Annotated in this window: 92 protein-coding genes (2 of these 92 only partly in view); 46 read left to right on the top strand and 46 right to left on the bottom strand. The window is 45.9% G+C overall.

Translation table 11 applies throughout. From position 1 onward, the window contains the following. A protein-coding gene (locus tag ACYVGO_RS07450; protein ID WP_460968671.1) for a S8 family serine peptidase crosses the window boundary here: on the top strand, positions 1-4042 show its 3' portion. Its footprint begins 23 nt before the window's first position; only the last 4042 of its 4065 coding nucleotides appear in the window; its start codon lies off the left edge, out of view; the stop codon is at positions 4040-4042. Positions 4043-4132: 90 nt separating this feature from the next. After that, entirely contained in the window at positions 4133-6919 is a 2787-nt protein-coding gene (locus ACYVGO_RS07445) for a S8 family peptidase (protein WP_460968669.1), read from the top strand. Positions 6920-6982: 63 nt separating this feature from the next. Here ACYVGO_RS07445 and ACYVGO_RS07440 read toward each other — a convergent pair whose 3' ends face one another. Together ACYVGO_RS07440 and ACYVGO_RS07435 are read right to left on the bottom strand one after the other, a co-directional pair. Then, positions 6983-8587 (bottom strand): S8 family peptidase, encoded by a 1605-nt coding sequence (locus tag ACYVGO_RS07440; RefSeq protein ID WP_460968667.1) that lies wholly within the window; start codon positions 8585-8587, stop codon positions 6983-6985. 122 nt (positions 8588-8709) lie between these two features. Further along, positions 8710-9840: a DUF3500 domain-containing protein gene (locus ACYVGO_RS07435; RefSeq protein WP_142775871.1), complete on the bottom strand. Its 1131-nt coding sequence runs from the start codon at positions 9838-9840 to the stop codon at positions 8710-8712. Between the two features lie 180 nt (positions 9841-10020). On the opposite strand from ACYVGO_RS07435, the gene ACYVGO_RS07430 reads away from it, so the two are divergent. Further along, entirely contained in the window at positions 10021-11130 is a 1110-nt protein-coding gene (locus ACYVGO_RS07430; protein ID WP_460968664.1) for an LBF_2804 family protein, read from the top strand. Positions 11131-11157: 27 nt separating this feature from the next. On the opposite strand, the gene gldE is transcribed toward ACYVGO_RS07430, so the two are convergent. The 3 genes from gldE to mutY form a co-directional block, all read right to left on the bottom strand. After that, the gene (gene gldE / locus ACYVGO_RS07425) at positions 11158-12498 is read right to left on the bottom strand and encodes a gliding motility-associated protein GldE (RefSeq protein WP_460968663.1); all 1341 of its coding nucleotides are present in this window, start codon (positions 12496-12498) and stop codon (positions 11158-11160) included. A 41-nt stretch (positions 12499-12539) separates the two neighbouring features. Continuing rightward, on the bottom strand, positions 12540-13073 hold the full coding sequence (locus tag ACYVGO_RS07420; RefSeq protein WP_460968661.1) for a single-stranded DNA-binding protein: 534 nt from the start codon (positions 13071-13073) through the stop codon (positions 12540-12542). A 73-nt stretch (positions 13074-13146) separates the two neighbouring features. Continuing rightward, positions 13147-14235 carry an A/G-specific adenine glycosylase gene (gene mutY, locus ACYVGO_RS07415; RefSeq protein WP_460968659.1) on the bottom strand — a complete coding sequence of 363 codons (1089 nt, stop codon included), beginning with the start codon at positions 14233-14235 and terminating at the stop codon, positions 13147-13149. A 139-nt stretch (positions 14236-14374) separates the two neighbouring features. Here mutY and ACYVGO_RS07410 point away from each other — a divergent pair, with 139 nt between their 5' ends. From ACYVGO_RS07410 to ACYVGO_RS07400, 3 genes are all read left to right on the top strand, one after another. After that, complete coding sequence (locus ACYVGO_RS07410) at positions 14375-14677, top strand: HU family DNA-binding protein (protein WP_080237187.1); 303 nt, start codon at positions 14375-14377, stop codon at positions 14675-14677. A 72-nt stretch (positions 14678-14749) separates the two neighbouring features. Continuing rightward, on the top strand, positions 14750-15613 hold the full coding sequence (locus ACYVGO_RS07405; RefSeq protein WP_460968657.1) for a tetratricopeptide repeat protein: 864 nt from the start codon (positions 14750-14752) through the stop codon (positions 15611-15613). A 363-nt stretch (positions 15614-15976) separates the two neighbouring features. After that, positions 15977-17539 carry an Rne/Rng family ribonuclease gene (locus tag ACYVGO_RS07400; protein ID WP_210422419.1) on the top strand — a complete coding sequence of 521 codons (1563 nt, stop codon included), beginning with the start codon at positions 15977-15979 and terminating at the stop codon, positions 17537-17539. Positions 17540-17639: 100 nt separating this feature from the next. Here ACYVGO_RS07400 and ACYVGO_RS07395 read toward each other — a convergent pair whose 3' ends face one another. Together ACYVGO_RS07395 and ACYVGO_RS07390 are read right to left on the bottom strand one after the other, a co-directional pair. Beyond that, positions 17640-18755: a lysophospholipid acyltransferase family protein gene (locus tag ACYVGO_RS07395; protein WP_142775877.1), complete on the bottom strand. Its 1116-nt coding sequence runs from the start codon at positions 18753-18755 to the stop codon at positions 17640-17642. Between the two features lie 12 nt (positions 18756-18767). Next, a complete protein-coding gene (locus ACYVGO_RS07390; protein WP_168207900.1) occupies positions 18768-18941 on the bottom strand; it encodes a hypothetical protein in 174 nt (57 codons plus the stop codon). A gap of 25 nt (positions 18942-18966) precedes the next feature. Here ACYVGO_RS07390 and ACYVGO_RS07385 point away from each other — a divergent pair, with 25 nt between their 5' ends. From ACYVGO_RS07385 to ACYVGO_RS07360, 6 genes are all read left to right on the top strand, one after another. Then, positions 18967-20112, top strand: coding sequence for a LytTR family DNA-binding domain-containing protein (locus tag ACYVGO_RS07385; protein ID WP_246859326.1), 1146 nt, complete (start codon positions 18967-18969; stop codon positions 20110-20112). Positions 20113-20450: 338 nt separating this feature from the next. Beyond that, complete coding sequence (locus tag ACYVGO_RS07380) at positions 20451-20792, top strand: response regulator transcription factor (protein WP_460968654.1); 342 nt, start codon at positions 20451-20453, stop codon at positions 20790-20792. Positions 20793-20989: 197 nt separating this feature from the next. Next, positions 20990-22150, top strand: a complete 1161-nt coding sequence (locus ACYVGO_RS07375; RefSeq protein WP_460968652.1) for a hypothetical protein — start codon at positions 20990-20992, stop codon at positions 22148-22150. Between the two features lie 35 nt (positions 22151-22185). After that, positions 22186-24195: a M48 family metalloprotease gene (locus tag ACYVGO_RS07370; RefSeq protein WP_460968650.1), complete on the top strand. Its 2010-nt coding sequence runs from the start codon at positions 22186-22188 to the stop codon at positions 24193-24195. Between the two features lie 68 nt (positions 24196-24263). After that, a complete protein-coding gene (locus tag ACYVGO_RS07365; protein ID WP_460968648.1) occupies positions 24264-24839 on the top strand; it encodes a hypothetical protein in 576 nt (191 codons plus the stop codon). Positions 24840-25558: 719 nt separating this feature from the next. After that, positions 25559-26545 (top strand): LytTR family DNA-binding domain-containing protein, encoded by a 987-nt coding sequence (locus ACYVGO_RS07360; protein ID WP_460968646.1) that lies wholly within the window; start codon positions 25559-25561, stop codon positions 26543-26545. A gap of 4 nt (positions 26546-26549) precedes the next feature. Here ACYVGO_RS07360 and ACYVGO_RS07355 read toward each other — a convergent pair whose 3' ends face one another. After that, entirely contained in the window at positions 26550-27245 is a 696-nt protein-coding gene (locus tag ACYVGO_RS07355; RefSeq protein ID WP_142775883.1) for a LuxR C-terminal-related transcriptional regulator, read from the bottom strand. Between the two features lie 292 nt (positions 27246-27537). Here ACYVGO_RS07355 and ACYVGO_RS07350 point away from each other — a divergent pair, with 292 nt between their 5' ends. Next, entirely contained in the window at positions 27538-27924 is a 387-nt protein-coding gene (locus ACYVGO_RS07350) for a hypothetical protein (protein WP_460968645.1), read from the top strand. Between the two features lie 78 nt (positions 27925-28002). Here ACYVGO_RS07350 and dnaG read toward each other — a convergent pair whose 3' ends face one another. Then, positions 28003-30099, bottom strand: coding sequence for a DNA primase (gene dnaG, locus ACYVGO_RS07345; protein WP_460968643.1), 2097 nt, complete (start codon positions 30097-30099; stop codon positions 28003-28005). A 173-nt stretch (positions 30100-30272) separates the two neighbouring features. On the opposite strand from dnaG, the gene ACYVGO_RS07340 reads away from it, so the two are divergent. Next, positions 30273-31685, top strand: a complete 1413-nt coding sequence (locus tag ACYVGO_RS07340; RefSeq protein ID WP_460968641.1) for a vanadium-dependent haloperoxidase — start codon at positions 30273-30275, stop codon at positions 31683-31685. Positions 31686-31770: 85 nt separating this feature from the next. On the opposite strand, the gene ACYVGO_RS07335 is transcribed toward ACYVGO_RS07340, so the two are convergent. The 3 genes from ACYVGO_RS07335 to ACYVGO_RS07325 all read right to left on the bottom strand — a co-directional run bounded on the left by ACYVGO_RS07335 (position 31771) and on the right by ACYVGO_RS07325 (position 34902). Further along, positions 31771-33663 carry an amidophosphoribosyltransferase gene (locus tag ACYVGO_RS07335; RefSeq protein ID WP_460968639.1) on the bottom strand — a complete coding sequence of 631 codons (1893 nt, stop codon included), beginning with the start codon at positions 33661-33663 and terminating at the stop codon, positions 31771-31773. A 104-nt stretch (positions 33664-33767) separates the two neighbouring features. Next, positions 33768-34406: a phosphatase PAP2 family protein gene (locus ACYVGO_RS07330; protein ID WP_460968638.1), complete on the bottom strand. Its 639-nt coding sequence runs from the start codon at positions 34404-34406 to the stop codon at positions 33768-33770. Positions 34407-34425: 19 nt separating this feature from the next. After that, positions 34426-34902, bottom strand: coding sequence for a gliding motility lipoprotein GldH (locus tag ACYVGO_RS07325; RefSeq protein WP_142775889.1), 477 nt, complete (start codon positions 34900-34902; stop codon positions 34426-34428). A gap of 111 nt (positions 34903-35013) precedes the next feature. Between ACYVGO_RS07325 and ACYVGO_RS07320 the strand changes: the two genes are divergently transcribed. Further along, a complete protein-coding gene (locus ACYVGO_RS07320; RefSeq protein ID WP_142775890.1) occupies positions 35014-35373 on the top strand; it encodes a BlaI/MecI/CopY family transcriptional regulator in 360 nt (119 codons plus the stop codon). Between the two features lie 71 nt (positions 35374-35444). Next, positions 35445-37205, top strand: a complete 1761-nt coding sequence (locus tag ACYVGO_RS07315; RefSeq protein WP_460968635.1) for a M56 family metallopeptidase — start codon at positions 35445-35447, stop codon at positions 37203-37205. Positions 37206-37264: 59 nt separating this feature from the next. Here the strand turns inward: ACYVGO_RS07315 and ACYVGO_RS07310 are convergent, their stop codons facing one another. From ACYVGO_RS07310 to recQ, 3 genes are all read right to left on the bottom strand, one after another. After that, positions 37265-38461 (bottom strand): PSP1 domain-containing protein, encoded by a 1197-nt coding sequence (locus ACYVGO_RS07310; RefSeq protein WP_460968634.1) that lies wholly within the window; start codon positions 38459-38461, stop codon positions 37265-37267. An 81-nt stretch (positions 38462-38542) separates the two neighbouring features. Then, a complete protein-coding gene (gene purD, locus ACYVGO_RS07305) occupies positions 38543-39829 on the bottom strand; it encodes a phosphoribosylamine--glycine ligase (RefSeq protein ID WP_142775892.1) in 1287 nt (428 codons plus the stop codon). Positions 39830-39922: 93 nt separating this feature from the next. Beyond that, entirely contained in the window at positions 39923-42133 is a 2211-nt protein-coding gene (gene recQ, locus ACYVGO_RS07300; protein WP_142775893.1) for a DNA helicase RecQ, read from the bottom strand. A gap of 107 nt (positions 42134-42240) precedes the next feature. On the opposite strand from recQ, the gene ACYVGO_RS07295 reads away from it, so the two are divergent. From ACYVGO_RS07295 to ACYVGO_RS07280, 4 genes are all read left to right on the top strand, one after another. Then, positions 42241-43209: a KpsF/GutQ family sugar-phosphate isomerase gene (locus ACYVGO_RS07295; RefSeq protein ID WP_460968632.1), complete on the top strand. Its 969-nt coding sequence runs from the start codon at positions 42241-42243 to the stop codon at positions 43207-43209. A gap of 384 nt (positions 43210-43593) precedes the next feature. Further along, a complete protein-coding gene (locus ACYVGO_RS07290; protein WP_111347040.1) occupies positions 43594-44109 on the top strand; it encodes an RNA polymerase sigma factor in 516 nt (171 codons plus the stop codon). Positions 44110-44439: 330 nt separating this feature from the next. After that, a complete protein-coding gene (locus tag ACYVGO_RS07285) occupies positions 44440-45912 on the top strand; it encodes a phytoene desaturase family protein (protein ID WP_460968630.1) in 1473 nt (490 codons plus the stop codon). Positions 45913-46023: 111 nt separating this feature from the next. Further along, positions 46024-46860, top strand: coding sequence for a phytoene/squalene synthase family protein (locus ACYVGO_RS07280; RefSeq protein WP_142775896.1), 837 nt, complete (start codon positions 46024-46026; stop codon positions 46858-46860). Positions 46861-46868: 8 nt separating this feature from the next. On the opposite strand, the gene ACYVGO_RS07275 is transcribed toward ACYVGO_RS07280, so the two are convergent. Next, positions 46869-47765, bottom strand: coding sequence for a cupin-like domain-containing protein (locus tag ACYVGO_RS07275; RefSeq protein WP_142775897.1), 897 nt, complete (start codon positions 47763-47765; stop codon positions 46869-46871). 187 nt (positions 47766-47952) lie between these two features. On the opposite strand from ACYVGO_RS07275, the gene gatB reads away from it, so the two are divergent. The 3 genes from gatB to proC all read left to right on the top strand — a co-directional run bounded on the left by gatB (position 47953) and on the right by proC (position 51494). Beyond that, a complete protein-coding gene (gatB, locus tag ACYVGO_RS07270; RefSeq protein ID WP_460968628.1) occupies positions 47953-49443 on the top strand; it encodes an Asp-tRNA(Asn)/Glu-tRNA(Gln) amidotransferase subunit GatB in 1491 nt (496 codons plus the stop codon). After that, positions 49440-50573, top strand: coding sequence for a TlpA disulfide reductase family protein (locus ACYVGO_RS07265; RefSeq protein WP_142775899.1), 1134 nt, complete (start codon positions 49440-49442; stop codon positions 50571-50573). The genes gatB and ACYVGO_RS07265 overlap by 4 nt, the downstream gene beginning before the upstream one ends. A 117-nt stretch (positions 50574-50690) precedes the next feature. Beyond that, the gene (proC, locus tag ACYVGO_RS07260; protein ID WP_460968626.1) at positions 50691-51494 is read left to right on the top strand and encodes a pyrroline-5-carboxylate reductase; all 804 of its coding nucleotides are present in this window, start codon (positions 50691-50693) and stop codon (positions 51492-51494) included. 802 nt (positions 51495-52296) lie between these two features. Here proC and ACYVGO_RS07255 read toward each other — a convergent pair. From ACYVGO_RS07255 to ACYVGO_RS07160, 20 genes are all read right to left on the bottom strand, one after another. Then, entirely contained in the window at positions 52297-52977 is a 681-nt protein-coding gene (locus tag ACYVGO_RS07255) for a hypothetical protein (protein WP_460968624.1), read from the bottom strand. A gap of 808 nt (positions 52978-53785) precedes the next feature. Next, a complete protein-coding gene (gene purB, locus ACYVGO_RS07250) occupies positions 53786-55126 on the bottom strand; it encodes an adenylosuccinate lyase (RefSeq protein ID WP_142775903.1) in 1341 nt (446 codons plus the stop codon). Positions 55127-55207: 81 nt separating this feature from the next. Further along, the gene (locus tag ACYVGO_RS07245) at positions 55208-56665 is read right to left on the bottom strand and encodes a DUF1207 domain-containing protein (RefSeq protein WP_460968622.1); all 1458 of its coding nucleotides are present in this window, start codon (positions 56663-56665) and stop codon (positions 55208-55210) included. Positions 56666-56719: 54 nt separating this feature from the next. Continuing rightward, on the bottom strand, positions 56720-58081 hold the full coding sequence (locus ACYVGO_RS07240; protein ID WP_460968620.1) for a dipeptidase: 1362 nt from the start codon (positions 58079-58081) through the stop codon (positions 56720-56722). 160 nt (positions 58082-58241) lie between these two features. After that, complete coding sequence (gene plsY, locus ACYVGO_RS07235) at positions 58242-58892, bottom strand: glycerol-3-phosphate 1-O-acyltransferase PlsY (protein WP_142775906.1); 651 nt, start codon at positions 58890-58892, stop codon at positions 58242-58244. A 162-nt stretch (positions 58893-59054) separates the two neighbouring features. Next, complete coding sequence (locus ACYVGO_RS07230; protein ID WP_460968618.1) at positions 59055-60335, bottom strand: M16 family metallopeptidase; 1281 nt, start codon at positions 60333-60335, stop codon at positions 59055-59057. Between the two features lie 143 nt (positions 60336-60478). Beyond that, positions 60479-61660: a type IX secretion system outer membrane channel protein PorV gene (gene porV, locus ACYVGO_RS07225; RefSeq protein ID WP_460968616.1), complete on the bottom strand. Its 1182-nt coding sequence runs from the start codon at positions 61658-61660 to the stop codon at positions 60479-60481. A 118-nt stretch (positions 61661-61778) separates the two neighbouring features. Continuing rightward, on the bottom strand, positions 61779-65180 hold the full coding sequence (porU, locus tag ACYVGO_RS07220) for a type IX secretion system sortase PorU (RefSeq protein ID WP_460968614.1): 3402 nt from the start codon (positions 65178-65180) through the stop codon (positions 61779-61781). A 60-nt stretch (positions 65181-65240) separates the two neighbouring features. Beyond that, complete coding sequence (locus ACYVGO_RS07215) at positions 65241-65837, bottom strand: SprT-like domain-containing protein (protein WP_142776906.1); 597 nt, start codon at positions 65835-65837, stop codon at positions 65241-65243. A 94-nt stretch (positions 65838-65931) separates the two neighbouring features. After that, positions 65932-66123: a hypothetical protein gene (locus ACYVGO_RS07210; RefSeq protein WP_111347025.1), complete on the bottom strand. Its 192-nt coding sequence runs from the start codon at positions 66121-66123 to the stop codon at positions 65932-65934. Between the two features lie 144 nt (positions 66124-66267). Beyond that, positions 66268-66756 carry a GtrA family protein gene (locus tag ACYVGO_RS07205; RefSeq protein ID WP_460968611.1) on the bottom strand — a complete coding sequence of 163 codons (489 nt, stop codon included), beginning with the start codon at positions 66754-66756 and terminating at the stop codon, positions 66268-66270. A gap of 144 nt (positions 66757-66900) precedes the next feature. Further along, on the bottom strand, positions 66901-68307 hold the full coding sequence (locus tag ACYVGO_RS07200; RefSeq protein WP_142775912.1) for an NADH-quinone oxidoreductase subunit N: 1407 nt from the start codon (positions 68305-68307) through the stop codon (positions 66901-66903). 74 nt (positions 68308-68381) lie between these two features. Further along, positions 68382-69860 (bottom strand): complex I subunit 4 family protein, encoded by a 1479-nt coding sequence (locus tag ACYVGO_RS07195; protein ID WP_142775913.1) that lies wholly within the window; start codon positions 69858-69860, stop codon positions 68382-68384. 52 nt (positions 69861-69912) lie between these two features. Continuing rightward, a complete protein-coding gene (nuoL, locus tag ACYVGO_RS07190) occupies positions 69913-71823 on the bottom strand; it encodes an NADH-quinone oxidoreductase subunit L (RefSeq protein WP_460968609.1) in 1911 nt (636 codons plus the stop codon). 128 nt (positions 71824-71951) lie between these two features. Beyond that, complete coding sequence (gene nuoK / locus ACYVGO_RS07185) at positions 71952-72296, bottom strand: NADH-quinone oxidoreductase subunit NuoK (RefSeq protein WP_046577146.1); 345 nt, start codon at positions 72294-72296, stop codon at positions 71952-71954. A gap of 128 nt (positions 72297-72424) precedes the next feature. Next, a complete protein-coding gene (locus tag ACYVGO_RS07180; RefSeq protein ID WP_142775915.1) occupies positions 72425-73246 on the bottom strand; it encodes a 3'-5' exonuclease in 822 nt (273 codons plus the stop codon). A 56-nt stretch (positions 73247-73302) separates the two neighbouring features. Continuing rightward, positions 73303-74883, bottom strand: coding sequence for an FAD-dependent oxidoreductase (locus ACYVGO_RS07175; protein WP_460968607.1), 1581 nt, complete (start codon positions 74881-74883; stop codon positions 73303-73305). A 131-nt stretch (positions 74884-75014) separates the two neighbouring features. Beyond that, the gene (locus tag ACYVGO_RS07170; RefSeq protein WP_142775917.1) at positions 75015-75407 is read right to left on the bottom strand and encodes an ExbD/TolR family protein; all 393 of its coding nucleotides are present in this window, start codon (positions 75405-75407) and stop codon (positions 75015-75017) included. 92 nt (positions 75408-75499) lie between these two features. Next, on the bottom strand, positions 75500-76210 hold the full coding sequence (locus ACYVGO_RS07165) for a MotA/TolQ/ExbB proton channel family protein (protein ID WP_142775918.1): 711 nt from the start codon (positions 76208-76210) through the stop codon (positions 75500-75502). Between the two features lie 179 nt (positions 76211-76389). Continuing rightward, positions 76390-77361: a zinc-dependent alcohol dehydrogenase family protein gene (locus tag ACYVGO_RS07160; protein ID WP_460968605.1), complete on the bottom strand. Its 972-nt coding sequence runs from the start codon at positions 77359-77361 to the stop codon at positions 76390-76392. A 205-nt stretch (positions 77362-77566) separates the two neighbouring features. Here ACYVGO_RS07160 and ACYVGO_RS07155 point away from each other — a divergent pair, with 205 nt between their 5' ends. Next, entirely contained in the window at positions 77567-78292 is a 726-nt protein-coding gene (locus ACYVGO_RS07155) for an MIP/aquaporin family protein (RefSeq protein ID WP_460968603.1), read from the top strand. Between the two features lie 87 nt (positions 78293-78379). Here the strand turns inward: ACYVGO_RS07155 and ACYVGO_RS07150 are convergent, their stop codons facing one another. Continuing rightward, positions 78380-79741 (bottom strand): D-arabinono-1,4-lactone oxidase, encoded by a 1362-nt coding sequence (locus ACYVGO_RS07150; RefSeq protein ID WP_460968601.1) that lies wholly within the window; start codon positions 79739-79741, stop codon positions 78380-78382. Positions 79742-79818: 77 nt separating this feature from the next. Between ACYVGO_RS07150 and glpK the strand changes: the two genes are divergently transcribed. After that, positions 79819-81321 (top strand): glycerol kinase GlpK, encoded by a 1503-nt coding sequence (gene glpK, locus ACYVGO_RS07145; RefSeq protein WP_142775922.1) that lies wholly within the window; start codon positions 79819-79821, stop codon positions 81319-81321. An 85-nt stretch (positions 81322-81406) separates the two neighbouring features. Here the strand turns inward: glpK and ACYVGO_RS07140 are convergent, their stop codons facing one another. After that, positions 81407-82522 (bottom strand): mechanosensitive ion channel family protein, encoded by a 1116-nt coding sequence (locus tag ACYVGO_RS07140; protein ID WP_142775923.1) that lies wholly within the window; start codon positions 82520-82522, stop codon positions 81407-81409. An 18-nt stretch (positions 82523-82540) separates the two neighbouring features. Beyond that, positions 82541-82966: a lasso peptide biosynthesis B2 protein gene (locus tag ACYVGO_RS07135; RefSeq protein WP_142775924.1), complete on the bottom strand. Its 426-nt coding sequence runs from the start codon at positions 82964-82966 to the stop codon at positions 82541-82543. 591 nt (positions 82967-83557) lie between these two features. On the opposite strand from ACYVGO_RS07135, the gene ACYVGO_RS07130 reads away from it, so the two are divergent. The 19 genes from ACYVGO_RS07130 to ACYVGO_RS07040 all read left to right on the top strand — a co-directional run bounded on the left by ACYVGO_RS07130 (position 83558) and on the right by ACYVGO_RS07040 (position 104984). Next, a complete protein-coding gene (locus ACYVGO_RS07130; RefSeq protein WP_460968598.1) occupies positions 83558-86593 on the top strand; it encodes a DUF5689 domain-containing protein in 3036 nt (1011 codons plus the stop codon). Between the two features lie 390 nt (positions 86594-86983). Further along, on the top strand, positions 86984-87427 hold the full coding sequence (gene rplM, locus ACYVGO_RS07125) for a 50S ribosomal protein L13 (RefSeq protein ID WP_142775926.1): 444 nt from the start codon (positions 86984-86986) through the stop codon (positions 87425-87427). A gap of 6 nt (positions 87428-87433) precedes the next feature. After that, positions 87434-87820, top strand: a complete 387-nt coding sequence (gene rpsI / locus ACYVGO_RS07120; RefSeq protein WP_093825819.1) for a 30S ribosomal protein S9 — start codon at positions 87434-87436, stop codon at positions 87818-87820. Between the two features lie 162 nt (positions 87821-87982). Next, positions 87983-88816 (top strand): 30S ribosomal protein S2, encoded by an 834-nt coding sequence (gene rpsB / locus ACYVGO_RS07115; RefSeq protein WP_142775927.1) that lies wholly within the window; start codon positions 87983-87985, stop codon positions 88814-88816. A gap of 185 nt (positions 88817-89001) precedes the next feature. Next, entirely contained in the window at positions 89002-89835 is an 834-nt protein-coding gene (gene tsf / locus ACYVGO_RS07110; protein WP_142775928.1) for a translation elongation factor Ts, read from the top strand. A 360-nt stretch (positions 89836-90195) separates the two neighbouring features. After that, on the top strand, positions 90196-90801 hold the full coding sequence (locus tag ACYVGO_RS07105; RefSeq protein WP_460968595.1) for an RNA polymerase sigma factor: 606 nt from the start codon (positions 90196-90198) through the stop codon (positions 90799-90801). 9 nt (positions 90802-90810) lie between these two features. After that, on the top strand, positions 90811-91014 hold the full coding sequence (locus ACYVGO_RS07100; RefSeq protein ID WP_460968593.1) for a hypothetical protein: 204 nt from the start codon (positions 90811-90813) through the stop codon (positions 91012-91014). Further along, positions 91011-91859 carry a mechanosensitive ion channel family protein gene (locus tag ACYVGO_RS07095; protein WP_142775931.1) on the top strand — a complete coding sequence of 283 codons (849 nt, stop codon included), beginning with the start codon at positions 91011-91013 and terminating at the stop codon, positions 91857-91859. Before ACYVGO_RS07100 ends, ACYVGO_RS07095 begins: the two co-directional genes overlap by 4 nt. Positions 91860-91946: 87 nt before the next feature. Next, positions 91947-92942 carry a DUF3078 domain-containing protein gene (locus ACYVGO_RS07090; RefSeq protein ID WP_460968591.1) on the top strand — a complete coding sequence of 332 codons (996 nt, stop codon included), beginning with the start codon at positions 91947-91949 and terminating at the stop codon, positions 92940-92942. A gap of 74 nt (positions 92943-93016) precedes the next feature. Further along, positions 93017-93349, top strand: a complete 333-nt coding sequence (mscL, locus tag ACYVGO_RS07085) for a large-conductance mechanosensitive channel protein MscL (RefSeq protein ID WP_142775933.1) — start codon at positions 93017-93019, stop codon at positions 93347-93349. Positions 93350-93439: 90 nt separating this feature from the next. Further along, complete coding sequence (gene murD, locus ACYVGO_RS07080; protein ID WP_460968589.1) at positions 93440-94792, top strand: UDP-N-acetylmuramoyl-L-alanine--D-glutamate ligase; 1353 nt, start codon at positions 93440-93442, stop codon at positions 94790-94792. Positions 94793-94826: 34 nt separating this feature from the next. Beyond that, positions 94827-95948 (top strand): FtsW/RodA/SpoVE family cell cycle protein, encoded by a 1122-nt coding sequence (locus tag ACYVGO_RS07075; protein WP_142775935.1) that lies wholly within the window; start codon positions 94827-94829, stop codon positions 95946-95948. Positions 95949-96053: 105 nt separating this feature from the next. Then, positions 96054-97145: an undecaprenyldiphospho-muramoylpentapeptide beta-N-acetylglucosaminyltransferase gene (murG, locus tag ACYVGO_RS07070; protein ID WP_460968587.1), complete on the top strand. Its 1092-nt coding sequence runs from the start codon at positions 96054-96056 to the stop codon at positions 97143-97145. Between the two features lie 71 nt (positions 97146-97216). Beyond that, positions 97217-98602, top strand: a complete 1386-nt coding sequence (murC, locus tag ACYVGO_RS07065; RefSeq protein ID WP_460968585.1) for a UDP-N-acetylmuramate--L-alanine ligase — start codon at positions 97217-97219, stop codon at positions 98600-98602. A gap of 36 nt (positions 98603-98638) precedes the next feature. Then, entirely contained in the window at positions 98639-99412 is a 774-nt protein-coding gene (locus ACYVGO_RS07060; protein ID WP_460968584.1) for a cell division protein FtsQ/DivIB, read from the top strand. Next, the gene (ftsA, locus tag ACYVGO_RS07055; protein ID WP_246859334.1) at positions 99409-100812 is read left to right on the top strand and encodes a cell division protein FtsA; all 1404 of its coding nucleotides are present in this window, start codon (positions 99409-99411) and stop codon (positions 100810-100812) included. The genes ACYVGO_RS07060 and ftsA overlap by 4 nt, the downstream gene beginning before the upstream one ends. A gap of 79 nt (positions 100813-100891) precedes the next feature. Then, a complete protein-coding gene (ftsZ, locus tag ACYVGO_RS07050; protein ID WP_142775939.1) occupies positions 100892-102340 on the top strand; it encodes a cell division protein FtsZ in 1449 nt (482 codons plus the stop codon). A gap of 61 nt (positions 102341-102401) precedes the next feature. Beyond that, the gene (locus ACYVGO_RS07045; RefSeq protein ID WP_460968582.1) at positions 102402-103106 is read left to right on the top strand and encodes a DNA alkylation repair protein; all 705 of its coding nucleotides are present in this window, start codon (positions 102402-102404) and stop codon (positions 103104-103106) included. 153 nt (positions 103107-103259) lie between these two features. Then, positions 103260-104984, top strand: coding sequence for an N-acyl-D-amino-acid deacylase family protein (locus ACYVGO_RS07040; RefSeq protein WP_460968580.1), 1725 nt, complete (start codon positions 103260-103262; stop codon positions 104982-104984). A 106-nt stretch (positions 104985-105090) separates the two neighbouring features. On the opposite strand, the gene ffh is transcribed toward ACYVGO_RS07040, so the two are convergent. After that, complete coding sequence (gene ffh / locus ACYVGO_RS07035) at positions 105091-106410, bottom strand: signal recognition particle protein (RefSeq protein WP_142775942.1); 1320 nt, start codon at positions 106408-106410, stop codon at positions 105091-105093. A 299-nt stretch (positions 106411-106709) separates the two neighbouring features. On the opposite strand from ffh, the gene ACYVGO_RS07030 reads away from it, so the two are divergent. After that, complete coding sequence (locus ACYVGO_RS07030) at positions 106710-107024, top strand: hypothetical protein (RefSeq protein WP_460968578.1); 315 nt, start codon at positions 106710-106712, stop codon at positions 107022-107024. A gap of 8 nt (positions 107025-107032) precedes the next feature. Here ACYVGO_RS07030 and ACYVGO_RS07025 read toward each other — a convergent pair whose 3' ends face one another. The 4 genes from ACYVGO_RS07025 to treA all read right to left on the bottom strand — a co-directional run bounded on the left by ACYVGO_RS07025 (position 107033) and on the right by treA (position 111944). Then, entirely contained in the window at positions 107033-108688 is a 1656-nt protein-coding gene (locus ACYVGO_RS07025) for a glycerol-3-phosphate dehydrogenase/oxidase (protein ID WP_460968576.1), read from the bottom strand. Between the two features lie 169 nt (positions 108689-108857). Further along, on the bottom strand, positions 108858-109463 hold the full coding sequence (locus ACYVGO_RS07020) for a hypothetical protein (protein WP_142775947.1): 606 nt from the start codon (positions 109461-109463) through the stop codon (positions 108858-108860). Between the two features lie 99 nt (positions 109464-109562). Then, a complete protein-coding gene (locus ACYVGO_RS07015; RefSeq protein WP_460968575.1) occupies positions 109563-110318 on the bottom strand; it encodes an outer membrane beta-barrel protein in 756 nt (251 codons plus the stop codon). Positions 110319-110420: 102 nt separating this feature from the next. Beyond that, the gene (gene treA, locus ACYVGO_RS07010; RefSeq protein WP_460968573.1) at positions 110421-111944 is read right to left on the bottom strand and encodes an alpha,alpha-trehalase TreA; all 1524 of its coding nucleotides are present in this window, start codon (positions 111942-111944) and stop codon (positions 110421-110423) included. A 165-nt stretch (positions 111945-112109) separates the two neighbouring features. On the opposite strand from treA, the gene ACYVGO_RS07005 reads away from it, so the two are divergent. Beyond that, positions 112110-113375 (top strand): MFS transporter, encoded by a 1266-nt coding sequence (locus ACYVGO_RS07005; protein WP_460968572.1) that lies wholly within the window; start codon positions 112110-112112, stop codon positions 113373-113375. Between the two features lie 60 nt (positions 113376-113435). On the opposite strand, the gene ACYVGO_RS07000 is transcribed toward ACYVGO_RS07005, so the two are convergent. After that, positions 113436-115025: an N-acyl-D-amino-acid deacylase family protein gene (locus ACYVGO_RS07000; protein WP_460968570.1), complete on the bottom strand. Its 1590-nt coding sequence runs from the start codon at positions 115023-115025 to the stop codon at positions 113436-113438. Between the two features lie 148 nt (positions 115026-115173). Continuing rightward, on the bottom strand, positions 115174-115343 hold the end of the coding sequence (locus ACYVGO_RS06995) for a DinB family protein (protein ID WP_142775952.1). The gene runs 322 nt beyond the window's last position; the window shows 170 of its 492 coding nt (coding positions 323-492); its start codon lies off the right edge, out of view — the gene reads right to left on this strand; the stop codon is at positions 115174-115176.

Below are 115343 nucleotides of genomic sequence, written 5' to 3'. Positions count from 1 at the left end.
TACGGGCAGGTTTATCCTTTTACTTCTGGTGGCCTCCGTCAAGCCTCTATCAGCTCAACCCGTCCCCTACTCGGCTGCGCAACGCCAGCAGATTAATTTGCTTCGCCAGACGATTCAGAAAACTTACGATGCAAATTATAGTAGAGCCGTGTCGCTGGCGAAACAAGTAGGGCATCCGCTTCGGGTGGTGCGGTCAAACGGGCGTATAGTAGAAGTAGCGGGCGTTGATGAGCATGGTAATTTATTGTTCAATGCAACCACTGCTACCATTGTAGGTAATACACAAGTTGCCAATGCAACCCGTACATCGTCACTCTATTCGGGTGGTAGCCTTGGCTTGAATTTATCGGGTAGCAGCGCATCTATACAGAATAAACTGGGCATTTGGGATGGTGGAGCTGTTTTGGCTACGCATGTTGAAGTAAAGGGCCGCGTGACGCAGAATGACAAGGCCAGCACAACGGCGGCCGACGAAGAACACCCTACACACGTAGCCACCACCATGATTGGTGCAGGGGTCAATCCATTGGCTCGCGGTATGTCTTTTGGGGCAAAACTACAGGCCTGGGACTATACGAGCGATGTTTCGGAAATGACAACAGCGGCACCGAATCTGCTGGTTTCCAATCACTCTTACGGAATATTAGCGGGTTACCAATATAACCCCGATCTAACTGGCTCAACACAATGGGAATGGTACGGCGATACGACCATCAGCCGGATGTATGATTATAAATTTGGGCTGTATGATTCGCGCACGCAGAGTTGGGATCAGGTTGCCAATGCAGCGCCTTATTACCTGATCGTCAAGTCGGCGGGAAATGACCACGGGGCCGATGGTTTCCCAGGGGCGGGTCAGTCGTACATTCTGGTCAATCACAACAAAAAAGTGAGTACCGTAGTCCGTGATACGCAAAATGGATACGATCAGATTTCAACCAATGGCGTGGCCAAAAACATTCTCTCGGTGGGGGCCGTCAATTATCCGCTTTACGGCTATAACCAACCCAGCGATGTTGTACTGGCCGATTTCAGTAGTTGGGGACCTACGGACGACGGTCGGATTAAACCCGATATTGTAGGGATTGGCGTTAATGTACTCTCGGCCAATTCCAGTAGCGATAGCGCCTATGTCAGTTTAAGCGGCACCTCTATGGCTTCTCCGAATGTAGCGGGGTCGGTACTCTTACTACAGGAGTATTATACTCAGCTCCATTCAGGCAGCTACATGCGATCATCCACTTTACGTGGTCTCGTCTTGCATACAGCCGATGAGGCCGGTACAACGCCCGGCCCCGATTACCGCTTTGGCTGGGGCTTACTTAATATGGAACGGGCCGCTCGTGTCATTGGCAACACCGACCAAAATCATTTACTAAGTGAACGAACACTTACTCAGGGACAGCGTGATACAATTCAGGTTACCGCATCCGGGCGAGGGCAGTTAGTGGCAACTATTTGCTGGACTGATCCGGCAGGCACAACCTCCAATACCCTCAATGATCGAACGCCCAAACTCGTCAACGACCTCGACCTGCGCATCAGCGATGGCACTACCACGACTCAACCCTGGATATTAGACCCGAACAATCCAGCCAATGCCGCTACCCACGGTGATAATATTCGGGATAACATCGAGCAGGTGCTATTTACTAACACAATCCCCGGCAAGACATACACCTTAATCATTGGCCACAAGGGCAATATCAGCGGTAGCAAACAGGATTATGCGCTACTTGTCAGTGGCATTGGCGGAAAAACCTATTGCGAATCGAAACCAACCTCAACGGCCGATACGAAAATCAGCCGGGTACAACTGGGAAGTATTGACCAAACGGGTTCTACGGGTTGCACCGACTACACAGACTTTACTCAGGTAGCCACAACAATTCAGGCTGGGCAACAGATTCCACTGACGGTATCGCTAGGCACTTGTGGCGCTACGAAGAACGTGGTCGTGAAAGTCTTTGCAGACTGGAACCAGAACGGCAGTTTCGATGAGGCAGGCGAAACCCTGGCGACGTCGGCTGTACTGGCGAACTCGGCACAGTTTTCAACAACGCTAACGATTCCGACCAACGTACAGAATGGGCAACTTATCCGGTTTCGGCTCGTAGCTACCGAAACCGATAATTCTGCATCGGTAGCTGCCTGTGGGCTGTATGGCAATGGCGAAACCCAGGATTATCTGTTAAATGTGGTACAGACGCTCAACGATGTAGGCGCAACAGCGCTTATTTCTCCTGAGGCTACCTTCTGCGGTCAAACCAGCACCAATGTGACTGTATCTGTTAAGGTACACAACTATGGGAGTGCCGACCAGGTTAATGTGCCCATTAGCGTTAAAATTACAGACGCCACTAACGCAGAATTAACCACGCTGAATGGCGTATTCCCTAAACTGCCCGCTTTCCGCGATGGTGTTCTAACGCTGCAATTACCATCCAGTAGTACATTGGCTGCGGGCCAGACGTATCGGTTTATAATCACAGCAAACCTTGGTACTGACCAGAATGCTACGAACAACAGCGTTACTGAGACCCGAACAACAGCCCCTACCCCAGCCAACGGGTTGTTTGCAGCAACCCAATGTAGCAGGGATTCGGTTATATCACTTCACAATGCCGGAAGCGGAACAGCCTTTTGGTACGATGCGCCAACGGGCGGTAACCTGTTGGCAGCAGGGAATCAAACAACAGCGCCGAAATTGCCGACCAATGGACAATTTTATGCCACGCTGAACGATTTTTCGGGTACAATTGGTCCTGCCAGTAAATCAGCATTTGGCGGGGGCACGTATAGCGGCAACTTCGGTCCATCTCCGCTTATTTCAACCACGGTTCCCTTAACCATTGAAAGTGCACGACTGTACATCGGGAATGCGGGTCAGCTAACGTTTACAGTTCGAAAATTAGATGAAACCGCCATATCAAGTGTAACACTTGATGTAACCCCAACCCGGGACCAAAGTCTAACCGCCACCACGAACAGCCAGTTGGTCGATGACCCGAATGATCAGGGTGCAGTATATCCACTTAATCTTCGTATTCCTGCCGCTGGCGATTATAAGATCACGATCGAGTACACAGGGGGAGCCTCTATTTTCCGGAGTAACGTATCGGTAGCGGGCTTTCCGTATCAGTTTAAAACCCAGACAGGTGCGCCTATTGTAACAATTAAAGGCTCATTGTTCAATACTGGAACAACGAATGATACCCTTAAAACGGCCTGGTATTATTTCTACAACATCAAGGTTCGATCACTTGATTGCCCCAGTCTGCAACGAACCGCTGTTGTCCCTTCTACCGGCACCTCGCCAACGGCAACTATCATACCCAGTGGGTCGGTAAGTATTTGTCAGGGGTCGAGCATTACGTTACAGGCAAGTACAACGGACACAGGGGTATCGTATCAATGGTATCGGAATGGGGCGGCTATAGCGGGTGCCATAATTAGTACCTTTCAGGCTACTACGGCAGGGGCTTACTCATTACAGGTAGCCAACAATTGCCCCTCTGTGCGTTCGCCGGCCGTTACGGTATCGGTGAATTCCGCTCAGAGTCCGATTGTTACGGCCAATGGATTTACCCTTAGCACAAACGCCGTTTCGAACATCCAATGGTTAGTGGATGGGGTTCCTATTACGGAAGCAACAGGAACAACTTATACGGTCGTAAAATCGGGTCGGTACTCGGTAAAGGGAAATGTGAATGGCTGCGGAGAGGCCATTTCCAACGAAGTTGTGCTAACGATTCTGGCCACGGAACCCGTTGCAGGCGACGATGAACTGCTCGTTTATCCGAATCCGGCAACCAGGCAGGTAACGATCTCTTTAGGCGTCTCATCCTTGTTATCGCAATCGCCAACGCTTCGACTGACCGATATACAGGGTCGTACAGTACACACAGGTACGCTACAACTCGACGGAAAAAATTATTCGACGGTAGTAGATGTAGCCAGCCTTCCCGGCGGTACGTTTTTTGTTATTGTTGAAGACGAACGGACGCAAAGCGTCCGGGTGAAACGGATTCACAAGCAATAACTCAAGCAACATCTGGCACGTCTCTACAGGCACAGTTTTATCACATCAAATAAGGTACAGAACAGGACCTCAGCGGGTTCCCTTCTCTTAATGTGCCTTATTGTGGTGTTTCTAAGCGGGGTAAATAGCCCCGTCTGGGCGCAGCCTAGTCAAAAAAAACAACCACTATCCTGGCAAAACGAACTTATTGAACGTTACACTAAGGCCAGAAAACGTACACTTAAGTTAGCGTTTCAGAATAAATGGTCTCTCTACAAAAACTATTCCAATCAGCGTGTATTCCAACTTCAGGAAGTCGATGCCTTAGGGCAACCAATTTATTATTCACTTCATAATGTTGAAGCAGCACGGGGCACTCGAACGCTGACTTTACAGGGTGATGGCTCATTGCCCATTGCCTTATCAGGCAATTCATCAGCTATGGCTGGTCGGTTGGGCTTATGGGACGGCGGCCGGGTGCTGGCCACCCATCAGGAATTTAGTGGCTCAACGACGAATGGGGTCAAAATCACGCAGAAAGATAATGTAAGTAGTACAAACAACCACACCACGCACCTGGCTGGTACCCTTGTTGGAAAAGGAGTTAATCCACTGGCAAAGGGAATGGCGTTTGGTGCGCAGTTGTCGGTATGGGATTATACCGACGATGTGACCGAGCTCCTCACTGCAGCACCAAACCTACTCATCTCAAATCATGCCTATGGCCCGGTAGTTGGCTGGGTCTACAATGCATCACGACCCGGTACCAATTCAAAGCTGAAATGGGAATGGTGGGGCAACACAGCAATGAGTACTACAGAAGATTACTTGTTTGGCTTCTATACCACAAAAGCGCAGGATCTGGACCGGATAGCCTATAACAACCCCTATTTTCTGATGGTCCGGTCGGCGGATAACAAACGTAGCGAAACCGGACCACCTACTGGAACAGCTTATTTCCTAAAAAATACCAATGCGCAAAGTACCGTTGCCCGTAGCCGAAACGACGCTTATGATGTAATTCCAGCAGAAGCCACGGCCAAGAACGTACTTACTGTTGGCGCTGCCGATGTTACGTATGATAGCCAGAACCAGCCCGTATTAGTAGGTTCAACATCCTTTAGTGGTTGGGGACCTACCGACGATGGGCGAATAAAGCCCGATTTACTGGGAATTGGCACCGATGTTTTATCATCCATCGCAACAACTACGACTGATTACAGCACGTACAGTGGAACCTCAATGGCTTCTGCCAATGTATCAGGATCGTTGTTTTTGTTGCAGGAACTATACGCCCGTCAGCGAGCATCCGGGTTGCCAGCCAGTGGACAATTTATGCGGGCGGCTACGCTCAAAGGGCTGGCTATCCACACCGCGGATCGACCTACTCCAGCAATCGGCCCCGACTATCGGCAGGGATGGGGTTTATTAAATACCGAAGCTGCCGCCCGCCTGTTGCTTAATGAGGAGTTGGCACACCTGGTTCTTGAACAAAGCCTAACTCCTGGCGGCATCTATTCCCGATCTATTGTTGCCCAGGGCAATGAGCCTCTGATCGTTACCTTATCCTGGACTGACCCCGAAGGAACAGCAACCAGTGTCGTTCCCAGTTCAGTAGATAGTCAGACGCCAAAACTTGTCAACGATCTTGACCTACGTATCAGTGATGGTCAGCAGACAAATCTGCCGTTTGTACTTGACCCTGTTCGACCAGCTCTACCTGCCAGCCGGGGCGATAATGTACGCGACAATGTTGAACAGGTGTATATCGCTAATCCTATTCCCGGCAAAGCATATACCCTTACAGTTACTCATAAGGGGAAAATGACCTATTCGAGCCAACCTTACTCCTTACTGGTGAGTGGCCTTCATCGAATTAACTGTCAGCTAACCGCTACAACGATTCCAGCAAAAGATACTATCATCTGTTCTGGAGCTACATTACCGTTACAAGCAGGTAATCAATCGACCGATTTTCATTACCAGTGGCTGCTTAACGGAACGGTCTTGGCTAGTGCGGCTACCCCCAACTACCACGCTACACAAGCAGGTTCGTATACACTGCGAATCACAGACGGGAATGGCTGTTCGGCAACCTCGCCACCGGTACAGGTACAAGTACGCACATCATCTATCGGAATCACACCAACGGGCAACCAATTGCTTTGTAATACAGATACCCCCATTCGTTTAGAAGCCGTTTCATCGAATGAGGCAACACTGGCGGGGGCCACCTTCAATTGGTTGCGCAACAATTCTGTTATTGCCAGTGCAAATGCTAGTACGTTCAATGCAATCCAACCAGGGCGGTATCAGGTCCGAATGACGCAGGGTGGTTGCACGGCCACCTCTACCGAAGCCATTGTCCAGCTTTCCTCCGTCAATAACCTTGATTTACTTCCAGTAGAAACAGAACTTAATCTGCCTAAAGGTGCCAGTGTAATGCTGAAAGCCCCTATTGATACGTCCTATCGTTACCAATGGTATCGGAACGACAGCTCATTACCGAATGCTCATGAATACCGCTTATCCGTATCAACAGAAGGGAGTTATAAAGTACAGATTACCCAGCATACCTGTGTAGGCTGGTCAACAAATCGGATTGTCCGGTCGGTGGCTTTGACGGCTACTACATCTGACTCAACCAGCCAATTTATAATCTACCCGAACCCGACCGAGCAGACCCTTTCTATTCGCTATGCAAACCCATTGGCAAAACAGGTTTTGATTAGTGTGCTTGATCAGAATGGCATTTTGCAACAGCCTTCACTTTCCATAAAATCTCAAAACGGCCAGTTTGAAGGCGATTTACCGATTCAGCAACTACCAGCAGGTACCTATATCTTTCGCCTAGCAGATGGCTTTGGCATACAAACTGGCCGTTTCGTAAAAAAATAAACCGGGCTGGTTAGGGCATTTCTGCATCCACCAGACCGGTTTATCCCTACGTTTCGTTTGTTATTACTTTGCTTTTCCAGACGAGGCCTCTTCTGCAATTGCCATCTTCACCGCATCATACAGGTTTACAATACCCCCTGTTTTCGACAGCGTGTTGAAGGCAATCGTGTCGGTCGATTCGGGTCGGGTAACCTTTGTTGAATAGGGCGTCGCTGATTGTAAAATAATCCGCTTAATGTCAGCGTATGTCAACTTGGGGAAGTAGGATTTGAGCACAGCAGCTACACCTGCAACAACGGGCGAGGCCATGCTCGTACCACTGTTGTTCTCATATTTGCTACCTGGTACGGTCGAATAAATATCTTTGCCGGGGGCAAATACATCTACATTCTGTTTGCCATAGTTCGAAAAACTAGCGATCAGCTCATTGGTATTGGGTAAAGCACTAGCTCCTACAGTAATCACATTCGGAATAGCGGAGCCATCAATGAACCGGGGAGCCGGATAGTTGGCTGCAGTGTCAATATCTTTCCCGTCGTTTCCGGCGGCATGGATCATTAAAACACCTTTCGAGAGGGCATACCGTTCGGCATCCTCTACCACAGTACGCTGGGGCGAATAATCCTTCCCAAAGCTCATATTGATGATCTGTGCCCCATTGTCGACTGCATAGCGGATTGCATTAGCAACGTCTTTATCGCGTTCATCGCCATCAGGAACGGCCCGTACACCCATGATCTGAACCGCATCGGATATACCCATTACACCAAGTTTATTGGTACGATCGGCCCCGATAATTCCGGCTACGTGTGTGCCATGATCGGCACGAGGGCCGGCAATGTCAGCATTACCATAGTTGTGGTCTGTCAGATCATTTGGATTGTCTCCTACAATAGCGCGGCTATCAAATTCAGGGTTGTAGTTATATTCCGCACGAGCTTTAAGTTGCTCATTTGCTTTTTCAAGCTCGCTCATAACCACATCCGTATCCGCAGCTCCCTGTTGGCGTAACAGCCTCAACACGCCCATAACCGGCCGCTTCAAGGCCGCATCGGTGAGCGTGTCAGATGCTTTCCGCAGTGTCATCGTATCCAGTTTCGCTACCTTCAACACTTTTTTCAGGTTATCGACAGCCGATGAATACTGCGTATAGAACTGGCTGATACCCTGATACTGCGCTTTATACTCCGACTGATTTTTTTCTAATTCAGCCTTCGTTTTTTGGTACAAATCGTACTCTTTCTGCTCAGTTGGCTTCAGTGTTTTCCGGTCTTTCCCTTCGTATTTGGGTTTTAACTGGACATAGAGACGGGTAACTTCGGCGGTTTCATAGCTAACATTACGGCCATCTTTACCGCCAATGAAATTCCAGCCATGGATATCATCGACATAGCCGTTTTTATCATCGTCCTTCCCGTTTCCGGCAATTTCCTTTGGATTGACCCATAGTACCCGACGTAAATCTTCGTGGGTTGTATCAATACCACCGTCTATTACCGCCACCACCACGGGTGTGGCTTTACGATCTTTAAGCAACTCGCGATAAGTTCGCTCAACGCTTATACCAGCCGTATTATCGGTTTTATCTTGCAGATACCACTGCGTTTCCTGCGCCCAAGCTGCCATCGAAAGCAAACAAACCGACGCACTGATAAGGAGTTTCTTCATGAATTGTTAACAAAAAATCTCGACAAATTACGAAGAAACAACTTACTTTATAGGTTAAAAGTTGTTAAATGAATTACGATTTGGCGAACGCAAGTCAGAGGGCAATCGCAAATCATAATTCACTAATGCTTGTCATGACTAGCGTTTTTGTAATGCTCCTGAAGCAAATCTTCGCCCCAGTCATTAGTCAAATCACGGACAACGGTATGAATGTGATTAGCATTCGTTTGGGTGTTGTCATATTCGATCAGAATGGTTGGTCCATGAATTCGATAATACCATCCTTTTCCCTCTCCTAATGTTGGTGTCATATCTCCTGCCCAGCCAAACCGCAAATTATCCAATCCATTTTTTTCTAGTTTGTCTAATTGCTGCTTAGCCAGCGTAATTCGGTAATTAGTCAGATAAATCTGCAATAGGTCCATAAACAATTTACGTTGTTCTGCATTCATATCCGCCATCCTTACCCCGTCCATCCGCTCCAATGATGCCTTACGTTTGTTGCTGGTAACCATTTCAGGATACGCTACAGCATCCAGTACCGCCTGCTTGCGTTGGTCGGAGGTTAGCGTTTTGAGCAATGCGAAGGCTTTCTCGGTTTCCTGTTTAAATATCGCTCTCCCTTTTTGGGGCAGACTAGCTACGCGTGGGTCCGACATACGTTTATCGGCCATGCTGGAGTCAAATTTCAGCACGGCTGGGTTACTACCAAAAAACGTAGGCGTCTGAGCCACTACTTTACCGGCTAACCCAATAAATTGAAGCGATAAATGGTGACCTTCAATGCGCCAGCTCCAGGGGTCTTTCGCAGCTGGATCGCCAAAAAAAGTAAAGGAATAATTTTCCGGATCACGATATACGTCATTAGGCGGGCGGTTATCAATCACGCGCAACACATTCTCCATATCTATAATGGACGTCGCTTTTTCGTAGCCTTGCAGGCTTAACGCCGTTTTAAGCATAGCCATGGCAGCTGTGCGCTGCTCGGGCGTCATCTGCTTTAGCGGTAATCCTTTCCGTTCTCTCGGCACGAAATGCCAGTTAAATCGCTCTTCATTGTCGAATGCGTAAGTGGCTTTCTGACGCTGTTCCGCAGTAAGCATGCCTAAAAACAGGTTTGCGGCATCCGTCATTTCATCTTTAACGCGCTGTTGAACAGGCAACGTTTTAGGCGACGGAGCAATCTGGCCCCAAACTTGTAGCTGACTGAAGCTGAAAATCAGACAGCCTAAAAGGGAAAGTACGTATTTCATAGGTGAAGGGCGTTTATACAATACTTTGCAAAGAGCAATTCTATACGCATTTACCTATCAGAAGCAAAGGAGATTCAACCGTTCAGTCAACGGTATAAGATTATATCTGGCTGTTTGCCAACAACCTCAGCGTTTTGGTAGTTTACTGGATAACGCCACTGTCACAAACTACGATCGATCATGTCCACCCGGCCTCCGAACAACAGCTCTGGTCCGCTCGACCATCTGTCTCTCCGCTACTTACGGCAGGTACTCGATATGTCGCACCCCGCGGATGAGCCTTATGTTTTAAACACGGTTGAAAGCCGGGTTATTCGTCGGACAAAAATTGTTACTTTGCTTATAGCTGCTCTCGTCGGTATAAGCGGTGTTATGCTGTTCTATTGGCCACAATACAAATGGCCAGAACTGTTTAGCACTACAACTATACCGTTTTTTGGTACTATTTACGAATTACCCCTTATAACTGCCTGCTATAGTCTTCTGCTGGTTTATCTGGAAGTGAACCTATTACTCGCCATTAATATGTGGGGTGTAAAGGAGATTATGGACATTTGTCAGTTTCCAAAGGCGCATGATGCACAGTATGAACGGCATTTGCAGTCTCTGGCCAACGCAGCGGTTGAAAAGTCACAGAAGGGTATTATACGATTCAGTATAGATCCCTACCTGAATCTGCCACGCTGGGGACTTACCATCTACTTTCTGCTCAATACGGTAAAAGCAGCCCTAAGTACCCTTGTCGTAAAGTTCGTACTGAAGCCCTTTCTAGGTCTGTATGCATTACGCCCGGTTACAGATATGGTGGGCATGCCAATTTATGCTTTATGGAATACCTGGGCATCCTGGCAAACACTACATGAGGCTCAAATCCGGGTAATGGCCCCTATCACAATCCGCGAATTTGTCCATGAACTGCATGAAGAGTGGGGCAAAAATGATCAGTTCCGACCGCTAATTCTGGAAACACTACATTATATTTCTATCACAAAAAGGCAGTATAATTATGCACATTTTATGCTGACGGAAACACTAGTGGATCGGTTTGACTTATCTTCTAATACCCCGCCAACCGGTCATTTTATAGAACAACTACTTCAGGCACCTATTGCTGTTCGTCGAAGTCTGGAACGGCTCATTGTATTCGGAGTTCTGGTTGACGGCAAACTGTCCTGGCTTGAGAAACGACGCCTACAGGAACTCCGGAAAAAAGGAATTTTGACGTACTCCAATACAGAAATCCAACGTATTGGTACTGAGTACAATCAGGGAAGGGGCCTTTGGGTATAAAAAAGCAGAGATTCCAACTTCCGTACTCTATGCTTCTTTAAACACATCATTTTTCCGGACCCTCACCTCGTTAATGCGTTTATCATCGGCAGATAATACCTGAAATACAAAGCCAGCATAGGTGGTTTCTTCACCCGATTTAGGCAATCGGTTGAACAGTTCGAGTAATAAGCCCCCCAGCGATTCACTGTCTCCCTGAGCAGCTTCAAATGTTGTAGTATCGACGTTTAACACCCGACAAACATCAGTAAGGGCCATCTTGCCTTCAAACACAACGGTTTGGGCATCTTCTCGCCGATAGCCATCTGGGGTTTCATCGTCAAATTCGTCATTGATATCCCCAAAAATCTCTTCAATAATATCTTCAAGCGTTACTAAACCGCGTGTTCCACCATATTCGTCAACGACAATGGCCATATGAACCCGTCGTTTCTGGAAGTCTTGTAGTAAATCATCTACTTTTTTGTTTTCCGGAATAAAAAAAGCAGGGCGGAGCAACGATTGCCAATTGAATGAATCATCGGCATGTATATGCGGTAGCAAATCTTTTATGTAGAGAACCCCCTCAATTTCATCCAGCGACTCACCATAAACCGGCACTCTAGAATACCCTGACGCGTTAATTTGTGCGAGTAATTCACTAAAGGGCAAATCTTCATTTACAGCCGATATATCCAGTCTTGCCCGCATCACTTGCCGGGCTGTCAGATTACTAAAATTGACAATTCCTTTGAGGATTTCTTTCTCTTCAACTGTTGCATTCGTACCAGTTAGCTCAACCGCCTGGCTTAGCTCTTCCACCGATAATTTATAGCCTCGTCGCTGAATTCGTTTATCTACCTGATTACTTAAACTAACCAGCATCATAGCCAATGGGCGGAATACCGCAAGCCCCAGTTGTGCTAATGACGCGGTTTGACGGGCCACAATGAGGTTATTTTGGCTGGCATATACTTTTGGTACAATCTCGCCGAATAGTACAATGGCTACTGTGGTAACTAGTGCCATTCCTGTCAATATCCAACCCGATTCAGACGATACCTGTGTGACCTCCCAGGTCAGGTAAGTCACGATGACGACAATGGCAATATTGAGTAAGTTATTGAAAATGACCAATGAGGCCAGCAACCGCTTTGGGCGCTCTAAAAGCGAAGCAATTCGCTGCTCATCGGCCAGGCTGCTTTCCCGACAGCGGTTGCGATCATCCGGAGAAAGCGAGAAGAAAGCCGCTTCGGTAGCTGATACCAAACCAGCCAGTGTCAGTAGCAATAAAATCAGAGCCGTGTAAGGGGCATATAAATCAAAATAGGTGCCCCAGCCATCTGCGGCTGGAAGCACCTGTCGAGGAAGAGGGTCACCAGGATCCATGTATATCAAATCTCGTTCAACAATTGAGCAAGTCGTGTGGGTTAGAACGGCAAATCGTCATCGCCACTGTTGCTCTCAAAGGGTACCGGTTCAGGCTCCCGACGCGTTGGGGCCGCCTGCTGACGCTGGGGCTGAGCGGCCTGCGGTGCTGGTTGCTGACGGGTAGGGGCACTGGCGGGTTGTGCAGGAGCGGCCTGCTGGCGAGGTGCTTCATACTGAGGTTCCTCCTGACCCTGACTACTGTTAGGGCTACCCAACAACTGCATTGTATTAGCCCGCACACGCAATGAGGTTCGTTCTTTTCCCTCCTTGTCCGTCCATAGTTCTGTCCGAAGGCGACCTTCAACATAGACAGAATTCCCTTTTTTTAAATATTTTTCAGCCACCTTGGCCTGTTCATTCCATAACTCAATCCGAAACCATTCTGTCTGCTCAACTTTCTCCCCATTCCGGGTTGTATATTTTTCGGTAGTTGCTACGTTGAAGGTTGCCACAACAGCTCCACCATCCAGATAACGCACTTCAGGATCGGCACCTAAGTTACCGATAATTGTCATCTTATTAAGACTTGCCATACTCTTTGTTTTGTTGGTTACGTATAAAAATCCGTAGCGTTTAAGAGGATTAAAGATACTGAAATCTACCCACTTATCCAAACAGATTTTCCAAATAGTTTGTAATCAATACGGGCTTAGGAAGGTGACTAATTTCTTCCGGTGTATACCAATGTAGGTCTGTCGGCAAACGACTAATTGCCTCTTCCGGCAAGTCAATCAAATAGAATTTGGCACGAATTCTTTGGTGCGATAACAGCTGAACAGACTCTATTGGTAAACTAGCTACTACGCCCAGTTGCAGTAAACCATCAATCAATTCTAGAAGCGGCAAATCCTGCAACGCATCTTTTGAGACTTCAGTTTCAACTAAATAAAAGTCGTGCAGATTTTGCCATACATCGCGAGCCATACGTTCACGAAGTGCGAGTTTGCCATTGTGTCGAAAAACCAGGTAAGTAAAGTAGCGTTCGCGCACGGGTGCTTTTTTTGATTTAACGGGCAATCGATGCTGTTGTCCTGTTAAATAGGCAACACACCCTTGCTGAAGGGGGCACAACAGACAGTCGGGCGAAACAGGTGTACAGTGAATGGCCCCGAACTCCATAATAGCCTGATTATAGGTAGCCGGATCATTGGCCGACTGAATCAAGCGCGTTGCTAAAGTGGCAAACGTTTTTTTTGCATTCGTAGTCGTGATGTCTTCTTTAATACCAAACACACGCGCCAGCACTCGATATACATTTCCATCTACCACCGAAACACGCTCTCCGAAGGCAAATGAAGCAATGGCCGCTGCTGTATAAGCGCCTATTCCCTTCATTTTCAGCAGGTCATGGTAGGTAGATGGGAACTTACCCTCTAATTGAAGAGTTACATAACGAGCAGTCTGGTGTAGGTTTCGGGCTCGGGAGTAATAGCCCAGTCCCTGCCAAAGCCGAAGCAGCTCTCGCTCGTCGGCATTAGCCAGATCAGCAACGGTTGAATAGGTCTCTACAAAGCGTTCGTAATAGGGTTTACCCTGCGCCACACGAGTTTGCTGAAGAATGACTTCCGACAGCCAGATACGATACGGATCGCGGGTATGGCGCCACGGTAAGTCACGTTTATGAACCGAATACCACTGCTCCAGAATAGGAGCAAATGTGGTTTCGATTTTGTTAAGGTCTGATAGCCAATTCAAAATAAAACAAAAAAATACGTCGTTACCAGGAAAAAGGGAAGCACAGGGTTTTTAAATTTATAGGAAAGCCCTACCTTTGTGCTCCCATTTTGAGACCCGAATTTTCAACAATACAGTAAACGTTAAAGTTTAAGAAGTCGTGACGAAAGCAGACGTAATTGCCGAGATCGCCGATAAAACCGGTATTGATAAGGCAGAAGTAACAAACACCCTGGAAACCTTCTTTTCAGTAGTTAAGGACTCATTGGCCGAGGGAGAGAACATTTATGTGAGAGGGTTCGGCAGCTTCATCAATAAGAAACGAGCTAAGAAAGTCGCCCGGAATATCTCAAAAAACACCGCTATGGTGATTGATGAGCACTTTATTCCGAGTTTCAAACCCGCCAAAGTTTTTGTTGAGCAGGTGAAAACCAGCGACAAAGCGAAGGTAGCCGCTGAATAAGCAGCTGCCCAACTAGTTCTGGACTGGTAAAAACAGACTGGCTCAGGCGTTTGCATTGTGATGATCTTCCTTATGAATAAATTCGTATTGCTTGTTATTGTATTGGCTGCCGCCCTAACAGTGGGGTTATACACCTTACCAAGGGTAGTTGTACGAAATGAGAATAAGCAACTTGGAGGAGGACGCACAACGCAAACGTCTGGCGCTAGTAGGTCCGGTTCCGATTCACTCAACGTAGCAACCAACGGCGATAGCTCTTCTATTCATGAAAAGCCTTTATCGCCCGAGCAGCAGAAACGCCTGGTGACTCTCCAAACGGAGTTTAGAAAAGCGTCCCCAGCACAGAAAGAAGCCGTCGGGGTGAAACTGATTGCCTTATTGCATGAGGTAACTCGCTACGACAGTGCGGCTCATTATGCAGAGGAAGTGGCTAAAACTCAACCAACGGAACGGAATTTATTACGAGCCGGCGATGAGTATTTTGAAGCGTACACCTTTGCTGTCGATGAAAAGAAAACGGCGCTCTTAGGACAAAAAACCCGTGATTTGTATGGGCAGGCGCTGGCTAAAAATCCAAATTTGCTATCGGCAAAGGCCAATATGGCCATGACTTACGTCAATACCGATACACCCATGCAGGGAATTATGCTTCTGCGTGAGGTGATCAAGCAGGACCCAACCAATGAACTCGCGTTGTTCAACTTAGGATTGCTAGCCATGCGATCCAACCAATATGAACGAGCGATTGATCGGTTTCGGCAGATTTTGGTCAATAACCCATCGAGCCGGAAAGCTCAGTTCTACCTGGGCGTAAGTCTGGCGGAAGCTGGCCAGAAAGCCGAAGCCAAAAAGGTACTGGCACAGGTAAAGCAACAAGAGAAAGACCCGCAGATTCTGGCCGCTGTTCGCGAATATGAAGAGCGGCTATCAAAATGAATAATGAATAATGTAGTATTCAGAACCATTGTTCATTTTACATTATTCATTATTCATTGACTTTTAAGGGCCTACTGATTAGTGGGCCGACATATATTTTAACCATTAAATCAGTTTACTATGCCTTGCGGTAAGAAACGGAAACGGCACAAGATTGCCACACACAAGCGGAAAAAACGGCTCAGAAAAAACCGGCACAAGAAGAAATAGTTAGCGGTAGGCAGTAAACAGGTTGTCTGTTATGCTCATAACTGCCTTCTGCAATTGCCTACTGCCTACCTATTTGAAGCCTCGGCCGGTCTGCAAAGCCCGAACGTGGCTTCTTTCTTTTTATATAGCCATTCTTAACCGTATATTCATCTTGTGAGTAATGAATTAGTTATCAGTTCGACTCAGAAAGGTGATCGGATTGCGCTCTTGCAAAACAAGAGATTGCTGGAGTATCACGAAGAAGAGTTAGACAGCAGCTTCACCGTTGGCGATCTTTACTTAGGAACAGTCAAGAAATTATCATCGGGCCTAAACGCTGCTTTTGTAGATGTTGGCCACGAGAAAGACGGTTTTTTGCACTACCAGGATTTAGGACCGAATATTAATTCGCTCAATAAACTGGTTAAAGACGTAATCGCCAAGCGCGTCACCAGCGGACGGCTCAGCGGTATGAAGTTAGAGCCACCTATCGACAAAATCGGGAAAATCGATAAGGTGTTGACGAAGAACGCTCCCATTCTGGTTCAGGTGGTTAAAGAACCCATCTCAACCAAAGGTCCACGCCTTTCCTGCGATATCTCTATTGCAGGCCGTTATTTAGTTTTAGTGCCATTTTCAGATGGCGTAAACCTTTCTAAAAAAATTACTGACCGTGCCGAGCGGTCGCGGTTGATGCGCTTAATGTCATCACTAAAACCGCAAAACTTCGGTGTTATTGTACGAACTGTTGCGCAGGATAAAGACGTTGAAGAGCTCGACCGCGACCTGCAAAACTCACTTGCCAAATGGGATCAGGCACTTAAGTCGCTGGCTGATGCCAAACCCCGTGACCGCGTACTGGGTGAAATGAATCGGGCTTCGTCCATTTTGCGTGATATGCTCAACGAGTCGTTTGAGAGTATAACGGTAGACACCCGTGAATCCTACGACGAAATCAGGGATTATATTCACACCATTGCACCAGACAAAGAGAAGATTGTTAAACTCTACAGCGGTAAAGTAAAGGTTTTTGAAGCACTGGGGCTTGAAAAACAACTTAAATCCTTGTTTGGTCGGTCAGTAAGCTTACCCGGTGGGGGCTATCTGATTATTGAGCATACAGAAGCATTGCACGTCATTGATGTAAACAGTGGCAATAAGTCGAATTCTGAAGAAGATCAGGAGGCAACTGCCATTAGTGTCAATCGTGAAGCTGCTAAAGAAATTGCCCGTCAACTTCGACTGCGCGACATGGGTGGTATCATTGTCGTGGATTTCATTGACATGAAAAAAGCGGAGAATAAAAAACTCCTGCAAGATATCATGCGCGATGAAATGAAACCAGAGCGCTCGAAGTTTACGATTCTCCCCCTTACGAAATTTGGCCTGATGCAGATTACACGTCAGCGGGTCCGGCCGGAAATGAACATTGTTACGCGTGAGGTTTGCCCCACTTGTGGAGGCACTGGCACAATTCAGGCCAGTGTTTTAGTAACGGATGTTATTGAAAATAACCTCGATTATATCCTGACGAAACAGAATGAGCGCGGTATTTCGATTTCAATGAATCCATTTTTATATGCGTATTATACTAAGGGTATTTACTCAAAACAAATGCAATGGTATATGAAATATAAAACATGGGTTAAAGTAATTAAAGATAGCTCTCTAGGTATGGTCAACTTTAAATTCTTTCATAAGTCAGGCGAAGAAATTGAGGTTAGTAATAATGCCTAGAAATGTAGTAAAATTTTACTACGTTTTTTTATACTACAAGGAGCCCGATTAGCTGTCTAATCGGGCTCCTTGTAGTATATATCGTATACCGGGATGGTACTTAGTGTAGTATTTCCATATCCATCAACTCATTAAACATTTCCTGACCGACAACCTCCTCAACGGAGTCCACTTCATGAAGATTCAGTAGCAAATCCCGGAGATCTTCGGTGATCTCATAGGTCTGATACGATCGTCGATCGAACAGGATAGGTGCCTGTTCCAGGTCACATAATGAGTAGCGGTTTTCATTAAAGGCAAGCCGCTGAGCGCGAGAGCCGAAAAATTTATTTTTAACTGTTTCGGGCTCCAGGAATAAGTGAATAAAATTCCACCCTTCCCACTGGCCTGGGTATTGTTTCAGGTACGGCCAAAATGCATCATATAATTGTTGCATAGCCTCCTGACAATACATGTCCCGGTCGCTTCGCACAATAGGGCGAATTGGTTTGAGACAATGCAGGACATTTGTCATATCGGGTTGGCGATAACTCACTACTGGTACGATAGGCACACCCGCTGCATGAGACAAATAGCCAACTCCTTTTCGTGTTAAAACACGACGTTGTCCTAAGCGCACCGATAAAAACTGAGCTTCTTCTCCAGGTTCTGGAGCCGTTTCAGGGCTACCATCTACAAAGACAATCAGTGACCGGCCAGCTTTCAGTTCACGCAGTACCGTTAATCCGGCAGAAGGGCTACCCGCTTCAACCACCCGAAAAACGTTGGTAAGACCATGTTTTTGGCGTAGCCCTTCAATATGTTCCTTCATCTCCTCCCCCTGGCTCCGATTCATATTGCTACCAACGAGCAATACGCAATCGACCCCTTTCCGAAAAAGAACACTAGTTAGCAACCGGTATGAACCGAGGTGGTAGGTGCAATAGATTTTCGGGCTATACTCTTTATTTAGAACGTCGTGCGCCCCACGCAACTTTACTAAATCACCAGCCGTTAGGCACTTTTGATCGAATGTGGTGAATACCTGCTGCAACAATAGCTCTCTAAAGAGGGCTTCATGTTCCTGGCGGGATATTGAAGGAAGTATATTCTCGACATTGGCGGAGAACGTAGTATACTTCATTAAATAACCCCGTTCTTTGGACAGGTCAATTTGCTCGAAGTGTTCGCGGCAATCCGCCAACTCCTGTCGGTAAAGTTGTCGTGTGGTAAGCATGATTTATTAAGCTTAAAGCGAGAAAACAGGCTTGGAGAGGCCAGTAAAGGCTGAGCCAATATCCCACCGGCAGCACTCACCTTCAAGAGACATAATTTTTAATAGATTAGTAGATTCAGACTTAGAAACCGGCTTGGCTATATTCTTAATGGTCTGAGCGGCTTTGATTGAGAATTGCTTTTTCATGACAATGTATAAGATTGATTTGTAGTTGCTTGTTTTTGTTGATACAAAGCTACCAGCCAACGAGGGGCCCATCAATCGTAAAAAAGTCACAATCACCCGTTTGGATTTAGTTAAATATTACCACTATATTAGTACGAGTTTTTGCTATGAAGACAGCATGAAGGAAATTCAGGTCAGACGAGACTTTCTGAAAAAACCATTCAGCAGCGTAATAATACTACTGCTTATTGTAGTATTGATAGAAGCTGTAAGCTGGTCTATTGGCTATAAAATCAAACTAAAAATCGTTCATGATGAGGGCGGGGTCTTTCAGTATATCAGTTTGTTGATTCGAGGTTTATTTATTCCTGAATTATTCACTTTGTTTACGACAATTACACTCATCAACCTCTTTCATAACATTTGGCATATCAATTCTGTAGAGAACGCATGGCGCTCTATTTATCGATACGAATTGCGTTTTTTACCTGTTTTAGCAATTGCATTTTTAGCATTCAACCCTGGTACACAAACTATACGTTTTCTGTTAGAGAGCTTTCCCACCTATTCTTGGTCTAATTATTGGCAGAAATACATACTTCATACGTTTACTTGGTCCGTCTATTTTAAATACTTATTCCCAGTAGTGCTTATTGGTTACATCGCTCTTAATGTTTCTCTTCTTAAAGACTATTTAAAACAGCGCCGGGAAGCTCAAGAGAAGGCCGAAGCCGAAGCCGCCGAAGCTTCTCAGAAAGTCTTAGCTTTATCTGAGACATTCTCACCACAGCCTATAACCACAACTCCTTCTATTTACCTCACTTATTTGAAAGGTAAAAATGCATTGGGTGAGATAGACTTCCCAGTCAATGAGGTCTACTACTTCACTGTAGAAGAGCGGTTCTATTACGCTGAATCCCTAAAAGGACGGTATTTAGTTGGTAAAACATTAAACGAACTTGAGACAGAACTAGATCCAACTCAGTTTTTCCGAATCAAACGCGATTACATAGTTAACCGGCAAGCGGTATTGCACTACTCCTATTGGGAAAATGGCAAGTACATTGTTACTCTAAACAATCCTGACCATCACGAAATCATTGTTCCTCGTGTTCGCATGCATGAATTCCGGGAATGGTTACAGGGACGTGATGCCGCTGGTAAGCCCGAGCCGGCGGCCAATCTTCTATAGGGCAATCCTCGCCAGCTCCCTCTTCGCACATATTCTGCTGCAATTACCCCATCTCTATTTTCACTTGATTGTTCCATTGTATTGAGCCAATTGCTTACTTCTTGAGCAAATATTAACTGCCCGCTTAATAAACAAAATACCTCCTGCCTGAAATCACACATTTCATGTGCGAAATCAACTAAATAGTTATCTTTTTTTGGTAATTCTGTCCGGTCAGATGGTGATTTCAGACAAATCGAGTTGATTTCCGCTTCAAAGTCCGCCTACTTTTGGCCTGATGAACAGCCTAGCCTAAGGGCTGGCCACCGATTCATTTTTCAGGACTAACTTATTGCTTTATGTCAAACACGAGGGACGCATTCAATGCCATTCCGGCACTGCCGGAGTTGGCCGCCTTATTTTTGGCTGCTTTACAGACTTCTGAATCCACGTCATCCACTCCTGTATCGGCTGCGGTGTTGACCGCCCTGGGTACTTTAAGCCGTCGCGAACGGGAGGTAGTACGGCTTATTGCCGATGGTTTGACCACTCGCCAAATTGCGGAACAACTCTTTATTAGCCCGCACACGGTAAATAATCATTGGGCGCAAATCTCCCAGAAATTGGGATTACAGGGCGCGTTTAGTCTATTGCACTTTGCTCAGCAATACCGCCACTGGCTGTGGCCGGTTCAAAAATGATAGTACCCTACTAGTTAAATTAGTAGGGTACTATCAGCCGCTTAAGGTAGCGTCTATTCACCTTTGTTCTGTTAACGAGTACCAATAAACGCTACAATCTATCCAGCCTACCTAATTTTTTTAGTACAGAAAAAGCCCCACGACAGTTTGGCGACCGGACGTAGGGCTTTGAGCCGTTCAATGTTTTACCATTAAACATGTCAAATGTAGTGAAAAATTTACCCAAACCTACCTGGTTTCGGCAGACTATTGTACTAACAATTCTGCTGATCTTTATATCAACTATGATAACGTGGGCACAATGCTCAGTTAGCAATCCGAATGGTTCATTAGATTATGCCAACTGCACCAGTGTGGGTGGCTGGGCTTTCGATGGGGCTAACCTGAACCAGCCCGTTACCGTCGATATCTATGTGGATGGGGTCAAAACCTATTCGGGCATTACCGCCAATGGCGACCGACAGGATTTAGTAACCGCCTTTGGCAACTCAGCCGCCCGCTATCATGGTTTCAACTTTAGTTTTCCCGTTACGGCTGGCTGGAAAAATGGGCAGAACCACGCCATTTCAGTACGCATCTGTGGAACAAGCAGTACGATAGGCGGATCGCCTAAGACCGTTAGTGGTTGTACCGGAGGCACACAGCTCCCGAATCCAGCAGGTGCTTGTGCCTACACGGAGGGCCAGTTTTTGTTCACGACCAGTTGGGGCGAATCGGTGTATGCTCATTTTTACAATGGTACTCTGTTTGCTGCCTATCAGGATGGGAGCAACTTCAGGCCCCAACACTGGCTGGTGGCAACTGGATTGATGTCGAGCAGTACCGCCAGTTGCTTTGCCGAGACTGATCCGCATACAACCACTACTACACCCCCAACCACAACGACAACTACGACGACCAACCCACCAGCGGGAGCGAACTATGCAGGCAATCTGGATGGAGCCGACTGTAATGGTATTGGTGGCTGGGTAATGGATCGAAATACGCCAAAGCAGTCAATGGCATGTGATGTTTATATAAACGGACAATTAGTGGCGCGCAACCTGTTAGCTACACAGAGTCGCCAGGATGTGTCCAACGCCTTTGGCATTTCGGGCTATAATGGATTCGGTTTTAGCTGGTCTATACCTGCCCAGTACAAAAATGGATCGGCTTTGAGTATTTCGGTTCGGTATGCGGGCACAACACGAATATTCCGGGTAGCCCCAAAACAACGGCGTCTTGTCCTGGATCGGGAACCACCCCCACACCAACTACACCTACCACCAACCCAACAACTTCCCCTGCGCTGGCAGGCAGTAACTTCGCCGGAAATCTGGATGTTGCCGATTGCAACGGCATTGGTGGCTGGGTCGTAAACAAAACTAAGCCCCATCAGTCTACCAAGTTTGATGTGTACATAAATGGTTGGTTGGTGGGTGTGGGGATACCGGCCACCAGTAGCCGACAGGATGTAGCCAATGCCCTGGGTATTTCAGGCTACAATGCTTTCGGCTTCTATATGCCCTTCCCCAACAGTTTTAAGATAGGAAGCTCTATAAAAGTTTCAGTCAAATATTCCGGTACCCAAACCGATATTCCGGGGAGCCCCAAAACAACAGCCGCCTGCCCGGCTCAGACAAACCCATTAGGCTGCTCCAATAATGGCTCGGGCAGACTTGCGCAAAGTGAGTCCACAACCCATTCCTGTACAGATGGCCTATCCATAAAACTAAGTGGCGGTGGTTCGAGTGCGGTTTCATCCCTGACCAGTAAATTAATCCCGGTCAGAAAAGGGGATGTATTCTCATTGGATGCTTATGCTTATGCGCCTATTCGCTCCAAAGCTAACCTGACTCCACAGATCACAACGGCTGTAGTGGGGGGAGTAGTAGCTGGAGTGGCCCTTTCTCAACAGCAGGCCACCGTGCCCGACCAATCGCATCGGTCTATCCAGACAGCTCCTGCTATTGGCGTAAGCAGTACCCTCATGATACCCTTGGTAAAGTCACTATTAGCGCAACGCTTACCCGATGCTCGTGTTGACGTAGCATATTATGACCAGCATGGCCGGTTTATGCATCGGCAACAGGTTGGTCTTAACAAGGCCGCTCGTGAACATTGGCAGTTGTTGCATATTCAGGGGTATGCCCAGCAGGCAGGTTACGTATCCGTGCGCTTACAGAACCCGAGTAAAACACCAGTCTGGTTCGATGATGTTTCCTTCCAAACTGTCCAACTACCCCGATCTAGTCTGGTTAGTCAGGGACTTTTTGTTCCCAAAACGACCACGTCTACCAGTGGTTTTGCGCCACAGCAGCCGATCAATGCCGAGAGTTTGTATCGAAACTGTACACAAGAGGCTCCTGTCGATGTTGACAATGGCTTGTTGAACGTAGATGCCACTGTAATAGGGACTCGTATTAATAACACTTTAAAATGGGGTTGGATTTCAGGCCCAGACAGCGGAAGCATCATTGGCCCTGGTACCAGTGGCAGCACTGGCGGTGGTGGTGGGGGCTCAAGCAGTACTGCCACGTTTGTACCTTATAACGCCCCCATAGATTCCGTAGCAACTGGTTTATCTACGACTGGTGCATTGACGAAAGGCCAAGTCTTTACCTCATCTACAGGCGCTACGTATGTTTGGGATGGTAAAAGCTGGTGTATTGCTATCGCTGAAGTTCAAGTGAAGGGCCAGGGTCCAACCAACCCAACTAATGGACAGTTCTATATCTATACCGATCCTCAATTTGGCTACGCCACAGTGTATGAATATATTAGTGGGCGCTGGACAATACCGATGGTAGTTGGAGATCAGAATACAGCTAAGATTAATGTTGATCCTAGCCTTAATAAATGTTATGCTGACTTGACAAATCTTGCTCTAAAATCTGGTCTTAATAGCTATATAAATAAGCAAATGAACCAACTTTTTGGGGCATCTGATAGAAATTTAACCATAAAAAGTGGCCCTGTAGATGGCGGGTTAGCACGTACTAAACGAATTGCTACCCCAAATGGCAACTCCTATGAAATTACCTTTGATCCGACTCAACTAGGAAATGCTTCTCAGGAATTTATTGCTTCTGTTTTGGCTCATGAACTAGCTCATGTATTAGTTGATGAATATGATCAAAGCTCAATGGTTCCTTTAACTCTAGAAGAGGAGCACACAAAGATATTTGAGGATCACGTTGATGACATTGCAGAACTTCTTAAAGTAATGTTTCCCGACTTAGGTAACAATGCAACAGCATTAGCTTTAGGGGGTCTAGTTGATGTAACCAAAGACCAGAATGGTAACTTCAGGGCAGATAAGAATGCATATGCTCTGAAAGAATATGGTATATCATTAGCTGCTGCTGATGCGATTGTAATTACCTATGAAGCCAAGGGTAGCAAAGGCACAAAGTGCCCATAACCATATTTAATTTACCATGGACTAGCTAGAGCCTTAGCTCTAGCTAGTCCGATAAACAATGTATCCCGATGAAACATCTTATTTTCTGTTTTTTCATATGTATGACACTCGATGCGTTCTCCCAGCAGAAAGAAAATAATGTCTATTCTTTTTCTGCTACAACTTCGTCTAGTGTAACTACGTCAGCGTTAGAGTTTATTGGAAAGCAATTTTATGACCGAGCTAAAACCCTGGACACTTGCTGCCTGTTTGCGGTTGGATCAGCTAGATTTACTGTGCATCACAAAAAGATTGATAATATTTTAATATCCATTGGCATTCCAGAACACATAGGCCTCACAGTGCAAGAAGCGATACAGGCCTCTTCACCATTCTGGAAACTAAGACAGCCTTCTCAAGAGATCACAATTATATTGCCTATTTATATTTTTCCTTCACCGATTTGTAACACTAAAAATTATAAAGATAGTATCATCACTTCTTCAGCTAATATGATGGTTTATCAAGATCAATATAAAATTAAGGGAGTAAAAAGGTATAATTATTTAAGTATGGCCAGGGGGATAGAAATGGGATACCTTCTTCCTCCTTTGCTAATTAAAGGTACAATAATAGATATTTATCCAGCAAGACCTAATAAATAAACTATTACACCTCCTATCAATAACTTTAGCTGGAGATATCGTTTAAAAAGGGCCAGAAAGAGATAGCCATTGGGCTATATGAGACTGCCATTAGGAACCCTTTGACGTTCATCTACATCCCAGCGACCGCAGTGGCATTACCAAAGCTGCTCATTCAGCTTGGCAGTTGTTGCATATTTAGGGGTATGCCCAGCAGGCAGGTTATGTATCCGTGCGCTTACAGAACTCAAGTAAAACACCGGTCTGGTTCGATGATGTTTCGTTTCAAACTGTCCAACTACCCCGATCTAGTTCGGTTAGTCAGGTTTTTTGTTCCCAAAACGACCACGTCTACCAGTGGTTTTACGGGCTTTCAACATCAAAAAATCATTTCGCCTTAAAAACGTTACTGATGCTAAATGCGATGAAATTGGCTTTACGGGAGCTCAACATCCTGAAAAGTCAATAACTCTATTGGCTAAAGTTGCGTAACATCAGTTACGCAGATATAATGTTCTTTTTCAAATCACCACTGCTTACATTGATTAAACGGGCAATTAAAACTTTCCGGCACTTCGCAGAAATAATCTATAAGAAACTCATTCTACCTGAATAGGTTACCTAACGAGTCAAAGTTCCTCACAACCATAATTACCATTAATCACAAAAAAGATACATTATTTCTTTGGAAAGACCCGCCTGTTGTCACTATCTTAGTTCACTTATTGACAAGGTAGCAGATGAAGGAAATTCGACTGACACGTGACTTCCTAAAGAACCCATTTAATGGGGTATTAATACTACTAGGTATGGTAGTATTGATTGAAGCTGTTAGCTGGTCTATTGCTTATAAGCTGAAAATAAAACTCGTTTATGAAGAGGGAGGGCCTTTCCAGTACATTGGCCTACTAGTTCGTAGCTTATTTATTCCTGAATTATTTACCTTGTTCATTACTATTACTTTAATTAATCGTTTTCATAAAATTTGGCATATCGATTCGGTCGAAAATACTTGGCGTTCTATTTATAAATATGAATTACGATTCTTGCCTGTTCTAGCATTTTCGTTTTTGGTTTTCAATCCTGGTACACAAACTATTCGGTATTTATTAGAGAATTTACCCACTTATTCATGGTCAAATTATTGGCAGAAATATATACTTTACACATTTACTTGGCGGATATACTTAGAATATTTAGTCTCATTAACTATTATTGGTTATATAGCATTAAACCTTTCATTACTAAAAGACTACTTAAACCAACGCCGGGAAGCCCAGGCAGCAGCCGAAGCCGAAGGATATCAGAAAGCAGTAGCGTATTTATCAACTGTATCATTTAAATCAGCAGCTACTGCATCCTATTTGACCTACCTGAAAGGTAGAAACGCAATGGGCGAATTAGATTTTCCGGTCAATGATGTTTATTATTTTACCATTAAAGACCGTCTCTATTATGCCGAATTGGCAAAAGGCCGCTATTTGATCGGGAAAACGTTGAATGAACTGGAAACGGAACTGAATCCGGCTCAATTCTTACGCATTAAACGGGATTACATTGTTAACCGACAGGCAATAGCAGGCTATGCCCATTGGGAAAATGGGAAATACAGTATCAGGCTAAATACACCAATACCGTACACGGTCAGCGTACCCCGTAGCCGTATGCAGGAACTTCGGGAATGGCTACAGTATGCAGACTCGCGCCTGTTTGAAACGGTTGCTTAGAAGTTTAAAGGTAGCTTTTTACCGCAATGCTGTACTTTGGCAGTTGTCGGATGCTATCTAAATCCAGTTTTTTTGCAATATGTGCTTTGTGATTTACAGCCGTTCGGTAGCTGATGCCTAGTCGATCTGCAATTTCATTAGCGGTATGGCCGTTGGCTACCATTCGTAGCACTTCCCGTTCCCGTTGGCTTAATCGACTTAGTTCTTCCCGCGTAGATTCTGAAATTATATCGACTCCAAAATTTTTGAGTAAATCCATGAAGCCGCTGCTGTAGTAACAACCTCCGTTACTGACCGTCTGGAAACACCGGTACAATTCGTCCAGTCCATCTGTGGCATATAGAAACCCAAAGAATCCTTTTTGCATGGCTTTGGCCACCATACGCAGGTCGGGTTTACGGGTGTATAAGATGAACTTCGTTTGCTGGTTTGCGTGCTGCATTTCCTCCACAATCTCGAAGCTTCGCTCGCCCGAAATGTCGGATTCCAGAATAACACATTTGGGGCGTTTCACTCTAATCTGTTGAAGTGTGTCTTCCATTTCAACAGCACGGCCAACAACATTGTAGCCTTGTTCTTTCAGTAGCTGGCTTAAAACTTCGCAGTTAAAAAGCTCAGATTGGGCAACGAGAATTGAGAAATCGCGACGACGGATCGCGAAGTTCTTAGTGCCCTCCTGGACACCGATTGATTGATTCATGATTTATTACATATATGGGTGGATGAATGTACCAACAATACTTGAATTTATTCGTAACAGTCTGACAATTCAATCAATAAATTTATTAACGGACTTACCAGGAAGTATAGTGAGTCTAACTTAAGATCGGTCATAAAACCGCTTAAACGCGCAGTTTGGGTAGGGTGATTTCACACTTTTTGGGTGATTTCACACCTAAAATGGGTGATTTCACACAAAACGATTTGCTTTCAGCTCTTGTAGAGCTGAATTTTGATTCAGTCAATTGCACAACACGTATTCAGATAGGGTGATGAATCAGGAAGAATCAACAGTATTGTCCAGCTACGAACCGTCGGCTGAAGAGGTACAAAAAACGATTATGGAATGGGCAAGAGCGACCGAAGCATTTCATGGTCGTTATGCTAAACTGAATCAAGCCATCAACTCATTGCAGACCACGTCCCGTCGTCAGCCAACAGCGGCTAGTCGGGCACGGTTGCGGAAGCTCATCGATTTACGTGAGTATATGAGTGATGTTCTGATGACTTTATTGCTCGATATGTCGGGCAAGAAATCTGGTCGTTCAGCGCAACCTTCCAAACCTGGTCAGCTCCATTCTCATGCCAGCTTGCTGGATGAGCTGAATCGTAAAATTGATGCCGAACTGATTAGTGTCATAACGGTAGCTCAGGCATAGTGTTCACCCTCCCCTATTGATAAAGGTTAGCCCCAATCTATACTTATAGCTGGGGCTTTTTTTATGCCTTAGTAAACGTTAACCGGATATAACCGTACCTAATAAACCCGAGATTTCCATATCGATTCGCTTGAAATGCATAAATTCGGTTAAAAGCTGATCGGCTTCCTCGGGTGATTTATTTCTTGACTCGCGAAGCAATTGCTGTAGCGTCGTCATTCGTTGCTCAGCGAGCATTTTTTTAATTCGTAGGATATTTCGGTAGGCAGCATCGGCCAGAATGCCAATTTCCGCTTCAGATGGGACGAAAATCTCATGTTTTCCCCATCCATCACTGATCTCATAGCGGGGTGTTGTTAAATGAATAGCCTGATGCTGAAGCTCAGTATTACTTGCTCCTTCTGGCCTATTATCCTGCCGATTTAGAAAATCATTGGCGGTTAAAATATCCCCCCGGCTATAGGCTTCCCGAAACAAGGTTAAAATCAGGTCATAAGGCTCAGTCTGAAATTCAATATCGTGTAATTCACTCAGTACATATTGACACAGTGAGATACCCGGCTCTAGTTCACGTGCACCATGACTCATTAACAATCGCACACATTCCTCCTCCTGATACGATATAGGCGTTCTAACAGCCTTTACACGCTCGATTGGAGCAGATATGGCTGGTGGTGCATTCGTACCGTAATCGCCGATTTCAGGCGCTTCTACGCTGAATCCCTCCAGCAATGAGTTTATTTCATCGAATGATGGCTCTTCTGTACTTAAAGTATTACTTGAAGATGGCTGTTGCCTTCCAGAACCAGCCGTTCGTTGTTGTCGATCGGCGTCTTTTTTAGTCTGCTCCTGCTGTTTTCGAAGCAGCCGATTGATTTCTGAAATTACAGACTGTTCACTAACATGAAACACTTGGGCTACGCGTTGCGAGAGTGTCTGGCGCTTAAGAGGATCTGGGATTTTGGTGATACTACCGCACACATCGGATATTCCTTCAGCCCGCTTCAGCGGATTGTCGCCTGCTTCGGTTAGCCATTGGCTGGCTTTAAAGTCAATAAAATCCTGAGAATGCTCTTTGATATATGCTTTGAAGGCATCAGCCCCAACCTTGTGCACATAGCTATCGGGGTCTTCGCCATCGGGCAGTAAAAGAAGCCTAAGATTTAAGCCTTCTTCTAATACCATATCCAAACCGCGCAAAGCGGCTTTGATACCAGCCGCGTCACCATCGTACAGAATTGTAACATTTGGCGTAAAGCGCGCAATCAGCCGAATTTGCTCTGTTGTAAGCGACGTACCCGAGGAGGCAACTACATTTTTGATCCCTGCCTGATGCAGCGAAATTACATCTGTATATCCTTCCGTCAGATAACAAACATCCTCCTGCCGAATAGCCTGTTTCGCCTGAAAAATCCCGTACAAAACCTGGCTCTTATGATAAACCGCTGTTTCGGGTGAGTTGAGGTATTTGGGTTGATTCTTGTCAGTCTTTAGAATTCTGGCGCCAAAAGCAATTACCCGACCCGACACATTATGGATTGGGAACATGACCCGCCCTCTGAAGCGGTCAAATACTTTCCTGTCGCCACCCGGATTCCCTTCCTTAATCAAAATTAGTCCGGCTTTTTCAAGCAGTTCGCGGCTATGTCCTCTTCGCTGACCTTCCTGCAGGAGCGCGTCCCATTGATCGAGGGTGTAGCCTAGTTCAAAAGCTTCAATTGTTGGATTGGTAAAGCCCCGTTCCCGAAAATAACTTAGACCTATACTTTTCCCTTCATCTGTGTTCAGCAGGGTTTCCTGGAAGAATGCTTTGGCAAAGTTGAGGACGATTAGCAGGCTTTCCCGCTCGTTCTGCCGTAGGAGGTCTTCGGGAGTTTGCTCCTGTTCTTCAATTTCTATACCATACTTTTTAGCCAGGTATCGTAGTGATTCTCCATAGCTAATATTCTCGATGTCCATCACGAACCGAACCGCATCGCCAGCCTTGCCGCAACCGAAGCATTTGTAAATCTGCCGGGTTGGGTTCACATTAAACGAAGGCGATTTCTCATTGTGAAACGGACAGCAGGCAATGTAGTTGCTACCCCGCTTCTTGAGCGAAACGAAATCGTTTATTACTTCCAGAATGTCGACAGACTGGCGAATTCGTTCAACTGTTTCTTCAGGGATGCGCATTAGAGAGAATCAAGTTTGTTCGAGTATCAAATCTACAACGAAGTTAACGGATTGCGGGTCGTACTAGCAATAGCTAGGAATTCAGTCTTTTTTCTGGCAACATTTTTGCTAAACTCCACTATTGACACTCAGCCTTATAGCTGGTGTAGTGGTTCTTTTTACCTGGTAATACTATGAATATACATTTTACCCACCGTAAGCTCCAGACTTCAAAGGCTAATTCTAAACACAATTACCGAGGGGTACTGACTACACTTTTATTAATTGCCTTTCTGCAAGCCTGCCGTATACAACCCAGTGATGATGTTCAACCGACTCTAACGACCGGCAAACCTGCCGACCAGTATACAGGTGATATAGCAACAACATGGGCCGCTTTCCAGTTAAAGTTAACCAAAACTACAGCTGGCTTCACCCCTCCTGTGGCATCGCGGGCGTTTGGCTATGCTGGTATCACAATGTATGAATCTGTAGTACCTGGTATTGCTAACCGAAAATCACTTGTAGGCCAGCTTCAGGGCTTAACTACGCTTCCACAGGCAGAATCAGGTAAGGCGTATAATTGGGCGCTCAGCGCCAATGCAGCACAGGCCCAAATTCTACGGAGCCTGTATCCAACAACCAGCGCGACTAATAAAGTTTATATTGATTCCCTGGAAATAGTTATTCTCAATACATTTAAGGATACCGACGAATCGATTAACCAACGTTCTATCGACTTCGGAAAAAAAATTGCGGATGCCCTGTTTGAATGGTCGAAAACCGATGGGGGTGATGCCGGTTATACCCGCAACTTCCCGGCAAGTTATGTTGTCCCAGTAGGAGCAGGTCTGTGGCCACCCACCGAAAACGGGCAGAAAATTCCAATGCAGCCCTATTGGGGTAAAAATCGGACGTTTGTTAAATCCAACAACGATTTGCCAATGCCTAAACCACTGGCTTACTCGACTGATGTTAAATCCGCAATCTTCAGTCAGTATATGGATGTGTACAACAAGTCTAAAAGTCTGACTCAGACAGAAAAAGAGATTTCGCTGTGGTGGTCCGATAACCCAGGCGACTCGTTTACACCACCAGGCCATTCTTATAGCCTTGCCCGCATTGCGGCAGTAACCGCAAAAGCAAATCTGGCAAAAGCAGCCGAAACATTTGCTCGCACTGGCATATCTGTTGCCGATGCCTTTATACTCTGCTGGCGATGTAAGTTCACCTATAATAATCTTCGGCCTTACACCTATGTACGGCTAGCCATCGACCCGGCCTGGGTTCCTTTCTGGCCTGCTCCACCTTTCCCAGGCTATCCGTCAGGTCATGCTACTCAATCCTCATCGGCGGCTACGGTACTAACTGCTTTGTATGGCGAAAACTTCGCGTTTACCGACGATTCACACGTTGGTCGGCCGGATGACCCTTTACGACATATTTCGTTTAAAGCACGCTCGTTTACATCATTTGCAGCCTCTGCCCAGGAATCGGCCGACTCACGTTTCTATGGTAACATTCATACCAAGCAGGATAACGAAACAGGCCTGACAGAAGGCAAGAAAATTGGCGCAAATGTCAACGCACTGGCTTGGGAGAAATAAATTAAGGAGAAAGGAGGAGAGGGACGAAAGGGAGGAAGGATGGCTACATGCTGATCCTTTCTCCCTTTCGTCCCTCTTCTCCTTTTTAGTAGGCTCTCACCAGCTTTCCTTCCATGAAGTTCACGAAAGCTTTATTAACAACGACGTTACCGCCGGGCGTCGGGTAATTACCCGTAAAGTACCAGTCGCCCGAGTGATTGGGGCAAGCCTTGTGCAGGTTTTCTACGGTTTGATAAACAACCGCCACTTCAGCCTTTAAATCGGGCGGTGTTACAATCTGCGATACCTTTTTAGATAACTCTTCGTGCGTAAAGGGATCGAACAGCGCCTTTACATAATTCTGTTGGCTGGCATTGCCTGACTCAATAGCTGCTACACACTGGGCATAAACTTCATCAAGCAGATCTTCCATGCCTCGGTCCTTAAGTAGTTCGAGCGCAGCACGGAAGCCAATGAATTCCTTAAACTTCGACATATCGATGCCGTAGCAGTCAGGAAAGCGAATTTGAGGGGCCGATGAAACAATAATGATCTTTTTAGGCCCTAAGCGATCCAGCATGCGCAGGATGCTTTTTTCAAGCGTAGTACCCCGAACAATCGAATCATCGACAACTACGACGTTATCTTTCCCTTTTTTGATAACCTCAAACGTGGTGTCGTATACATGCGACACCATATCATCGCGCTGCGAGTCGTCTGCAATAAAGGTCCGTAGTTTTACGTCTTTGGCAACCAGTTTTTCAATACGGGGCCTAAACGAAAGCACCCGGTCTAGTTCTTCTTCAAACAGAATCCCCTCCATAATCGCTTTCTTGCGCTGTTTATAGAGGTATTCTTCCAACCCTTCAACCATTCCAAAGAAGGCGGTTTCGGCTGTATTTGGAATATAAGAGAATACCGTATTTTCGAGATCGTAGTCAATTTCTTTGAGAATCTGCGGAATCACCAGTTTCCCTAATGCTTTACGCTCGTTGTAGATGTCGGGATCAGTAGCACGTGAAAAATAAATACGCTCGAAGCTACAGGATTTCTTTTCAATAGGCGTCACGAACTCCTGCTCCACATACTCGCCATATTTATCAACGATGAGTGCATGGCCAGGCTTTACTTCCTGAATGGCACTGTATTCAACATTAAAAGCAGTTTTGATGGCTGGCTTTTCCGACGCTACTACGACCACTTCATCATCGGCATAGTAATAAGCGGGACGAATACCGGCCGGATCACGGGCGACGAATGCGGCTCCATAGCCTGTCATACCCACCATGGCATAGCCACCATCGAAATCACGGCAAGAACGGTGTAAAACGCGCTGAAGATCAAGATTATCTTCAATGATATCCGACAGATCAGGGTTTTCGTAGATACCCTTGAACCGTTCAAACACCCGCTGATTTTCTTCATCCAGGAAGTGTCCAATTTTCTCCATCACCGTTACGGTGTCAACCTTATCCTTCGGATGCTGCCCCAGCGAAACGAGCTTTTCAAATAGGTCATCAACATTGGTCATGTTGAAATTACCCGCTACAACCAGATTACGACTTCGCCAGTTACTTTGCCGAAGCATTGGGTGGCAGTTCTCAATCTCGTTGGCTCCATGAGTGCCATACCGAAGATGTCCCATCCAGACCTCGCCCGTAAAGGCAATGTTTTCCTGGAGCCATTTAGCATCTTTAGCTTTGTCTTTGTTACCCTTGAGTGCTTTGCGGAATTTTTTATTAACCTTCTCGAAGATATCCGTTACAGGACGTTGATCTACCGAACGGTATCTACTAATATAACGACGGCCCGCAGGAACATCAATTTTTATATTAGCGATTCCGGCGCCATCCTGGCCTCGGTTTACCTGCTTTTCCATAAGCAGGTAAAGTTTGTTGGCTCCATAAAGAGCCGTGCCGTACTTGTCTATGTAATATTGGTACGGCTTGCGGAGCCGGATTAAGGCTATACCGCACTCATGCTTAATGGCGTCGCTCATGAGAGAGTTTATCGATGCACGTTGATTGTAGTCAGTAATGAAGTAACGGCTCTGCTTTGGCAATGGTTCGGCGTAGCCCTAAACAAAGGTAGGCAAAAGAGGCCCTAATTCCCGGCAATATTCTCGTTCTTCATTACCCAGCGATACATCAATAAATAAATTATTACTGATGAAATCGTTCCAACCAGCGAGCCAGCATAGGTATCTTCAACAAAATGCTGAAACAGATATACCCGGGAATAGCCCGCCAGAACGCCCAAAAGCAGGAAAATACCCCCCCTCCACTTCTTCTTATCAAGAAACGCTAATAGGCTAAAGACCGCAAAAGCTGTTGTGGTATGACCCGAGGGGAAACTGTTATAACTATAAATGTCCAGGCCTTTAATAATATGGTACTGAAATGTAGAATGCTCAAAAAATTTCAGTGGCCGGGGCGATCCTGTGAAAACAATCTTCTTTAAAAACTCGGAGGTCAAAGAAGAAAGGGCAAAACTGGCAACGCCCATCAGGCCAATTCGCCAGTTATAAATCAACAGAATCAGGCAAACCAGCACAAAAAAAGCACCATCGCCCATGTAAGTGATATATGGAAAGAGCTGATCGGCCAGCAAACTATTCCGTACATTAACCCACTGCATTAACTGTTCCTGGGTGTACATCCATTGTAACACACCCAGTACAACCAATACGAGCAGGTAAGAAATAAAAAAGAACCGATTTACGCGAAAAAAATGAACAAGCATTAGCGAACAGGTCGGCGGGTTAGTTAGCAGGACCAGCTTTTTCTACCGTAACTCCTACACTCAGGATATTAAGCAACGGGTCCTGACGCATATACTGCCTAATCTGAACACTGTATTTGCCAGGTTTCGGAAACCGATAGTTCCGCTTCATCAGGACCTTGTGATCAAACAGGTCGCCAAGGCCATCTCCATTGGGTTTACCCGTTTTAGGATCCATCAGAATCAGTTCGTCCAGCCGTGATTCGAGCTCCTTGCCGCTCGCATCCCGCAGATAACGAGTCAGATACAAATTATAATAACCGTACGACAAACTATTCCGAAGGTTATAATAAATGTTATAGGGCACCGATGCGTCAGTGATTTCGAATGTGAACGAAGGGGCATTTTTAATGTACCATTTCCCATCCTCAATGTCGGTGTACTCTTTATATACCGCATTTGTTTCACAGCCAGCAATCAGCCACACCATGAACAAGATTAGTCCTAATTGTTTCATAAACCTCACCCAGAATAATGTACAAAGCTACAACGGTGCAGTTGGCTTTTCAAACAATAAAAAACTATACAAATAGTTTGCAAACGAGGGAAATAGTTTTAAGTTTGTTCTATGGAAAAGCTAACCGCCAAAGAAGAAGAAGTAATGCAGGTGCTCTGGAAAATGGAGCAAGGGTATGTAAAAGATATGGTGCCTCAGTTTACAGATCCTCCTCTGCATTATAATACAGTATCAACAATTGTTCGAAATCTGGAAGAGAAGGGGTACATCGGTCATAAGGCGTATGGAAATACGCATGAATATTACCCCATCATCAGCAAGGAAGCCTACCAAAATCGGTTTGTTCTGAAGAAAGTAGTCGATGAGTATTTTGATAATTCATACAAGAATTTAGTGAGCTATTTTGCTCAGAATGAGAAGATTTCGGCGGATGAACTGCGTGAAATTCTGGCCATGATCGAGAAAAAATAGTCAAAGTTGGTCCAGCGTAGTCAAAATGCCTGACTACGCTGGACCAACTACTCTTCCACACCTAACTAAAGATGGAAACGCTACGGTATGTTGTTTTAGCCAATGCACTACTGGCTGTTGTCAGCATAGCGTACTACGCTCTGCTTCGACGCGAAACGTTTTTTGGTGCCAACCGATTGGCCCTGTGGTTAGGTTTGGCCGGGGCCTTACTCCTACCACTCCTGGAACTCCCGGATTGGCGCCCAGAACGCGTACGAACCGTGATGCATCGAACAGCGCAGGTAATCGTTCCAAAGGTGTTACCCAACCTGGTTTCTCCTCAACCGACTGTAACGATTACATTGCCTAATCAGAAAACCTATAAAGCATTTCAGGATCAGCCAGTACGGTTCGTTTGGTCATGGCAAATTGGCATTTTATTGCTCTATAGTAGTGGGGTCTTTCTGCTGTTGACTCGATTTGGGATTCGGTTAGTCTCGCTCCAACAACTCATCCGAAAATCCGTTCATGAGTCGTATACCGATTTTACGCTGGTGCACAACAAGGACGGCACATCTCCTTTTTCGTTTTTCAACTGGGTCGTGCTTAATCCTGACCAGCACTCGCCGGACGAACTGGATCAGATTCTCAGGCACGAGCGTGTGCATGTTCGGCAACTACATAGTTTCGACATGATTGGGGCCGAGTTGGTTTGTATTGTGTTATGGTTCAATCCAGCGGCCTATCTGTTCCGGCAACTACTCCATCAAACACTGGAATTCAGTGCCGACCGGGCCGTACTAGCCGAAGGTATCGATGCGAGATTGTACCAGTATAATCTGATTAAAGTGAGCATGTCAGGCGGGCAATTGGCTATAACCAACCAATTCAGCGGCCCCACCTTACGGCAACGTGTTAGTATGATGAATAGCCAGCGTTCAGGCTCATCGGCCTGGTGGCGATATGGAATTTGGACCCTGTTAATTGGTATGATGGCGCTCGCTTGTCGGCATGGAAATACAGACTATGAGGGAACCGTTTTCAGACAGGGTATTGCCCCATTCCCGTTGACAAACGCCACCCGCGTACTAGCCGCTGAACTGGAAAAAGCTGACATGCCCTTTTCCCGGGAATCGGCACTTTTGCCCTCTGATAATATGGTCCTTATTAATGGGAAACGAGTGACCTTAATGCCCTTCAATTCCTATTCCAAAATTTTATACTTACAGAATAATCATTTAGCCCTTAAGCTCCCGAATATCGAGCAGGCAAAAGTGTTTATCAATGGTCAGGCCTCATCCGCAAGCGCCTTATCAGCATTGACCTTTGAGCAGGTAAGCGATCTTTTTGTGTATCAAAAATGGGACGATGCTCCAAAATCAAAGGAGTTTCCGGAATTGTATCGAGTATTTATCAGTACAACTCACAAGACACCCACACCAAGTCCACTACGAACAAAATGGAAACAGTATTTGCAGGCAAACGCCATATCAGACTACCCGCTTGGCAACGCAAATACGTTTTCAATGAATAAGCTACTCGAAGCTACCTTTTTTAATAATAAGCTCGCCTTTGTAAAGCGCACAAAAAATGAACACCTGAAACTTTACGATGAACTAGTAAACGATACTGATCTATATATTAATGGGCTTCCCACTAATTCAAAAGGTATTGAATCGGTTCACGTTCGGGAGGTTGATAAGCTATATACACGTGAACGTCCCTTTGAGGAGTGGGCCGACGGACCGACTCGACAGCATCGCTTTGTTTTATACATCCAGACCAGCCCCAAACGGGCTAAACGCGATAGCAGCTACTACGTTTTTAGCCCATTCTATTCAGGTGACTTTTAATCGATTTTTGATACTTCTTAAAACAACTAACCCCGACCAGCTGGTCGGGGTTAGTTGTTTTAAGAAACTTTACCATTTGCGGCAGGTCGTGGCGAATTGCCTTCTGGGCCACGTGGCTTCTTCTTTTTCTTTTTGGTGTTATTCGCTTTCGACGTGTATTTAGCGTCTAGCTTCTGTAAATCGCTATTGAGGGCCGCTGCTGTAACAGGTTCTTTATCAGCGATAGGCATCAAAACGTCAAATGATTCTGGAATAATGCCGTTCTTGTTCAACTCGACAATTTCTAATACCCGTACAATGGGTAGCGGATGCCAGGTACTCTCGGCTCCATACCCAAACCACATCAGCTTGCGAAAAATATCGGTTTTCTGAAGATAAGCCCGGCCTTTCTGCGTTTCCAGCGGCTTTTCAATCGTTGGAATGTCACGCAGAGCGTCCATATACGTATCCAGCTCATAATTCAGGCAGCACTTCAATCGTCCGCACTGACCGGATAGTTTGGCTGGATTTAGCGACAGATTCTGATAGCGAGCCGCCGAGGTGGCTATGTTTTTGAAATCCGTGAGCCAGGTTGAACAGCAGAGTTCACGCCCGCAGGAGCCAATGCCTCCCAGTCGCCCTGCTTCCTGCCGCAGGCTAATCTGCCGCATTTCAATCCGGGCTTTAAATTCGCTGGCCAGCATTTTTATTAATTCCCGAAAATCAACGCGCTCTTCGGACGAGTAATAAAATGTCGCTTTCGTATTATCTGACTGAAACTCAACGTCAGACAATTTCATGTTGAGTTTTAACTCACGAACAATTTCGCGGGAACGATACAGAGAAGGTAGGTCACGCAGAACGGCCTGCTCGTGGCGTTCCATATCTTTGGGAGTAGCAAGGCGGTGAATAACTTTGGTGTCGTCGTTAATTTTGACGGCCCGTTTTTTCACCTGCAATCGCACCAATTCTCCCTGTAACGAAACGGCTCCAATATGAAAGCCCGATTGCATTTCGACCACAACATAGTCGCCAGTAGTTAGGTCAAGTTGGTGGACATTCCGGTAATATTCTTTCCGGCCCCCTTTAAATTTAACCTCTACAACATCGTATTTCAGACCTGGCATGGCGATATCGCTCAGCCAGTCAAATGAATTCAGTTTATTGCAGCCTCCGGTGCTACACCCTCCGCTTCCGCATCCAGTTGTAGTCGTTTGACCATCGGATGCTCCGCGTTGGGTTCCACACCCGCCGGTTGCACAGGATTTACATGACATATATATATGTGTTTGGAGTTTGACGTTTGTGATTTGAAGTTCTGTGCCAGTTAACGACAAACCTCAAACTACAACGTCAAACTAATCTGAGTACCGAATCAGGTCAACCCCGATATCTTTACGGTACTGTTTCCCCCCAAATTGCACCATCCGGGCCGCTTCCTGCGACTTCCGAACAGCATTTTCTAGCGAATTGGCCTGCGCCGTTATCGCCATTACTCGCCCACCGTTGGTCAACACCTGACCATCCTGAGCTTTCGTTCCGGCATGGAACGCTATTACATCTTCTAAACGCTCTAATTCAGAAATGATTTTACCGGTCTCATAATCACCGGGATAACCACCCGATACCAGCATGGTTGTTACCGCGGTTTGGGGAGAGACCTGAACCGAAATTTTATCCAGTTCTCCATCGGCAGTAGCCACCATCAATTCCACAAAATCACTTTGGAGCCGGGGCAGTACCACTTCCGTTTCCGGATCGCCCATACGTGCATTATACTCAATCACAAAGGGTTCTCCATTAACCTTCATGAGTCCTACAAAAATAAAGCCCTGATAATGAATCCCCTCCTGTTTCAAACCTGCCAGGGTCGGTTTCACTACTTTATCTTCAACTTTCTGGAGAAATGACTGACTGGCAAATACAACAGGAGAAACGGCTCCCATACCACCTGTGTTCGGTCCTGTATCTTCTTCGCCAACCCGCTTGTAATCTTTAGCCTCAGGCAGGATTTTGTAATTATCCCCATCGGCCAGAACAAACACCGACAGTTCAACACCTCGCAAAAACTGCTCCACAACCACCTTGCTACCTGCTTCGCCAAACTTGTGGCCGTCTAGCATATCGCTCATTGCCGTTTTAGCATCTGCCAGTGTTTCGGCAATAATAACGCCTTTGCCTGCGGCCAATCCATCTGCTTTTAAAACAATTGGCAATGAGTGCGAGTCCAGGTAGGCTAACCCTTCCTGAAGCGTTTCTGCCGTAAACGTTTGAGAAGCCGCCGTTGGGATGCCGTAGCGGTGCATGAACTGCTTGGAGAAATCCTTGCTCCCTTCTAATTGTGCTCCTTTGGCGTCAGGTCCAACAATACGCAAACTGGCCAAATCAGGCTGTTGACGAAGAAAATCTACAATTCCCTTTACTAAGGGTTCCTCTGGCCCCACAATCAGCAGGTCGATCTTTTTATCCCGGACTGTATCGGCAACAGCCGGAAAGTCAATATAACTAATAGGCAAATTAGTGGCAACCTGTGCTGTACCGGCATTGCCTGGCGCCACAAACAATTTATCACATAACGGACTTTGCGCTAATTTCCACGCGAAAGCGTGCTCTCGCCCACCCGACCCAAGTATTAGTATATTCATGTACTGATTTACGATTTACGATTTACGATTTATGATTTGATTCCCCATATCCAACAGGAAATCGTAAACCGTAAATCGTAAACCATAAATCAATTAGTTAGCTACTTCCGACAGGAATTTAATGCGCATTAGGCGCAAGTCTTGTTCGGTGAAATCATCTCCTCCAAATTCACGCATGGCAACAGCAATGTTATCACTATCGGCCCGCATGAAATAGTCGAAAATTTCGTCCTGCCGGTCTTCATCCATTACCTGATTAATGTAATAATCAAGGTTAAGCCGTGTACCTGAATAACAGATATGCTCAATTTCTTCCATCAAGTCTTCCATCGACAACGACTTCGATTCAGCAATTTCATCGAGGTCAACTTTCCGGTCGATCTGCTGGATGATGAAAATCTTGACTTTCGATTTATTAACCGTTGATTTAACGACTACGTCCTGAGCCGTTTCAATCTCATTTTCTTCAACGTATTTGGCAATCAGGTCGATAAAAGGCCGACCAAACTTCTGCACTTTGCCCATACCAACCCCATTGATCTGCGCCATTTCTTCACGCGTGGTGGGGTAAGTAGTCGCCATCTCCTCCATCGACGTTTCCTGGAAGATAACATAAGGAGGCAGATTCTTTTCCTTGGCAATTTTTTTCCGAAGTGCTTTTAATAACCCAAGCAGTTCTTCATCATAGGCAACGCCACCCGACGCTGGAGACGAATCTTTATCATCGTCCTCTTTAGTATCGACAGCTTGCTGCTCGTAGTCATGATCTTTAGCCAGCGTAATTGGGTATGGATCTTCAATATAATTCATACCTCGCTGAGACACCTTCAGAATCCCATAGTTATCAACATCTTTTTCGAGATATCCATAAATAGTAATCTGTTTGATCAGTGAGCACCAATAGTTACAATCGTCACTAAAGGCAAGTCCCTTACCGTATACAGGAAGCCGGTCGTGTTCGTAGCTGGTGACATATTGGTTGGTCGTGGCCGTCAGCACATCGGCTAAGTGCGCCACATCGAATCGCTGATCTGTTTGCAATACAGTTTGTAAGGCTAGTACAACTTCGTGCTGCACTTTAAACTTTTCGGTCGATTTCAGACAGTTATCACAAAAACCACAATCTTTATCCAGGAACTCCCCAAAATAGCCCAATAGCTGCCGACGACGGCAAACGCCCAGATTAGCGTAAGAAACCATCTCGGCTAGCAAGTGCTTGGCATTATCGCGCTCCGTAACGGGTTTATCTTTATTAAACTTCTCCAGTTTAACGATATCATCGTAACTATAGAACATCAGGCAGTTGCCTTCCAGTCCATCACGACCCGCCCGTCCTGTTTCCTGATAATATCCTTCGAGCGACTTAGGGGCATCGTAGTGAATCACGAACCGAACGTCTGGCTTGTCAATTCCCATACCAAAGGCAATGGTAGCGCAGATTACGTCGGCATCTTCGTTCAGAAAGGCATCCTGATTGTTCATCCGCGTTTGCGGGTCCAGACCAGCGTGATAAGGAAGTGCCTTTATATCATTAACACTGAGTAGTTCGGCAATTTCCTCAACAGTTTTTCGGCTTAAGCAATAGATAATCCCCGACTTACCTTTATTCTGCTTAACGTATTTGATAAGCTGCTTCTTGGCGTCTACTTTAGGCTTTATTTCGTAGTAAAGATTCTTCCGATTGAACGATGTTTTATATAGATTAGCATCCTCCATCTGGAGGTTTTTCTGAATATCCAGCTGTACTTTAGGCGTAGCTGTAGCAGTCAGTGCGATGACAGGTAGATTGCCAATATTATCGACAATACCGCGTATTTTCCGATACTCAGGCCGGAAGTCATGACCCCATTCAGAAATACAGTGCGCTTCGTCAATAGCGACGAAAGAAATGTTGGCTTTCTTCAAAAAATCCAAATTCTCTTCTTTCGTTAACGACTCTGGCGCAATGTACAGCAGCTTGAGTGTGCCGTTCAACGTATCCTTTTTGACCTTGTTCATTTCGGCCTTGGAGAGCGTCGAGTTCAGAAACTGCGCATTGATTCCAAAGGCATTTAACTGGTCAACCTGATTTTTCATCAGGGCAATTAGGGGGGAAATAACAACGGCTGTACCATTGCTAACAATAGCGGGCAGTTGGTAACACAATGACTTACCTGCCCCAGTGGGCATTATAACAAACGTGTTGCGCCCCGCCAGGATACTATAAATAATAACTTCCTGTTCGCCCCTGAATTGACTATATCCAAAAATTTCTTTCAGTCGTTCTCTAAGCGTCGCATGGACTGCCTCATCAACCTGCATCATTCTACAAATCGTACAAAAGTTACTTTCCTCTATTTGCTTGCCGTATCTTTGCTATATAAAGTTAGCGAATATACACAGCAAAGTATTCCTGTTTATCAAAACTGACATTGAAAGTAATAAAAAATCCTAAGACCATCGCCCGTTCGGTACTCTTGGCCGAAGCGGAAGCTATCCGGAACGCCGTTGATTTGCTTGATGACCAATTTGATTCAGCCGTTGAAACGTTGCTAATGACCACAGGCCGTCTGGTCGTAACAGGCGTTGGCAAAAGTGCGCTGATTGGTCAGAAAATTGTTGCAACCATGAACTCCACCGGTACGCCTGCTTTGTTCATGCATGCTGCGGATGCGATTCATGGCGACTTAGGCATGATCCAGGATAACGATGTGGTTCTTATTATCTCGAAGAGTGGGAATACAGCTGAAATAAAGGTCTTATTACCCTTGCTGAAGCGAACAAACGTTCAGCTAATAGCACTCGTAAGTGCACGCGATTCCTATTTAGCTCAGCATGCCAACCATGTACTTCATGCGTATGCCGAATACGAAGCAGATCCATTGAATTTAGCCCCAACTACGAGTACAACGGTAGCTCTCGCACTAGGTGATGCACTGGCTGTCAGTCTTTTAGAGCTACGTGGTTTTACCAGACAGGATTTTGCCCGCTATCATCCGGGTGGATCGTTAGGAAAAAGGTTATATCTGAAAGTAGCCGACATTTTCCCACACAATCAGTGCCCGCAAGTTCTACCAGACACAACCATCAAAGACGTTATTTTTACAATTTCCGCCAACCGTTTAGGAGCAACCGCTGTAGTCGATGAGGCTGGTTTGCTGCTTGGTATTGTTACCGATGGTGATATTCGGCGGCTAGCCTATGAGCACGATTCATTCTGGAAACTCTGTGCGCAGGATGCAATGACTGCTGAACCAGTTTGCGTAGCACCCGACGAGTATGCTGTAGCGGCTTTACAGTTAATGCAGGAGCGAGATATTACGCAGCTTATTGTGGCCGAATCGGGGCATATTTATGGCTTTGTGCATCTACATGATTTATTAAAGGAAGGTCTTATCTGACCCGTTTTCTTCTTAATATCGGTACAACTTCTAAGTTATGTCTCTATTCTGGCAACTATTACCAGCTTGCATGCTAATGCCTAACATATACGCTTGAGATATTTGGAAAACTCAGGTAGGGGCCCGAAGTTTGTTTAACAAAAAATTACAAATGCTAAACAAAATCCACACCTGAGATTCCCCAGAATGGGGGAAATATTCCACACTCCCCAATTATGAATCCCACCTGTACTGAGTTTGGCAAGCAAAATTAAGCAAACACAATACACTGATTTAAAGTCAATTATCACTAAAAGTGGAATCATATATTAATTTCTGGAGAGACTGGTTGTTTTTTTGTTTTGTAGATGTGCAGATGTGATTCAACAGAAAAACTAAACAGCCATGACAGCTCTCGAATTTACTAATCATATTGGCAAAGTGTCCAAATCGTTACGCCCATTCGCGCTCCGTCTTACAAAAGATGTTGAAGATGCGAACGACTTATTACAGGACACATTACTGAAAGCATTTACCAATCGTGATAAATACACGGACGGTACCAATCTGAAAGCTTGGTTGTATACGATCATGAAAAACACATTCATCACGAACTATCAGCGCATGGTGCGTAAAAACACCTTCATTGATACAACCGACAACCTGCACTACATTAATTCCATAGAAAGCAGCACTGATAACCTGGCTTATTCGTCCTTTGCTCAGGATGATATCAACCGGGCAGTGAACGGCCTTGACGATACGTATAAAACTCCGTTTATGATGCATTTCCGGGGTTTTAAATACCATGAAATTGCGGCAAAATTGAATATTCCCATTGGGACGGTAAAGAACCGAATTCACATTGCCCGGAAAGAATTGAAAGATCAATTAAAAGTTTACGCTTATTTTAACGCATAAGCGATACTTTGCGGACATTGCTCCGTCTAAGACATATTGATTGAGTAGTTTTTGGTTAAAAAAGAGGAAGGTTCGAAAAAGTTGGGTGGTGTCCACCCAACTTTTTTTCATTTTATAACTTGACAATCAAGCGTTTATTGATTTCAAAAGCAGGTGTCACGAAATTATTGATAGGTTGACACACTCATAAAGTTGCAATGCCTAATTTCTCTCTCAGTAGACCAAGCAGGCCTTTACCTACTTTGTTTTCGCAAAATTTCGGCTAGCTTCACGCAAACAAATTGCTTCATCAAGCAATTATCTGTTGACTCAATCATTTTTTTCTAACTAATGCCCCAACGCGTTCTTGTTATTGGAGCCGGATTTGCCGGGTTGGCCGCTGCCACCAGCCTTGCCGATAAAGGTTACGACGTTACTATTCTCGAAAAGAATTCTATGCCTGGTGGCCGGGCCCGTGTTTTTCAGGCGGAAGGTTTCACCTTCGATATGGGCCCAAGCTGGTACTGGATGCCCGATGTATTTGAAACCTATTTTGCCCGTTTCGGTAAAAAGCCGTCTGATTATTACAATCTTGTTCGACTTGACCCTTCTTACAAAGTCGTCTTTGGGCCCAACGAATCCGTTGATCTTCCGGCTGGTATAGACAATTTAGAAATCCTTTTTGAGCAAATAGAGCCTGGTAGTGGACCCCAACTTCGGGAGTTCCTGAAACAGGCCGCCTATAAGTATGAGGTTGGTATGAATCGGTTTGTCTGGAAACCAAGCCGGTCTGTTACCGAATTTCTTAGTTTGAAATTGCTGTATGATGTGACAAGACTCGATGTTTTTCAGTCATTTGCGACACATGCCCGTAAGTTTTTTAAACACCCGCGTCTGCTCGAAATTGTTGAGTTTCCTGTATTATTCCTAGGAGCTACGGCCGAGAATACACCCGCCATGTACAGCCTGATGAATTATGCCGAAATGGCCTTAGGAACCTGGTATCCAATGGGTGGTATGTACGAAATTGTGAAAGCAATGGTAAGCCTGGCGGAGGAGAAAGGTGTTAAAATTTTACTGAACCAGACAGTCCAAAAAATTGACATATTGAATAAAAAGGCGCAACGGGTTGTTACGAACGATGGTATTTTTGAGGCCGATGTAGTGGTGGCCGGAGCAGACTATAACCACGTTGAAACGAGTCTGGTCGATCCAGTCAACCGAAATTATAGCGACGATTATTGGCAGAAACGGGTTATGGCCCCCTCATCACTGCTGTTTTACCTGGGTGTGAGTAAACGGGTTCCGCGTTTACAACATCATAATCTCTTCTTCGATGAAGATTTTACCCTTCACTCGCAGGAGATTTATGAAACGCCCCGCTGGCCTACCAAGCCCTTGTTCTATGCATCGGCTCCTTCAAAAACCGATCCTGGCATAGCACCCGAAGGTTGCGAGAATTTATTCCTGCTTATTCCTGTGGCTCCCGGCCTTACAGATGATGAGGATACCCGCGAACATTACTTCAACCTGATTATGGATCGGCTGGAAGCTTACGTAGGTGAGGCTATTCGCAGTCATATTGTATTCAAACGGAGCTATGCACACCGAGATTTCGAACATGATTACAATGCTTTTCGGGGTAATGCATATGGCCTGGCCAACACATTAAAACAAACTGCATTTTTTAAACCATCCCTCAAGAACAAAAGGGTTAACAACTTGTTCTACACCGGTCAACTCACGGTGCCAGGGCCTGGTGTACCCCCTTCCCTGATTTCAGGATTGGTCGTAGCTGATGAGGTTGCCAAAGAATTTGTTTAGTTTTAGAGGAAAAGCAAGAAAAAACAGGAAAAAATAAAGTCAAATCCGTTTAATTCTCTTTATACCTGTTTCCTCTGATGGTTTTCCGTTAACCCTTCCTTCTTACACTTTATGATGGCGTTGTTCAATAAAACCGCACTGGAATGTAGTAAATTAATTACGGAACGTTACAGTACGTCGTTTACCTTAGGCATCAAGACACTCGACCGTAAATTTCATTTCCCGATCTACGCCATCTACGGGTTTGTTCGGTATGCCGATGAAATTGTGGACACCTTTCATGACTACGATAAAAAAACACTGCTCGAGCGCTTTAAACACGACGCCTATCAGGCTATCGACGAAGGCATTAGTTTAAATCCGGTTTTGCAGTCGTTCCAACTGGTTGTTAGGGAGTATAAAATTGAACACGAGCTTATTGAGGCCTTTCTGAAAAGTATGGAAATGGACCTCTATTGCCAGGAATATGATACGGACGGCTATAGCGAATACATCTATGGATCAGCAGAAGTTGTAGGCCTGATGTGTTTGCGTGTATTCTGTGAGGGCAATTCAACGGAGTTTAACCGACTATGCGAACCCGCTCGCAAGCTAGGTGCTGCCTTCCAGAAAGTGAACTTCCTACGCGATATGAAAAGCGACTTTGTAGAACGCGGGCGTACTTATTTCCCCGGTGTCGATTTTAGCAACTTTGGCTGTGATGTAAAGCAAGTGATTGAAGACGATATTCAACGTGACTTCGATGAGGCTTATATTGGTATTCTAAACCTGCCACGTGGTGCCAGAATGGGGGTTTATCTGGCCTATATGTATTACCAAACGCTGTTTAATAAAATAAAGCAACTCCCGGCTTCCCGCATTCAGAATGAGCGGGTTCGCGTACCGAACCCGCAGAAATTTGCCCTTCTGGCACAAACGTATCTGAAGTATCGACTGAATGTGATTTGATAACAACGTTACACACTCACTCCAGCCTTTTCCAGCGTACCCAGTATCCCGCCTGCCACAGAAAGGTAGGCCTGAACGGCTTTGGCTAATTTGGGTTTTCGCTGTTGCATATTCATATCCACCTCATTCATGAAATTTTTCCAGTTAGAGGCATTCAGGCTATCCAGCGCAACGGATATAGTAGGCGTTAGTGAACGGGCAGTATGCCACCATCCGCACGGAATAAACAGTGTCTCGCCAGGGCCAACAACAAATGAGACTGGAGTTGCTTTGGCAAACAGCGGATATTTTTCCAGATCAGGATTCCAGATATCATTTACCTGCGAAACCCAGGTATTTCCGGGAGTTGGGTACAGATAAGGCGTTTGATCAGGTGGGATAACCGTAAATTCTTTCTCACCATATAATTGTGTAATGAAGGCATGAAGACACATAAAGTCGTAATGCACGTAAGGGAACAAAGCTCCTGGGCTACCAAAAAATATCTCCAGTGTATTGGCTCCCGATAATAGCCGATTTGGTACAAGCTTGCTACCAATACGACTAGGTTGGGCGTATTTAAGTGGCGGCATAACGTCACGGAGTAACTCCGGATACTCACTCTCAATTTGAAGTGTGCAGGGATAAGGGGCTGGGTTTGCCTCGGTTCCGGTCAGCATCCAATCTATATAGTCTCCGAAATTGTAGGTCTTCCCGGCAATGTTTACTTCCCGATCGCTGTAGTGTTTTTTGAAAAACTGGGGGGTAAACTTATCCTTTGCCGACCACGCTTTACACGCATCACCAATTACAACGGGATAATTCGCGAAAAGATGTTTCTCGGCGAACTCTTCATAGCTCATGTGGTATTTTTTTTCTACCACAATATTTTTCTCATGAACTAATTCAACAGTTTGGGTAGTCATTTTCGGAGGAGGTCATTCAAGGTAAAAAAGATACAGTCAGACTTTAGACGGTAAATTTTTAAAATAGACATCCATAAGTTGGTCTATTTATTGTTCGGTACCTTTAGCTGTTTCCGTTAATCCTGATTAGTAACCGGCAACTGTTTTATTTCTGCCTATCTTTGCCTAAAATCACTAATTTTTACCAATGGTAGCCGAAGCGACCCTTTCGCCAGAAGTTCTGTCTCAATACGAAGCCGTTATTGGGTTAGAAGTACACTGCCAGTTGCTTACGCAAAGCAAAATTTTTGCGGCTGATGCCAATGCATTTGGCGCAGAACCGAACACCAATATCAGTGTTATTACACTCGGGTATCCGGGTACGTTGCCTAAATTAAATCGTAAGGCTGTTGAATTCGCCATTCGTATGGGATTGGCCTGCGGTAGTGAAATAACACGCTATAACGTGTTTGCCCGTAAGAATTACTTTTACCCTGATCTGCCGAAAGGCTATCAGTTATCGCAGGATAAAGGTCCGATTTGTGTGGGTGGCGGTATCCCGATTAAAGCCAAAGACCCAGTTACAGGTCAATCTTACCAAACAACCATTCAGCTCCATCATATTCATCTTGAAGAAGATGCGGGCAAATCCATTCACGATGGTGATGAATGGGCCACTCAGCTCGATTATAACCGAGCCGGAACGCCCTTGATCGAGATGGTGACAGACCCCACGATTCGCACTGCCGACGAAGCTGGTCAGTACCTAACCGAGGTCAGACGGTTGGTACGGTATCTGGATATCTGCGACGGTAATATGGAGGAAGGTTCGCTACGTTGCGACGTAAACGTTTCCATCCGACCTAAGGGTGCAACGAATCTCGGCACGAAGGTTGAAGTCAAAAATCTGAACTCGATTCGGAACGTAATGCGAGCCGTTGACAGCGAATTTCTGCGGCAGGTTGAATTAACTGAATCGGGTGGGCGTATTGTGCAGGAAACCCGCACGTTCGATGCCGCCACCGGCCTAAGCTATGGCATGCGTGAGAAAGAAACCATGAACGATTACCGCTATTTTCCTGATCCCGACCTGACACCAGTCGTGATTTCGGAGGAATGGCTGGCGGATATTCAGGCTCAGATGCCGGTACTTCCGGCTACGTTATACCAGAAATTTACGACGACGTACGGTTTGCCTGAGTATGATGCGGCTTTACTCACCGATGCTAAGGAATTGGCCGAATATTACGAAGCTGTTTGTACGCAGACGACTAATTATAAAGCTGCGTCGAACTGGATTATGGGTCCTGTAAAAGGGCAACTTAACGAAAAAACGTTGCGTGATCGTCAGTTTCCGGTTTCGGCAGACCAGTTAGCTGCGTTAATTGCGCTTATTGACAACGGAACCGTAAGTCAGACGGCTGCCCAACAGGTATTTACGTTATTAACAGAGCAACCTGATTCGTCCCCTGCCGAACTCGCGCAGAAACACGGACTCATTCAGAATCGCAATACAGACACTTTGCAAACGTTGGTAGAAGAAGTACTGGCAGCCTGGCCTGATAAAGTAGAGCAATACCGGAAAGGCAAGAAAAATTTACTTGGCATGTTTGTTGGCGAGGTCATGAAAAAATCGAAAGGCTCTGCCGACCCTAAATTGGTGAATGAGTTGTTAGCGAAGACATTACAGAAAATATGAAAAACGTAGTATTCAGCATCGCTGGTTTCATGGCGCTCAGCCTCGTAGCCAATGCCCAAACCACAAAACCATTTACGGTTACAGGCAAAATCAACAAAGCAACGCCGGGCAGCTATGTCTATCTGGAAACAAACTCACAGCCGACCCGTAAAATTGACTCAACCAAACTAGCTTCGGGCAACACATTTACACTCAACGGTAAGGTAGCCGACGGTGGTGAAGTATTTGTATTAAATGTAGGCGGTGGCCAGAAGATGGCACTGCTGGTTGAAGGGGGCGAAACCCTGAACGTGGTGGCTGATGGTTTCCGGATGGATGCCAAAACAGGGCAGACGGGTCAGGCAGCCGTAACAGGCTCCAAGAATATGGAGTACTATGAAAAGTTAAATACGCTCCGCACCGATATGGAAACCAAAGTTGCTAACTGGAACAAACAGGTAGCAGCAGCAACTGAGAAAAAAGACAACAAGAAAATTGCCCAAATCGAGCAGGATTATCAGACTGCTGAACAAGAAGTTGTCAATAAAGTGAAAGCTATGCTACCCGATATGGGAACTTCGCTGGTGTCGCTTTTTGCCCTAAACTTCATTAACATCGACAGTGATTTTGCCACCTACGATGCCTTAGCGCAGCGATTCGAGAAAGAGAATCCCAACAGCCCGCATGCCAAATCGCTAATTGGTCGAGTGGCTCGCATTAAAGGCGTATCCATTGGTGCACCCGCGCCAGAAATAGCACTGAACGATACGACCGGCACCCCAGTTCCACTATCGTCATTGCGTGGCAAATACGTTCTGATTGACTTCTGGGCTTCCTGGTGTGGTCCCTGCCGGGCCGAAAACCCGAATGTTGTACGCATGTATAACAAATTCAAAGACAAAGGTTTCGCTATTTATAGTGTCTCGCTGGATCAGGCTAAAGCCAACTGGACTAAAGCTATCCGTAATGATAACTTAACCTGGACCCACGTTTCGGACCTTAAATTCTGGCAGTCAGCAGCGGCTCAGCAATATGGTGTTCAGGCGATTCCGGCTACATTCCTGCTTGATAAGGACGGTAAAATCATCGCCAAAAACCTGCGTGGTGAAGCACTAGAGCAAAAACTCGAAGAAATTTTACAAGTAAAATAGGTTGTAAAGGGAAGAGAGGGAGGAAGGTGGAAAGGGAAAAAAGGACTTTATCATTCTTATTCCCTTTCCACCTTCCTCCCTCTCTTCCCTTTACAACCTCTCCTCCTTTCCCCATTTATGAAAATTGCTATTGTAGGCTGCGGCAACATGGGTATGGCTTTTGCCAAATCGTTTTTGCAGTACGACCTTGTAAAAAAAGACGACTTACTCTTAATTGAAAAAAGCAGCGATCGCTCTGAAGCCCTAAAAGCTGAAAAGGCGGGCGTTGTTGTTGACACGATTGGCCCGCATGTTGGCGAAACCGACTTAATTATCCTGTCGGTAAAACCACAGGATTTTAACAGCGTTCACGAGGCTCTACGTGCTATTATTCAGCCCAGGCAGGTCATTTTGTCCATAATGGCGGGTATTCCTATTGCTCAGATTCAGAAAAAGCTGGCCCACCCGCTGGTTGTTAGAGCCATGCCCAACACGCCCGCTATGCTTGGCATGGGTATTACCGGCTTCACCGCTGCGAAAGAAGTAGATATGACTAACCTGCGTAAGATCGAAAATCTGATTAATGCTACGGGTCGGTCTATTTTTCTGGAGGATGAAGGGATGCTTGATGCCGTAACGGCCCTTAGCGGTAGCGGCCCTGCTTATTTCTATTACGTTGTAAAAGCCATGATTGAAGCAGGTAAACAAATGGGCTTCGACGATTCGGTTTCGGCCTTATTGGTCAAACAAACCATGCTTGGCGCTTATCACCTGATCAACAATGCTGATAAATCGTTAGACGACCTTATCAAAGCTGTAGCTTCCAAAGGTGGAACTACCGAAGCAGCCCTACGCGAATTTGAAAGTGGTGGATTGTCGGATACGCTGATAGTGGGAATAAAAGCCGCCCAGATCCGGGCAACCGAGTTATCGAAGGGGTAATTGTATAGGCCAGGCGCTGGCCTATACAATTACTTAGTTTTTGCAGCATGCCGCTTAAGCTTCTCCAGCATTTCAGCCTGTTTGTATCGTTCAGCAATGAGCAAGGCGTTGGTTTCGCCTTTTAGCTTTGGGGTATGTAACGTTTTAACATCTGGATTTTGAGTCAATAAAAAATCAAAGATTTCTTTGTGATTTCCAGTAATTGCATTTTCCAGGTTTGTATATTCGTCAGAAGATGCATTTACATTAAAAGGACAGGTAAATTGTTGTTATAAATTAATCGATTATCGGTGGTATCTATTGCAAAACCTTTTTTGATTAATTGATAGATCGCTTTTGTGTTTTTGCTCGCTAAGACAATAAAGCGTTTCGTTGCTCTGAGCTAAGCCGAGTGGCAAAAAATCCAGTAACTTCCACGTAAATAATTGTTGTAATTAGCTAAGGTTTCCCAAACGAAAAAGCGATAGAAGGTCCACTACTGAAAATAAGATTACTGATACCTGTTAATGTAACCATTGAACTAACTACCAGTAGATTAACCACTAATGTCATTATATAGTATAAATTTGGGTCATCAGAACTATTGCTGCTAAAAGTCGACATAATAACAAATACCAACAGCGTAGCAGCTACTGCAAGTATCCAGATCGGAAAATGAAGATACAGCAGTTTATTTGTCAGACTAAATAGAATAGCAGCTACAACCATAAAAAATATATTGAATAGGACATAGAGAATAAGAAAAAATAAGAAGCTTATGGTATTCTGCAAAGGGTTTGGTGAACTACTCATAGTCGTAAAATTAGTTTTGTAAAGCGTTCTTTATCCATTCATATCGATCTTTATAGCCCTCAACGGTGTCAGGGACGCGCCAGCTTACGACTATACCACCCATAGCAGGTTTAAAAATTTCACAATCTTTTAAATCAAAAAAGCGCATATGGCTTTTCCATAAATTAGTATGCGGTGTATTTTCTTTAGCAGTTTTAAATTTTTGCTCCAATACATTAGCGCCTGTTTTTCCATTAAAATAATAGGAGCAATCTAAAATAATACTGGCCGTATTAGTACTAATCGATGAAGCATAACGAATTGCCATAACAAACGGAATCTTTTCCTGTTGATTGGAGATTTCACCTATGTATGGGTAATACCTGATAGTACCAATAGCAGGTGTATTAAATAAGGGTTCAACCGCTGAAAATGTCACCTTTTTAAAGCCATTTTCTGCAAACCATTTCTTAACCTCATTCTCCCTACTAGTTCGTGATTTTACTACTACTACAAACAAACCTATAATTCCTAACGCAACAGCAACTAAGGAAAACTTCTCTCGCGGCTGCATGAAACCGATTCCGATACAGATAATCACGATAAGCAGCCATATATTGGCATATTTCGGGCTATTTCGGAATGTCATATAGTAAAATCCGGCAATTAAAAGGGCAGGCAAAAAATAGATTAACATGGTGTGTCTATTCATCTAGTTAGTACTGGGTTTGTAATAGTTTCACATCCTGGCTACAATAAATCGAGACGCCTTCTATATTAAATCTAGTTTTGTAAAAAATAAAACTGTGCTTGTAGGATGTTGACAAACTATCTGATTCATAGTTTTCAATAGCTGACCATGGGATAAACAGTGGTTTATGGCCTATGGAAAACAACTTAATTGTTTTCAAATAAAGGCCTTCGCTCGTAGACGCATATTGAATGACTCCATTATAACTACTGGATTTTCGAAATAGACAGCTGCAACTTCTGGTTTGAGTAGGTGTATACGTTGTTGAATAACTTTCTGCCAATTTTTGCCAACCCGAAGCATAGCTTATCATGTAAATAATGCCAGACCAAAGGAGTATAAAAAAGGTTATAGCTCCTATCACAATAAGGACGATAACGGATGTGTTCATTGCAGTTTCATATATAGATTACCCGCGAAACTCACTACGCCAACTCAGCCTCTGATAATTAGTCAAAACAAATTGACTTCCTAAAAACACGGCTATTGGCCAAGTGGGAGATAACGTAGTAGACTAGTTACGTCATCAAAATTAATCTTACTAGTTAGGCAGAATTGAATAGATCGATAGTTTGCTGTTGCAACTTTATAGATGGGACTACCTACTCCATTTTCGGTGACCGACGGTCATTTTTTATTCTATTGGTCAAAGCCTGAAGGCATAAGTAGCAGAAATTCCTCACAAACAGTTGTGCCACGCTTCAGAAGCGTGGCACAACTGTTTGTGAGGAATTTCTGCTAGTAAACGGCTAAGTTTCCGGCTCGCTTCTTATAAACCGGTATAGGTAAATGGCGTGATGGCTCTCAGCTCCCCTTTAACGGCTTCCGATACATTTAGCTCACTAATAAATTGTTGAATAGCCTGCTCTGTAATCTTCTCATTTGTACGTGTCAGCGCTTTTAGCGCTTCGTAGGGTTGTGGATAACCTTCGCGCCGAAGAACGGTCTGTATTCCTTCGGCTACTACGGCCCAGTTATCCTCCAGATCAGCGTGGATGGCGGCAGGATTTAACTCAAGTTTGTTTAAGCCTTTCAATAGCGATTTCAAGGCAATGAACGAATGCGCAAACGGAACGCCAATGCTCCGCAACACAGTTGAGTCGGTTAAGTCGCGCTGAAGCCGGGAGATAGGCAGTTTACCCGATAAATGCTCGAATATAGCATTGGCAATTCCTAAATTGCCTTCCGAATTCTCAAAATCAATAGGGTTCACTTTATGCGGCATTGCCGATGAACCGACTTCACCCGCCTTCAGCTTTTGCTTAAAGTAATTCATGGATACGTACGTCCACACGTCGCGATCAAGGTCGATCAGGATTGTATTTAGCCGTTTAAAGGCATCAAGGGTGGCCGCCAGCATGTCGTAATGCTCAATCTGGGTTGTGAACTGGCTACGAACCATCCCTAACCCTTCAACAAACCTGTCGCCAAACTTTTTCCAGTCTTCTTTGGGATACGCAACAACATGCGCATTGAAATTACCTGTTGCTCCTCCAAACTTGGCAGCCGTCGGGATCATAGACAGGATTTGTAATTGCTTTTCGATCCGCTCCACAAACACCGAAAGTTCTTTCCCTAAACGTGTCGGCGAAGCTGGTTGTCCGTGAGTGCGAGCCAACATCGGCACATCATCCCACTGCATAGCCAACTCCTGCAACCGCATGAATATCTGCCGATAAAGGGGTATAATTTCAGTGTCAAGCGCATCGCTTAATAAAAGTGGGATAGCGGTGTTATTAATATCCTGTGAGGTTAGTCCAAAGTGAACAAACTCCAGAAACGGCTCAACAGGCGATCCTTTCAGCTTTTCTTTAATAAAATACTCAACTGCCTTAACATCATGGTTCGTGGTCTTCTCGATCTCCTTAATCCGAAGCGCATCCGTTTCTGAAAACGTTTCATAAAGCGTTCGCAGCACCGAAAATTGCGCTGGATCAACGCCCGCCAACTGTGGGATAGGCCATTCGCAGAGGGCAATAAAATACTCTATTTCGATACGAACCCGGTAATGAATTAAACCCAGTTCTGAGAAATAGGGAGCCAATACGTCTACCTGAGACCGGTAGCGGCCGTCAACGGGTGAAATGGCCGTTAATGCAGATAATTCCATATAGTGATTTACGAATTACGAGTTACGAGTTACGAATTAGCCAGCACGTTACATCGTACATCGCAATTCGTAACTCGCAAATCAAAACGGATTCAGGTACAGGCCAATGCCTATCCACGAAGTTTGCTGTTGTTCATACTGGCTATAGGGTCGGAAACCCGAATATCCTTCCAGCAGGAACGTTAAGTTATTTTGTGTCCGGCCCAGTTCAATCCCAACACCACCATGAATACCAGGCCGGAAGTCGGTTTGTTGCCAGAATTTAATATCTGCCCCTCCTACCAGTCTAGCAGCTTTGGTAGATGGTTTTTTATAGAAGGCGCCAAGCTGCGCACTAAATAGCTTCCGCTCTTCAGTTTTTCGCAATACAATCCCAGCCCCCCCATACAATCGCCAATTGTTTACGGTACGGCTGTAGGTAAAGTCTAACTGTTCGTAATTAACGGAGTTGGGCGAGGGAGCCGTTAGCTTGTTCCGATAGATATAATCATCGCCCAAATGAGATGATATATGATACACCCGAATACGATAGTTGTTCTCCCCCCTACGCATATTGTAAATGATGCTAATTTTATAATCCGTATTGACGATTTGCCGACGTGCTTTGTTCAACGCATCATCATGATACGCTTCAAACTGCGTAAATGAGGCCAAGTCCAGTACCCATTCTTCTGCCCGGCCAGGCTCAGTAGTTCGGCGATAAAAGGGCTTGGCAAACCCAAAGGCAAAGGGGACAATACTCCCTTTATATTTCTGGCCTTCGGTCCAGTAACCAGGCAATACACTACCGTAGGTTTGTGCTTCAAGAGGATCCAGCAAAATCGGATCGAATAAATGCCCTTTGGGTAAAAACTCTTTTCCTGGTCGAACTACAGTTGGTTCAGCTCCATTAACAGATGGTACTGCCATAGAGTCGGTACGCTTCACAACGGGCCTTCTTTCACGTTTTGGGCGTTCAGCTTTCGTTTCAACTGGAACAGCAGGCTCCACAAGAACTTCCTTAACCTGCGGAGTTGGTTCCGGTGTTACGGCAGACCGATCTACTCTATCTCTTGCTTCCTTAGCTTCTCTGGCAGCTTGCTTTTCAGCTTTCTCTTTTGCCCGTTTGGCTTCTTTAGCCTCCTGCTCTTCTTTTCTACGCGCTGCTTTTAGCTCTTTTTCCGTAGGCCCTACAATCGTCGGTGTAGTCTCAACAGGCTGGCTGACGGTTGGCGGGGAAACTGGTGCGTTGGCAGACGGAGTGGGGGTTACAACAGCAGGCTTTGCTTTGAGAGCTTCTTGAGGGGGTAGTTCCTTAGCTGCTTTTTTAGCCTGACGTTGCCGCTCTTTCTCAGCCTGCTTCGCTTCATATTCACGCTGTTTTTGCAGCCATTCCGCCCGGATCTGTCGTTCTCGCTGAATTTCGCGGTCTATTTTTTCTTTTTGCTTTTGCTCAGCGGGGGTTAATACGCGAGCAGGTGGAGCAGTTGGTGTTTGTTGAGCCGAAGCCCATGTTACCCAAAAAGAACATAGTAAAAGAACCAACAGCGTTTTTTTCATAGAGAAAAGGTGGGTTAATACCTAAGCAGTCTTTAGCGACTTTCTGAAGAATGATTACTGTTTAAGAGCTGCGTAATGCTTATAGAAGTATGGAATGGTTTCGATGCCTTTATAAAAATTAAAAAGGCCGTAGCTTTCGTTAGGCGAGTGTAACGCATCGCTGTCTAAGCCAAAACCCATCAGAATTGACTTAATCCCGAGCACCTGTTCAAATAAAGCGGTAATCGGAATACTTCCTCCTCCTCGGGTTGGAATTGGTTTCTTACCCCAGGCCTCTTCAAACGCCTTGCTGGCGGCTTCAAACTCAACCGAATCAACAGGGGTTACGTAAGGCATACCACCGTGATGAGGAACAACTGTAACTGTTACACTTGCGGGTGCAATCGACTTAAAATGAGCCGTAAACATGTTCGTAATCTCATCAGGCGTTTGATTGGGAACCAAGCGCATACTGATTTTAGCGGATGCCTTCGAGGGGAGTACGGTCTTAGCGCCTTCGCCCGTATAACCACCCCATATGCCGTTAACATCTAATGTGGGCCGGATAGAAGTCCGTTCATTGGTTGAATAGCCTTTTTCGCCCATTACATCGTTGATGATCAGATCACGCTTATACTCCTCCAGATCAAAAGGTGCTTTGGCGAGTTCAGCCCGCTCAGCATCACTTAAATCAACAACGTTATCATAAAAGCCAGGTATGGTAACACGCCCATCTTCGTCATGAAGCGATGCAATCATGTCGCATAAGACATTAATTGGGTTGGCCACACCACCGCCATACACACCCGAATGCAGATCACGGTTGGCCCCTGTTACCTGGACTTCCACGTACGATAAGCCCCGGAGTCCCATTTCAAGCGAAGGCGTTTCGTTCGAAATAATGCTCGTATCCGATATAAGGATTACATCGGCTTTAAGCATGTCGCGATTTTCTGTTACAAATGTACCCAGGTGATCGGAGCCAACTTCTTCTTCGCCCTCAATCATTACCTTCACATTACACGGCAGGCCATCGGTAGCCACCATCGCTTCAATCGCTTTGATGTGCATATAAAACTGGCCTTTGTCATCGCAGGCGCCCCGGGCATAGATCCGTTCGTTACGAATCGTGGGCTCGAACGGAGGTGAATCCCATAACTCATACGGATCGGCAGGCTGCACATCGTAGTGACCATAAACCAGCACGGTTGGCCGATTGGCATCTACGATTTTTTCGGCATACACAACCGGATGGCCCGGCGTTTCGTATAAAGTGGCCTTATCTAATCCAGCAGCCGTTAATTTGTCGCGAACAAATTCGGCGGCCCGGCGTACATCGCCTTTGAAAGCTGAATCGGCAGAAACCGATGGAATACGAAGTAAGTCAAGCAGTTCATCTAAAAATCGCTGCTTATTGGTTTCAAGGTAGTTAGTCATAGATGTACTTACGATTTACGGTTTACGATTTACGATTTCTTGCGTCAGCTCAAATCGTAAATCGTAAACCGTAAATCGTACCTCAATAAGTTCGCCCCGAAGTTACGCCTTTTTCGCGCAACGACGGGGCGTTGATCTTGTTCAGACTCTTCTTTCTTACTTAATGCTTTTTACGAAACCGGATCAGAATAGTCCGGCTTTCCTGCCCCCGTAATAATCGGCCGATATTTTTCTGGTGTGTAAAAACCACTAACAGGAAAACAACAAAGCCGAATACAATTAGCAATGGGTTCTCCTTTTGACCAAAAATCTGCAATAATAATAGAACTGGGAACGCCAGTGCGGCTAAAATTGATCCGAGTGATACGTATTGGGAAGCAATAACAACCAACAGAAAAATACCGATGCAAACAGCGGCCATTTCAGGATGTGTGGCCAGCATCATACCCAGCAAGGTTGCCACCCCTTTACCGCCTTTAAAGTTGGCAAAAACAGGATATAGATGCCCAATTACGGCTACTAAGCCAAAAACAATCTTAAACGTCAGAATTTCATTAACCGTAATAACGTCAGCATACCAAAGCAGGGTTGCTAAAATAGCCGCGGTATATCCTTTCAGTACATCAACTAACATCACAATGGTACCGGCCCGTTTGCCCAGTACCCGAAAGGTATTGGTAGCACCCGCATTGCCACTCCCATACTCACGAATATCAAGGCCAAAGAATGCCTGACCGTACCAAACGGCTGAGGGAATAGACCCCAGCAAATAAGCTACTACCGTAGTGACGCTAATGATTAGAACGTTCATCAAGAAAAATTAAGAACCGGTTGCTGGATAAAGTAGCTAACCGACTCAAGCGATTAGCTCTGTAAAGGGAATGTAACCCCAAAATTAAGGGATTGTTACTAAACAGCCAATCTTTTTAGCCTACAAAACCGCTTGGTTACCTTAATTAAACCGCATGAACCCCTATTTCCCACCTACCACAACTTCACTCAAACTATCGACGGCCAGATACTGGATGGCTGTTTCCATAATATCGGCAGGTGTAACTGCCCGAAGTTTTTGAATGTACGTTGCCAGAAAGTCAGCCGGCATTCCATCCAGCAAAATCACTTTGTATCGATCGGCAATCTCAAATGGTGTATTAAGCGAACCCACAAACTCGCCAGCCATATAATTTTTCACTGTTTCCAGTTCGCTGGCCGAAACGGGTTCTGTTTGAAGAATATGAATCTCTTTCCGAATTTCGTTTAATGTTTCCTGGGTATTTTCTTTATTAACATCGGTCCCAATCAGGAAATAGCCGTCCCGCCGAAACGAGGGCATGTTTGAGGATATGCCATAGGTAAACCCTTTCTCTTCACGAATATTCTTCATCAGTCGCGAGCCGAAGTAGCCACCTAAAATCTCATTTGTCACCAGCATCCTAAAAAAATCCGGATGGGCCCGCGTGAACAATCGCCGACCTAATCGAATAGACGATTGTATACTGTCGGGCTTTTCGGCCAGTATAGGAGAATGTATGTCAGTTGGCACATTACCTGAAAAATCGGGTAGTATATCAGTCCTAACGGGCAACTGGCCCAATGTACGGTTAATCAGCAGGACTTCATTTTCGGTTGCATGCCCAGCCAGAATTACCTGAAACTGCCGATTTCTGATGGCTCGCTCATAAAATGCAATAATGCCCTCCCGGGTGATTTCCTCAACGGCTTCCGGACGCTGGCTTCGTCCATACGGATGATAGGTACCAAATAATTTTTCGCGAAACAGAACTCCGGCGAGGTAGGCATTCTTCTCGTAATTAACCCGTAAGTTCTGAAGGATGATATTCCGAAGATCGTCTAATTCTTTTTGTGGGAAAGTCGGCTCATTCAGTATATCACTTAAAAGCGGCAACACATTGAGCAGAAACTTTGTCAGGCAGTGAATAACAATACTGGCACGATCGGGACCGCTATTCAATTCCATAAACGCACCATACCGGTCTACATATTCATTAATCTGCGCCGATGAACGGGATGCTGTTCCTTCCGACAGCATCTTCATGGCAAAGAATGCACTACTGGGAACCTGCTCATACCATGTACCCGCATCAAACACGCACTCTAACCGAAGTACGGGCTGTTGCGCAACTGAAATCAGGTGGAGCGGGATACCATTATCTAAGCGATGGGATTGAACGGACGGTAACTGTATTTCGTGTATTGCCTGAAACGCAGGCGACTGAGTTCTATCGAGGGTCATATAAACGTGAAACCGGGCCGCCGGTACGGTGTAAAATTAAGTGAAGAATGAAGAGTGAAAAATGAAGAATAAAACTGACACTTGTTGGCCAATTATTCTTCATTTTTCACTCTTCATTCTTCACTTAATTGACTCTGTTAATTTTAGTTAGAATCGTCGGTTACGGCTTCGTCGTCGCCTACCCGGTTTGCTTTATTGAAGTTAAATAACAGCGAAATTCGGAAGGTATCAGACAATGGGCTACCTTGTTTTATGGGCACTAAATATGAGAAGTCAACGCCAAACCGCTGCTGGAGCCGGAGACCGATACCCGTTGTTACGTATTTACGACCACCTTTCTCATTCGATTCATTGAAATAACCGATTCGGGCAGCAAACTGGTCGTTATACCAGTATTCAATACCCGTTGACAGCGTAATTTCCTTCAATTCTTCGCTAAAGCCACCTGGGGCATCCGCAAATGAACCAAAGACCGACGAGAAGTAATCTTTATTACCATTGAGGTTTACACCATTAACAACGTTTGGTGTGGGCACCATCAATTTGTTGGCGTCTAATACAAAATTGAACTTGTTGTACTGGTCAGCAAACAAGGTCAGGCTGGTTCCTAAACGGAGGTTCGTTGGAATAAAGTAGCTCTGTGTGCCGCCGTAATTGATCCGACCACCGAGGTTCGAAATCATACCGCCAAATGCCCAACCAAACCCTTTACCAGTTGCATTATCACGTGATTCATTGTGGTAGTAGGCACTAATATCGGCCGCTGCGGTTGTTCCCGGCTTAAGACCTACGTTAGCCCCACCGGCTGCCAGATTAGAATTCAGGTATTTCAGATCAACGGCAAGCGAAAAATTTTGCGACAGTCGTTGTGCAAACGAAGCAGTAAAAGCAAATTCCCGAGAGTTAAATGTACCAGCAGCTACGCCCGTTGCGGTTGTAAAATCAACTGTTCCCAAGTCGAAATACATCAACGAGCCAGACACAACCGAGTTTTTACCTACTTTCCCGTAGCCACTCAGGTAGGTGTAATACATATCGCCAATCAGGTTCCGTAACCAGGGTGTATACGAAAGTGAGCCTCCTGAACTCTGTTTAGCGAAAACCAATTTCGATGGATTCCAGAAAACAGCACTGGCATCAACATCACCAAGTGCTACCCCAGCGTCACCCAGGGCTCCCGAACGAGCATCAGGCGTAAAATTCAGAAAGGGTACCGATGATGTAGGAACATTCAGCGGTTGGCCATTGAGGTTGGTTTGAGCAGATACGACGAAAGGAAAGCAAATGCAAACGCCGAGTAGAACACGGGAAAAATTGCGCTTCATACAAAGAGAGTTGGTCAACGACAGCAACTGATTATGGTGAGAATGGCAGTACTGTGCGGTCAAAATTACAATGAATCGTTGGATTAGAAAAAATGAGATGATTTTAAGTCTTTTTAAATCATTTTGTTACTACTATTCGACTGGTGCCGATGGCCGTTGTACCATCAACGGCCGAACGAATTTCAAGTCTGACAATATATAGGCCATTCGACGCCGGTTGCCCAGTACTGATCAAGCCGTCCCACATACCTACATCTACGATAGCTTCACAGTTAGTACACTGACCTGTTTGCTTATTTATTAATCGGCTATTAAGATCATAGATAACCAACGTCCAGTCGAGTGGTTCGCCTGAACGATTAAGTTCAGCCGTTAGTGTTGTTTGCGCAACTAGTGGATTTGGACTCGCCCGCAACGTCCGCAAAGCTAACCCTGGACGCTCAGAAACTACTATGGTCAACGCGCCCTCGCTGGAATTATTGTTAATATCCCATGCTTTGACCCGAATCACATAAGTGCCCGGTGCTACATCAGTAAAAGTATACCGTGCTTCACCCTGCCGGCCGTCAGCGCCATTGGCTACATAATTTTCGTTTAATACCACTACTGGCTGGCTACCCAATTGAGCCGTCAGTTCATGGCCTAAGCCTGACCGGGCAATGTTAATTCCCCGATTATCAGTCAGTTTAACAAGCAACGTTACGTCAGGTCCCGGGGTATGGATGATATCACCTTCAGAACTCCCTCCTACCACAGTAAGATTTACAAGGGGTGGTTGTGTATCAATACTATCAGCCAAAACACTGCCACCTACACGTAGGCTGTCGTAACTTCCAGTTGCATCCAGTAAGCTATCTGATTTAACGGCATATAAGTAGACTTTTCCCAGACCAACGGTGTAATCAATGTCTTTGGGCATTGTAAACCGAACCACAAACCGGCCCTGTTTCACAGACACCTGTCCCGTAAAAATTTGATTACTGAATGCCTGATAACTCATTTTAGGGCTCCCGGCTTCGGTTCCCAATGTCGTATGCGTGGTTGCTTTATCATAAAGTGACAGTCGGAGTACGCCCGTAAAGTCAGCTAATAGTTGCGTTTGCTGGCGAATTTCGCCCGTTAGTTCAACCGTTTGTAAAGCATGGAGCGTATCGATATGGGTAGATGCAACTGCTTTTCCATTCACCTGGGTAAGCACAGCTTGGGCCTGTGGATAAGCCAGGCGCATCGAGGGATCACCCAGGAGCGCGAAATTTCGGTTTACAGGGCCACTTAAACTATTGTTTTTTGTTCCCCGCATCACATCGCCTAAACGAGGCATTTGACCATTAATCGGTGTAAAAACCGTGTTGTAGAATGCTTCGTTCAGGAGCAGATTTGTGTTTGCATAAACAGGCCGGGTTGTAGTCAGTAAACCTATTGCGCCACCCGTGCGACTTAACAAGGTCAATTCTGCACCGGAGTTGACGTTAGGATCGTCGTATCGACCAAACTGGCAGGTAGCTGTTAGAAATAACGGGAGCCGTTCATTTTTCCAGGACAGGATATCCTGAAGGGTTACAATCTGCTCATCGGCTAAACCGATCACTCCACCATGACCGCTGTAATTAATAATCAATCGTCCATCGGTAACTGCCTGATTGATGAGTTGGTTAACGACTGGCGCTTTCTGACCACCCGTGGTATTTTCCTGTGGATAGTCATCCAGAAATACACGCTCTGGCCGATAAGCAGGAGCAATTTTCTCGATGTTTTTAGCCATTTGATTGGCATCCTGCTGGTGAATATTGTAATCGCCATCATCAGCAATGAGCATAACCCGAGTTTGCCAATCGCCAGTTAAGGACGCGTTTGAGCTATAGCGAATGAGTTTATCAACCACTGTTCGGGCTTCATCTGTGGATTTTACAGGCAATCGCCCCACGCCAATATCCAGTAAATAATCGCCAGTACCATTCTCGGGCCACTCACCTTCACTGGTATCCATAAACCCAAAATAATCGTCGGATGAATAGCTCAAAACTGGATGTAATGATTCCCGGCTTTCGTAGACCGGTACCATATTCGCTAGTTGAGCCGTATTGATCTGGCCGCCAATGTTCCTGTAATCGTAGGTAGCGTCACCTAATAGCAACAGATAATGAAGTTTATTGGGTTGTTTCAGGTAAAAATGGCGAGCCATATCCCGAATGGCCGTCGGGTCAGGTCGGCCTGCTCCAAATTCATTATAGATCTGTTGTGTTGTAACAACCAGAACAGAGAGTTGATCGTGTTCACGCCTAAATTTGGCCAAACGCTCCGCCTGATCTAACCAGGCAGCCGGACTTACCACAATTAGGTCCGGTGTAGCCTGACTATGCAAATCCTGATTTGAGATGGTTGCTAAGGCAACAGGTGATAAAAGTTGCGCGTCTGTAAACAAAAAATAATCACCAGAGCGAGACGCGAGCCATCCAGCCTCCTGCGTAGAAGCAAGGGTATAGACCTGCGACACAGGAGCCAGCGGATTCGTAACATCCCATACGCGTAAACTGGCTGTAGCCTGCTTAATGGCATATTGGCCAGCCGGTAAACGGCGCATCCAGATTGGCTTATCATACTGGCGAAGTTCGCGTCGGGCCTGTACTGACAAATAGTTTAGGTATCCCTGCGCTGAATACAATCCGTTTTTACGAAAGGTAATTGACAATCGGATTTGACTATCGGTAGTTGTGAGTTTAGTCTGAAAAGTATCTGTTCGGACAATTCCCTGATAGTCGTACTCGTAACCAGATATCGACGCAATGGGCATTGTGCCCACTAGCTGATCATTTACTTGAAGTATGAACTGTGTAGATACTGTAGCACCAGCTACAACTGAAGCTGTTAGCCGAAGCGGCACGTTTGCTACAAGCCCAGGTATATCGAATGGAATAACCTTAGTTGTGTCGGTGGTCAGATATTCACCGAGCCATTCCCGTCCCGAACGTACTGCCGGAATTTTGAGTAAATCCTGTTCATGAAACTGATAATCATCGAAGGTGGTAACTGTTGGCGTAACACTGAGTGAACCCGCAGGTCGGTCGGCAATGCGTAAGCCGGACGTGCTGCCAATGGTTAAAAAATAGAACGTTGTATCTGAATATGAATTGATTTGATGGGTAAAGCGTTGGGTCGTTGAATCGTAACGAACGACGTGAGGACTTTGCCCAAAAAATAGTAAAGCGTCACCTGCATCGAATCGCCCGTCGGCTTCACCTGATACCTGAATTGCGTTTTCGATTAAGTCAGTTGGCCGGGGAGTTGCGTTAGGTTGTGGCAATACCGCTCCTCCATTTCCATAAAGTCGTAGGTTTCTTGGGTCGGCTGTAGCAAAGGCGGAATTTAATTTAACTAATTGAGCCTGATTGAGTCGATAGACACCAGACTCAGTAACGCCAATTTTCACCCAAGTTCCTTCACGTAATACAGATTGGGCGTATGTGTTGTAATGAACAATGAATAATGAACAATGAATAATAAATAGGACAAGCCAATTCATCCATCGGGGCCAAATCAGCCTTTCCTCGTTATTCATTATACATTGTTCATTATTCATTAACTAATCTACATTAATATTCACCCAGGCATGCGCCAGAACTGCGTATGATTTACCTGATGCCATTTCCTTACAAACGACGCGGGTTCGACGTAACGTACCTCGCACGTACGTCTTTTGACCCAATTGAAAGGAATCTCCTTCCAGCACATCCCGAAGTAGCACGCGATTTTTATCTATGACTTCTACTGGACTCGCATCAAACTGCCGTAATGCCAGCATCAGCGCTGGATGTGCGTAGGTTGTAGCTCCAGGATTAGCCATGTATTGCTCAAGCGGGTGCAGGATGGTAGCCGGAAAAACAGTTTCACTTAGAAGCGGCTGCATAAGTTGCTGAAAAGCTGTTTGCCAGGCTCGCCCGTGTGGTTTCACTCGTCTAACTCTACGCTGCAATACATATTGATGATGCACAGCCGCATGAGCTACTTCGTGCACATAGGTAATTAAAAACGCGTACGGGTTAAGATTTGTGTTGACTGTAATTTGAGTCTGATTGTGTGGCAGTACCCGGAAGTCGCCTAAACGCGTTCGGCGGGGTTTCACAATTCGAAAGCGAAACTTGTACTGGTGTAGTAACTGATGGCAGTACTCAACTGCCATCGGTGGAATATGTGTAGTGAATACGTCTGTCAACGTCTTAAAAACAAAAAAGCCTTATAAAAATAAGGCTTTTTAAATTCTTGCGCGAAGAAAATTATTTCTTCGTCGTGTCAGCAGCAGCAGAATCCGCAGTCATCGTAGAAGCAGAATCCGTAGCCATTGTAGTGGTGTCGGTTGACATGGTGGCAGTCGAATCCGTGGTGGTTTCTTCTGTCTTAGGTTTGCTTTGGCAAGCAGCGAAGGTCAGCATGCTACCAACAAATAGTAAGGCGATAACTTTTTTCATTACCTTTTCAGTGATATTTTAGGTTTTAAGCCACAAATATACTTTTTTCTTAGTGAATGCAATAATACCCTCTAATAAATTTACATGAGAGTACTTATTGCATCAAAAAGTCCTATTTGAAGTTGAATTAATCTGGGTTAGCCTCTATACGTTTCTTTCCTGCTCTTTCGAAGGGCGCGAAAGTAGCCTATCGTAAAAGCCCGTACTGCGGAATGTTAAGAGTTTATGGCCAAAATAATTAGCTAAAAAGCTCATTCCCATACCAGCTACGTGCGAACCTTTCTCTCGCCAGAGCTCACTAACGTTAGGGAACAGCGGGTTAGCAATCCACTCTAATGTGTATTTGGCAACATAAACCTGAACGGCAAGCGCGACAACAGCAATACCCAGAAACTTGATAGCCTCCCGACCAGTGTTACCCGTATCTCTAGCGGCAAACGCATACCGTTTGGTTGGAATAAATGTCAGCACGGTAGCAGTTAGGTATCCGCACAAGACGCTGGTATCGAAATCGAAGAATTTACGGTAAAAAATCTGACTGACAAAGTTGATGGATGCACCCAGTACAGCCGTTAGAAAGAACGAAAAGAAGTCCTTGTATTCTTTTGTTTTTGGCTGCTCTATGCTACTCACGTTCACTTTGTTACCGGACGAAATGCGTTAAATTTATTTATTGTCTGATCGATAAATCCATCAAAAATACAAACTCAACGGCAAACGTCTATACTTTCAACTATTATTACTTAGGATACGGTCTTACACCTAGTTGTTTACTAATCAGAAAAGCCCCTGTAGTAAGCCTGGCGCAATTCCCAGCCCTAAGGTTAGGATAGTGGCGCCAATTAATACATATTGATAGAAGGGTGCAACCCGGATTGGCTCCGTTGCTCCATCCCGGAAGTACATGGCAATGATAACCCGGAAATAATAATAAATACCAACAGCCGACATTAGTACCGCTACAACCAACAACCAGATTTGTCCACGCTCAACAGCTGTTGAAAACATGTAAAATTTACCCCAGAAACCGGCTGTAAGTGGGATACCTGCTAATGAAAGCATCGAAACAGTCATGGCAAATCCTAAAAGCGGGTTTTGCCGGGCCAGTCCATTGAATGCGTCAAAGTTCTCAGTCAGTACACCTTCGCTTGTAATGGTTTGAGTACTCCGTTGCTGTGATACTAGCAGCAGTACACCAAAAGCTGCAATGGTGGCCACGGAATAAGCTAGTGAATAGACTACAAGAGCCTGCTTCGTTTGGGTGCCTAATGAGGCTAATCCAATTAGTAGATAACCCGCGTGCGAAATGCTGGAGTAAGCCATCATCCGCTTAAAGCTGGACTGATAAACCGCTGTAATATTTCCAGCAATGAGCGTTAAAGCCGTAATAACAGCCAAAATCGTCCACCAGAACGTGTACACGCCATTGAATGAAACAGACAGCAATCGGAATAAAGCCGCGAAACCAGCAGTCTTCACAACCGTCGACATATAGGCGGTAAAAATGGTAGGTGCACCATCATATACGTCAGGCGTCCAGAAATGAAATGGAGCCGCCGATACTTTAAACAACAAACCGATGAGCAACATCAGCAAGCCAACATAAATCAGTAAGGAAAGTCCTGTTTGTGGATGTGATGTGTAGGCAGCAATTCCAGCAATCGTAAATGAGCCGGTAGCCCCATAGAGTAACGCCATGCCAAACAGCATGATACCGGTTGCAAAAGCACCCATCAGAAAATATTTCAGTGCCGCTTCATTGGATCGTAGGTTCTTTTTATCGCTACCGGTAAGTATATACATAGCTACCGACAAAATTTCAACCCCCACAAACAACATAATCAGGTTCTCATAGCCCACCATCATAATGGCACCTACCAACGAAAACAGGATAAGTGCGTAGTACTCGGCGGGTTGGGCCGATTCGTCATCCATAAAGCTACCCGACAGCGCCACAACCATAAATGCCGACACAAGCATGATGGCCGAAAAGACCATTGCCAGGTTGTTTATCCGCAACATGTCATTAAAATACAGATACGTTTTATTCCAGTCGAGGAAAGTAACTCCCAAGGTAATAACCAGGAATAATAACGTAGCTGGTAGTAGCACTGCCTTTGACTTCAGGAAGCCAAGGAACAGAAGAGCGATGCCAAAAACCGATAACAGAACGATGGGGAGCATAGGTTTATAGTTTTCGGTTTTCAGTTTCTGGTTTTCCGCATGACCGAAAACCAGAAACCGAAAACCTTTAACGATTATTTCAAGGATACAGCCGTTGTACCGATATACTTCATCATATTGGCAACAGCGGGTTCGGTTACTTTCAAAAATGAATGCGGGTAGATACCTATCCAGAAAACAAGGACGACTAGCGGAATAAATACCCAGCTTTCGGAACTAGTCAGATCGGTAAATGACTCCGTGCGTGATGACGTTGCTCCAAACATGCTTTTCTGGAACATACGAAGCATATAAACGGCACCGAAAATAATCGTGAAGCCAGCCGCTAAGCCCAGATAATTATTGTAGGTAAAGACACCATGCAATAACAGGAACTCACCAATGAAGCCGTTGGTAAGTGGTAGTGCCACACTACCCAAGAGCATAATCAGGAAGAAGACTGTCAACTTAGGCGTTGTTTGTGTAATGCCGCCCAGCTGATCTAACTGGTTGGTTTTCGTACGCGAGAAAATGATATCGGCTACGAAGAAAAGGCCCACCACATTGATACCGTGTGCCAGCATCTGCACCAAGGCACCCTGCATACCCGTTTCGGTTTGCGAGAAAACACCAGCGGCCATCAGTCCAACGTGCGAAAATGATGAATAAGCAATTAGCCGCTTCATATCACGCTGACGAATGGCAATGATTGCTCCATAGATAATACCAATAACCGATAGAACGACGGCTGTTTTACCCCAGGTTTCAACGCCGAGTGGTACGATTGGCAGAATGAAGCGAATCAACCCATAAACGCCCATTTTGAGCATAATTCCAGCTAACAACATAGTGGCTGGTGTCGGCGATTCAACGTAGGTATCTGGCTGCCAGGTGTGGAATGGGAACACGGGCATCTTAATGGCAAAAGCGATAAAGAAGGCCCAGAAAACCCAGGTTTCAGCTTCGGGAGTCAGATTAAGTTTATAAAAATCGATGATAGCTGCCGAGTGTGCCGACACGGCGGTTGCTGGTGTCTGGTAGTATAAGTACACTAGGGCAAGCAACATGAATAAGCTACCAAAAATGGTATAAACAAAGAATTTGAACGTGACCGGAATCCGATTGGCTCCTCCCCACATGGCCGCCAGGAAGTAAATTGGAATCAGTGCAGCTTCGAAGAAGAAATAGAAAAGAAACCCGTCACGAGCGGTAAAGACACCCATTAAAGCCGCCTGCATGTACAGCATCAGTGCATAAAACAGAGAAGGACGTGGATAATTCCGTTCAAACGTAGAGAGTATGATGAATGGAACCAGCAACCCGGTGAGCAATACAAGCAACACGCTGATACCGTCGATACCTCCGCTAAATCGAATTCCCAGCGAGTTAATCCAGGCATAGTCGAAGCCAAACTGCGAACTTGCATCAGGTTTAAATCCAACGAAGGCGTAACCTGCGAATGCTAGTTCGACCAGCGCAGCTACCAAAGCCGCCTGCTTTATCCGTTCTCCCCGAAACATCAGGATCAGAGTAGCCGCTACGACAGGATAAAAAATCAGAAATAATGTAAGCATATACCGATGGACGATTACGATGGGTGATGTATCGCGAATCTGTTGGATTTAATTACAATCGAATGAAAAACCGCAGGGCAAAAATGACAACGATACTCACAACCATGGCCAGGACATAGAAGCCAATCGAGCCACTTTGCAACAACCGCAACTGCGCTGCGCTTTTCTGTACTAACCAGGCCACGCCATTCACGACACCGTCGATCAGGCCTTCACCGAAGCTATACAAGGCATCCCCTAATCCGCGTATCGGGCGAACAATGATTGTTTCGTACAGTTCATCGACATAATATTTGTTGTAAATGACCTGTTCTGGCAATGAGCGCTCGGAGGTTTCGGGAGCAGGAACAGCTCCCCGGCTGATGTACATGACATACGCAATGATCATAGCCACTAAAGCAACACCTGCCGAAACGGCCATCAGAACATATTCCGTGCTGTGTTCAATAGTCGATTCAGCAAACGCTTCGGGGTTAACCTGACGCGATCCTTCAAATAAGGGAGCCATGAAGTGACTCAACCAGCCATCACCCGGTAAGTTAAGCGCGCCACCAACTGCCGATAGTATCGCCAGCACAACCAGCGGTGCCGTCATCGTAACGGGCGACTCATGCAGATGGTGTTTTTGCTCTTCAGTTCCCCGGAACTCGCCAAAGAAGGTCAGGAATAACAGGCGGAACATGTAGAAGGATGTCAGGCCGGAACCCAGAACGCCCAATGCCCAGAGTACTTTGTTATGTTCGAAAACGTGCGCCAGAATTTCGTCTTTCGAGAAGAACCCGGCAAATGGTGGCAAGCCTGAAATAGCGATCGTACCGATCAGGAACGTGATAAACGTAACGGGCAACGCTTTCCGTAAACCACCCATTTTCCGAATATCCTGCTCGTCGGACATAGCATGAATCACGCTACCGGCTCCGAGGAACAATAAGGCTTTGAAGAACGCATGGGTAATGACGTGAAACATACCCGCCGTGTAGGCCGTTGCGCTCAAGCCAAGGAACATATAGCCCAATTGTGAAACCGTCGAATAGGCCAGTACTTTCTTAATATCGTTTTGCAGGAGACCGATCGAAGCAGCCAGCAAGGCCGTAGCAATGGCAATACCGCCAACGATTTCGAGCGTTAATGGCGATAAGGTATAGAGCACATTCGAACGAACGACCATATAAATACCGGCGGTCACCATCGTAGCTGCGTGAATCAGGGCCGAAACGGGTGTTGGACCGGCCATAGCATCAGGCAGCCAGGTATACAGGGGAATCTGCGCCGATTTACCCATCGCGCCTACAAATAGCAGGAGCGTGATTGCCAGCACGGTTTTATCGCCGATCTCCAGGCTGGTAGCCTGTTTGAAAATATCAATGTACTCAACCGTACCGAAGGTATTAATGAGCATGAATATGCCCAACAGAAAGCCCAGGTCACCAATGCGGTTCATGACAAAAGCTTTGCGGGCAGCATTGTTGTAATTCGTATTCTTATTCCAGAAGCCAATGAGCAGGTACGAACACAGACCCACGCCTTCCCAGCCAATGAACATGATGACGTAGTTGGAACCCATCACCAGCAGGAGCATGAAGAAAATAAACAAGTTCAGGAACGCCATGAACTTGCCGAATCCTTCATCGTGGCTCATATAGCCAATGCTGTACAGGTGAATCAACGATCCAACACCCGTTACAACCAGCAGCATCAATAACGATAACTGGTCAATCTGAAACGAGAAATTGATGTGTAAATCACCAACGCTGATCCAGTCGAAAAGCGTAGCGACGATCGGTTGAGCGTCGCCAGCAAAGGAACTGAATAGAGAAATGGATAGTACAAAAGAGGCCAGAACAGCTACCGTGGCAATTGCGCCAACCAGGCCTGTTGGTACCCGACGAAAACCGAGGCCATTAATCAAAAAGCCAATCAGCGGAAAAAGCGGAATTAAGGCGCAGAGTAATTCTATTTTCATAATGTCTGTTTATGGTTTTCGGTTTACAGTTTACGGTTGCGCAATGCGTTCAGAAATAACCAGTTCGCTGGGCAGCAAGATCGCTTTGCGCAACTGTAAACAGAGAACCGTAACTTGTAAACCTGCTTTTACCATTTCAATTTATTAAGCAAGCCCACATCGATGGAGCGGGTATTGCGGTAAATCATAACAATAATAGCCAGCCCGACTGATACTTCAGCGGCAGCAACGGCCATAATGAAAAAGACGAATACCTGCCCCGACGAATCTGATCGATACGACGAAAATGCGATGAGTAACAGGTTGACCGCATTGAGCATTAACTCAATGGACATGAAGATGATGATGGCATTACGCCGGGTCAATACACCAATGATTCCGATAACAAACAGCGCAGTGCTGAGAATCAGGTAATAGGTGAGCGGTATTTGCTGAATGACTTCCGGAATGAGGACGTCCTGCGTGGGTTGCATGAGTTGCCGGTTAATAGAAAGTGTCGCAAATGTAAAGATTATTCGGGCTTGGTGTATAATTGAAATAGGTGGAATACGTGCTGAGCATAAATTTTAACCGCTTCACCTAGTCCACCTACTTCACTTTATTACTTTTTCCCGATGCCATTACTGAACATCCGCAGCCTGATTTCGGTCAATCGGCGTTTGGTATCCAGCGGGAATTCGCCTTTCAATATCCAGTCGTAGAAGGAAGGTTCTTTCTTAAGTACCTCCAACACAGGAAAACCTTTGTGTTTTCCAAAATTGAATACCTCTTCACCTTTGTCGTTGAGAATTATCCGCCCGGCGAGGTCAACATTCGTGTTTGCCGTCAGACTATGGAGCATATCCACATCATTTTCGAAGATGACATCCTGCCCATTATCGGCTTTGGCAACCATGCCCATGTAGCGTTGTACCTGCGCATCGAGCACTTCGAGGGTAGCTATTGTATCCGCTTCGGCACCGTGAGCACCAATTAATTCCTTGTTGCAATAGAATCGGTAAGCCGCCGAAAGATTTCGGGGTTCCATCAGATGAAAAATGCGCTGCGAATCCACCAACCGCCGATTTTTCATATCGAAGTCTACGTTAGCACGCAGAAATTCTTCGACAAGCAACGGGACATCGAAGCGATTGCAGTTGAAACCTGCCAGATCGCACCCATCCAGAAACTGGGCCAGCGTTCGGGCAACCGATTTAAATGGGGGTGCGTCTTTTACATCGTCGTCGTAAATGCCATGAATCAGGCTCGACTCCAATGGTATAGGCATACCCGGATGAACACGCTGGGTTTTACTGACAACTTCACCACCGGGAAGCGCTTTCATGATACAGATATCAATGATGCGATCCTTGGCAATGTTGATACCCGTTGTTTCGAGATCGAAAAACGCGAGCGGTTTTCTAAGTATAAGTTGATGCGTCATAACCAAACCGGGGTTTCTCACGGTCAGGCTACAAATGTAAACACGTTTCGGCGGAATCAGGCGTTTTTCAGTTCCTTAACCCATTTTACCCCCTTCCGGGCGGTTTCGACCGATGGCATTCGGCCTTCATACATCAATTCCCGAATGGCAATGATATCCTGATCCCGTTTGAGGCCAGCCGCTGCTTTGATCTGCCCATCCTGAACATAGAGCGCTAAAAACGAGTCGTCTTTCTCGGGATCACCATCATGTATGATATCGTCAATTTTGGTAGCGTGACCCACATAATTAATGCGCTTACCCTGCTGATTACTCCAGAAGAACGGGACATCCTGATACGGTTCGTCTTTTCCCGCCATTATTAAACCGGCTGTATGGCCCTGCTGGCCAGCTACTTTCCAGTGTTCAATCCGCTGAAAACCATCGGTAACAGGATAATGAGCAATGTCGCCAGCTGCGTATAATCCATCGATAACATTTAGGTAGGCATCTGTTTTAACACCGCCATCTTTCTCAAGCGGAACGCCTTTCAGAAAATCGGTGCGCGGTTTAACACCCAGACCCATCAGCACAAAATCGGCAGGAATCCGTTCCCCATTGTCGAGAACAACGGCGCTAACGGTACTTTCTCCTTCTACATGATCAACCTTTCGGCCGAGGTGAAACCGAATGCCCTCTTTCTCATGCCATCCTTGTATAACACGCCCAATTGTTTCGCCCAAAATTTTCTCAAAAGGCGTCTTTTCCAGACCAATTACATCTACTTCGCTTCCTAGTTTGCGTAAACTCATAGCACCTTCCAACCCAATAAATGAGCTTCCAACAATAACCACACGTTTGCCCTGCTTGCCCAGTTCCCGCAAGGTCTGGCTATCGTGCAAACTTCGTAGCGAATAAATTCCGTTGAGATTAAGATCTAAACCTGGCAGCGCATTCGGCTTACCTCCCGAACAAATTAGTGCTTTATCATAAGTAATCGCTTCACCAGAAGCCAGTTCGATTCGCTTTGAAGCTGGATCGAGCGACGTTACGTGCTGACCCGTACGTACTTCGATACCATAATCCTGATAAAACTCATCGGAACGAAGCGGCATCCATTCATCGGGGGCCTTGCCTTGCAGATAATCTTTGGAACAGTTGGGGCGATCATAGGGGACTTCACCGCTTTCGGTTAGCATCACAATTTTACCCGTGAAGCCGCCTTCGCGCATGCCTTCAGCCGCGAAAGCACCGGCTCCCCCACTGCCAACAATAACGTATTTTTCGGTAGTAGCGTCGTCAGGTGCCGATAGTGGATTTTCCAAACTTTCCTTCTCAGTCGTCAAGCGTACAAAGACCTGATCATTTTCAATGCGTACCTCGTGCGTTGGCAAGCCATTGAGCGCAGGAGCTTCCAGTCGATGCCCATTGCGGATGTCAAAACAGGCATTATGCCAGGGACAAACGAGCCGATGCCCATTGAGCAAGCCTTTTACCAAAGGCCCCTGATAATGCGAACATTTAGGAAATAGCGCATAGTATTGACCATCAGCACGGGCCAGCAATACGTCGGTATCGCCCACGCGGACTTCTTTCAATTCGCCATCGACAAGATCATCGACATGGCAAACAGGGGCTTCGGTGTAGTCAGCTATCATGAGTGGTTGAGTTGTGTATTATACAACCACAAAGCCGATGAAATTGATTTAAATCAACAAAAAAGCCGAAGCATTCTAATGCTTCGGCGTCAAAATCAAATTAATCGAAGAAAACCAGTATAGGCTAGATTCTATTTCGACGTAGCCATCACCATTTTAATATTCAATTTGGCACCGGTTTGGAGTACATCTACTAAATCCTGAACGGTTAAAGTTTTATCGAAACGGACAACAACGGTCGGTTCAGCAATACCGGCCATAATCGTTTTCAGTTCCGTTTCCAGATTGGCCGGATCAACTGGCTTTTTATCGATAAAGTATTGTTTCTTGTCGTCAACCGATAGCGTTACCTGTTTCTTACTCAGTTGTTGTGAGGCAGATGCTTTAGGCAACATCAACTTAATAACGTTCGGATTGGCAACCGTCGAGATAATCAGGAAGAACAACAACAGGAAAAACATGATGTCGTTCAGCGAGGACGTCGCGACTTCGGCAGCAAACTTTTGTTTTCGACGGAGTTTCATAGTAGGCAATGAATAATGAATAATGAATAATGGATAAAGTACTGTTGCTCAAATCCATTATTCATTATTCATTGTACATTAATCATTTACGGCTACCGCATCCGGGCGGGTTCGGTAGTTGGTTTTTGGAGAACTTCGATAAATTCAAAGGCATTCACTTCGAGCGAAAGCGTAAATCGCTCGATCATCATGTTCAATAAGTGATAGCCTGTATAGGCAATAACACCCACAATAAGACCGGCACCCGACGTAATCATTTTCTCGTACAATCCACCAGCGATGATTCCAACGCTAATATTATCGGATAGAGAGATATCGTAGAAAATACGGATGATACCGGAAATAGTCCCGATAAATCCCATCATCGGGGCAATACCAGCAATAATTCCTAAATAGCCCATGTTGCGTTCCAGGCGTGACAATTCAATTTGGCCAACGGTTTCGACCGTGCTTTCGATTTCCCGAATCGGCGACCCAATCCGACCAATAGCTTTTTCGAACACGCGTCCCATAGACGTCCGCTGGTTCTTGGCGAATGATTCGGCCGATTTGATATTGCCCTGCGCGATCATATCACGGATGTTATCGATGAAATTGGCGTCGGACTTGGTTTGAGAACGAATAACGAAATACCGCTCAAAAATCAGGTAAAGCGCGGCAAAGAACAAAAACGCAATGGGTATCATAACCCAGCCGCCTTTGGCTACCAAATCAAATAGTTGCAACGATTGGGGTTGGGCAGCCGTAGTGGCCGACAGCGATGCGGCCGTAGTATCAACAGCCGGAACCTGGAGCAAGAGCATACGAACGAGTCGGGTAAGTGAGTGAGGTTAGACCTGCGGTAGTTACTGGAACAAACGCGTGGCTTTCCCCAGATATTGTTTCAAAGATAACGAAGCCTTGGTTATGATAAAGAGAAAGTTAGGTAATGCCTACATAACTTAGATCAAAACTCAGGATTTACAGCACTGTTTAGAAACCATCAGGGTTTTACCAAAATCTTTCCCCACCGGCCATGACGATCGGCATGTTCGACGGCTTCAGTGATTTGGTCGAGTGAATAGGATGCTTCAACAGGCAATTGAATGGCTCCGGACGCCAGCAAACTGATCACATTCTGAGCAACATCCTGCCGGGTATGGCTATCTACCCGTCGCATCCAGTCCGTCAGCCAAAATCCTCTGACGGTCAACTCTCTGAATATAAGCAAGCCTGCATTAATGGTAGGATCCTGCATGCTCAATACGCCATAAATAAGCATCGTTCCTCCTTTGCTAAGGCATTTCAGCGCTTCGCTGGCGGTGTCCCCGCCCACAGAATCCAGTACACAGGCAACACCCGCACCCGCGGTGATTTGTTTGACGCGGGCCGACAGATTTTCGGTTTCCACATTGACGACTTCAGTCAAACCCAGGGCTTTCAATTCCTCATTAAGGTCATCACGACGAACCGTTCCGATGGTATTGATACCTCGCATTTTACAGAGTTGAATCACCATTTTCCCAAATGCCGAACCAGCCGCCGTCAGCATCAGCCAACCACCTTCCGGCACTTTTGCATCCTGCACCATAGCATAAGCTGTGAATGGGTTCACAAATAACTGAGCCGCAATGTCGTCCGGCATGGCATCAGGCACGGGAATCAAACTACGCTGGTGAGCAATTGCATATTCCGACCAGGTGCCGATGCTCGTAAAACTCACCCGTATACCGGTTCTCATCTGAACGCCTTCGCCCAGTGCATCTACAATCCCTACGCCCTCGAATCCTGCACCAGATGGCAACTGCGGCCGAATACCGTACAGGTTTTGCACGAACATGATGTCGGACGGATTAATGGGCGCTGCAATCACTTTCACCCGAACTTCATTGGGACCGGGTTCAGGTAACGGGATATCAGTTGATTTGAGAATATCAGAAGGTTTGCCAGTTTTTTCAAAAATGATGCTTTTCATGACGTATAAGCGTACCGCTAAACGGGTAAAAGTGAGAAATCTTGACCTGCTGTTTGGAATGCGTCCAAAAATATCACTTAATTCGCACAAACTATTCCTAAACCTTGAATTCAGTCGTTAGCCAGCAGTCATAAGTCAATCGTCAGTAGATAGTTTCAATTGCTGATTTGATCAATGGCTGCCGACTAACGACTATTTATTTCTCATGCAAACCTCTCCTTTTCTTGGTGAATTAATTGGTACAATGGTGCTCATTTTGCTGGGCGATGGTGTTGTAGCCAATGTGGTTTTGAAACAGACCAAAGGCGAATCGTCGGGATGGATTGTTATTACGGCTGGATGGGCTTTTGCCGTTACGATGGGTGTATTCGTTTCTAAAGCTTTTGGTAGTACCGATGCTCATTTGAATCCTGCGGTTACAGTGGCCTTCGCCGTAGCCACCAACGATTATAGCCATATAGTACCCTACATTACGGCGCAACTGATTGGCGCGTTTCTGGGTGCTACCTTAGTCTGGCTACAATACCTCCCTCACTGGGCCGCTACCCCCGATCCGGCTTCCAAACTGGCCTGTTTTGCTACAGGTCCAGCCATTCGTAATACAGGTGCCAATTTGCTGAGCGAATCGCTGGCTACATTGGTACTTATACTGGGGCTGGCGGGTATATCGTCTAAAAATCTTGGCGAATTAGCGATTGGCGTTGGCCCATATTTAGTCGGTATTTTAGTCTGGAGTATTGGCCTTTCGCTTGGTGGTACGACGGGTTATGCCATGAGCCCTGCCCGCGATTTTAGTCCTCGTCTGGCCCATGCCCTGCTACCCATTCCCGGCAAAGGTTCATCCGATTGGGGTTACGCCTGGATACCCGTAGTGGGGCCACTAGTTGGCGCGGTTGTAGGTGGGGTGTTGATTCGGTGGTTTGCGTTGTAAACGAATGAAAAATGGATAGTGTACAATGAATAATGAGTGATAGGCTATTCTCATTATTCATTGTACACTATCCATTTTTCATTCCTTCTAACTTCCAAACAAATTCGTGTCCAGAAACGCATTACGGAATTTCCCCTGCGGATCGTATTCTTTCATTAATTGCTTGAACTCCGGCAATTTTTCGTAGCGCGACTGTAATTGTTTGGGAGCCAACGTAAACAACTTCCCCCAATGTGGCCGGGGGTTAAATGGAGCCAATTCTTTTTCGATCATCGGCAGCACCTTTTTAACCGAAGCCCAATCCTGTTTCCAGGTAAAGTGAATGGCCAGGCTCGGCTGTTTATAGCAGGGGCTCATCCAGAAATTGTCGGCGTCGATAGTCCGTAGTTCGGTAATCATCAGATGTGGGCTGATGTGAGCGTTCAGCTTCTCAACCGCCAGAATAGCCTCAACGGCATTCTTGCGCGGCACAAAATATTCGGATTGCAACTCCTTACCACTACTGGGTGTGAAGCCCATGCGGAAGTGGGGTAAACGTTCATACCAGGGGCCAGGCACACCCATTTGTTCTGTACAATTCACTGCTGAGAGTTCGGCAATAGGGTGCAGGTTTTTCGTAGCGCGTTTGGCACCGTAAAACTCTGCGGTTCCGCGTTCGGACTTGGCATCGAATGTCTTTCCTTTTTCGATCCGGCTTTTTATCCAAACCTCATTGATGCGTTTCTTTTGCCAATCGGTGAACAGACTTACGCTGTACCCGCTCGATACAATGGCCTCGAAATGCTGCTGAAGTTGCGCTAGTGGCAGATTTTCATAGACATCCTGCCGCATCATAAACGTTGGCTGAATATCGAGCGTAACTTTTGTAACAACACCCAGAGCGCCCAAATGAACAACAGCCGCCCGAAACGTTTCGCCATCTTTGGCTCGTGACAAGGTGCGCACCTCTCCTTTAGCTGTAACAATTTCCATGGCGGCAACGGCCGTCGACAGATTACCATTTTTCACACCCGAGCCATGAGTTGCCGTAGCGCAGGCACCTGCAATGGAAATATGGGGTAATGAAGCCAGATTATGTAAAGCGAAGCCTTTTTTATCGAGATAAGGAGCCAATTGGCCATATTTCATACTGGCATCTACCGTTACTGTATGGGCTTTGGTATCCAGCGAGATAACATCGTCCATTTCGCCCAGCGAAATGAGATTATTGGTGCTATCGGCAATGCCGTTAAAGCAATGGCGCGTGCCAAGTACCTTTAGTTTACTGTATTTTTTAACAAGTTCCTGAACCTGCGGAATCGACTTGGCTTTATATAGTTTATCGGTACTATACTGGTAATTACCCGCCCAGTTTTTGAGCTTATCGTCTGCTGCCCAATTCGTTAGTGGTGCTAGTATAGGGGTTGCCATTAATGCGGAGGATAATTTCAGAAAGGTTCTTTTTTTCATTGGTATAGGGTTTTTCGCTAAACTAATTGGATAATTTGACAATATTACGGTCTTAAACGAATATCCCTAAACACCTTATGCCTACCTACGTAGCCGCCATTGACCAGGGAACCACCAGTACTCGCTGCATCGTATTCGACAGACAGGGGCAGATTGTCTCGGTGGCCCAGAAAGAACATAAACAAATTTACCCACAACCGGGCTGGGTCGAGCATGATCCGGAAGAAATCTGGCGCAATACGCTCGAAGTTGTTGCCTTAGCTCGTATCAAAGGAAAACTTTCCGTGCAGGACATTGCGGCTGTTGGCATTACTAACCAACGCGAAACAACCGTAGTCTGGAACCGAAAAACCGGCAAACCCTACTACAATGCCATCGTCTGGCAAGATATGCGAACGGCAGATTTAGTCACCCAATTTTCGGCGGGCCAAGCCGGGCAGGACCGTTTTCGCCACAAAACCGGTTTGCCACTGGCTACTTATTTCAGTGGTCTGAAACTTAAGTGGCTATTAGATAACGTACCGGGACTACGGGAAGAAGCCGAACGGGGCGATGCACTCTTCGGCAACATGGATACGTTTGTGGTCTGGAATCTGACGGGTGGTCCGCATGGTGGTTTACATCTTACCGATGTTACAAACGCCAGCCGGACCCAATTAATGAACCTCCGTACCCTCAACTGGGATGATGATTTACTGACTGATTTCACGGTTCCCCGTGCTATGCTGCCCCAGATTCGGCCAAGCAGCGAAGTATATGGAACGGTTACCTCCGAAGTATTACCTGGCGTACCCATTGCCGGTATTTTGGGCGATCAGCAGGCAGCTTTGGTGGGTCAAACCTGCTTTGAGGCAGGGCAAGCCAAAAACACCTATGGTACGGGCTGCTTCCTGCTCATGAACACAGGCACCGAACTGCGTGAGTCAACCTATGGCTTGCTCACAACGGTGGCTTACCAGTTTCAAAACGAACCTGTTCAGTATGCACTTGAAGGTAGCGTTGCGATTACAGGTGCCCTGGTTCAGTGGCTTCGCGACAATTTGGGTATTATTAAGAAAAGCACTGATATCGAAACGCTCGCCCGCTCCGTAGAAGACAATGGGGGAGCCTATTTTGTACCCGCTTTTTCGGGGCTATACGCACCCCACTGGAAGGCTGACGCACGGGGAGTCATTGCCGGTTTAACCCGCTTTGTGAACAAGGGTCACTTAGCAAGGGCTGTCCTGGAAGCAACTGCTTATCAGACCGTCGATGTAGTACGAGCTATGGAACAGGATGCAAACGTATCGTTAAAATCCCTTCGGGTAGATGGCGGTATGGTTGTTAACTCACTCCTGATGCAGTTTCAGGCCGATGTGCTGAATGGACCCGTTGTATGCCCGCGCATGACCGAAACAACAGCCCTTGGCGCAGCCTACGCAGCCGGACTTGCGGTAGGCTATTGGCAGAACCTAGACGATCTACGTCAGAACTGGGGCATTGCCCGCACCTATGAGTCGAACATGGACGATACCCAGCGAAAAAAGCTTATGCGCGGTTGGCAAAAAGCCATTGAGCGATCGTTTGGCTGGGAAGAGTAGAGGGATCGGGGCCGCCCGTGTGGTATGGTATAGGATATACAATATATGTCTCTGAGATACATCATATATCCTATACCATACATCTTCATACATGCTTTTCCTCCGGCTTCAACTCTTCAGCCAGTACCAAACGTGTCTGGGGCAGGCCCAGTGGATATTCATCACGAATAAACGCAATTAATTGTTCGCGCATATGGCAACGTAAATCAAAAGCCGATGGCGCATCCTGGGCCGATACAAGGATACGTAGCTGAATACAGGTGGGCGTTGTGTCCGTCACTTGTACCGCAAAGCTGTCGCCCGTCCAGAGAGGATCGGCTTCGGCCAGTTTGCGCGCCTTTTCCCGAACCTTGTCAACAGGCACGTTATAATCCAGGTACAGAAAAATTGACCCAATGATAGAAGCATCGGAGCGCGTCCAGTTCTCGAAAGGCGTTTCAACAAAGTACGTGATGGGCAGGATAAGTCGACGGCGATCCCAGAGCCGAACAATTACACTCGTAAGGTTGATTTCTTCGATGCGTCCCCACTCCTTTTCAACAACTACCGCATCATCTAACCGAATCTGCTGGTTAAAGGCTATTTGAATACCGGCCAGCAGATTCGCTAATGTTTTCTGGGCGGCAAATCCAATAACAACAGATACAACACCTGCCGAAGTCAGCACGCTTAATCCCACTTTCCGACTTCCCTGGAATGAAATCAGCATCAACGATGTCCCTAGAACAACAACAAGAATAGCGGTCAATCGACGCACAAAACGAACCTGTGTAACAAATTTTCGTTGCGAGAGATTAACATCTTTTGTTGTGTCGTACTCATGAATAAGCCTTTGCTCGCCGACTTTAAGCAATTGAACGACTAACCAGGTAGTAGCAATCAGGAAGAGAATTTCGGCCGTTTTGTTGGCAACGGGATGCCGACGCAGAAACCGTTCTGATTGCATATTGGTTGCCAACAGGAAAAACAGAGAAGGCACGAACACCCAGAACGCCCAGCGTGCATAGATCTTGAGAAAAGCCAGCGTCCGAAATGGCCGACGACGTACGATAAACCGAATGATTTGTGTCACGACGAAATCAACTGCCAAGCCTAGTATTACGGCTATTATAAGCAATATCCACCCCGACAAGTCACGATTGGGAATATAACCAAACCAACGAACCACGGCTCGTATCCATATATCCAGTTGTTGCTGCATTGACAATTTATGCTAATTCTACTGCCAGACCCAAATCGGTTGAAAGCTACTATCTGGCGATTGACCAATCAAGATTGTTCCATTCTTTTCAACCCAGGCGTGAGCCTCAAACGTATGGCTTTTCTGAACGCCTACAATAAGCTCAACATCTTTTTCCGTTCTCAGAAAATAAGTTAGTGCCAATGCCTGCGGTAAGCAAACTGCGGATAAGGTACCGCTTACTTTTTGAATAGCCCAGACTCTTCGCTCAATTAGCTGGTCTACAGTATTGTTGTATTTCTTTGCCGCAGTTACTTTACTGTATACCGTCCTAAATTGCTGAAATGAAAGAAATTTCAACCCTATCCGAATTAGGACCACAACTGTAAATGTTTGTGTGATCAGCCGTTGGTCTGCAATGGGTAAGCGGGCAAACTCATTAAACCGTTTCCACCAATTTTTCATAAATCAAGTCGGTCTATAGTTTACCGGCCTTTTGCACAGGTACGTTCATCTGTATAAAGAAGAAGCAAACTTCTTGTCTTTCAAGCGCTCGAATAAGGTGTGGGATATCTGTACCAGCTATTGTTTATAGCTTACCAAATGTAAGAATTTATTGGTATTAGGTTTTCCTTCACAAATCGCCAGCTACAGAACTGCCTGTGTTATAACCGAGTATGATCCTATCATTATTTGAAAACAAATACAAACAAAATTTTATTAATCCACTAAAAATCAATATATTAAAGAGATATACTTTTTCAATAAGGAAGGCCGATTATCTTGATCAGCAAGTAAAATCACTAAAAAATGCTAATAGTGGCTAATACATGTAATTAGCATATGTGTTTCTTTAACAACATAATTGTTTGCATTAATACATAATGTCAACCACTAATTTAATTTTTCCAAGTAAATATTTAACTTTCTTATGAACATAAATAAATAACATACAAAACGCATCTTCATAAACGATTGTAGTTTTAATTTATAGGCTAAATAAACATTAATACACTTCAAACTTTAGAATTTGTCTTTCTCTGACCCGTTTTAATTATGTTTAAACAACTACTCTTCGTTCTGGCTTTTCTTCTGGTAACGAACACGTTACTGGCACAGGTATCACTTACGGGTACATCGTACACCGAAACATTTGATGGCCTCGGCTCAAGCCTTCCCTCTAGCTGGTCTATTTACACAGGTGCGACTAGTACAACACTAGGAAATACAGCGACTTACGTTTCTGCTACAACAGCATGGACGTCAACAACTGGTAACTTCAGAAATGTAGCATCAGGAGATTTAGGTGCTGGTTCAACTAACACACAGCAAAATGCATCAACAGACAGAGCTATAGCTATTAGGCAGACAGGTTCATTAGGTGACCCTGGTGCAGCCTTTGGTGTTAAACTCGCCAATACTACTGGCTTACAAGACTTTAAACTTTCCTTAAAACTCCAATCGCTTGATCCTTCATCTGCAAGAACAACTATCTGGGCTGTTCAGTATGGACTAGGTGATTCGCCGACTAGCTTTACTACGGCAGCCACGCAAGCCATTGGCGGTTCTACCTTTTCTAACAATACGATAAACTACGAATTTGGTTTTGCCCTGGACAATATTGGCCAGGCTGTTTGGATACGGGTTGTTGCCTTAACAGCCAGTACGGGTAGTGGTAACCGACCTACTACAGGTCTCGACGATTTTTCACTATCCTACTCTCCACTAAATAATGATCCAAGAATCGCCGTTTCGGCCGTATCTCTACCAGGTATGACCTATACAGCCGGTGAAACCCCTACTTCCAGCACTACCTTTACGGTTGCAGGTAAAAATCTTTCACCCGCAACTCCCGTAGTTGTTTCCCCTTCTGCAAACTTTGAAGTTTCGACAAGCAGTAGTTCAGGATTTACAGCAAGTCCGCTTTCATTAACGCCGGCAGGTGATGGTTCCGTAAATCAACCTATCTATACCCGTTTAGCCGCTGGTCTCGCTGCCGGTCCTTATTCGGGTACGATTACCGTAAACACTACAGAAGTAGCCAGTTCAAAGTCAGTTACAGTAAGTGGAACAGTTTACCCTGCCGGAGCCACTGGTCCTTGCGGTATTTCTAACCCAATTAGTACAATTCGTTCTGCTACGGATGGAGTAGTCTTTAAAGCGACAGGTCGGGTTACCTCTATTCTGACGACAAACATTTATATTCAGGATGCAACAGGTGGTATTTTGTTATATACTGGAACAGGTACAACGATCGAGATTCCAGAGCTGAGTGTTGGCGACGAAATACAGGTAGCAGGCGAATTAGCTACCTATCAAACAGACAAAGAGTTGAAAAACTTCACAGGCTGTTTCGTTAAAACTTCTGCGGCTAATGAAATACCTACATCAACAACTGTATCAACTGCTACCCTTTGCAACCACAAAGGAGAGCTGGTCACGTTACCAAGTGTGAGCATTGTAACACCTGCCGGTACTACTCTTTCTGGAAATACTACGTACACTCTAAGCGATGGCACACAATTGCGCATCCAGAATGGAACAGATTTAGTAGGTGCAACCCGCCCATCTGGCGCTGTAGATATTACGGGTGTCGTGAGCCAGTTCAATAACGTCTGTCAGATACTGCCCCGTTCAACCGCCGATGTGCCTGGTGCAACAGCAAATACAGCCTCCTGCCCAGAGGTAGGAACAGGCGGTACAGCAGTCTCCCTGGATAACACCTTAGATATTGTCTGGTGGAACGTAGAATGGCTTGGCAATACAGGTTTCGGCCCTACCAACGAAGTTCAGCAGCAGGCTAATGTTCAACAACAACTGCAGGCAATGAATCAGGATATTTATTGTCTTGAAGAAATTACAGACCTATCCAAATTGGATGCCATTGTTGCAACGTTAAATACGAATACAGGAAAATCGTATACCTACACATGCGGTGCAAATCCATCCCGTACACCAGCTATTTATTATTCACACTGGTTCGATATTCCAGAAGTACCTAGCGACCCTACCACTTATGCCCAGAAAGTATGCTTTGTATATAACACAGCTATCGTGACTAACGTATCGGCGAGCCAGATTCTGGATTTCCCTGCTTCGTTAAGCGCCAGCGCCTGGGCGTCGAATCGGTTTCCTTTATTAATGAGCTGCGATGTTACGATCAACGGGATTAAGAAACCCCTAAAACTTGTGGGTCTCCATGCCAAGTCGGGATCAGATGCCTCGTCATACAGCCGTCGTATAGCCGACTTCAACTCGCTCAAAAGCTACCTTGATACTACATACCCAACCGATAACGTGTTGATTATGGGCGACTATAATGACGATGTAGATCAGTCAATTTATATAGATGCAACAACCAGCACTACCAATATTACCTCCTTCAGTGCGTTGTCAACGTCTCCCGATTATACTGTGATTACCAGGCAGCTCAGTAACTGTAATATTTCCAGCACAGCTTCTTACCCAGACATTATAGACCACCTAACGATCTCGAATGAAATTAGCACGAATGGAGCCTTCCCGGCTAGTGGGATACAGTATGTACAGAATTCGGTGAAGGCAATTCGGCCAATTACAGGTGGTACTACTACATCTGACCACTTCCCGGTAACGGCCAGGTTCCTGTTTGCGGCTACGGACTTAACGCCTACGATTGATCTACCTCAAGCTAGCTTTAGCGAGAATGCCACAAACAACTTTGTAGCGACTATAGCCGAAGTTGGTGGCGTGTTTTCTTCTACGGGAAACACAACAATTACGATCTCAGTACCCGCAGGCTACACAATTGGTTATGATAATACGCTCACCAGTATCAATGTCACCGATGGAACAGCTAATCCTGTTGCGGTAGATAATACCAAATGGAGTGTTACCAATAATGCATCTGACATTCAGCTAACGCTAGCCATTGCGGCCGGACAATCTATTGCGGCCAATGGAAAATCTGTACTAGGCTTTAGCGTGACTCGTACCAGTGCTAATACAGGCAGTGCATCAAACATTATACTTAATATATCGGATGATGCCTCGCAAACGTATGATGGCAACCTATTAAATAATGTTTACTCCCGAATTATTAGCGGTTTATAAGTAAGCATTTACCCATTAAAGAACTGAACCGATCATCTTGAAGATGGTCGGTTCAGTTCTTTAATGGGTAACTAGTTTTACACTTACGCAGCTATAGTGGGATCAACTATATGGGTTTTGTCAGATGGGAGCCCCAGCCCGAAATGTTTTCAAATTCACATAGCTGCTATCTTTCTCTTCTCGCTATGACATGCTACGCAATCTAGGCGAAAGGAGTCCGTCAGCTAAAGTAATCCGGTTAGGTTTTTGAAAATCACGGTTTTGCGTCATATTCTCTGCATACCCTTGTTTTTCAGACTCATACCACCTATATTTGCACTCCCGTTTCAGGACGGGCCTATATTTATTATAGGTAAGCATTTAAAAATCAAACAATTAGTCTCCATAACAGTGAATACGCTCAGTTACAAAACCATCTCTGCCAACAAAGAAACGGTGCAGAAGGATTGGATTGTGGTTGACGCTCAGGGCGAAGTGCTCGGTCGGCTGGCCAGCAATATCGCACGCCTGATTCGCGGCAAACACAAAACCAACTTCACTCCACACGTTGACTGCGGAGATAACGTGATTGTCATCAACGCCGATAAGGTGCGCCTGACAGGTGCTAAGATGACCGACAAAATTTACGTTCGCCACACGGGCTATCCCGGCGGTCAACGGTTCGCAACGCCCCGGTTGTTGCTCGAAAAACATCCCGAGCGCATCATCGAGCATGCTGTAAAAGGTATGTTACCGAAAAATCGGCTTGGTCGTCGGTTGTACACCAACCTGTACGTTTACGCTGGTGGTCAACACCCGCACGAGGCTCAGCAACCAACAGCAGTTAAATTCTAAGTCATAATGGATCGTATTAATACCATTGGCCGCCGTAAAACTGCCATCTCCCGCATCTATATGTCGGCGGGCAGCGGAGCCATCTCGGTAAACGGAAAAGATTACAAACAATATTTCCCTACCGAAGTCCTGCAAATCATTCTGAACCAGCCGTTTGCAACTGTTAACGGTGTTGGTGGCTACGACGTAAAAGTGAACGTTCGTGGTGGTGGTGTGGCTGGCCAGGCCGAAGCTACCCGTATGGCTATTGCCCGTGCGCTGGTTGAGCTAAACGCTGAGTTCCGTCCTGCCCTGAAAAAAGAAGGGTTCCTAACACGGGATTCGCGTATGGTTGAACGGAAAAAGCCAGGTCGTAAGAAAGCCCGTCGCCGGTTCCAGTTCTCGAAACGTTAATAGTCAATGTGTAATGCTCAATGAAGAATGGATAATGAACGTGTTCTCATTGTACATTTTACATTAACCATTATTCATTCAATTTCAAGTCCAGACTGCCCTTAGATGATGCCGACGGGCGGTGCTGCGTATTTTTTCTAACAATCATTTTTCATTCCGAAAATGGCACAAATCGAATATAAAGACCTCTTAGACGCTGGTGTGCATTTTGGCCACTTAACGCGCAAGTGGGATCCCCGGATGGCCCCGTACATCTTCATGGAGAAGAACGGCATCCACATTATTGATCTTAATAAAACAGTAGCTGCGCTCGAAGAAGCCTGCAATTCCATAAAAGGTATTGTACGTTCGGGCCGGAAAGTGATGTTTGTGGCTACGAAAAAACAGGCTCAGGAGATTGTTTCGGAAGAAGCACGTCGACTGAAAATGCCTTACGTTACAGATCGCTGGCAGGGCGGTATGTTAACGAACTTCGCCACAATCCGTAAGTCGCTGAAGAAAATGCAAACGCTGGATAAAATGCTGAAAGACGAGGAGACCGTCAAGAGTATTGCCAAGCGTGAGCGTTTGACCCGCACCCGCGATAAAGAGAAACTGGAACGTGTATTGGGCGGTATTGCCGATCTTACCCGGTTGCCAGCGGCTCTGTTTGTGGTTGACGTAAAGCGCGAACACATTGCTGTTGCCGAAGCACACCGTCTGGGGATTCCCGTATTTGCCATGTGTGATACGAACTCAAACCCAGAAGATGTGGACTTCGCAATCCCGGCTAACGATGACGCTTATAAGTCGATTGCGCTGATTACGCTTGCCATTGGTAAAGCCATTGAAGAAGGCCTAATGGAGCGTAAGCAGGATAAAGACGATCAGCGTGTTCAGGAAGAGGAAGAAGCTAAACGCACTGAAGACCTTGCTCAGGCTCGTGCCGAAGGCGCTACACAGCCTGAAGCAGAAGCTGCACCAGCCGCTGTTGCTGAAGATGAGCAGGAAGCATAATATATAGTTTATAGTTTGCAGTTCGAGGCTTATAGGTTTACCAAGCTTCAATTGTAATCCTGGAACTGCAAACTATAAACTAAACGATAGCCCGTAGCAGCCGCTATGGGCTATTCCATTTCCGTATACAATAATCTAATTACCAACTAATTTTTGGCAATTTAAATTAACAACCACCTTTTATTATGGCAATTACTGCTGCTGATGTAAATAAGCTTCGGCAAGAGACCGGAGCCGGTATGATGGACTGCAAAAAAGCCCTTACCGAAGCCGATGGCGATTTTGAAAAAGCAAAGGAAATCCTGCGCAAACAGGGACAGAAAATAGCCGACAAACGGGCTGATAACGCAACGGCCGAAGGTATTGTGTTAGCACACGTTAGCCCAGATGGCAAAACAGGTAAAGTAATTGCGCTAGCCTGCGAAACAGAGCCTGTGTCAAAAGTAGCCGATTTTCAGAATCTGGCAATGGCTATTATGAGTAATGCCGTTTCAACCGATGCTGCCGACAAAACAGCATTGTTAGCTATTCCTCAGGCAGATGGTCGCTCACTACAAGATCATATTACTGATCTGATGGGGAAAATCGGGGAAAAAGTCGACGTGGCATCCTACGAAACCGTATCGGCTGATAAAGTTGTTTCTTATATTCACTCGAATGGTAAACTTGGCGTATTAGTTGGTCTTACCAACACTAACGGTAACGATGTTACTGAAGTTGGTAAAGACATTGCCATGCAGATTGCCGCGATGAAACCTGTTGCGTTAGACAAAGATGGCGTTGACGCTACTATTGTAGAACGTGAAATTGAAATTGGTAAAGAGCAAGCCCGTCAGGAAGGCAAACCTGAAGCCATGCTCGAACGAATTGCAATGGGTAAACTTAACAAGTTCTATAAAGAAAACACATTGCTCAATCAGGAGTTCGTAAAAGACAATTCGGTAACCATTGCGCAATTACTAGAAAAAACCAGCAAAGGACTAACAGTATCGGTCTTCAAGCGGGTAGCAATCGGCTAGTCGATTTCAACACACTGATCATTGATCATAAAAAATGCCCGGCTACTCAGTCGGGTATTTTTATTTCAAGCAACGATAAAAAATATACGTAAATTAATTAACTGATAATCACACATATAGAGGTAATATATTACTAATTGTGTAAGCCTTGCAGAATTTAGTTTAAATGAATAGTTGAGTTATTTATTTCTTTCGTTCATGATAAATATGTGGCAATTAAGTCAATTTATGCTGAATGGTCACCGCTTTGGCTGAGCTTTTGCTTTAATTTATATGTGACCATTTTTTTTTCTATTATTGGCCTTATAGGACAGTTACTTTTACTAAACTTTCAGGTCTTAACAGCCACTACCACCTAGAATGGAGCACTATTCAGACGAAGAGTTGGTTCGGCACTATGTCGAAACGCAACGGAACGTCTATTTTGAACGATTATATGAACGCTACTGTGATAAAGTTTACAGGAAATGTTTGTCATTTACCAAAGATCCAGTTAGGGCAGAAGACCTAACGCACGACATCTTCCTGAAACTGGTTGTTAAGCTTAGCGGATTTAGAGAACAGTCTAAATTTTCAACCTGGTTATATTCAATCACATACAATTACTGCACCGATCAGCTCCGGTCGCACAACCTGCGCCGGGAGGTCTATATGGACGATGGTTGGGAGCGATTAGATGTGGGTGCTGACGATGGATTAGCCGAACTGGCTGAGATGGAAGCGCAACAACTTGAGCGCGCCCTCCATCAACTCCCCCCCGATGAACAATCGATGCTCTTGATGAAGTATCAGGATGATATTAGTATTCGAGATATTGCCAATATAAACGGATTGACTGAGAGCGCAGTAAAAATGCGCCTTAAACGATCACGTGATAAGCTACGCAAACACTATCTCGAAGGTGCCATATTCTGGCTATTACTGGCAATCAAAATGGTGTTGTCTATCCGCTGGCCTTTTCGTTAATCAAATGCTATGGAAAATACGAATCCCTTTAAACAACTTGAGTCTGACGCGGTCTGCCCTCCCAATCTAAAAACAGAACTCGTTTCAGAAATAGATTTAATTCGGAATGCAATAACGATCGTCGATCTCTACATCGGCGACTTGTTGGATTTGGCATCCGCTCTGATGAACCCACCTTACGTAACCTCTGATAACACAAATCCTGCCACATGAAAGAGCTTCCAGAATTGACTGAAGTTTTACGGAATACATTTCAAACCCTAATTGACCAATTTGTTGAGTTTGTTCCTCGCCTATTAGGGGCAATGGTCATTATGTTAATCGGGATTGGCTTTGCCCGGCTCGTCGCCCTTATTGTACTACGAGTGCTTGGTAGAGTAGGGTTTGACAAAATCGGTAATCGCCTGAATGAAATTAGCATTATCAAACAACTGAAGACAGAAATTAAACTAAGCGAAATTATTGCAAAAGTCCTTTACTACTTTATCCTGCTGGTTTTCATTAAGGCTGCCACTGAAAAATTAGGGGTGGCTGCTATCACCGAGATGGTGGCCTCGTTGATCAACTTTATTCCCAAACTGATTGCAGCCGCTATTATGTTACAAGTTGGTGTTCTACTGGCCGATACGTTACGAGGAGCAGTAGTCAGTGTGTGTCAGTCGTTTAATATAGCTTCGGGCAGACTACTCAGCATGATTGTATTTGTTTTCTTTCTGATCATTACCATTATTAGTGCACTGGGGCAAGCTGGTATCAACACAGAACTCCTTGAATCAAGCTTTAACCTCATTATAGGTGGTGTAATCTTCGCATTTGCCATTGGTTATGGAATTGCCTCCCGCGATTTAATGGCCAATATTCTATCCTCATTTTACACGAAAAATAAGTATAAAGAAGGCCAGACTATTCAAGTTGATGACGCAAAAGGTGAAATAATAAAAGTAGATAATATTTCTCTTACACTCCGCACCGGCGCAACGACAACAGTAGTGCCACTTCAAACTTTACAAATGAAAAAAGTGGAAGTATTTGATACTCCTCCAACGGCTGCCGTATAAAAAGAGAGTTACCAACGTCCACCTGCTTCGTCTGACTGTCAACTAAATTTCACGCATTCTATGAAGACAAGTGCTCTTTTTATACTTATGAGTTGGTCTTTCTTAAGCCAGGCACTGGCTCAGGACTCACCTAAATTTGTTCCTTCCGATTCAGTACGAGTTACCAAAAATTTTAAAGACACAATTTCAGTAAAGCCAGATACCTCCTATTGGCAACGATCCTTCAGTGGTGGGGTCAACTTCAATCAGGCCTCGTTCAGTAATTGGTCAGGGGGAGGGGTTAATTCGCTTGCAATTGGTGGTGTAATAGCAGCCCGTGCCCTCTACGAAAAAGGAAAAACTTCCTGGGATAACACCGCTGATTTGCAACTAGGCTATCTTACCCAGTTAGGTAATACCCGAAAAGCTGCGGATCAGATTATTTTGATCTCTGTGATAGGGCACCAGATTGCACCCAAATGGGATTTGTTTGTCTCGGGTACGTTCAATACATTTTTTGCGCCTGGTTATCGCTACGATAAACTTCCAGCAGATCAAACCCGTTTGCGTATATCTAACTTTTTTGCCCCTGCTCAACTTACACTATCTATGGGGATTGCCTATAAGCCCAATGACTGGTTTTCGCTTCGAATGAGCCCAATAGCCCCTCGTTTTACCTTCTTAGCCGATCAAAGTGTTCGAGTGCGGGAACAGGCAGATGGTACATTTGTACCCGATGCTACACAAAAAGCCTTTGGTGTTGACCCCGGAAAAAGCAGTCGTATGGAATGGCTGGCGTTTCAGTTGCAGGCTGCCTTAAATCGTAATCTAACGGAGAACATATCGATTAATGCCCGTTATCAGCTGTTCACCCAGTATGCTCAATTAGATAATATTAACCACCGGCTTGATCTTATTATGACAGCCAAAGCAAGCCGTTATCTGAGTACCACTTTCGGTCTAATTTTGCTGTACAATAAAGATTTTAGCTCTTCGCTACAGATTCAGCAAACACTGGCTATCGGATTATCCTATAACATCAGTTCATTTAAAAAGAAGAAAGACCCAATAAAGGCCACCGACCCACTTCCTGGTAGGTTTTGATTTGCGATAAACATTTTCTACTTTGATTTAATCGTTTGCTTAACTAGTGTTTCTAACCTAAAAAATTAGCCTTTATGTTTAGTGAATTTAAAACTTTTATCGCTCAGGGTAACGTACTTGACCTGGCCGTTGGCGTCATTATTGGTGCTGCCTTTGGCAAAATCACTACATCCCTTGTTGAAGACATCATTAACCCCATTTTGGGTTTAGTTCTCGGTGGCGTTGATTTCAGTCAGTTAAAAATTGTACTGAAAGAAGCAGTGGGCACAACTCCCGAAGTTGCTATTCGATACGGCAACTTCCTGAATACATTCATTCAATTCCTGATCATCGCCTGGGTTGTTTTCCTCATAGTGAAAGCAGCCAACCGAGCCCGTTTCTCAAATTCAATGGCATCTAAAGAGTAACCCTTTTTTAGAAAATTTGATTGAAAAGCCCTGACCAATAGTCGGGGCTTCTTCATTTATGCGTTATTTTGCTGATAGTACAGATTTACTATGTCAGTCCAAAAAATAGTCATTCTTGGCGGAGGTGAAAGTGGTGTGGGGGCTGCTTTACTGGCAAAAGCCAAAGGCTTTGATGTTTTTCTATCCGATAAAGGAGTTCTCAAAGAGAGCTACCGCAAAACCCTCCAGGCAGCTAATATACCATTTGAGGAAGGTCAGCACACAGAGGAGCGAATTTTAGACGCAACCGAAGTGATTAAAAGCCCTGGCATTCCAGAGAAAGTGCCCCTGGTGCAAAAACTTCGGACTCAGAATATACCTGTTATTTCTGAAATTGAATTTGCCGCTCGCTACACTAGGGCCAAACTTATTGGTATAACAGGCAGTAATGGCAAAACTACAACAACCTTATTAACGTATCATCTCCTCAAAACAGCGGGGCTCAATGTGGGCCTGGCAGGCAATATCGGTGATAGCTTTGCAGAACAGGTCATCACAGATACATTTGACTATTTTGTGCTGGAATTGAGTAGTTTCCAATTAGACGATATGTATGATACGCATCTCGATGTAATGGTTCTGCTTAATATTACGCCCGATCACCTTGATCGTTACGGATATGATTTTCAGAATTACGTAGCGTCTAAATTCAGAATTTTACAAAACGCCACTCCTACCGACGACTTTATCTATTTTGCCGAAAGTCAGCCAATTCTGGATGAACTAGCCAAACGGAATCCGATTGTTCGTCAGTTGCCAATATCTTTGGAAAAAGTCGTTTCGCCGGGAGGTTATTTAGCCGATGATCAGTTATTGGCCGCTAATAAGGATCATTCATTTACAATTTCACAAACAGATACTCCTCTTCGTGGCCCGCATAACGCGATCAACATGTTGGCGGCTATACTAGCAGCCCAGTCCGTCGGTGTAGCAAACGAGGCTATTGCAAATGGACTAAAAACCTTTCAGAATGCGGCCCACCGTCTTGAGCCTGCAGGAACGGTCAACCATATCCAGTTCATCAACGACTCGAAAGCGACCAATGTCGACTCTGTTTTTTATGCTCTATCGAGTATGGATGCGCCAACAATCTGGATAGCAGGTGGTCAGGACAAAGGCAACGATTACAGCCAATTGGATAAATTAGTAGATCAAAAAGTAAAAGCGCTGATTTGCCTTGGCATTGATAATCATAAATTAGTGGAGTATTTTGGCGAGAAAGTACCGACGATTTACGAAACGCAATCAATTACCGATGCCGTAACGAAAGGGCTTGAACTGGCGGAACCGGGGGATATTGTCCTGCTTTCGCCAGCTTGTGCCAGTTTTGACTTATTCAAAAATTACGAAGACCGTGGCAATCAGTTCAAAGCCGCCGTTAAAAACCTAATGATGAATGCTTAAGGTAAAAGCATTCATCATTCATCATTAAAAAAACATGGCCCTCCGAGAATGGATTCGTACGCATCTTAAAGGCGACCGCCAAATCTGGTGGATTGTTCTTTATCTATCAATTATGAGCGTGCTGGTTGTTTATAGCGCAACGGGTACTAAAGCGTTTCGTGAGCTGGATGGAAATACAGAAGTCTTTCTACTAAAACACGGCTCTCTTCTTCTTATTGGATTAGCCTGTACGTATTTCGCGCATAAGATTAACTATGTCTACTACGCCCGGTTGTCGAAATATGGGCTTTGGTTATCTGTTCCTCTCCTATTATGGGCCTTTTTCAAAGGTTCGACCCTGAATGACGCGTCGCGCTGGGTAACGATTCCTATTATTAACCAGACGTTTCAACCATCGGATTTAGCCAAACTGGCCCTTATTTCCAATTTGGCAGCGATGCTGGCCAAGCGGCAACGCTTCATGAATGACCCAACGGTGTTATTCAATCTTATTCTCTGGATTGGCCTTATCTGTTCGCTAATTATACTCTCAAATACATCAACGGCTCTTTTGTTGGGCGCAACCTGTTTTCTACTAATGTACATTGGTCGGGTTCCAGTGCGCTATTTAGGCTATATGATTGCAGTATGTGTGGTGTTTGGAGGGATCGGTTTAGCAGCAGGGCAGCGATTGGGAACGGCGGTTAATCGGGTCAAAAGTTTTTCAAATTCCGACACCATCGTTTACCAGGTCGAGCAGTCGTACATCGCACTGGCAAACGGCGGTTTAACTGGTCAGGGACCCGGCAACAGCCATCAACGCAACACATTGCCCAACCCATTCTCTGATTTTATTTACGCTATTATCGTAGAAGAGTATGGGTTGATATTAGGGGGTATACCCGTCGTATTAGCTTACCTATGGTTTTTGTGGCGAGGCATGAAAACACTTCAGAAAGCAACTCGCCCTTTTGGTGGACTACTCTCAGCCGGATTAACCTTTAGTATTGTTTTTCAGGCCTTTGCCAGCATTTGTGTAGCCATTGGCTTGGCTCCTGTAACAGGACAGCCGCTACCGTTATTAAGTATGGGGGGTACATCCCTCATATTCACCGGCTTAGCGATTGGCATTGTTCTAAGTGTCAGTCGCGATGAAGCCGACGAAAGTAAAATTTAATGTTCATGGTTTACGGTATTCAGTTTATGGTGGGCTGACGCATCTAGTTGCTTTCGTCCCAGTTCACCATAAACCGAATACCGTAAACCATAAACCACAAACCGAATGAAAGTTATCATCAGCGGGGGCGGAACCGGCGGTCATATTTATCCAGCAATTGCTATTGCCAACGAGCTGAAGGCAATCGATCCGACAACGAAGATTTTGTTCGTTGGAGCTGAAGGTAAAATGGAAATGGAGAAAGTGCCCCGTGCAGGTTATGAAATTGTAGGCTTACCTATCGTTGGCATTAAGCGGGAACTAACACTGGCAAACCTGGGCTTTCCGCTAAAATTAGGCCGGAGTTTACTTCGGGCCCGGCAGATCGTTAGTGATTTTCAGCCCGATGTTGCTGTGGGCGTAGGCGGTTACGCCAGCGGGCCTCTTTTACTGGCAGCATCACTAAAAGGAATTCCTACACTGATCCAGGAACAAAATTCGTATGCCGGACTTACAAATAAAGTACTCGCCCGATGGGCAAAGCGCATTTGTGTAGCTTACCCCGGCATGGACGCATTTTTTCCAGTTGATAAGATCAAACTAACGGGAAATCCGGTTCGGAGCGATATCCAGTTTGCCGATCAACAAGTGGCGGCTGGTCAGAAATTATTCGACCTGGAAGCAACTCGGCCAACACTGTTAATTATTGGCGGGAGCCAGGGAGCCCGAACAGTAAATGAGAGTATAGAGGCTGGGTTAGCCCGCTTTGTCGATGCAGGTATTCAGGTAATTTGGCAAACAGGTCCCGCCTTCATTGAACGGGCGCGGACAGCCGTAGCTACGCTTGCTTCGCCATTAATTAAACCTTACGACTTTATCTACGATATGGACAAAGCATATGCAGTTGCCGATGCCGTCGTATCCCGAGCGGGAGCGCTGTCCGTATCTGAATTATGTCTGGTTGGTCGCCCGGCTATTCTGGTACCATTTCCAGCAGCCGCAGAAGATCACCAAACAAAAAACGCCATGAGCCTGGTAGAGCATAATGCAGCCCTACTTGTCAATGACCGAAGTGCACGCGAGGAACTTGTCACCGCAGCATTAACTTTGCTAAACAATCCAGTTCAACGACAACAACTGAGTATAGAAATAAGATCTTTGGCCAAACCTAATGCCGCTCGCGACATTGCCAACGAAGTAATTAAATTAACAAAATAAGGAGAACGGAGGAGAGGGATTAAAATCTCCCCTTTTACCTTCTCCTCTGTTCCCCCTTTCTTCCCCAACAAATGACATTAGATCAATTCAAATACATTTATTTCCTCGGCATTGGTGGCATCGGTATGAGCGCTTTGGCCCGTTGGTTTCGGGTTAATGGCTACACCGTTGCCGGCTATGACAAAACGCCTACTGCTTTGACCGATGCTCTGCAAGCAGAAGGTATGACGATTCATTTCACCGAAGATGTTGATCAAATACCTGCTGCCTTTCGGGAAAATCCTGCCGAAACCTTAGTCATATATACCCCTGCCGTTCCTAAAACGCACGCCGAATATAGTTACGTTATAGAAAAAGGGTTTACACTCCAAAAGCGGTCACAGGTTCTGGGCTTATTAGCTGGTCAGATGACAACAGTTGGGGTTGCTGGAACACACGGAAAAACCACTACGTCATCAATGGTTGCCCATATTCTGCGCGATGCAGGTGTAAACTGCGCAGCTTTTCTGGGTGGCATTACCAATAATTACGGTACTAACTTCCTGCTCAATGAACCCGCCGATGACCTTCGCTCCGTAGTTTGTGTGGTCGAAGCCGATGAATTTGACCGATCATTTCTGACGTTATTTCCAACCTATGCCATCGTAACCTCTACGGATGCCGATCATTTGGACATTTATGGGGCACATGATGCTGTCCTTGAATCATTTAGCAAATTCGTAAGCCAGATTGAAACCGATGGCGTTTTGTTCATGAAGCAAGGTTTATCACTTGCAGACAAAACAAAAGCAGAGGTTAGACAGTATTCTCTGAAAGATGGCGACTATTACAGCCAGAACCTGCGAATTGAACAGGCTACGTTTGTATTCGACCTGGTCCATCCGAAAGGAGCTATTGCCGATATCCAACTGATGGTTCCCGGATTTCATAATGTCGAAAATGCTGTTGCCGCAGGAGCTGTAGCGCTGGAAGTAGGCGTATCGCCCGAGGCTATTCGATCGGCGCTGACAACCTACCGGGGAGTTCGTCGGCGATTTGAGTATATTCTTAAAACCGATGAAGCTGTATTGATCGACGACTACGCACACCATCCTGCTGAAGTACAGGCCTTTTTGTCGTCGGTGAAAGCGCTGTATCCTGACCGAGAATTGACGGCGATCTTTCAACCACACTTATTCAGTCGTACACGTGATTTTGCGGAGGGCTTTGCCGAAAGTCTATCACTGGCAGACAATGTAATTTTGCTTGATATTTACCCCGCTCGCGAACTGCCGATGGAAGGAGTCACCTCAGAGCTGATTTTTCGGAGCGTACACTCGAAAAGCAAACAAAAATGCACCAAAGACGAATTGCCCGACGTTGTGCGAAAAATGAAGCCTTCATTGCTTGTCACCATCGGTGCGGGTGATATTGACCAATTGCTACCAACATTAAAATCTATCGTAACCTACCAATAGATAAAATAACTGAAAAACAATTCATCTTATTTACAGATGTTTTCTACCTTTAAATCATCCAAAAAGTGGTTGTTCGCCTTCGGAGGGCTTTTGAGTCTATTTGGTCTCATTGCTTTTACCGAAATCAGGCATGGGCAGAAGCATGTTCGGTCGGTGATTATACGAATTAATCAGACAGATGGGTATCGTTTTCTGACGCGTCGGGATGCAATAGGCTACCTGACTAACGAAGGAGCAGATCCAGTTGTCGGTAAAGATTATGCCGATGTAGACCTCCGCCGATTGGAAAAAAGGTTGAAACAACATGGATTGGTAAAAAATTGTCAGATTTCACGTGACCTAACAGGTGCTTTACTCGTCGTGATTGAACAACCCAGGCCATTGGCCCGGTTAATGGCTCCAGGCGACGGAACAAGAACCGTATCGGGGCAGTATGTAAGTGAAGATGGCCACTTTTTCCCGATCTCTATGAATTATTCGGCCCGTGTTCCGATTCTGACCGGAAATTATTTCGCTCAAAATCGTTCGCTGGTCAGTGAACGAAACCAGCCATTGCTGGATTTGTTGAAACGAATACACGATGATCCGTTCTGGCGTGCACAAATCGCCGAGCTATCAGTAGATGAACAAGGCGAGGTGACCATGTGGCCGCAAATGGGTAATCATCGGATTGAATTTGGGCCACCCACCGAACTGGATGCGAAGTTTAGAAAATTAAAATTAGTCTATACGGACGTTTTACCAGCCAAAGGATGGGATCGTTATAGCCGGGTAAGCGTCCAGTACCGAAACCAAATAGTTTGCGAATGACAACAACGGGCATGGACGAAAAAATTGTAGTGGGTCTGGACATCGGTAGCACTAAGGTGTGTGCGGTGGCTGGACGGTTGATTCGGAATAACAAGGAACAGGAAACGCTCGAAGTACTGGGCGTAGGGGAGACGAATCTAACCGATGGAGTAGCCAAGGGGTCTGTCGTGAACGTCAACAATACAGTCAATGCAATCCGGCGGGCTGTAGCAGAGGCATCTAACCAATCTAACCTGAACATTCATTTAGTAAATGTCAGTTTCAGCGGTTCACACGTTACGTCGGTTAAGTCGAGTGGGAGCATTACCCGTTCATCATCCGGCGATGAGGTGCAGACAGAAGATATTGATCACCTGTTGAATGACATGTACCGGACGTCGATTCCGGCCGACAAGGAAATTATCCATGTCCTGCCAATGGATTTCGTCGTCGATACGGAAACGAATATCAATCAACCGGTTGGTCGAAACGGAGTAAAGCTTGGTGCTGATTTTCAATTAATTACAGCCCAGGCAAATGCTGCCCGAAACATTCGCAAGTGCATTACGCGCAACAATCTGGCCCAGGATACCATGATGCTGTCGGCGCTCGCGTCAGGTCTGGCGGTTCTGACTGATGAAGAAAAATACGCTGGCGTTGCGCTGGTCGATATTGGAGGAGGCACTACTGAGATGGCCATTTATTACCGAAATGTCCTTCGTCACGTGGCCGTTTTTCCATGGGCTGGTAATAGCCTGACATCCGATATTCAGGCGGGTTGCAAAATTCTACCCAATCAGGCTGAGTTGCTCAAAAAGAAATTTGGTAGCGCTAACCCCGGCGAATACAATCTGAATGAGGTTGTGGCGGTACCTGGGCTAAGCAATCGTAAGCCGAAAGACGTACTACTGAAAAATGTAGCTGTCATTATTGAAGACCGGTTGCGTGAAATTGCCGCATTGGTACAAGCCGAAATTATTCGGTCGGGCTACGACGGCAAATTGCTGGGTGGTATCGTCCTAACCGGTGGTTCAGCACTAATTCCAGGAGTGGAGCTTATTTTCGGTCGGGTAACCGGGGTTGAAGAAGTGCGCGTTGGGTATCCTGAGCATCTTGAACCTAATGGCCGTGCTGACCTGGTTGGCGATCCTGCCTATGCAACTGCAGTTGGTTTGGTGTGGGCAGGCTATAAGACCATCGACAATCGAATTTCATTCATCAGCGATCCGAATCGAATTCCTGAAGATCAGCCTGTTAGCCCAAGTAGTCGGGTAACTTACCCACCCGTTAGCGGAACAGGCGTTAAACCTACCGGGGGAACCAAGCTTCCAGAACCACCTGAGCCGCCTAAAAAAGGTTGGTTCGACAAACTTCTAGAAGCGCTACAGCCATCTCGTGGCAACGAAACCGACCCGTACTAGAAATCTTGTAAACTGGCCATAAGCCGGTTTACTCGCTATATACAGTTTTTGTAAATGAACAGACACCACAACCCACACGATGAATAGTCAGGGCTATAGATTCGAAATTCCAGACGATAACCCAATTATTATTAAGGTTGTCGGCGTGGGCGGCATGGGAGGTAATGCCGTTAAGCACATGGACAAACTGAAAATGCGGGATGTCAGCTTTGCCGTGTGTAATACCGACCGTCAGGCTCTTATGAGTAATCCAGTGCAAACCAAATTGCAACTGGGCGACGGATTGGGGGCAGGTACCGAGGCCAAAGCAGGTGAAGATGCTGCCCGAGCGAGTATCGACGAAATTCGGAACCTGCTGGCTCCGCCAACGAAAATGGTTTTCATCACGGCGGGTATGGGCGGTGGTACCGGTACAGGTGCAGCTCCCGTTGTTGCCGAAGTAGCTCGTGAGATGGGCCTGCTAACGGTAGCTGTTGTAACGGCTCCCTATTGGTACGAAGGAACTGATAAGAAAGAGCAGGCTCGTGAAGGAATTGAAAAGCTAAAGAAAAGCTGCGATACCGTATTAGTTGTTCTAAACGACAAACTAGCTGAGTTATATAGCGAACTGACATGGACGGAAGCCTACGCTCATGCCGATGACGTACTAGCCAATGCCGTAAAGAGTATCGCGGAGATCATTACGACCCAGGGCGATATCAACGCTGACTTTGCCGACGTTAAGAAAGTGCTCGAAGGAGCAGGACAATCTGTTATGGGTTCGGCTGAGATCGGGGGCGAAGACCGTGCTCTTCGCGCTATCGAAGCGGCTCTGAATTCGCCTTTGCTGAACGACCACGACATTCGAGGGGCCAAACGGATTCTGCTAACCATTTCGTCGAGTAAGCAACACGCCATGAAGCTGAAAGAGCAAATGGCCATTTCGGAACACGTTGCCAAAAAAATTCAGAGCGAAGCCCGCATGTTTAAGTTTGGTGCCATCACCGACGAAAACCTTGGCGAGAATCTACGGGTAACTATCATTGCCGCTGGTTTTGACGGTACATCTGCGCTCATGGATCAGCTTAAAGATCCAGGCACTAATGTGGTAGAGCCTGATCTACTAGAAGCAGAAGAAGACCAGCCCCAGGATAGTCTGACGGATGAAGAAACCCCCGAAGACCTGGTACTGGTCGACGCGGATGGGAATGAAACAGACTCAGAGCCTGTTGGCGTAAGCGTGAAGCCCGATGATAAGCAAACACCAACGGGTGGCTATAATGGCGGTTCATCCATTGTTCGACCAGAACCACCCGTTTTTACGGGATCTTTTCAGGATGATGATGACGATATCGATGTATTAGAGTTAGACGAAGTAGAACGGCCTAACGATGCCGACCTAATCAAGAAAACCGTAGAGGCTTTTGTAAAAGGTCAGTATTTAGCCGCCGACCTCGACCGCCCAACCTTTGAGCGGAATAAGACTATGCTCTACCCGCTACCGCTCTTAGCTGAGCAGGAGTTTGTGCGTTCAAAGCTCAATGATTAAGCAGGGGCCCATGATGCTCCATTTCTGGCAGAGACTTCTAGGTCTCTGCTTTTTTGTTCTAATGGAACTGACGTACACTGCCGTAAAAGAAGCTCTGCTTGCTTTTGCTCAACCTGACCGAGCTAGTTGGGTTGCTCGTTTTTTTAAGACCGCTCCGGGTCAGTATGGTGAAGGTGACCACTTTTTAGGGCTTTCAATGCCAGAGCAGCACATCATTGCCAAACAGTATCATAACCTACCCATTACCGAAACCGAGCTGTTATTACGTGACCCTTATCACGAATGCCGTATGGTAGGGCTGTTAATTTGGGTTAACCAAACGAAGAAAGCTCGTCCAGCTCAACAATCGGAAATTCTGGAACGGTATCTGGCCAACCGACAGTTTATCAACAACTGGGATTTAGTAGATGTCACCTGCCCGCACATTATTGGTCGATCGGTCATTCATGGAGACCGATCAATTCTATATGAACTGGCCGCTGAAGATCATCTCTGGAGCCAGCGCATTGCTATCATTTCGACTTTCGCGCTGATTCGGCTGGGGCAGTTTGGAGATACCTTCGCCCTGGCCGAACTATTGTTGCCTCATAAACACGACCTGATTCATAAGGCAATTGGCTGGATGCTACGCGAAGTAGGTAAACGGAATATAGATGCCCTAGAAGAATTTTTGCATGACCACGTCCAGCAAATGCCGCGTACAACTCTCCGCTATGCCATCGAACGATTCGACCCCGCCCGCCGACGGTATTATCTGGATTTATAGCATACTAAGCAATCCAATTGACCTATCCATGTAACTCGACTGATGAGGGCAGTAATGAAAACGAAGTAAGGACAATGCCTTAGCAGGCTAAAGGGCGGTGAACCAAGATATTATCCTTATATTTTGCAAACCAACCTCTTCAGTCACTTTCTGATGAAAACCGTCTTCTTCGCTTGCTTATGCATGGTACTGTCGTTTGCTAGTTCTGGTCAAACAAAATCGGCAAAGACTGTTCCCTACGATGTTATTATTCGAAATGGCCTGATTTACGATGGTTCCGGTCAAAAGCCGTACAAAGGCGACGTTGGTATTCGGGCAGACCGGGTCGTGGCGATCGGTACCTTGTCGAATTCTAAGGCAACTACCATTGTAGATGCCAATGGTATGGCGGTGGCACCGGGATTCATCAATGTACTATCACATACGGGCGCGTTTCTGCTCAAAGACAACCGCTCTATGAGCGATTTGAAGCAGGGGATTACAACCGAAATCTTCGGCGAGTTATCGTGGGGTCCGGTTAAGACCCAGGCCATGCGCCAACGAATCAACCGCAACCTAACCACATTTGGCCCTGGCGCTGATACCTGCAGCTGGACAACGCTGGCGGAGTTTATGACCAAACTGGAGCGCAAAGGCATTACCCCAAACATTGCTTCGTATGTAGGCGCAGGCGAAGTCCGCATGAACGTACTGGGCGAGGACGACGTGAAACCCACTCCCAGTCAGTTAGCCCAGATGCAGGCATTGGTTCAGGAAGCGATGGAAGGCGGTGCGCTGGGCGTAACAACTATGCTGATTTACCCCCCAAATACCTTTGCCGATACTGATGAACTGATTGCGCTGTGTCGCGAAGCCTCTCGTTACGGAGGCCGCTACATTGTTCACATGCGGAGTGAAGGTGATCGGCTGGAAGAGGGTATCCAAGAGCTTATCAAGATTGGTAAGGAAGCCAAGCTCCCCGTCGAACTCTATCATTTTAAGGCAAGTGGCGTACGAAACTGGCCTAAAATAGATAAGGCTATTGCCATGATTAATCAGGCAAGGCAACAAGGCCAGGACGTAACCGCCAACATGTACACCTATACGGCTGGTGGTACGGGCTTAACATCCTGTTTACCACCTTATGTCTTCAACGGGGGCTTTCTGGCAGGCTGGAAGCGATTGCAGGATCCTACAGAACGCCGAAAAATTGCCGGGGAAGTACGCCATCAAACCCAGGAATGGGAAAACTTATTCGCTTTAGCAGGTTCCATGGATAATATTTTGCTGGCGGATTTTGAACAGGATTCATTGAAGAAATACGTCGGTAAAACATTGGGACAGGTAGCCGCTATTCGTGGAAAAGACCCACTCGAAACCGCAATGGATCTAATTGTGCAGGACAAAGCCCGGGTTGGAACAATCTATTTCCTGATGTCGGAAGAAAACGTTCGCAAGGAGATTCAGCAACCGTGGGTCAGCTTCGGATCGGATGCTGCTTCGATACGGGAAGAAGACAACCAAAACGGCACCACACACCCTCGCACTTTTGGCAACTTCGCCCGGTTGCTAGGTCGATACGTTCGGGACGAAAAATTGATTTCGCTGGACGAAGCCATCCGCCGACTAACCAGTTTACCTGCTAGCAATCACAAACTCAAGGATCGCGGTTTGCTCAAGCCAGGCTACTTTGCCGACGTCGTTATTTTCGACCCGGCTACCATAGGCGATAAAGCTACATTCGAGAAACCCTTCCAATACGCTACGGGTATGCAACATGTCTTTATCAACGGGAAACAGGTACTAAAAGATGGACAACATACCGGTGTCTTGCCAGGTCGGGCCTTATGGGGACCGGGCAGAAAAGAGAAAGTGATAGCAGGCTCGAAAAAGATTTAAGACTCCTGACTTGGCCTACCCGCATGAAAAGTCTACCAGGTTATAAAAGCAACTAGCCTTGACTGTGTTGACACGGCCAAGGCTAGTTGCTTTAGATATGTAGAGATTACCGCATCATTTTATTCAGCTTGCCGGATGACTGCATAGTGTTCATCTTCTTCATCATCTTGCGCATCTCATCGAACTGCTTCAGCAAATTATTCACTTGCTGGATATTGGTACCACTACCCGCTGCGATTCGTTTTTTACGGCTTCCATCAATGATGTCAGGGCGGCTACGTTCCTTCGGCGTCATCGAGCTAATAATGGCTTCGATGGGCTTGAACGAATCGTTATCGATGTCCAAATCCTTGATCATCTTGCCCATGCCCGGAATCATACCGAGCAGGTCTTTGACATTACCCATCTTTTTGATCTGCTGCAACTGCGACAGGAAGTCGTCGAAGTCGAACTGATTCTTACGCATCTTGGCGTTGATGCGTTTGGCTTCATCTTCATCAAATGCCTGTTGCGCCCGCTCTACCAGCGAAATCACGTCGCCCATGCCCAGAATCCGGCTGGCCATCCGATCGGGGTAGAATACGTCGAGCGCTTCCATTTTCTCGCCCGTACTAATGAACTTGATGGGCTTATTGACAACCGTTTTAATGGAAAGAGCCGCTCCACCTCGGGCATCACCGTCAAGTTTGGTGAGCACGACGCCATCGAAATTGAGCCGTTCGTTAAACGTTTTGGCCGTATTGACCGCATCCTGCCCCGTCATGGAATCAACCACAAACAAGGTTTCGGTGGGTGAGATGGCCCGTTTAACCGCTTCGATTTCCTGCATCATCGCTTCATCGACTGCCAAACGTCCGGCTGTATCGATAATTACGATTTTCTTACCTGTTTTGCGAGCCTGATCGATACCATTCTTCGCAATGGCAACGGCGTCTTTGTTTTCTGGCTCGGCGTATACATCTACGCCAACCTGTTCACCCAGGACTTTCAACTGGTCGATAGCCGCTGGCCGGTAGATATCTGCAGCAACGAGGAGTACACCCCGCCCCTGTTTTTTTAGAAAGGCCGCCAGTTTACCCGAAAAGGTTGTCTTACCCGATCCCTGCAAACCTGCAATCAGAATGACAGCCGGGTCGCCTTTGATATTGATGCCCTGTGCTTCGCCACCCATTAACTCGGTCAGTTCTTCCTGAACAATTTTAACGAATAGTTGGCCCGGCTCAACGGAAATAAGCACCTTTCGGTCAAGCGCTTTATCACGAATGCGGTCGGTAATTTCTTTGGCAACTTTATAGTTTACGTCGGCGTCGGTCAGCGCACGGCGAACTTCTTTAATAGTTGCAGCAACGTTGATTTCGGTAATGCGGCCCTGCCCTTTTAGGGTTTTAATAGCCTTATTTAGCTTATCCTGAAGATTCTCGAACATAGTGTATTACAAACGATTCGGCAAAGATAACAGTTTCCCACGCTCAATAATTGCCAATTAGCGAATAGAGCCGGAGATGTAGGCGAGGGTTATAAAAAAATACTGTTTTTCAACAATCAGCCAAAACAATATTTTTCTGGCATTATAGTTGATAAGGAATAGATGATTACTTATTTGTTTGACGTTTAATTCTACTCTATGAGGCAATAATACTATTTATGTCTATATTAGCATCTAATGCATCCTCTTTTGCAAGAATTGCTAATACGACGCCATAGTGATTCTAAACCAACTGCCTCATGAGAACTCTTTTGATGAAAAAAGCAGCAGGCTACGTAGCTACTGCATCTTTAGTAGTATGCCCGTTTGTATCGTCGATCACTATCGCGATGCCCTTGCAAACTGCCTTCACAACAACCCTAGTTTCTCCTGTAAAATCGCCAACCAAGTCAGCAGGTGACCCTGTTTTAGCTCGTAACACAACGACTAAACCAGAAGCTACCGCAACTACTGCCCCTACGAAAGTAGACGACAAAAAAACCATTGGTCGGTGCTGGAAACGTCTGATGACGATGGTTCGGGAGGTAAGGCATGCTCACTCTACCAAAAAGTAGACGAAAAGCTAGATAGGGGCCATAACGGACTGTTCAAACAACAGTCCAGCCTGTTTTACGAACGTCGCCAATAACTGTTGATACGATCGATTTTGCTCTGCCTGATGCGTCTCACTCCAACCCAGTTCAGTAGCCATCAACTCGGCAACCTTCGGAACAAGCTCAGCCGTTAGCTGCCAGTTTGAAAGCTCCAGCCGCCACCGACGAGCCAGTACATCTCGAACGGTAACCGCCATTTCTTCACGAACCTGGTACACGATTTCAGCCTTTAGAAAAGGTTGACTGTCGGTTAATTTAGAGGCCAATTGAGGGTATTGTTCTGCTAGCTTGGCTACGTTATGAGCACGAGTTCCATAGGTTCGGAGTAAGTGCTGACAAACATCGGCCGGAAGCCCATAGCTGGTTTGTACTAGTTGCCAATCCTCGAAACGGTAATTTTCGCCCCCAACTAAGTAATGAGTTTCGGTACTACTCCGAACGGGCTTGCTCAGTAATTCAGCAACACGATCAATGGCATCCTGGGCCATTACCCGGTAGGTTGTCCACTTACCGCCCAGTAAGCTCAATAAACCAGATTCCGGATCGTATTCCACTTCATGATCGCGAAGCAACGTTTTGGTATCGGCCCGGCTGCTCACAATGAGCGGACGAATACCGCCAAAGCCAGCTTGTATATCGGAACGATGCGGAGCGTTAGCTAAATAAGGTTTTACTGTTTCGAGCAAATAATCGACCTCATCGGGTTCCAATATAGGTTCCTGATTCAGATTTTCGTAATCGTTATCGGTTGTACCAACAAACACCTTGTCGCCAAACGGAATGGCAAACACAACTCGGCCATCAGCTGTTTTCGGAATCAGAATGGCGTAATCGCTGGCCAGCGTTTCGCGCGGTAAAACAATGTGGACGCCTTTACTAGGACGTATACGTTCCTCGGCAGCCGAATTCGCTAGTAGCCGGACACTGTCTGCATAAGGTCCCGTACAATTCAGAAAGACCTTGGCCCGAATTTCACTTGTTTCGCCCGTAAGTTGATCCTGAACAATAGCTGTTTTAAGCCGTCCACTCTCCTGCGTAAAACCAGTTACGGCAGTGTAATTAACTACAGTTGCTCCAGCTTCGCTGGCTGAGTGTGCCAGTGCGAGCGCATAGCGGGCATCATTAAACTGACCATCATAATACAAAACCGCGCTGTGCATCTGACCCGTCAACATCGGACTTTTGGCTAGTGCCTCTGCCCGATTGAGCCAGCTTCCTTTTGGGAGGGAGTCATGACCAGCAATCAAATCGTAAAGAGTCAGGCCGATAGTCATATAAAGGCCTTCGAACCAACTGAATACCGGTGTAAGAATAGCGAGTGGGTGCGCTAAATGTGGAGCATTTCGAATAACCGTCCGGCGTTCGGCCAGACCATGACGCACCTGACGAAGTTGCGCTAAATCAAGCTTTTTGATCGCCTGTTCTAAATAGCGAACGCCCCCATGAATCAGTTTGGTAGAACGGGAAGACGTCTCGCTGGCAAAGTCGCCCCGGTCAATCAGCGCAACCCGATACCCTCTCAGGGCCGCATCTAAGGCTGCACCGGCACCACTGGCCCCCGCGCCAATGATACACACATCAAATGATTCCTGCCGTAGCCGCTCCTGATTTATTTTCCGATTCATAGTATCCAGACCAATCCTACTTAGGTCAAAAACGAATTGGTATAGTCAGGAATTCACAGACAACAGTCTGGCAATTCCTGACTATACCAGTCAATTTTTTGACATATACTAATCACGTAACGGCAGAAACTGGGCAATTAGTTGCCTCACTATCTTTAATTTATCCAACTTATGAAGAGAAACTACGGCTACGGCCTCCGAAAAATCCACTACGCCCGCCCGATGGCCGAACAGTACGAGTAACACGGGAGGTACGAACGTTTTCGCCAACGCGCGTAGAGCGATTATATAAATCGGAGTTAGCATAGACACCGGAGCCATACCGACGGGCGTCATCTCGGTATTGAGGTCCTGTAGAGCGCCCTAGCATATAGCCTAGACTCCCCCACAACAGGACATTCGCTAGCCCGTTGTGATGATGATAGGCTCCCGGGTTGTGGAGATAGGTATTGGTTGACTGGTCGGTTTCAACGAGTCGTTTAGCGGCTTCAACACTTAGCGTATCGCGGTGACCATCATGATAATTCACAATGGCTCCTGCCTGACCCGGCTCAGCCTGCACTTCGTCGGTAATTTTAAAGTTACCGGGCGCGGTTTCGGTGATATAGGTTCGTACACCTTTTCCGAAACGGGTTTCGGTACGTTCTTCTTCGGAGTTGTTATTACCGCAACTTTGAAGAAGAACGGTACCCCCAAGCAGTGCCAAACTAAGGGTAGTACTGAGAGTAATATCTTTTACACGCCGAAGAACGGCATGTCGGCGAGTGGGTGTCATGGACTGAGCTAGTTAAGAATCAGCCACTAAACTACGCTACCAAACGCAGGTGTACAACCAAATACGGATGAACTGTTCACGGAGGGTAGCAAGCGGTTGTTAGAACGGACGATATTTCGTTCCGAATAATACAACAACACCAGCCGATACACTGACAACGCCAACAGTTCGATCGCTACTGTAGCTTGAGCTTTTCGATACACTATTGTTACTTTGTGCTGTCGATGTCAGGTTCGTGAACGTAAAATCAGCGCGGCTATAGTCGGCATTCACGTTAAAGGCCGTACTCCTACCCAACCGATAGCGTAGCGACAATCCACCACCAAACGCCATAGCGCTACTCTGAGAACCTGTTGTTTTCACCGACATTTCGGTACGTCCGAATGTACCCGACATAGATGTATTCGGCAAAACAGCCAGTGCCCGACCGGCAAGCAAGCGCCCATCTACTGAAAACCGACCACTTAGCGGAATAGAGACATAGGGGCCCGCCATTACGGTCATGATCGACCAGTTATCAGCCTTAGCGGTCCAGACATCCGAATCGTTACGATAAAGCGCATCGAGCATTGCACCTGTGTTAACCGAGTTCCGATGTTGTTCTCCACGAATCATTAAGCCTACAGGCCCGGCAACCCGGTAACCTGCCGATACATTAAAGGCAAGTCCATTACCAGCCATACAGGCCTGATCATCGGATGACGCGCAACTCGCAAACCGACCAACGGGCAAACTAGCCCCCGCCGATACAGCGAAAAAACCTTTTTTATCCTGATGCGATAAAATAAACGTCTTCTGGCAAAAGGCAACAGTAGTCATACCAGCCGCCAGTACAGTTACGAAGAGCTTTTTCATAGCCTACTAAATTTGTTGGGTAAGTTGTTTTACGGTTCCCAAACAAATACAGTGCCACAAATCAGCAATCAGGAAAATATCCTGATTCTAAGCAGATTACCCTTAGCGATTCGCCCTCATTGCCAGATAAACGCCATTTGTCCAGCCAAAACCATCCTGGTTCGGGTATTCACCCCCGCCCGTGGTTATGGCGGCATCAACGACGTTATATTTTTCCATCATTTTGCCCGTTGCCCGAAACACCTTGTCGTTCAATGCCAGCCATCGATCGCGGCCTTCGTTAGCTGTTTCGGTAAAGCCGTAATTGAGTAGCGCCTTGTATACAATCCACTGCAAAGGTGCCCAGCCATTCGGCCAGTCCCATTGCTGGCCTGTTTGGTTGAGCGTTGTTACCCAACCACCCGCTTGCAAAAAATCGGCTTTGAGCCGATCGTGAACGCGGGCAGCCTGCTCAGGCGTAGCCAGTTTAAAAAATAAAGGGAATACTCCCGCCAGTGTTAAAGCTTCGGTTTGTTGGTTGGCAACAGCGTCATAGTCATGAAAGAAACCCGTTTCTTCATTCCAGAATAGCTGCTGAATGGCTTTTTCGCGGCCTTTAATCAGCCAGTCATACTCATCGTAGGCCAGCTTATGCTCCCCGGTCTGCAGAGCCGAGTCATGCAAGGTTGTCTCTAACCGATAAAGCAGACAATTTAAATCTACGGGTACAATATTGGTGGCCTTTATGGTAGTCATTGACTGCTGATCGTTAAACCAGCGGCTACTAAAATCCCAGCCCGATTCGCAGGCTGCCCGTATATGTGTGTACAGCTCTTCGGGTACAACACCCAGCGGTGCTGCTTCTTCGGTTAATTCGATTTCCTGCCGATATGCTTCGGGACGAGGGGTGGGCGTATCATCCCAATACCGGTTCACGATTAGTTTGTCGCCCAGCCTGACAACGCGTTTCTGAATAGGCCGCTCGGCCGTCAATTCATGGCGACCGTTCATCCAGAAATCATATTCGTTGAGGAGTTGTGGCTGGTACTTTACTAACGCATCTTTTCCTTCTAGTTCGGCTAGCAGATTCACCATCAAGGCAAAATACGGCGGTTGTGATCGACTCAGGAAATAAGTCCGGTTTCCATTGGGAATAAAGCCGAACTGATCAATCAGATAGGCGAAATTATCGAGCATATCCCGGATCAAATCGATTCGTCCCGATTCGTCCAAACCCAGCATGGTAAAATAACTGTCCCAATAAAAAATCTCGCGAAATCGTCCCCCCGGCACCACGTACGGATGCGGCAATGGCACACGCGAACTGCCTTCAACAGGCGGATCAGCCGGGCGGGTGAGCCGGTCCCACAACCGGTTTATATGATCGGCGGTACTAATTGATGTGTCACTAACGTAATCATTGGCAACTTTTTCCGGAACGACAAAATAGGTATGTACAAATACAGAAAGGTCGAAACCCGGTTTGGTTTTCTCGGCTTCGTAAAACGCAACGAGGTCGGCTGGAGCGAGTTTGGGCACGCAGTCAACAAAAGTTTTTGAATCCGCGAAAACGTGACCTAGCTGCACATCCTGAAACAGACTACCGAAGAGTTGATCAGGCGATTTGGGGAAAGATGAAGTTGCCAAAATAGAAAATGAAAGGTTCGGATGATTTAACTAGAAAAAGCCCACTTTGTCCTTGGATGCACCTGTTGGGCGAGCAAAAATGCAAAAAGCCACAATAGAACTGGAAAAAATAATAACGGGAAAGCCGTATGTTTATCTTCCTAAACCTATAACCACCGTATTTGCATGGCTCACTGGCGTATTAAACTCTCATTGCTTCTCAACTATTTCGTATTTGCCATCTTACTGAATAGTGTTGGCACCGTGATTTTGCAAGTTCAAAACAACTATAGCGTATTGGCTTCGGCGGCCAGTGTTCTCGAAGCATTCAAGGATTTGACCATTGCGATTGTCTCGTTTATTGTGGCCTCTTACATTATCCGGATTGGCTACAAACGAGCCATGTTAGCTGCGCTCGGTCTGGTTATTCTGGCCTGCTTATTGATGCCACAAGTGCCCGCTTTCTGGACAACAAAGCTGCTCTTTGCCGCTACGGGTGCAGGTTTCGCTTTGATTAAAGTCTCCGTTTTTGCGACAATCGGACTGATTACGAATAATTCGAATGAGCACGCCAGCTTCATGAATTTTCTGGAGTCGTTTTTTATGATTGGTGTGTTGTCAGGTAATTTTTTATTCAGCGCCTTTGTAGATGATACCAATCCACAATCCACTGCCTGGCTGCGTGTTTATTATATTCTGGCGGGTATTGCTTTAGCCGCGTTTTTATTGCTACTCATTACACCAATAGATGAATCGAGCGTTAAACAGGAAACTCCCACAAACCCTCTCAGAGATCTCGTAGAGATGATCCGTTTGGCAATTACACCTGTGGTGCTGGTATTTATTATAACCGCCTTTGTATATGTCCTTATGGAACAAGGCATTATGAGCTGGTTACCAACATTTAACTACAAAGTGTTGCATTTACCATCATCGCTTAGCATTCAGATGGCCAGTATTCTGGCGGCTTCTACAGCGGCAGGGCGATTTCTGGCAGGTGTATTATTAGGCAAAATTTCGTGGTACTGGCTCCTGATGATTTGCCTTGTTGCATCGGCTGGACTCGTATTGCTGGCCTTACCGCTAGCCAGTGGAGTAACTGGTGATGCGGTAACCGGCTGGGGTAATGCGCCCATAGCCGCTTTCATTTTCCCGATGATTGGCCTCTTCATTGCCCCGATCTATCCGGCCATTAACTCCGCTATTCTGAGTAGCCTACCATTACGGCAACACGGCCCAATGGCAGGACTGATCGTTATTTTCTCAGCCTTGGGTGGCACAACTGGTTCAATCATTACTGGCCACGTTTTCGACGCTTTTGATGGCCAAACAGCATTTTACTTCTCGCTTATACCCATTGGCCTTCTACTAGTGCTCATTACAGTATTTAGCCGGATGCAGAAGAAAACAGGGAAAGAGGTGAAGATTACGACAGGCATGGGAGGACATTAGATATGTAGGATGTATGATATAGGATGTATTTTCTGACAGACATACATCCTATATCATACATCACTTCACGTAGCCCGGCCCCATGAGCAACTGCCCTGGCCGCTGACCGTTGTGCCTGCTGTTTTCAACAACGGGGGTTCCATTCACAATGACCCAGGAAATGCCCGTTGTGTAGGCATGCGGTTGCTCGTAGGTGGCTTTGTCAGCAACGGTTTTCTCGTCGAACAACACAATATCGGCGGCATAACCGGGACGGAGTAATCCGCGATCAGTAAGACGGAAACGCTGAGCAGGCAGGGACGTCATCCGGCGAATGGCTTCTTCCAGCGGAATAATGTGTCGTTCACGAACGTAACGACCTAACACACGGGCATTGGTACCGTAGGCGCGGGGATGCGGCATGCCTGAGCCAAGCTTAGCGACACCCGCATCGGAGGCAATCATTGTGTTGGGGTATCGAAGAATATTCTCGACGTCCGTTTCCGACATAGTATGATACACCATCTGGATTCGCTTCAGATTCGCTTTTTCCATCAGATCCATAATCAGGTCAGCTTCCGTATCGGGTGTGTTCTTACGGCCTAACTTTTGGTTGATGGCATTAATGCTCATGCCATTAAAAGTTGTATCGGGTTTGTAGCTGGAAACAACAGCATATTCGTAGTTTTTGCGTAGGTTTTTCGCCAATCCATCCAGCATTTCGGTGCGGATTTTAGCGCGAGTGGCTGGGTCTCGGAACCGAACCAGTACGGCCGAATCGCCATCGGCCAAGGCCCACGACGGTACAATACTCTCTAACGATGTGCTGGATGCCGTGTACGGATATTGATCGACGGTGACGTCTAAGCCCTCGCGTCGGGCCGACTCAACCAGTTCAACCGTTTCGGTACTTTTTCCCCAAAGCGGCTTACTGGCTACTTTAAAATGCGAGATCTCGACCGGAATATGAGCCTCACGGCTAATCAGAATCGCTTCCTGAACGGCCTGCTTCACATTCTGCCCTTCGTTCCGAATGTGCGACGCATACAAGCCACCATAGCGAGAGGCCACTTTGGCCAGATTGACCACTTCGGGCGTTCGGGCGTAGGTGCCGGGTGTATAAATTAAACCCGTCGATATGCCCACAGCACCGTCTTTCATCGCCTGTTCAACGAGGCTTTCCATGTCGGCCTGTTCACGAGCGGTGGGTTCCCGAAACGCCATTTTCATGACTTTCATGCGTACCGAATTATGGCCGATCAACGAGCCCACGTTAATCGATGTTTTTGTCATTCGTAGCGTATCAAAGTAGGTCCGCAGGTTGGCGCTTGACCCACCGCAGTTGCCGGTTATCACCGTGGTAACACCATCGTAAATGAAGTTGGGAGCACCAGGCTGAGCTTCCAGGCTATTCTCTACATGCGCATGTACATCAATAAAACCAGGCGCTACAATTAACCCAGTTGCGTCGATGGTTCGTTTGCCATCGGCGGTTGGTATCGTCCCAACCTTAACGATACGCCCGTTTTGAACGGCAACATCGGCATACATCCAGGGGTTGCCTGTTCCGTCTACTACCCGGCCGTTTTTAATGACAAGGTCGTAGGGTTGAGCATACGTACAACAGGAAATGATCAGGCAAATAAGGAGCGCGTAGAGTCGTTGATGCATTGATTTGAAGAGGGATAAGAAACAAGTCAGCTATGAATATGGCTGTTTTCCCAACCAAAATCAAATCCCATTAGAAACAGGTGGAATAGTGCAACAAAAACGGGGACAGTTACCTAAAACTGTCCCCGCTCCCTTATTACTTGTAAGCTTACTGCTCATCAGCACTGGGCCCGTAGCTTCCGGGAATGGGTATGTCCAGTAATCGAAGAAAGACGCCTAGCTGGGCGCGGTGGTGAACGATCTGGCAAAACGCCGTTCGTACAACCTCATGCCGGGGTGAAACGAAATAGACTTCCTCTCCATTTCGCAAGGTCCAGG

The organism is Spirosoma migulaei (assembly GCF_054776855.1).
This window is presented reverse-complemented; position numbering and strand designations above follow the sequence as displayed.

Bases quoted from the DNA above. Each gene is read 5' to 3' on its own strand.
- ACYVGO_RS07445 (WP_460968669.1), top strand. From the start codon at position 4,133: ATGTGCCTTATTGTGGTGTTTCTAAGCGGGGTAAATAGCCCCGTCTGG.
- ACYVGO_RS07440 (WP_460968667.1), bottom strand. From the start codon at position 8,587: ATGAAGAAACTCCTTATCAGTGCGTCGGTTTGTTTGCTTTCGATGGCA.
- ACYVGO_RS07435 (WP_142775871.1), bottom strand. From the start codon at position 9,840: ATGAAATACGTACTTTCCCTTTTAGGCTGTCTGATTTTCAGCTTCAGT.
- ACYVGO_RS07430 (WP_460968664.1), top strand. From the start codon at position 10,021: ATGTCCACCCGGCCTCCGAACAACAGCTCTGGTCCGCTCGACCATCTG.
- gldE (WP_460968663.1), bottom strand. From the start codon at position 12,498: ATGGATCCTGGTGACCCTCTTCCTCGACAGGTGCTTCCAGCCGCAGAT.
- ACYVGO_RS07420 (WP_460968661.1), bottom strand. From the start codon at position 13,073: ATGGCAAGTCTTAATAAGATGACAATTATCGGTAACTTAGGTGCCGAT.
- ACYVGO_RS07405 (WP_460968657.1), top strand. From the start codon at position 14,750: ATGAATAAATTCGTATTGCTTGTTATTGTATTGGCTGCCGCCCTAACA.
- ACYVGO_RS07395 (WP_142775877.1), bottom strand. From the start codon at position 18,755: ATGCTTACCACACGACAACTTTACCGACAGGAGTTGGCGGATTGCCGC.
- ACYVGO_RS07390 (WP_168207900.1), bottom strand. From the start codon at position 18,941: ATGAAAAAGCAATTCTCAATCAAAGCCGCTCAGACCATTAAGAATATA.
- ACYVGO_RS07380 (WP_460968654.1), top strand. From the start codon at position 20,451: ATGTCAAACACGAGGGACGCATTCAATGCCATTCCGGCACTGCCGGAG.
- ACYVGO_RS07375 (WP_460968652.1), top strand. From the start codon at position 20,990: ATGTCAAATGTAGTGAAAAATTTACCCAAACCTACCTGGTTTCGGCAG.
- ACYVGO_RS07365 (WP_460968648.1), top strand. From the start codon at position 24,264: ATGAAACATCTTATTTTCTGTTTTTTCATATGTATGACACTCGATGCG.
- ACYVGO_RS07360 (WP_460968646.1), top strand. From the start codon at position 25,559: ATGAAGGAAATTCGACTGACACGTGACTTCCTAAAGAACCCATTTAAT.
- ACYVGO_RS07355 (WP_142775883.1), bottom strand. From the start codon at position 27,245: ATGAATCAATCAATCGGTGTCCAGGAGGGCACTAAGAACTTCGCGATC.
- ACYVGO_RS07350 (WP_460968645.1), top strand. From the start codon at position 27,538: ATGAATCAGGAAGAATCAACAGTATTGTCCAGCTACGAACCGTCGGCT.
- dnaG (WP_460968643.1), bottom strand. From the start codon at position 30,099: ATGCGCATCCCTGAAGAAACAGTTGAACGAATTCGCCAGTCTGTCGAC.
- ACYVGO_RS07340 (WP_460968641.1), top strand. From the start codon at position 30,273: ATGAATATACATTTTACCCACCGTAAGCTCCAGACTTCAAAGGCTAAT.
- ACYVGO_RS07335 (WP_460968639.1), bottom strand. From the start codon at position 33,663: ATGAGCGACGCCATTAAGCATGAGTGCGGTATAGCCTTAATCCGGCTC.
- ACYVGO_RS07330 (WP_460968638.1), bottom strand. From the start codon at position 34,406: ATGCTTGTTCATTTTTTTCGCGTAAATCGGTTCTTTTTTATTTCTTAC.
- ACYVGO_RS07325 (WP_142775889.1), bottom strand. From the start codon at position 34,902: ATGAAACAATTAGGACTAATCTTGTTCATGGTGTGGCTGATTGCTGGC.
- ACYVGO_RS07320 (WP_142775890.1), top strand. From the start codon at position 35,014: ATGGAAAAGCTAACCGCCAAAGAAGAAGAAGTAATGCAGGTGCTCTGG.
- ACYVGO_RS07315 (WP_460968635.1), top strand. From the start codon at position 35,445: ATGGAAACGCTACGGTATGTTGTTTTAGCCAATGCACTACTGGCTGTT.
- ACYVGO_RS07310 (WP_460968634.1), bottom strand. From the start codon at position 38,461: ATGTCATGTAAATCCTGTGCAACCGGCGGGTGTGGAACCCAACGCGGA.
- purD (WP_142775892.1), bottom strand. From the start codon at position 39,829: ATGAATATACTAATACTTGGGTCGGGTGGGCGAGAGCACGCTTTCGCG.
- recQ (WP_142775893.1), bottom strand. From the start codon at position 42,133: ATGATGCAGGTTGATGAGGCAGTCCATGCGACGCTTAGAGAACGACTG.
- ACYVGO_RS07290 (WP_111347040.1), top strand. From the start codon at position 43,594: ATGACAGCTCTCGAATTTACTAATCATATTGGCAAAGTGTCCAAATCG.
- ACYVGO_RS07285 (WP_460968630.1), top strand. From the start codon at position 44,440: ATGCCCCAACGCGTTCTTGTTATTGGAGCCGGATTTGCCGGGTTGGCC.
- ACYVGO_RS07280 (WP_142775896.1), top strand. From the start codon at position 46,024: ATGATGGCGTTGTTCAATAAAACCGCACTGGAATGTAGTAAATTAATT.
- ACYVGO_RS07275 (WP_142775897.1), bottom strand. From the start codon at position 47,765: ATGACTACCCAAACTGTTGAATTAGTTCATGAGAAAAATATTGTGGTA.
- gatB (WP_460968628.1), top strand. From the start codon at position 47,953: ATGGTAGCCGAAGCGACCCTTTCGCCAGAAGTTCTGTCTCAATACGAA.
- ACYVGO_RS07265 (WP_142775899.1), top strand. From the start codon at position 49,440: ATGAAAAACGTAGTATTCAGCATCGCTGGTTTCATGGCGCTCAGCCTC.
- proC (WP_460968626.1), top strand. From the start codon at position 50,691: ATGAAAATTGCTATTGTAGGCTGCGGCAACATGGGTATGGCTTTTGCC.
- ACYVGO_RS07255 (WP_460968624.1), bottom strand. From the start codon at position 52,977: ATGAATAGACACACCATGTTAATCTATTTTTTGCCTGCCCTTTTAATT.
- purB (WP_142775903.1), bottom strand. From the start codon at position 55,126: ATGGAATTATCTGCATTAACGGCCATTTCACCCGTTGACGGCCGCTAC.
- ACYVGO_RS07245 (WP_460968622.1), bottom strand. From the start codon at position 56,665: ATGAAAAAAACGCTGTTGGTTCTTTTACTATGTTCTTTTTGGGTAACA.
- ACYVGO_RS07240 (WP_460968620.1), bottom strand. From the start codon at position 58,081: ATGACTAACTACCTTGAAACCAATAAGCAGCGATTTTTAGATGAACTG.
- plsY (WP_142775906.1), bottom strand. From the start codon at position 58,892: ATGAACGTTCTAATCATTAGCGTCACTACGGTAGTAGCTTATTTGCTG.
- ACYVGO_RS07230 (WP_460968618.1), bottom strand. From the start codon at position 60,335: ATGACCCTCGATAGAACTCAGTCGCCTGCGTTTCAGGCAATACACGAA.
- porV (WP_460968616.1), bottom strand. From the start codon at position 61,660: ATGAAGCGCAATTTTTCCCGTGTTCTACTCGGCGTTTGCATTTGCTTT.
- porU (WP_460968614.1), bottom strand. From the start codon at position 65,180: ATGAATTGGCTTGTCCTATTTATTATTCATTGTTCATTATTCATTGTT.
- ACYVGO_RS07215 (WP_142776906.1), bottom strand. From the start codon at position 65,837: ATGGCAGTTGAGTACTGCCATCAGTTACTACACCAGTACAAGTTTCGC.
- ACYVGO_RS07210 (WP_111347025.1), bottom strand. From the start codon at position 66,123: ATGAAAAAAGTTATCGCCTTACTATTTGTTGGTAGCATGCTGACCTTC.
- ACYVGO_RS07200 (WP_142775912.1), bottom strand. From the start codon at position 68,307: ATGCTCCCCATCGTTCTGTTATCGGTTTTTGGCATCGCTCTTCTGTTC.
- ACYVGO_RS07195 (WP_142775913.1), bottom strand. From the start codon at position 69,860: ATGCTTACATTATTTCTGATTTTTTATCCTGTCGTAGCGGCTACTCTG.
- nuoL (WP_460968609.1), bottom strand. From the start codon at position 71,823: ATGAAAATAGAATTACTCTGCGCCTTAATTCCGCTTTTTCCGCTGATT.
- nuoK (WP_046577146.1), bottom strand. From the start codon at position 72,296: ATGCAACCCACGCAGGACGTCCTCATTCCGGAAGTCATTCAGCAAATA.
- ACYVGO_RS07180 (WP_142775915.1), bottom strand. From the start codon at position 73,246: ATGACGCATCAACTTATACTTAGAAAACCGCTCGCGTTTTTCGATCTC.
- ACYVGO_RS07175 (WP_460968607.1), bottom strand. From the start codon at position 74,883: ATGATAGCTGACTACACCGAAGCCCCTGTTTGCCATGTCGATGATCTT.
- ACYVGO_RS07170 (WP_142775917.1), bottom strand. From the start codon at position 75,407: ATGAAACTCCGTCGAAAACAAAAGTTTGCTGCCGAAGTCGCGACGTCC.
- ACYVGO_RS07165 (WP_142775918.1), bottom strand. From the start codon at position 76,210: ATGCTCTTGCTCCAGGTTCCGGCTGTTGATACTACGGCCGCATCGCTG.
- ACYVGO_RS07160 (WP_460968605.1), bottom strand. From the start codon at position 77,361: ATGAAAAGCATCATTTTTGAAAAAACTGGCAAACCTTCTGATATTCTC.
- ACYVGO_RS07155 (WP_460968603.1), top strand. From the start codon at position 77,567: ATGCAAACCTCTCCTTTTCTTGGTGAATTAATTGGTACAATGGTGCTC.
- ACYVGO_RS07150 (WP_460968601.1), bottom strand. From the start codon at position 79,741: ATGAAAAAAAGAACCTTTCTGAAATTATCCTCCGCATTAATGGCAACC.
- glpK (WP_142775922.1), top strand. From the start codon at position 79,819: ATGCCTACCTACGTAGCCGCCATTGACCAGGGAACCACCAGTACTCGC.
- ACYVGO_RS07140 (WP_142775923.1), bottom strand. From the start codon at position 82,522: ATGCAGCAACAACTGGATATATGGATACGAGCCGTGGTTCGTTGGTTT.
- ACYVGO_RS07135 (WP_142775924.1), bottom strand. From the start codon at position 82,966: ATGAAAAATTGGTGGAAACGGTTTAATGAGTTTGCCCGCTTACCCATT.
- ACYVGO_RS07130 (WP_460968598.1), top strand. From the start codon at position 83,558: ATGTTTAAACAACTACTCTTCGTTCTGGCTTTTCTTCTGGTAACGAAC.
- rpsI (WP_093825819.1), top strand. From the start codon at position 87,434: ATGGATCGTATTAATACCATTGGCCGCCGTAAAACTGCCATCTCCCGC.
- rpsB (WP_142775927.1), top strand. From the start codon at position 87,983: ATGGCACAAATCGAATATAAAGACCTCTTAGACGCTGGTGTGCATTTT.
- tsf (WP_142775928.1), top strand. From the start codon at position 89,002: ATGGCAATTACTGCTGCTGATGTAAATAAGCTTCGGCAAGAGACCGGA.
- ACYVGO_RS07105 (WP_460968595.1), top strand. From the start codon at position 90,196: ATGGAGCACTATTCAGACGAAGAGTTGGTTCGGCACTATGTCGAAACG.
- ACYVGO_RS07100 (WP_460968593.1), top strand. From the start codon at position 90,811: ATGGAAAATACGAATCCCTTTAAACAACTTGAGTCTGACGCGGTCTGC.
- ACYVGO_RS07095 (WP_142775931.1), top strand. From the start codon at position 91,011: ATGAAAGAGCTTCCAGAATTGACTGAAGTTTTACGGAATACATTTCAA.
- ACYVGO_RS07090 (WP_460968591.1), top strand. From the start codon at position 91,947: ATGAGTTGGTCTTTCTTAAGCCAGGCACTGGCTCAGGACTCACCTAAA.
- mscL (WP_142775933.1), top strand. From the start codon at position 93,017: ATGTTTAGTGAATTTAAAACTTTTATCGCTCAGGGTAACGTACTTGAC.
- murD (WP_460968589.1), top strand. From the start codon at position 93,440: ATGTCAGTCCAAAAAATAGTCATTCTTGGCGGAGGTGAAAGTGGTGTG.
- ACYVGO_RS07075 (WP_142775935.1), top strand. From the start codon at position 94,827: ATGGCCCTCCGAGAATGGATTCGTACGCATCTTAAAGGCGACCGCCAA.
- murG (WP_460968587.1), top strand. From the start codon at position 96,054: ATGAAAGTTATCATCAGCGGGGGCGGAACCGGCGGTCATATTTATCCA.
- murC (WP_460968585.1), top strand. From the start codon at position 97,217: ATGACATTAGATCAATTCAAATACATTTATTTCCTCGGCATTGGTGGC.
- ACYVGO_RS07060 (WP_460968584.1), top strand. From the start codon at position 98,639: ATGTTTTCTACCTTTAAATCATCCAAAAAGTGGTTGTTCGCCTTCGGA.
- ftsA (WP_246859334.1), top strand. From the start codon at position 99,409: ATGACAACAACGGGCATGGACGAAAAAATTGTAGTGGGTCTGGACATC.
- ftsZ (WP_142775939.1), top strand. From the start codon at position 100,892: ATGAATAGTCAGGGCTATAGATTCGAAATTCCAGACGATAACCCAATT.
- ACYVGO_RS07045 (WP_460968582.1), top strand. From the start codon at position 102,402: ATGGAACTGACGTACACTGCCGTAAAAGAAGCTCTGCTTGCTTTTGCT.
- ACYVGO_RS07040 (WP_460968580.1), top strand. From the start codon at position 103,260: ATGAAAACCGTCTTCTTCGCTTGCTTATGCATGGTACTGTCGTTTGCT.
- ffh (WP_142775942.1), bottom strand. From the start codon at position 106,410: ATGTTCGAGAATCTTCAGGATAAGCTAAATAAGGCTATTAAAACCCTA.
- ACYVGO_RS07030 (WP_460968578.1), top strand. From the start codon at position 106,710: ATGAGAACTCTTTTGATGAAAAAAGCAGCAGGCTACGTAGCTACTGCA.
- ACYVGO_RS07025 (WP_460968576.1), bottom strand. From the start codon at position 108,688: ATGAATCGGAAAATAAATCAGGAGCGGCTACGGCAGGAATCATTTGAT.
- ACYVGO_RS07020 (WP_142775947.1), bottom strand. From the start codon at position 109,463: ATGACACCCACTCGCCGACATGCCGTTCTTCGGCGTGTAAAAGATATT.
- ACYVGO_RS07015 (WP_460968575.1), bottom strand. From the start codon at position 110,318: ATGAAAAAGCTCTTCGTAACTGTACTGGCGGCTGGTATGACTACTGTT.
- ACYVGO_RS07005 (WP_460968572.1), top strand. From the start codon at position 112,110: ATGGCTCACTGGCGTATTAAACTCTCATTGCTTCTCAACTATTTCGTA.
- ACYVGO_RS07000 (WP_460968570.1), bottom strand. From the start codon at position 115,025: ATGCATCAACGACTCTACGCGCTCCTTATTTGCCTGATCATTTCCTGT.